Genomic DNA, 115,343 nt, shown 5'->3' with positions numbered 1-115,343 from the left:
CACCCGCAGGATGTCCCACGGATCGAAGCCGTCCGCCGCCAGGTGAATGGTGCGGCCCTCGGCGAGGGCGGCCCACACGTTCTTCTGGGTCAGGTCGAAACTCGGCGACGACGCCACCAGAAGCCCGCCCTCGGCCGGCAGCAGACGCCGGTACCAGGCGAGGGTGTTCTCGATGCCTGCCATCGGCACCAACGTCGGCTTGGGCGAGCCCGTCGACCCCGAGGTGGAGATCACGTAGCCCAACCGCGCGCCCGCACCCGGCTCCCGCCAACGATCGACCGGTCGCACGAGATCGCTTTCCGGCGCGGCAAACTCGTCGAGCGCCACCACCGCGACGGGGAGCTGCCTCGCCGACTCACTCACCACGCAACGCGCGCCGGTGTTCTCGAGGATCGACTCGATCCGCTCGGCCGGGTACGCCGGGTCGATCGGTGCGTACGCCGCCCCCGACTTCCACACCGCGAGCATCGCGACGACCCACGACACCGACCGCGGGAGCACCAACGCCACCACGTCGTCGGCGCCGACCCCGAGCCGGGACAGTTCGCCGGCCAGCGCCGTCGACTGCTCGTCGAGTTCGGCGTAGGTGAGGGACTGATCGCCCGCCACCACCGCCGCGACGTCGGGGCCACGGTCCACCTGCGACCCGAACAGGGCCACGGGGGAACGGACTTCGGCGGGCAGCCGGTCGCCGCGCGACCACCCGAGCACCCGCGCCTGCTCGCCCGGGGTGAACAGGTCGATCTCGCCGACAGCGAGGTCCGGCTGCGACGCCATCGCGTCGAGGATCCGGATCAGTCGCGCGGTCAGCAGCGTCACGGCGTCCTCGTCGAACGACGCGGGCGCATACCGCAGGCTCAGCCGCAGGGTCGGGTCGAGGATCGAGGTCAACGTCAGCGCGAAGTGGGTCGCGTCCTGCGCATCCAGGTCGAGGACCCGCATGCCGCCGATGTCGGTGTTCTCGCCGAACCCGGACTTGTCCACCGGGTAGGACTCGAACACCGTCAGGGTGTCGAAGAGCTCGCCCACACCGGCCGCGGCCTGGATCTCGCCCAGGCCGATGTGATGGTGGTCGAGCAGGTCCGCCTGGTCGCCCTGCAGTCGCGACAGGAACGCCGCCACCGGCTCGTCGGGGTTCACCCGCACCCGGACGGGAACGGTGTTGATGAACAGTCCCAGCATGGACTCCACGCCGGCCAGCTGGGGCGGGCGCCCGGACACGGTGGCGCCGAAGGTGACGTCGCCGCGCGAGAGCAACCGGGACAGCAGCAGCCCCCACGCGCCCTGGACGACGGTGTTGACGGTGACGCCACAGGCGCGGGCGGTGCGTCCGATCCCCTCCACCAGATCGTCGGGCAGGTCGACCACCAACTCCTCGGGCATACCCTGCTCACCGGGTGCGCGGGTCGGGGCGATCAACGTCGGCTCGGTCACGCCGTCGAGTGCCCGCGCCCAGGCGGCGTGCGCCGCGTCGTCGTCGCATTCGGCCAGCCACGCCAGGTAGTCCCGGTACGAGCGCGGGCGGGCCGACGCGACCGCGTCGACGCCGGCGGTACCGGCTCCCGTGGCGTACGAGACCAGCAGTTCGCGCACCATCAGCGGCATCGACCAGCCGTCGAGGACGATGTGATGGTTGGTGATCGCGAGCAGGTACCGCTCGGGCTCGGTGCGGACGAGCAGGATCCGGAGCAGCGGCGGGCTGTCCATCGGGAACCGGTCGGTCCGCGCGTCTTCGAGCAGCTTCTGCAAGCGCACATCCTGCTCGTGCGGAGGCAGCCCCCGAAGGTCCACCTCCCGCCACGGCAGGTCGACGTCGTCGAGCACGACCTGCACGGCCGCCCCGTCCTCGGTGTAGCCGAACGCGGTCCGCAAGTTCTCGTGACGTCGAACCAGATCCGTTGCGGCGCTGCGCAGTCGGCTCGAATCCACGGCGCCGGCCAATGTCAGTCTCAGCTGCGCGGTGTAGACGTCCACCGTCTGCTCCGCGAGTTCGGCGTGGAAGAGCAGACCGCGCTGCAGCGGCGAGAGCGGCCACACGTCGGACAGCAGCGGGTACCGGCTCTCCCAGCGCTCGATCTCGGTCTGGCCCACCTCGACCAGCGGGAAGTCCGACGGGGTGAACCCGCCGGCCGCGGGCTGCTCGGCGTGCGCCGCGAGGCCCTCGAGGGCACGCTGCCACAGGCCGGCGAGCTCGCCGACCTCGTCAGCGGTCAACAGTCCGGTGGGGAACGCGAACGTGGCCGACAGCCGCGGCCCCTCGACTCCGTCGTCGACCACCGCGTTCACGTCCACCACCGCCCCGACGGTGAGGTCGCGGCCGCTGGCGGCGTTGAGATCCGGCGCATCCGGGTCCGGGATCCAGCCCAGGCCTCGCATCGACTCGGGAACCTGGGCCGCGCCGGTGCGGCCCAGGTAGTTGAAACTGACCTGCGGCGCGGGCAGTGCCGCGAGAACCGGAGCGGTGTCGCCGTCGAGGTACCGGAGCACGCCGAACCCGACACCGCGGTTCGGAACCGCGTGCAGTTGCTCCTTGACGGCCTTCATCACCGCACCCGCCGCGTCGCCACCGACGACGGCGCTGCCGAGATCCACCCCGGTCAGGTCCAGTCGCACCGGGAACAGGCTGGTGAACCAGCCCACCGTCCTCGACAGGTCCGCGCCGGCGACGGCGTCGTCCTCACGGCCGTGGCCCTCGAGGTTCAGCAGGACCGAGGGCGTCTCGTGCCCACGGCCGCTGCGCCACACAGACACCGCCACCGCGAGTGCCGCAACCAGTCCCTCGCTGACCCCGCACCGGAAAGCACCGGGCAGGGTGGTCAACAGGGATTCGGTGACCTCTGTGGTCAATTCCACCCGCACCCGGTCGGCGGTCTTGACCGTGTCGAGAACCGGGTCGATGTCCCGGGTGCCGAGCGACGGGTCCGGCCCCGCGAGAACTCCTGTCCAGTAGTCCATCTCGCCGGCGAACGTCTTCGCGGCGGCCGACTCGGCGACGCCGTGGGCCCACCGCCGCAGCGATGTCCCGACCGGCGCGAGTTCCGGCACCGCGCCCGCGTCCGCCTGCATCCACGCCTGCGCGAGGTCGGGCACGATGGTGCGCCACGACACCCCGTCGACGACCAGATGGTGGGCGACCATCAGGAGCCGGTCTGCGTGCCCTGTCGTCGTATGCCCTGTGCTCGCCGATTCCGTTGCCAGCCACACGAACTGGATCATGATCCCGTCGGCCGGGTCGAGCCGTCCCGCGGCCGCCTCGCACTCGACCCGCAAAGCCTCCGCGACGTCGGCCGGGTCCACGGTCACGCGGCGCAACAGTTGGGCCGGGTCGAGCGAATCGGCCCGGGTCTCGAACACCCAGCCGTCGCCGGCGGGCACGAACCGGGCGCGCAGCGCGTCGTGACGATCGGTCAGCGCGGAGACGGCAGCGGTCAGCGAGTCGTGGGCGACCCCGTCGGGAAGGGTGAGGGCGATCGCCTGGAAGAACGCGTCGGGGCCACCGCGGTCGAGCATCGAGTGCACGATCGGCGTCAACGGCACCGTTCCGATGCCCCCGCCGTCGAGCTCCTCGAGCGCCACGGTGTCCGAATCCTGCACCGGAGCCGCAATCTTCGCGATCTCGGCGACGGTCTTGCGTTCGAAGACGTCACGGGCAGAGAAGCGCAGCCCACGGTCCTTCGCACGCGCGACCAACTGGATGGCGATGATGCTGTCCCCGCCGAGCGCGAAGAAGGAGTCGTCGACACCGACGCGATGGGTACCGAGCAGTTCCGCCACGACCTCCGCGATCAACTTCTCGGCGTCGGTGACCGGTTCGCGGTATTCCTCGGCGGCCGCACCGAACACCGGGATCGGCAGCGCGCGCCGATCCAGCTTGCCCGCGGTGGTCAGCGGGACACTGTCGATCACCATCACCACGGACGGCAGCATGTGACCGGGCAGGAATTCCCCGGCCCGGGCGATGACCGCCGCGGGGTCCACTGCGTGTCCGGTCCGGGGGCGGACGTACGACACGAGCGCGATCGCACCGTTGCTGCGCTCGTGCGCGATCGTGACGGCGAAGTCGATCCCGTCCTGCGACGTCAACGCCGCGTCGATCTCCCCGAGCTCGATTCGGAATCCGCGGATCTTGACCTGGTGGTCGGCCCGACCCACGAACATCAACTCGTGATCGGGTGTCCACCTGACCTCGTCGCCGGTCCGGTACATCCGGGATCCCGGCTCCTCGAAGGGATTCGCGACGAATCGCTCGGAGGTCAGGCCACGCCGGTCGTGGTAGCCGCGAGCGAGCGCGGGCCCGGCGAGGTACAGCTCACCGACTGCCCCCACCGGTACCGGGCGCAGGCGACGGTCGAGCACCAGCGCGCTCGCACCCTGGATCGGCGCCCCGATGGTGATCCGGTCGCCTGACGACAGCGGTCGCCCGGTCGTGATGACGATCGTCGTCTCGGTCGGCCCGTAGCTGTTGGTGAACCGGCAGACGTCGGCGAATTTCCCGACCAGGTCGGGGGTGCAGACATCGCCACCCACGACCACCGCCTGCAGGTCGACGAGCCCCTTCGGATCGACCGACCCGAGCACGGTCGGCGCAGACAGGATGTGCGTGACCCGCTGCGACCGCAGCAGGTCCACGAGTTCGTCGCCGCCGTACACCTCGGGCGGGGCGACCACCATCGCGGCGCCGGCGGTGAAGGCCTGCAGCATCTCGAAGACCGAGGCGTCGAAGCTGGCCGACGAGAAACGCAGCACCCGAGAGGCGGAGGTGATGCCCAGTTCCTGCCGCTCCGCGGCCGCGAAGTTGACCAGACCGGCGTGGGTGACCACCACGCCCTTCGGCAGACCCGTCGATCCCGAGGTGTAGATGACGAACGCCGGGTTGCCGACCGCGATGTCGTGACGCCGGTCCGCATCGGTGACCGGATCCGTTGACAGACTGGAGAACCGGGCGATCGTCGCCGTGTCGTCGGTCACCAGCCAGTCGACCGAGGAGGGCAGCACAGCGCGCTGCGCCGCCGTGGTGAGACCGACCAGCACCCCCGAGTCGGTGACCATGTGCAGCTTGCGGTCGGCCGGCAGTTCGGGGTCGATGGGCAGGAAGGCGGCACCGGACTTCGCCACCGCCCACACCGCGACCAACGCCTCGACCGAACGGGCGAACGAGAGGGCGACGAACGACTCCGGGCCGACGCCGCGGTCGATCAGCAGCCGCGCGAGCTGGTTGGACCGGGCATCGAGCTCCCGGTAGGTGACCCGGTCGTCGCCGGCGATGATCGCGATGCCGTCCGGGTTCGCGATCGCACCGTCCGCGAACAGGTCCGGCAGCAGCCGCGGAACGGCGGCCGCGGGCCCGCGCAGCGGCACCAACTCCGCGCGTTCGTCGTCGTGCAGCACGTCGAGACCGGACGCCACCGCTGCGCTGTCCGCCGCGGCGAACTGCGTGAGGTATTCCAGGAAACGCGCGTGGTAGCCCTGCAGGTCCTCGGCGGTGTAGAGGTTCGGGTTCGCCTCGAAGTCGATGCGAGGCCGGCTCCCGGCGACGCTCGGATAGATGTTGACGGACAGGTCCTCGACGGGGCCGGTCGTCAGGACCCGCATCCGCCCGGTCAGTGCCCCGAGGCGGATCTCGCTGTGGAACATCATGATGTTGATCGCGGGACCGAAGAACCCACGCTGCCCGGCACCGGAGCCGAGTCCGCGCCTGATGTCCTCGTGGCGGTATCGCTGGTGTCGCAGCGCCCCGGTCAGTTCCAACTGCACCTGGGAGACGAGGTCCGAGATCGTCGACTCGTTGCCGACCTGAACCCGCAGTGGGATCACGTTCGAGACCATGCCGCCGGATCGGCGCATCCGGGCCGTCGTCCGGGCCGAGACCGGCAGGCTCAGCGCGACATCACTCTCGCCGGTCAGCCGGGAGAGGAAGCCCGCGAACGCGGCGATGGCCGTCGGTGTGAACTGGGTGTCCTGTCCCGCCATGGCGGCCTCGGTCGCCGCGGCCATCGGCCCGCCCGCCACCAGCGAGAAGCCGCCGACCGCCGCGGTGCTGGCAGCGAGGCTGATCGGCTCGGGAAGGTCGCGGGTCCGCTCCATCCAGTACTCGCGGTCCTTGGCGAACCGGGTGGACTCCCGGTAGCTCGTCTCGTCCTCGCAGATCTCACGGACGTGACTGGCCACATGCTCGGCTGCGGGCCTGCCCTCCGCCGCCGCCGTGTACAGCTCGGCCACGCGGTTCATGTACGTCATCGCGCCGAACCCGTCGAGCGCGATGTGGTGGATGCGGGCGTACCAGTAGTAGTGGTTCTCCCCGATCCGCAGGACCGCGGACTCGATCAACCGGTCCGTCAGCAGGTCGATCGGAGCGCTGTACTCGGCACGCATCCAGTCCTCGGCCGCCCCGGCCGGGTCGACAGCGGACCGCAGGTCGACGAACTTCATCTGGTCGTTGAGCGTCTCGTCGACGACCTGGGCGGGCTCGCCGTCGCGTTCGACGATCCGCAACATCCCGGTGCCCATCTCGCGAGAGCCCAGGGCCCCCGCGGCCTGCAGGGACTCGACATCGAGGTCGCCGACTACCTCGACACACTGCGCGATCGTGATCGGCACATCAGGGAGGAGGTGTTGCGCGAACCAGATTCCACGCTGCGCGGCAGACAGCGGGAACGCCTCGGAACCGCTGTCCACGTTCGCCTGGGAAGTCGCGGAAAGATCGGCGGACTCGCGGACGGAGTCACGTGCAGTAACCACGGGTAGAACCTCTCGAGACTAAAGTGCTGAGCCCCCGAGGAGACTTTGCGTTTTACACAAGCGTCCAGCTTGCGGGGGCGATGTGTGGTTTTGCGCAGGCGAACATTCATGGCCAACGGCGAGAATGGGGCACGCGGAGCGGGCACGCGGATCGGCACGTATCCGTGCGCGACAGTACGAGACACTACGACGTTCCGGGCGGGAATCGTTCAATTGTCCAGTTCGGGTCGATCGACTCGAACATCGGAGGCGACCAAGGATACTTGCTGGTCACGGTGCCGACATCCGGCCGTCGGCGAATCGCCGCACACCGGACGCGCAACCGGTAGGGATCGGCGCGCTCGGCTCCGTCCGCCTAGAATCGGGGTCGACCTCGTCCGCCGTCCGTCAGGAGTCCGCAAGTGCCTGTAGCGCCCGATCCCAACCCGTCGTTCGCGGCGTACGCCCATCCGGAGCGGCTGGTGACCTCGGAGTGGCTCGGTGCGCATCTCGGCGCGCCGCACATCAAGATCGTCGAGTCGGACGAGGACGTCCTGCTCTACGACGTCGGACACATCCCGGGCGCGGTGAAGGTCGACTGGCACCTGGACCTCAACGACCCGGTCACCCGCGACTACATCGACGGTGAGGCGTTCGCGAAGCTGATGAGCCGTAAGGGCATCAGCCGGGACGACACCGTGGTGATCTACGGCGACAAGAGCAACTGGTGGGCCGCCTACGCGTTGTGGGTGTTCACCCTGTTCGGTCACGAGGACGTGCGGCTGCTCGACGGGGGCCGCGACGCGTGGATCGCGGAGAACCGCGAGACCACCCTCGACGTGCCCGAGAGCGAGCCGACGGACTACCCGGTCGTGACGCGGGTCGACGCGCCGATCCGCGCCTTCAAGGACGACGTGCTCGGCCACCTGGGCGGCGGTCCGCTGATCGACGTGCGCTCCCCGCAGGAGTACACCGGCGAGCGCACCCACATGCCGGACTACCCCGAGGAGGGTGCGCTGCGCGGCGGTCACATCCCCAGCGCGGTGTCGATCCCGTGGGCCAGGGCCGCGGCGCCCGACAGCAGGTTCCGCTCCCGTGCCGAGCTCGAGGAGATCTACGGCGCGTTCGCCCCGACCGACGACGTTGTCGCCTACTGCCGGATCGGCGAGCGCTCGAGCCACACCTGGTTCGTGCTCACCCACCTGCTCGGCTTCGACAAGGTCCGCAACTACGACGGCTCGTGGACCGAGTGGGGCAACGCAGTCCGCGTGCCGATCGTGCGCGGCGAGGAGCCCGGAGAGGTCCCGGCCACCGCATGAGCCTGCCCGAGCCGCTCGCCGAGATCGTCGACGACTTCGCTGCCGTCGGCCCCCAGGAGAAGCTGCAACTGCTGCTCGAGTTCAGCCGGGAACTGCCCGACCTCCCGGCCGAACTCGAGCAGGCCGCGATGGAGCCGGTGCCGGAGTGCCAGTCACCACTGTTCCTCGCTGTGGACGCGGGCGACCGCGAGCACGTCCGGCTGCACTTCAGTGCTCCCCCGGAGGCGCCGACGACCCGCGGCTTCGCGTCGATCCTGCATCAGGGACTGGACGGACAGAGCGCCGCGACGATCCTGAACGTGCCTGGCGACTTCTACTCCGCACTGGGCCTGGCCGAGGCGGTCAGCCCGCTGCGCCTGCGCGGGATGTCCGCGATGCTGGCGCGCATCAAAACGCACCTGCGATGAACTACTGATCAGTAGGGTTTGCCGGGCGGGTGGCCTCCAAGGGGCTAATTCGCTAGCCGATTACATCGCGGTGTGAACCGGTGCATACACTCCGAAGCAATGCCCGAAAACAACCAGCCGGGTACGACCCCCGGCAGGGGATCCATCAGCGGCTACCCCTTGCGACCAACAGGAGGCTCAGTGCCCAGTCATGCCAGCGCGCACATCACCAAGGTGCTCGTCGCCAACCGCGGCGAGATCGCTGTGCGGGTGATCAGGGCCGCGAAGGACGCCGGTTACGGCAGCGTCGCCGTCTACGCCGAGCCGGACGCGGATGCGCAGTTCGTCAAGCTCGCCGACGAGGCGTTCGCCCTCGGCGGCCAGACCTCCGCCGAGTCGTACCTGGTCTTCGACAAGATCCTCGACGCGGCCAAGAAGTCCGGCGCCGACTCGATTCACCCCGGCTACGGCTTCCTTTCGGAGAACGCCGACTTCGCCCAGGCCGTCATCGACGCCGGGCTGATCTGGATCGGTCCCTCCCCGCAGTCGATCCGCGACCTCGGCGACAAGGTCACCGCCCGGCACATCGCCGAGCGTGCCAAGGCCCCGATGGCCGCAGGCACCAAGGACCCGGTCAAGAACGCCGACGAGGTCGTCGCGTTCGCGAAGGAGTACGGCGTCCCGGTCGCGATCAAGGCCGCCTTCGGTGGCGGTGGCCGCGGCATGAAGGTCGCCCACACCATCGAGGAGATCCCGGAGCTGTTCGAGTCCGCGACCCGCGAGGCGATCGCCGCGTTCGGTCGCGGTGAGTGCTTCGTCGAGCAGTACCTCGACAAGGCCCGCCACGTCGAGGCCCAGGTCATCGCCGACATGCACGGCAACGTCGTGGTCGCCGGCACCCGCGACTGCTCGCTGCAGCGCCGCTTCCAGAAGCTCGTCGAGGAGGCGCCCGCGCCGTTCCTGACCGACGACCAGCGCTCGCGCATCCACAACTCCGCCAAGGCCATCTGCCGTGAGGCGGGCTACTACGGCGCCGGCACTGTCGAGTACCTCGTCCAGGGCGACACCGTCTCGTTCCTCGAGGTCAACACCCGCCTGCAGGTCGAGCACCCGGTCACCGAGGAGACCGCGGGCATCGACCTGGTCCGCCAGCAGTTCCGCATCGCCAACGGCGAGGCGCTCGAGATCACCGAGGACCCCACCCCGCGCGGTCACTCGTTCGAGTTCCGTATCAACGGCGAGGACGCCGGCCGCGGCTTCCTGCCCGCGCCCGGCCCGATCAGCACCTACCGCGAACCGTCGGGCCCGGGCGTGCGCGTCGACTCCGGCGTCATCGAGGGCGACGTCATCGGCGGCCAGTTCGACTCGATGCTCGCCAAGCTGATCGTCACGGGCGAGAACCGCGAGCAGGCCCTGCAGCGCGCCTCCCGCGCCCTGGCCGAGTTCCACGTCGACGGACTGGCCACGGTCATCCCGTTCCACCGCCACATCGTCACCAACCCGGCGTTCGTCGGCGACGGCAACGGCTTCGAGGTCTACACCAAGTGGATCGAGAACGAGTGGGACAACACCATCGAGCCGTACGCGGGTGCCGGTGCCGCTCCCGACGAGGACGAGGCGCTGCCGCGTCAGTCCGTGGTCGTCGAGGTCGGCGGCCGTCGCGTCGAGGTCTCGCTGCCCGGTCAGTTCTCCCTCGGTAACGGCGGTGGCGCCGGCAACGGAGCCATCCGGAAGAAGCCGAAGTCGCGCAAGCGTGGCGGTGCGGGCGCGGGCGCCGCGTCCGGCGACGCCGTCACTGCGCCGATGCAGGGCACCGTCGTCAAGGTCGCCGTCGAGGAGGGCCAGGAGGTCGCCGAGGGCGACCTGATCGCCGTGCTCGAGGCCATGAAGATGGAGAACCCGGTCAACGCGCACAAGGCCGGCATCGTGACCGGTCTGGCCGTCGAGCCCGGCGCCGCCATCACCCAGGGCACCGTCCTCGCCGAGCTCAAGTAAGTTTCCGCAGTTCCCTTGCGCCCCCTGGCCGCTCACGCGGCCGGGGGGCGTTTGCGTGTGTGCGGTCGTGGTCCGCAGCACTAGGCTGTGGCCATGGCTGAACCCCCCGAGATCCGGATCGGCACCGCCGAGCGTGAGCAAGCCCTCGAACAGCTCGGCAAGCATTTCAGCGACGGCAGACTGACCGTCGCCGAGTTCGACGAACGCAGCGGCGCGATCACGGCCGCGACCACGCGTGGGGAGCTCGTACAGGTCTTCGCCGATCTGCCCGCCGAGCCCGGCACCCCCGCGACCGCCCCCGCGAAGGCGACGTCCGCGCCCGCCGAACGCGACTCCCCGCCGGACTGGGCCGGTCGGGTGATGGCCGTCGTCCCACTGATCGCGCTGGTGCTGTTCTTCGTCACCCACTCGTGGCTGTGGTTCCTCGCGGTGCCCATCGCCGGTGCGGTGCTCTACGGCGGCGACCGTGAGCGCCGCAAGCGCACCCGCAAGCGCGACCGTCGGGGCGGCGACTAGTGGAACCCGTCGAGGTCAACGCCGGCGCCTGGTACCTACGCGCACTGCGCGCAGACGACCGGGTCGACGACCGGCCCGCGCTCGCCGACGGCGGTGTCGACGACCCGGACTACGTCGCCACCCGGACCGCGCAGTGGGCCACCGACGAGCACTACTCGTGGGCGGTGTGCCAACCGAACACCGGCGAACTGCTCGCCGAGGTCGCGCTCACCCCGACCGGTACGAGCGCCACCCTGACCGGGTGGGCGCGCCCGGGGCACGAGTCCGCCCTTGCCGCCGCACGCGAGGCGATCACCCGCTTCGCCGAGGGAGCCCTGGACCTGACGGTCAGTCCCGGCTGAGCAGCCTCTCCTGCAAGGCCCGCAGGTCGCCGGCGTCGAGCTCGAGTCCCTTCGACAGGTAGGTCTCGACGTCGCCGAAGTCGGTGCGCACCTGGTCGAGCGCGGCCTCGAGGTAGGCGCGGCGCACGCCGAGGATCGGCAGCAGGATGTCCGGGTTGCCGCCCGCGGCGCGGAACTTGTCGAAGACCGGGGTGAACGACGGCAGCAACTGCTCGTTGGTCAGCAGGTACTCGGTGAAGACCGTGTCCTCGTCGACACCCAGGAAGAGCAGCAGCGCGGCGACCGCCCAACCGGTGCGGTCCTTGCCGGTGGTGCAGTGGATCAGTACCGGGGTGTCGTCGTGGCGGGCGAGGTCGGTGAACAGGGCCCGGTACGAGGCGACCGCCGAGGGCAGCGAGACGAATTCGCGGTAGCTCCCGAGCAGGTGTTCGTTGGTGTCCCCGGTGCCGAGGAGCTGCTCGGCGAGCGCAGGATCGGTCAGGATCTTCTGCATCATCGCGGGCGCGGCGGACGGGTCGCGATCGGCCAGCACGTCGAGCGGGACCTCCTTGGCGCCGGTCGGCGCGCGGTCCGGGAGCATCTCGCGTTCGGCGACCGTCCGGAGGTCGAAGACCGTGGTGATGCCGAGCGCGTCGAGGGCCGCGACGTCCTCGTCGACAACCCGGCCGAGGTCGGTGGACCGGTAGACCAGCCCCGTGCGGACCCGGGATCCGTCGGCGGTGCGGTAGCCGCCCGCGTCGCGCAGGTTGGGCACGGAGGAAATGGGGATGCTGGCGCCGACCGCGGGCGAGTTGCTCATGTCCTGCACGGTAATCCACCGCGCACGGTTCGCGACGGTCAGCCCGACAGCGCCCGGTCGAGCGCGTTGACCGCCGCATCGAGTTCAGTGGCGGTGACGGTCAGCGGGGGACGGAATCGAAGTCCCCGCTCCCCCGTCCCGAGCATGAGCACGTGCTCGTCCTCGCGGAGCCGCGTGAGTACCGCGTCCCGGCGCCCGGCCGAGTCCAGCGTCACCGCGCACATCAGCCCGCGACCGCGGGGATCGGTGACGCACGGGTGTCGCGCGGCGAGGGCGGCAAGCCCGGCCAGGAGCTGGGATCCGAGCAGCCGCGCCCGGTCGATCAGCCGGTCCCGCTCGATCACCTCGAGGATCCGCCGGGCCCGCACCATGTCGGTGAGGTTGCCGCCCCAGGTCGAGTTGATCCGCGAACTCACCCGAAAAACGTTGTCCGGCACCTCGTCCACCCGCCCGCCCGCCATGATCCCGCAGACCTGGGCCTTCTTGCCGAACGCGACCACGTCCGGTTCGAGGCCGAGTTGCTGGTACGCCCAGGCGGTTCCGGTCATACCGACCCCGGTCTGCACCTCGTCGAGGACGAACAGCGCGTCGTACTCCCGGCACAGTGCGGCCATCGCCCGCAGGAACTCCGGTCGGAAGTGGTTGTCGCCGCCCTCGCCCTGGATCGGTTCGGCGATGAAACAGGCGATGTCGTCCGGGTTCTCGTCGAACGCCCGGCGCGCCTGGGTCAGTGCCCGGGCTTCGTCCACGACCACGTCGTGGCCGGCCGCGATGAACGGCGCGTCGATCCGCGGCCAGTCGAACGTGGGGAACCGGGCGACCTTGATCGGCTCGGTGTTCGTCAGCGACATCGTGTAGCCGCTGCGGCCGTGGAAGGCGTGGGTCAGGTGCAGCACCCTCGTCCCGAGCGCGGGGTCGCGCCCGTGCGCCTCGTTGTGCCTGCTCTTCCAGTCGAACGCGACCTTGAGCGCGTTCTCGACTGCCAGTGCGCCGCCGTCGACGAGGAAGAGGTGCGGCAGTCGCGGGTCGCCGAGCACCCGTTCGAACGTCCGCACGAACCGCGCCATCGGCACGGTGTAGACGTCCGAGTTGCTGGGCTTGTTGAGCGCGACCTCGGCCAGTTCGGCCAGGAAACCTGGATCACCGGCCAGGTCGGGGTGGTTCATACCGAGCGCGGAGGAGGCGAAGAAGCCGAACATGTCCAGGTACTCGGTGCCGTCCCGCAGGTCGACCAGGCACCGGCCGCGGGAGTTCTCGAGGTCGAGGACCAGGTCGAATCCGTCGACGAGCATGTTCGCCGACAACACGCCGAGCACCTGCTCGGCGCCCAGGTCCGCACCGTCGTCGCGGCGACCGATCGCGCCACTCATACGTTCAGGTTATGTCAAACATCCTGAACTTGGCACGCCAAACAGTAAATTTGCCACTATTGGACGTCACGGTCGTAAAATGTTTGCAGAACGATGGTGCTGCGCGTTCTCACGTTCGCGGTCGTCCGGATCTGCTGCAGCAGTTGCTCCAGCTCGCGCGGCGACGCCACCCGCACCACCAGCATGTAGCTCTCCTCTCCCGCGACCGAGTGGCACGATCGGATTGCCGGAATGTGTGCGAGCCGGGCCGGGGCGTCGTCCGGGCTCGACGGATCGAACGGGGTGATCGCGACAAATGCCGACAACTCCTCACCCAACGCCGCCGGGTCGACCCGAGCGGTGTACCCCCGGATCACCCCGCGCGTCTCGAGCCGGCGCACCCGCGTCTGGACCGCGGAGACCGACAGTCCGGCCTTCTGCGCCAGCGTCGCCAACGTCGCACGACCGTCGTCGACCAGTTCACGCACGAGCAGCGTGTCGACCTCGTCCAATGGCTCCGACATGGGGGCAGGCTAACCCAGCCGGCCCCGACCATGCGCTCGAGAGGACTCTCCGATGACCAGCAGCCTTCGCGCCCGAGCCGAACAGGCGCTGCGCGCGTGCGGCGCCGCCGACGACCATCCCGCCGCCGACGGGGAACTGATCGCCCGGACCCCGCTCGACGGATCCGTCCTGTGCAGGCTGAACCCCAGCAATCCGGAGCAGGTCTCCGACGCGATCGACCAAGCGCACCAGGCGTTCTCGCGGTGGCGCACGGTGCCCGCGCCGCAGCGCGGTGTGTTGGTCCGCCGGCTCGGTGAACTGCTGACCGAGCACAAGGCCGACCTCGCGGACCTGGTCACCCTCGAGGCGGGGAAGGTCACCTCCGAGGCGCTCGGCGAGGTGCAGGAGATGATCGACATCTGCGAGTTCGCGGTCGGGCTGTCCCGGCAGCTGTACGGCCGCACGATGGCCTCCGAGCGCCCCGGTCACCGGCTGATGGAGACCTGGCACCCGCTCGGCGTGGTCGGCGTGATCTCCGCATTCAACTTCCCCGTCGCCGTGTGGTCCTGGAACACCGCCCTCGCCCTGGTCTGCGGGGACACCGTGGTGTGGAAGCCGTCCGAACTGACGCCGCTGACGGCGATCGCGTGTGACGCGTTGCTGCGCAGGGCCGCTCGCGATGTCGGTGCACCGGACGGCGTGCACCGCCTGGTGCTCGGACCCGGACCGGTCGGCGAACAGCTGGTCGACGACCCCCGCGTCGCGCTGGTCAGCGCGACCGGATCGGTGCGCATGGGCCGGACTGTGGGGCCGCGCGTCGCGGCACGGTTCGGTCGGTGCCTGCTGGAGTTGGGCGGAAACAATGCCGCGGTGGTGGCACCGACGGCAGACCTCGACCTGGCCGTGCGCGCCGTCGTGTTCTCCGCAGCCGGGACCGCCGGCCAGCGGTGCACGAGCCTGCGCCGACTGATCGTGCACGCCTCGATCGTCGACACCGTGGTCGACCGGCTCGCCGACGCGTACCGACAGCTGCGGGTCGGGGACCCCACCGAGGACGGCGTGCTGGTCGGCCCGCTGATCCGCGAACAGTCCTGGGCGGCGATGGCGTCCGCGCTGGAGCGGGCCCGCGCCGACGGCGGGACTGTGGTGTGTGGCGGCGAGCGGCTCGACCGAGCCGGGGTGTACGTCACGCCGGCGCTGGTCCGGATGCCGGCACAGACCGAGGTGGTGCGGGAGGAGACGTTCGCGCCCGTCCTCTACGTGCTCGGCTACGACACCCTCGACGAGGCGATAGCGCTGCACAACGACGTGCCCCAGGGACTCTCCTCGGCCGTGTTCACCCTCGACCAGCGCGAGGCCGAGCGGTTCCTGGCGGCGGACGGTTCCGACTGCGGCATCGCCAACGTGAACATCGGCACCTCCGGGGCGGAGATCGGCGGCGCGTTCGGGGGCGAGAAGGAGACCGGCGGCGGTCGCGAGTCGGGATCCGATTCGTGGAAGGCCTACATGCGGCGCGCCACCAACACCGTCAACTACTCCGACCAGCTGCCCCTCGCCCAGGGTGTGAAGTTCGGGGGCTGACGCGCCCTGTGAGTCCTTCTGGTCCCGGTGGGGGCCAGAAGGACTCACAGGCGGCGGAGCCGCTCGTCGTAGTCGGCACGCGCCGTCGTGTCCACCGAGTCGACGGCGCGGTTGCCGCCGACGAGCTTGCGAATCAAGGTGAGGAGCGGTTCCGGCGCGACGGCAAGGCCGAGGTCGAGCGCGGCGAGGTAACCGGGGACCGGGGTCTGCGCGCGACGGGTGCGGCAGGTCCGGACCACGGCCGCCGCGATGTCCTCGGGGTCCACGGTCGGCAGTCCCTTGCCGAGGGGAAGCCCGGAGGTGAGCGTGGTGCGCACCGCACTGGGCAGCACGGTGGACACACTCACGCCGTGTTCGGCGAACTCGAGCCTGGCGGTCGACGAGAGCCCGACGGCGGCGAACTTGCTCGCGTTGTAGACGGCCAGACCGGGGATGGCGATCTTGCCCGCGAGCGAGGCGACGTTGACGATGTGGCCGCGGCGCCGTTCGATCATCGCCGGCGCCACCGCACGCATGCCGTGAATCAGTCCCCATACGTTCACGTCGATCGTGGCCTCGCCGATCTCGTCCGACTCGTCGAGGAACGGCGCGACCGGCATCACCCCGGCGTTGCCGACCAGCACGTCGATCGGGCCGAGGTCTGCGACCACCGCCGCCACGCACTCGTCCCAGGACGCCCGGGTGCGCACGTCCAGCGTGTACGGCCTTGCCGCCGAACCGATCCCGCCGGCGACGTCGTCGGCCGCGGCGCGATCGAGGTCTGCGCAGGCAACCTTCGCCCCGCGTGCGGCCATCGCCACTGCGGTCGCCCGACCGATGCCGCGGCCGGCCCCGGTGACGAGCACGACTGCGTTTCTCAGTTCGATTCCCGGGTAGCTCACAGTTTCTCCATCTCGTAGGCGCGCTCGTCGAATTCGTCGAGCCGGGCTTGCATCCGTGCGGTGGACCACGGCCAGTTGAAGCTGTTGCGTCCGTTGACGTCCAGGAAGTAGCTCTGGCATCCACCGGCGTTGTAGACGGTGGTGGCCAACGCCTGCTGCACCTCGGCGTTGAAGGCCGCCTGCACCTCAGGCCGGGTCTCCATCCGGGTCCAGTTGCCGTCCCTGGCCGCGGCGATCGCCTTCGCCAGGTAGCCCAGTTGCGCCTCGAGGATCATGAACGCCGAGGTGTGGCCGGTGCCGAGCGCCGGACCCAGCAGCACATAGGCATTGGGGAAGCCGGCGATCGTGGTGCCGAGGTAGGCCTGCGGGCTGCCCTTCCAGTGCTCGTCGAGGCTACGACCCTCGCCGTCGAAGATCTTGCCGCCGATCGGCATGTCGAGGATGTGGAAGCCGGTGCCGAGGATGATCGCGTCGACCTCCCGCTCGGCGCCGTCGGCCCCGATCACGGTGTTGCCCCGGACGGACGCGACCGCGTTGGCGTGCACCTCGACGTTGGGCCGGGTCAGCGCCGGGTAATAGGTGTTCGACAGCAGCAGACGCTTGCAGCCGAGGGTGTAGTCGGGGGTGAGCGCTCGACGCAACTCGGGGTCGCGGACCTGGGCGCGCAACTGCGCCTTGCCGATCTGCTGCACGATCCGCAGGATCCACGGGTGCCGGAACCCGAGCCCGAGTGCCTCCATGATCGAGTACTCGATCGCGCGCAGTGCGCGGTGGGCGCCGGGTATCCGGCGCATCACCCAGCGTTCGGCCTCGGGCACGTGGTGGTCCGGCTTCGGTAGCACCCATTGGGCCGTGCGCTGGTAGAGGTGCAGCTCCCCCACGCTCGGCGCGATCGCGGGCACGAACTGCGCCGCGGAGGCGCCGGTGCCGACCACAGCCACGCGCTTACCGGTGAGGTCGTAGTCGTGATCCCAGCGCGAGGAGTGGAAGACCTTGCCACCGAAGGTGTCCAGGCCGGGGATCGACGGCACGAGCGGCTCGTTCCAGGGTCCGACGGCCGCGACCACGGAGTTCGCGGTAAACGTGCCCTTCGTGGTCTGCAGCTGCCAGCGGTGGGCCGACTCGTCCCAGTCCGCGCGGACCAGCTCGGTACCGAAACGCACGTGCGGGCCGACCCCGTGGTCGGCGGCGGTCCGGTCGATGTAGCGGCGGATCTCGTCCTGACCAGCGAACAGCCGGGTCCACTCCGGATTCGGCGCGAACGAGAACGAGTACAGGCCGGACGGGACGTCGCAGGCGCACCCGGGATAGTCGTTGTCGCGCCAGGTTCCGCCGAGCGAGTCGCCCTTCTCGAGAATCGCGAAGTCGGTGATCCCCATCCGCCGCAAGGTGATCGCGGCACCGATGCCGGAGATGCCCGCGCCTACGACGACGACCTCGAAGTGTTCCGTCTGTGTCATGCCAGTACCTTCCGTGTGGTGCGCAGGGAGGACTCGAGCGTCGCGAGCCGGCGCCGGTCGTCCATGAAGTTCGGGCCCATCACGGCCAGGTCCTCGGCGGTGGCGTCGAGCCGGATGACCCGGGTACCCGCCGCCGCGACCGCGGCGATCTCCGCGTCCAGGCCGGCACTCATCCAGCCGCGCAGGATCAGTCGTTCCGCGCGGGCGGTGCCGCGGGCGGGCACCGCCCTGGTGGAGGCCATCGGCGCGAGGACCACGAGCTCATCGAGTTCGAGTGGGGCGACCAGGTCGGCCGAGGCGGTCGACGCGGCTCCACCGTCCACGTACCGGCGGCCGCCGATCCGCACCGGTGGCATCCAACCGGGGATTGCCCAGGACGCGCGCAACGCCTGCGAGAGCGTCGCTTCCGGCGCGCCGGGTGAACCGAATGCGACGCGGTCTCCGGTCGCGTAGTCCATCGCGACCAGCCAGGTCGCCGGGTGCGGTACCCAGGTCCGTCCGGGGTTGAGTCCGGTCGCGAGCCGATCCAGCCAGGACGCGTCACCGCCGCCAGGCGGTAGCAGTCCGCTCAGGGCGGTGACGGTTCCGACCTCGCGCCGGACACCGCGCCGCACCAACGGGAGTGAGCCGAGCCCGATCCGCGGCAGTGGCGGGAACCGGCCGGGTGCGTCGGCGACGTGCGTCTGCAGCGCCGGCCGAGTGACCTGCTCCCCCAATTGCATCGCCAGCATGTCGTCGACGCCGACGCCGCTGCCGAGCATGGTCACCAGTTCGGCACCCGCCGACGTGCCGACCAGCACGTCGGCTTCGCGTGGATCCCAGTCCAGTTCGTCGCGGACCGCCGCGAGCGCGGCGACGGTCCAGGCCGCACCCAGCGTGCCGCCGCAGCCGATCACCAAGCCCCGGCGAAGATGTCTGTCACCCGAAGTCATAGGAACTGAACCTAGCCGATCCCCGCCCGCCACAGGGCTGAAATCACGGGCGTTCGGGCTCCCCGCGCCTACGCTTGTTCCGTGACCGTCTGGCCCGCGCTCGCCCGCGACATCGCCGAGGACGTGCTGTTCCCGGCCGCGGGCAGCGTCGACGCCGACGGTGAGATCCCGGTGAGCCACTTCGAGGCGCTGGCCGAGGCGGGCTTCTACGGGCTGGCCGCGCCACCGGAGATGGGCGGTCCCACACTCGGACTCGACGACCTGGTCGCCGTCGTCGAGACACTCTGCGGCGGCTGCCTGGCCACCGGCTTCACCTGGATGCAGCATCACGGTGTCGTCGCCGGACTCGCCGGCAGCCCGAATCAGGCGCTGCGCGAACGGTACTGGGACGATCTGCTCGCCGGCTCGGTCCGCGCCGGCGTCGCGTTCGCCGGAGCGATCCCGCAGCCGCCACTGCTGTACGCGCGCCGGGTGGAGGGTGGTTACGTCCTCGACGGGGTCGCGCCCTTCGTCACCGGCTGGGGCATCGTCGACGTCCTGCAACTGAGCGCCCGCGACGAGTTCGACGACTCGATCGTGCACGCGGTGGTCGATGCCACCGCGGCCGGCGGGGTGTCGGTCGAGGACCTTCCGCTGATCGCGGCCCGCGGCAGCAACACCGTCCGGATGCGCTTCGACGGCTACGAGGTGCCCGACGACCGCGTCGCGAACGTGGTGTCTCCAGATCAGTTCCGGGCCGGACAGACCTTCGGGTCGTGGTTCAACGGATGCATGGCGACCGGCGTGACGCGGCGTTGCCTGACCGAGCTCGCCGAGACGGGTTGCGACACGACCAGGTTGGCGGACGAGACGTCGGGGGTGCGCGCGAACCTCGACGCCGCGCTGTCAGGTCGCGGCGACCTCTTCACCGCGCGGGCCCAAGCATCCGAGCTCGCGCTGCGGTCGGCGGCCGCCCTGGTCACGGCCACCGGCAGTGCCGCGTCGCTGGGCGGCAGCACCGCGGAACGGCTCGTCCGTGAGGCGACGCTGACCCTGGTCGCGGCGTCACGACCGCAGATCCGGGCGGCCTTGCTGGACCGACTCGGCGGCGGTGCCTGAGCTACCTGACGTGCCCCCGCGACTTACCGGCGACCACCTCGCCGACGTGCTCGCGGATCGTGTCCGCCACCAGTTGCGGGTCCTCCAGCATCGGTACGTGCCCGACACCCGGCAACACGGTGCGTCGCGCCCACGACGGCAACTCGTCCAGGAACCGGCGAGCGTACCGGTCGACGGGCAGCAGCACGTCGTGCTCGCACAGCACCAGCCGGGTCGGCGCCTGCACCGCACCGAGTCCGCGAATTCCGCCGTCGCGCAGTCCCATCCACTCGGTCGGGAGGTAGGCACTGCAGTGGGTGGCGGCCCGCACGACGGTCCGGAAGTCACGTTCGGACACTGCGTCGACGTCGCGGCTGAGCAGGCGCAGTGACTGCCTGCGCACCAGCGGGATCCGGGTCGCCGGGTCGCCGAGCACCCGGCCGAGGCCGATCAGTGGCGCCAATCCCAGGAAGATCGCGCCCAGCCGAAGTTCGTCCCAGGACGGGTTCGCCCAACCACCCGCCGGCGCGATCGCGGTCACCGACCTCGCGCGCCCGCGTCGTTCGAGTTCGAAGGCCAACCACCCGCCGAGCGAGTTCCCGACCACGTGGCAGGTTTCCCATCCGACGCCGTCGAGGACCCGTTCCAGCCCGTCCGCGTAGGCCGCGACACTCACCTCCCTCGCACGGATCCGTTCGCCGCACCAATGGCCGGGCATCGACGCCGCGAGGACGTCGTGGTCGGCGGAGAGCAGGTCCGCGGTCGCATGCCAGACGTGGTGAGAGAGGGCGAAGGGGTGGATCAGCAGCACCGGTTCGCCGCTGCCCACCCTCCGGTACGGAGTCTCGCTCCTGTCCATTCCCCCACGGTAGGACGCCGAACACCCAGAATCGGGCTTTTGCACCCTTCCCGCCGTGTCGGTGTCGCGGGGCAGTATGGACACCATGGACACGGTGCTCGGCAGGTTCTCCGCCCCCACCCGGGAGTGGTTCACCGGCGCCTTCCCCGCGCCGACCCCCGCCCAGCTGGGGGCCTGGGAGGCCATCGCGGACGGCTCGCACGCCCTGGTCGTCGCCCCGACCGGGTCCGGCAAGACCCTCTCCGCTTTCCTGTGGGCGCTCGACCAGCTGGCCACCCGACCGCACGACGAGAAGCGTCCGCCGGGCACCACGGTGCTCTACATCTCGCCACTCAAGGCCCTGGCCGTGGACGTCGAGCGCAACCTGCGCGCCCCGCTGGTCGGAATCACCCAGACCGCGAAGCGACTGGGTCTGACCCCGCCGGACATCACCGTCGGCGTCCGCTCCGGGGACACGACGCTGGCGGACCGCCGCGCCCTGGTCCGCACCCCTCCGGACATCCTCATCACCACTCCCGAGTCGCTGTTCCTGATGCTCACCTCTGCTGCCCGCGAGTCCCTCGCCACGGTGCGCACCGTGATCGTGGACGAGGTGCACGCCGTCGCCGCTACCAAACGGGGCGCGCACCTGGCGCTCTCACTCGAACGCCTCGACATGCTGCTCGAGCGGCCGGCTCAGCGGATCGGGCTCTCGGCCACCGTCCGGCCGCACGAGGAGGTCGCCCGCTTCCTCGCCGGCTCCGCGCCGGTGCACATCGTCTGTCCGCCCGTGCCGAAGACCTTCGACCTGACCGTGCGGGTGCCGGTCGAGGACATGACCGAACTCGGGGTTACGACACCGGACGAAGATTCCAGTTCACCTGCGCCGCAACAGGGATCGATCTGGCCGCACGTCGAGGAACAGATCGTCGACCTGGTCCTCGAGCACTCGTCGTCGATCGTGTTCGCCAACTCCCGACGACTGGCCGAGCGGCTCACCGCCCGACTGAACGAGGTGTACGCCGAGCGGCTCGGCGCTCCCGTCGACACCGTCCACAAGCCCGCTTCCCAGATCGGCACACCCACCGAAGTCGCGCACGGCGCCGATCCCCTGCTCGCACGCGCCCACCACGGGTCGGTGAGCAAGGACCAACGCGCGATCATCGAGGACGACCTCAAGTCGGGCCGGCTGCGCTGCGTGGTCGCGACCAGCAGCCTCGAACTGGGCATCGACATGGGCGCGGTGGACCTTGTCGTACAGGTCGAGGCGCCACCCTCGGTGGCCAGCGGACTGCAGCGGGTCGGCCGGGCCGGGCACCAGGTCGGCGAGATCTCCCGCGGCGTGCTGTTCCCCAAGCACCGCACCGATCTGATCCACTGCGCTGTCACCGTGGAACGGATGACGGCGGGCAAGATCGAAGCCCTCGCGGTACCCGCCAACCCGCTCGACATCCTCGCCCAGCACACCGTCGCCGCCTGCGCCCTCGACCCGCTCGATGCGGCGGCCTGGTTCGAGGCGGTCCGCCGTACCGGCAGCTTTGCAGCCCTGCCGCGGTCGGCCTTCGACGCGACCCTCGACCTGCTCGCAGGGCGCTACCCGTCCGACGAGTTTGCCGAGCTGCGCCCACGGCTCGTGTGGGACCGCGATGCGGACGTGCTCACCGGAAGGCCCGGCGCGCAGCGGCTGGCGGTGACCTCGGGCGGCGCCATCCCCGATCGCGGTCTGTTCACCGTGTACATGGTGGGCGAGAAAGCTTCGCGCGTGGGCGAACTCGACGAGGAGATGGTCTACGAGTCACGGGTCGGCGACGTCTTCGCGCTCGGCGCGACCAGTTGGCGGATCGAGGAGATCACCCACGACCGGGTACTCGTGTCCCCCGCGTACGGACTGCCCGGACGGCTGCCGTTCTGGCACGGGGACGGTCTCGGCCGGCCCGCCGAACTCGGCGCCGCGCTCGGCGAGTTCCTGCGCGAGATGTCCCTCGGCGAGGCCACACAGCTGCGCACCCGCCTTGCCGGACAGGGGCTCGACGCCAACGCGACGCAGAACCTGCTCGCGCTCGTCGAGGAACAGGCCGCGGCGACCGGCCAGGTGCCCACCGACCGCACCCTGATGCTGGAGCGGTTCCGCGACGAACTCGGCGACTGGCGGCTGGTGCTGCATTCGCCGTACGGACTGCCCGTGCACGCTCCGTGGGCACTGGCGGTCGGCGCCAGGTTGCAGGAGCGGTACGGGATCGACTCGGCGCCAACGGCATCCGACGACGGCATCATCGTCCGACTGCCCGACACCGAGGACGCCGCGCCCGGCGTGGACCTGTTCGTCTTCGAAGCCGGTGAGATCGAGGACATCGTCACCGAACAGGTCGGGCACTCGGCGCTGTTCGCCTCCCGGTTCCGCGAGTGCGCCGCCCGCGCGCTGCTGCTGCCGCGACGCAACCCGGGCAGACGGGCCCCGCTGTGGCAGCAGCGGCAGCGGTCGGCGCAGCTGCTCGACGTGGCCCGCAAGTTCCCGACCTTCCCGATCCTGCTCGAGACGGTACGCGAATGCCTGCAGGACGTGTATGACCTGCCCTCCCTGACAAGGCTGTTCGAGCGGATCGGCCGCAAGCAGGTCCGGCTGGTCGAGGTCGACACCGCGGCACCGTCGCCGTTCGCCGGGGCGCTGCTGTTCGACTACGTCGGGGCGTTCATGTACGAGGGCGACAGCCCGCTCGCCGAACGCCGCGCAGCCGCACTGTCCCTCGACTCGGCCCTCCTCGCCGAACTGCTCGGCCGGGTGGAGTTGCGCGAACTGCTCGACACCGACGTCATCGACCTCACCGAACGTGAACTCCAGCGCCTCGTGCCCGACCGCAAGGCGAAGGACGCCGAGGGCGTCGCCGACTTGTTGCGACTGCTCGGGCCGCTGACCGACGAGGAGGTCGCGGCGCGGTCTCTCGCCGACCCGCGAGAGTGGTTGGCACAGCTCGAAGCCCACAAGCGCGCCATGCGGGTCGCCTATGCGGGCAACCGGTGGTGGGTGGCCATCGAGGACGCCAGCCGGATGCGCGACGCGCTCGGCGTGCCGCTGCCGATCGGGACCCCCGCCGCGTTCATCGAGCCGGCCCTGGACCCGCTCGGCGACCTGATCGGCCGGTACGCGCGCAGTCACGGCCCGTTCGCGCTCGCCGACGCCGCCGCGCGGTTCGGCCTCGGCACCTCCGTGGTCCGGGACGTGCTGCGGCGCCTCGCCGTCGACAAGCGGGTGGTCGAGGGCGAGTTCCGGCCCGCCGAGTCCGGTACCGAATGGTGTGACGCCGAGGTCCTGCGCCGGCTACGACGCCGCTCCCTGGCCGCCGCCCGCCGGGATGTCGAGCCCGTCGAGCCGGCGGCCCTCGGCCGGTTCCTGCCGGACTGGCAGCACGTGGGCGGCGGTCTGCGCGGCATCGACGGCGTGGCCGCGGTGATCGAACAGCTTGCGGGCGTCCCGATTCCGGCCTCAGCCTGGGAGTCGATGGTGCTGCGGTCGCGGGTGCGCGACTACCAGCCGGCGATGCTCGACGAGCTCACCACCACCGGTGAGGTGCTGTGGTCGGGAGCGGGTCGGATATCGGGCAGCGACGGCTGGGTGTGCCTGCACCCGGCCGACGCGGCGCCGGTGACATTGGCGCCGCCGGACGCCACGCAGCTGTCCGAAGAGGGTCACGCCATCCTCGAGGTGCTCGGGTCAGGCGGCGCATTCTTCTTCCGGAACCTGTCCGACCGGATCGGGTCCACCGACGACGAGTCCCTCGTCGCCTCGCTGTGGGAGCTGGTGTGGTCGGGTCACCTGACGGGCGACTCGTTCGCCCCGCTGCGCGCGCTGCTGTCGGGCACCACCCGGTCCACACCCAGCCATCGCACGCCCCGCCGCGCTCCCCGGGCCCGGCCGTACCGCGCGCTCGCGCGGCCTGCCCTGCCCAGCCGGACCGGCCCGCCGTCGGTCGGCGGACGCTGGTCGATCCTGCCGGAACTCGAGGCCGACCCGACCGTCCGGGCGCATGCGCGAGCGGACGTACTGCTCGACCGGTACGGGGTGCTGACGCGCGGCTCTGTGGTGGCCGAGTCCGTGCCCGGCGGCTTCGCGCTGATGTACAAGGTGCTGCGCGGATTCGAGGACAGCGGCCGGTGCCGACGCGGCTATTTCGTGAACACGCTTGGCGCCGCACAGTTCTCGACCTCCGATGTGGTGGACCGACTGCGCGGCTACGGTGACGGATCGGAAACCGACCGCAACCCCGGTGCCGTTGCGCTTGCCGCGACCGATCCCGCGAATCCGTACGGTGCCGCCCTGCCGTGGCCCTCGCTGGACGGCGGCCACCGGCCGGGGCGTAAGGCCGGGGCGGTGGTGGTCCTCGTCGGCGGCGAACTGGTGCTGTACGTCGAACGCGGCGGCAAGACCATGCTCACCTTCACCGAGGACGACGCGGCGCTGCGCTCGGCTGCCGGCGCCCTGGTGAACCTGGTCGACGGCGGCGGTGCCGACAAGATCGTGGTCGAGAAGGTCGACGGCGAGTCCGTGCACGGCAGTGCCCTCTCGCCCGTGCTGGTGGAGGCGGGCTTCGCGGCGACCCCGCGCGGACTCCGGAAACGAGCCTCGTATGCGCGGAGCTGACCGTGCCCGAAGGTGACACCGTCTGGCGGACCGCCGGGTTGCTGCGCGACGCACTGGTCGGGGCGCCACTGACGGTGTGCGACATACGCGTTCCGCGCTACGCGACGGTGGACCTGACGCCGGCCCCGGTGGACGAGGTAGTCAGCCACGGCAAGCACCTGCTCATCCGGATCGGCGACCGCACGGTGCACACCCACCTGAAGATGGAGGGCGTGTGGCAGGTGTACCGGCCGGGATCGCGGTGGCGCCGGCCTGTCTGGCAGGCCCGCATCCTGCTCGGGACCGAGCGACATCTGGCCGTCGGCTTCGAACTCGGGGCCGTGGAGGTGCTCGCGCGTGAGCAGGAGCACCTGGCGGTCGGGCATCTCGGGCCCGACCCGCTCGGCCCCGACTGGGATCCGGTGCTCGCGGCCGCGAACCTCGCCGCCGCCCCCGACCGCCCGGTCGGACTGGCACTGCTCGACCAGCGGGTGATGGCGGGTATCGGCAACGAGTACCGCAGCGAGGTGTGCTTCCTGCGGGGCGTGCACCCGGCGACGCCGGTCTCGGCGGCCGGGGACCCGCTCGCCTGGGCGGGCCTCGCGCATCGGCTCCTGGACGCGAACCGCGATCGCGTCGTCCGCGTCACCACCGGCGACCGTCGGCGCGGGCGCACCACCTGGGTGTACGGCCGCGCCGGGCGGCCGTGCCTGCGCTGCGGCACCCTGGTCGAATCGGGCGCACTCGGCGACGGCACCACCGACGTAACGCGGCAGATCTTCTGGTGCCCGGGTTGTCAGCCCTTCAGGCCATCGAGCTGAGCTACCGGCGGCTCGCGCGGTCGAGCAGATCCAGGCAGTGCCGGACCAGTCGTTCCCGCGTGACCGCGACGGTGCCGTCGAGGTAGCCGATGAAAAGGCTCGTGAGCGCGCCGACGAGACCGAGGGCGCGCAGCGCCCGCTCGTCCGGGTCGTCGAGGACGCCGAGCTGATCCTGCACCAGCGCAACGAAACTCGGCGCCAGCTCGAGTCCTCGGCCACCGAGCGCCGGCTCGCGCAGCGGCGCCAGCAGCAGCACCCGCCCCACCGCTGGATGGTCGAGGACCAGTTCCACGAACGCACGGACCGCGAGTTCCGCGGTCGCGGTGGGTCCGTCGGCGTCCGAGACGGCGGCGACGAGTGCCGCCCGGGCACGCTCACCGACCTCGGCGTACACCGCTCGCACGAAGGTGTCCCGGTCGGTGAAGCTCTCGTAGAAGTAGCGTTCGGTGATCCCCGCCGCCCGGCAGGCCGCGCGCACACTGACCGTCGTACCGGACTCGGCCCCGAGCAGGTCCACCCCGACCTCGAGCAGGCGCGTCCGACGTTGGACGCGGCGCTGGTCGAGGTCGGGGCGGTCGATGCTCATCGCATCGGATTCTATGTGTCGGACAGCGGTCACATGTGGGTGCCGCCGTCGATGCGAATCTCGGTACCGGTGACGAACTTTCCGTCGTCGGAGGCGAGCATGGCGATCACGCCGGCCACGTCCTCGGGCGGCGCGAAACCCTCGCCGATCCACGGGTAGAGCTTGCCGATCAGGCTCGGGTCCACGCCCTCGGTCGGGAATCCCGGGTTGCTGGTCATACCCGACGCGATGGAACCGGGCTCGACGGCGACGGCGCGCAGGCCCTGCTTGGCGTACTCGAGGGCGATCGCGTGTGTGAAGGACCGGATGCCACCCTTCGTCGCCGCGTAGGCCGCCATGTACGGGTGCGCGAACGAGGCGGAGGTGGAACTGAAGTTCACCACGACGCCGCGACCCGACTCGAGCAGCGCGGGCAGTGCCTCGCGGGTGACCAGGAAGGTGCCGGTGAGGTTGACGCCGATCATGGTGTTCCAGAACTCGAGCGAGGTCTCGGCAGTGTGCGAGGACCGCAGGATCCCGGCCGCGTTGACCAGCACGTCGAGGCCGCCGAGCGCACCGATCGCGCCGCCGAGCGCATCGTGCACCGAGGGCTCACTCGAGATGTCCGCGACGACGGTGCTGAGCCGGTCGCCCACGCCCGCCGCCTCGGCGCGCTGACGGGTGACCTCGAGGCCGTCCGCCGACAGGTCCGCCGCGGCGACGACGCCGCCCTCGGACAGGATCCGCGCGACCGTCGCCTGCCCGATTCCCGAACCCGCACCGGTGACGAGCACCTTGCGTCCGTCAAAGCGATTCATCAGTTGCACTCCTTACTGTGTGACCCCACTGACTTGCACGCTACGCCGGGATGGCACAACGTGCCATGATGGGATCATGTCGGATCCGACTCCACAAGCCCCCCGTTCGCTGACCGAGCGACGCAAGGCCCAGACCCAACTCGAGATCGCGCGCTGCGCGGCCGAACTGTTCTCCGAGCGCGGAGCGAACGCTGTCACCGCCGAAGACATCGCGACCGCCGCCGGCATCGGACTGCGGACCTTCTACCGGTACTTCCGCACCAAGGAGGACGCCGTCACCCCGCTGCTGGCAGGTGGGGTGAGCGACTGGATCGACGACCTCGCGCGCACCCCCCGCGGCACTCCCGTGGTGGAGGCACTCGAAGCCTCCGCCCGGCGGGCGCTGTCACGGTCCGACCGGACCGGGGTGGAGTCGCTGCGCCTGAGCCGCGGGCTGATGCGCGCCGTCCCCACCGATCCCGCCCTCGAATCGGTGTGGTTCCGGATCGTGAACGAGACGGAAGAGTCGCTGGTGGCGGTGCTCGGCGACCTGATGGGGCCCGACGCCGACTCACTGGACGTGCGACTGGCCGCCGTCGCAGGCAACACCGCGATGCGGATGGCGATCCGGACCTGGGCCGACCCCGCTACCGCCGATACCCCGGGAACCAGTCCCGCAGACATCGCGGTCCGCTGCATCCGAACCCTCACCGCCGGGCTGGGTCCGTCTGCAGGATGACCGCGGGTACGACTTCCGGACTAGCCGGTTCACAGCGATTTCACACCTCGCGTCGATGTGCGTCTCGGCCGCGGGCGGAATCATCGAGTGCATGATCATCGCACCCGTTGCCATCGTGACCCTGCTCGTCATGGCGTTCTCCGGGATCGCCGCCCGGTCGGTCCCGAGGTCCGTGGCGCGCCTGCACTGAACGAAGCCGCACCGGTCCGCCGTGGCAAGCTCTGACCCATGAAGCGGACCGCCATCGATCCCGAGAACTACGCCAGCCGGATCAGCGCGTACGTGTACGGCAACATCCTGGTACTTGCGGCGCTTCTCCCGCTGAACAACACGAGCGTCGCGCACGCAGGTCTCGTGGTCATCGGCACCTCGATCTCGACCTTCGTCGCGCATGCGTTCGCCGAGTCCGTCGGCCGTAGCGCCCGCGCCGGGCGCGCGCTCACGACGGTCGAACGGATCCAGGAGCTGCGCGACTCCGTCCCGGTACTGACCTCGGGACTGATCCCGGCCGCGGTGGTGGGCATGGGCGGCCTCGGATGGATCGACCTGGACATCGCGCTCCTGCTCGCCGAGATCTGGGTCGTCACCCGCATCGCGGGCATCACGTACGTGATCACCCGGATGCGCGGGGAACGCCCGAACCGCGGCACCCTGATCGCCTCGATCGCGCTGGCGGCGGTCGCCGTCGCAATCGTCGCGATCAAACTGCTCCTCACGCACTGACTCCCGGCCGCACCGGCTCCCGACGCTGCCAGCGGAGTCAACGCGAAATCGGCACCGGCTCCAGGATTTCCGCGCGCGCCTCGGGTGCGGCGGCACGCAACGCGTCCGCGGACGCGTCGTCGGGTTGGGCCTGCGACTCGACCTCTGCGACGACCCGCGCCCGATACGTCTCGACCTCCCGGTCCACGGTGGCCGCGTCCCAGCCGAGGACCGGTGCCACCAACTGCGCCACCTGCTCAGCGCAGTTCACCCCCCGATGGGGGTACTCGATGGCGATGCGGGTGCGCCGGGCGAGGATGTCTTCCAGGTGCAGCGCCCCCTCGGCCGCCGCCGCGTAGACGGCCTCCACCTGCAGGTAGTCGGGGGCGTCGGTGATCGGCTGCAGCAACTCCGGCGATGCCGCGCCGAGGTCGAGCACCTCGTGGATCAGCGAGCCGTACCGGTCGAGCAGGTGCTTGACCCGGTAGGGGTGCAGTCCGTAGCTCTGGCCCACCTGCACGGTCTGGTTGATCAGCGCGAAGTACCCGTCCGCACCGACGAGCGGAACCTTCTCGGTGATCGACGGTGCGACGCGCGCGGGGATGTCCTCGGACGCAGCATCGACGGCGTCCTGCGCCATCACCCGGTAGGTCGTGTACTTCCCGCCCGCGATCGCGACCAGTCCCGGCGCGACCCTGGCGACCGCGTGCTCGCGGGAGAGCTTCGAGGTCTCGTCGCTCTCCCCCGCCAGCAGCGGCCGCAGGCCCGCGTAGACCCCGTCGATGTCCGCGTGGGTGAGCGGGGTGACCAGCACCTTGTTCACCTGGCCGAGGATGTAGTCGATGTCGGCCTTGGTCGCGGCCGGGTGCGCGAGATCGAGATTCCAGTCGGTGTCCGTGGTTCCGATGATCCAGTGACCGCCCCACGGAATCACGAACAGCACCGACTTCTCGGTGCGCAGGATGATCGCGGCCTCGCTGACCACGCGGTCGCGGGGCACCACGATGTGCACGCCCTTGCTGGCGCGGACCCGGAACCGGCCACGCTGGTGCGAGAGTGACTGGATCTCGTCCGTCCACACTCCGGTCGCGTTGATCACCACATGGCCACGCACCTCCGCAGTGCTGCCGTCCTCCGAATCACGTACGCGCACACCGGAAACTCGATCCGCCTCACGCATGAATCCGACGACCTGCGTCGAGGTGCGGACCACCGCGCCGTAGTGCGCCGCGGTGCGGGCGACCGTCATGGTGTGCCGGGCGTCGTCGACCACCGTGTCGTAGTAGCGGATACCGCCGATCAGCGCGTTTCGCTTGAGCCCCGGCGACATTCGCAGCGCACCGGATCGGGTCAGATGCTTCTGGTGGGGCACCGACTTGGCGCCGCCCATCTGGTCGTAGAGCAGGAACCCGGCGGCCATGTACGGCCGCTCCCAGACTCGGTGTGTCAGCGGGAACAGGAACTTCAGCGGCTTGACCAGATGCGGCGCCAACGTGGACATCGACAGCTCACGTTCGTGCAACGCCTCTGCCACCAGACCGAACTCGAGTTGTTCGAGGTACCGCAGACCACCGTGGAACATCTTCGACGACCTCGACGAGGTGCCCGAGGCGAAGTCCCGCGCCTCGACGAGTGCGACCCGCAGGCCCCTGGTCGCCGCGTCGAGCGCAACCCCCGCACCGACCACCCCACCGCCGATCACGACCACGTCGAACTGCTCGGATTGCAGGTGGTCCCAGGCGTCCGCGCGCTGCTGCGGGCCGAGGAACTGAGCTTCCTGATGCTTGGCCAACGTGAACTCCCGTGAGTTGTCGACGGATTCTCGTCCAGGCTAGGGCATGTACAGGATCAGTCGCCGGACAGACAATGGATTGGACTCGACTTCCCCGAGAAAGAGAGTTGACGACCATGTCATCGGAATCCAACAAGGCCCTGATCCGGCGCTTCTACGACGAGATCGACGCCGGAAACATCGACGCGCTCGACGAACTCGTCGCCGAGGACTACCTCGACCATTCGCCGGCGCCGTTCCCCGGTCTCGACGCGCCCGGACGCGAGGGCCTCAAGCAGGCGTTCCGGATGTTCTGGGATGCCACACCGGGACGCCACACAGTGGAGGACCAGGTGGCCGAGGGCGACAAGGTGGTCACCCGTCTGCTCTGCAGCGGAACCCAGAAGGGCGACCTCCCCGGAATCCCGGCAACGGGTAACGCCATGGAGATGACCGCGACCGTCGTTCACCGGATCGAAGACGGCCGGATCGTCGAGAAGTGGTCCGACAAGGACGTGCTCGCCATGTTGCAGCAACTGGGTGTCGTTCGTCTTCCCGGACAGCCGACACCGGGGCAGGACGTGCCGACCGGTTGACTGAATTACCAGGCCCGCCCTAGTAGTTTCGAGCCGTGTATGTCGCCGCGATCGACCAGGGCACCACGTCCACCCGCTGCATGATCTTCGACCACGGTGGGCGCGTGGTCGCCGTCGCGCAGCAGGAACACCAGCAGATCTTTCCCCGTGCAGGCTGGGTCGAGCACGACCCGCTCGAGATCTGGCGAGCCACCCGCGAGGTCACCGCGAAGGCACTCGCCGGCAAGGACCTGACCCGGGACGACATTGTCGCGGTGGGCATTACCAACCAACGCGAAACGACGGTCGTCTGGGACCGTGGCACCGGTAAGCCCGTCTACAACGCCATCGTCTGGCAGGACACCCGGACCGACGGGCTGTGCACCGAACTCGGCGGCGACGAGGGACCCGACCGGTACCGCGAGACCACCGGCCTCCCCCTGTCGACCTACTTCTCCGGACCGAAGGTGCGCTGGATCCTCGACAACGTCGAGGGCGCCCGCGCCCGAGCCGAGAACGGCGAGCTGTGCTTCGGCACCATGGACAGCTGGATCCTGTGGAATCTCACCGGCGGACCGGACAGCGGCCTGCACGTCACCGACGTGACGAACGCGTCGCGGACGATGCTGATGGACCTGCGCACCCTCGAGTGGGACGAGCAGATCTGCGCCGACATGGACATCCCGATGTCGGTGCTGCCGCAGATCCGCAGCTCCTCCGAACGGTACGGCCAGGTACGCGAGCGGGGAACGCTCGCCGGGGTACCGATCGCCGGCATCCTCGGCGACCAGCAGGCGGCCACTTTCGGCCAGGCGTGCCTAAGTCCGGGCGAGGCCAAGAACACCTACGGCACCGGCAACTTCCTGCTGCTCAACACCGGGACGACCCCGGTGCACAGCCGGCACGGCCTGCTCACCACGGTCTGCTACCGCATCGGCGACGCCCCGGTGGTGTACGCGCTCGAGGGTTCGGTCGCGGTCACCGGATCGCTGGTGCAATGGCTGCGCGACAACCTCGGGATCATCAGCTCCGCAAAGGAGGTCGAGTTGCTCGCGGCGGCGGTACCGGACAACGGCGGCGCCTACTTCGTGCCCGCGTTCTCCGGACTGTTCGCCCCGCGCTGGCGCCCGGACGCCCGTGGCGCGATCGTCGGCCTGACCCGGTTCGTGAACAAGGGACATCTGGCGCGAGCCGCGCTCGAGGCCACGGCGTTCCAGACCCGCGAGGTGATCGAGGCCGCGGCCGCCGACTCCGGCGTCGCCCTTACCTCCCTCAAGGTCGACGGCGGCATGGTGCTCAACCAGACGCTGATGCAGTTCCAGTCCGACATCCTCGACGTCCCGGTGATCCGGCCGGTCGTCAACGAGACCACCGCGCTCGGCGCGGCCTACGCCGCCGGCCTGGCGGTGGGCTTCTGGTCGGGCGAGCAGGACATCCGGGCGAACTGGGAAGTCGGACAGACCTGGACTCCGAACATGCCTGCCGCCGAACGCGATCGGCTGTTCCGGGAGTGGAACAAGGCGGTCGAGCGGACCTACGACTGGGTCGACTGAGCGGCTCCTACGCCGCGGGTCTCGCGGGAGCGTCCTGCTCGGCCTCGACATGCACTCGCCAGGCTTCGAGGCGTTCACGCCAGTACTCCGGCTTCTGCCCCGGCCCCTCCTGCCGGATCCGCACAGTGACCACCTCGCCGTCCACCGCGAAGTCGATGCGGACCTCGATGCGCGGCATCGTGTCCTCCGCCCGCCAGCCCCAGACCATCAGAACGGTCTCGCCCTCGACGCATTCGAGCACCTTGCCTCGGCGCTTGTCCCAGTCGATCTCCGCGTCACCGTCCGGGTACCCGTCGAGGAGGAATCCCGGCCACCACCTGGCGCGCGGACCGGGCTTGGTCAACGCGGTCCAGACGTCGCGGAGCGTGGCGTGAATCGCAATACTCTCGTCGGGGTCCGCCGACTCCGGTGGGGCCCCCTCGGCCAACGCTTCGAGTAGCCGGAGGTCGTCCAGCGAGACCAACGCTGCCGCAGGAGAGCCGTTGCGGGTGATGGTGATCCGCTCGCCCCCGTAGGCGACCCGTGACACCAGTTCGCGCAATTGCGCCCGTACCGCCCCGAATGGAACTGTCGTCGTCGTCATGTCGGAAGGGTAGAGATGACCACCGACAACCTCGTCCCAGCCGGGCGACCGAGAACACCCATCCCGATGCGAATCGAAAAGGTACAACTCGCGGAATCTGTACAACTCGCCGAATCTGTACCTTTTGAATTTGCGGTCGAGTGGTGGTTTCGGAGCGGACGCGGGAGTCAGGTAGTGACGACGAGAGTGCGATGCGCCTCCGCGAGGCGCTCGACCGCCACCTCCAGCGTCGCCGCGGTGTTCGTCGTGAAACACACTCGCGCCCCGTGCCGATGTCCGCCGTCGACCGCGAAGGCCGAGCCGGGCACGAAGGCCACCCGCCGCTCGACCGCCGCTCGCAGCAGCGCGTCGGTGTCGGTGCCGTCGCGGAACTCCACCCAACCGAACATGCCGCCGGCGGCCGCGGTGACCTCCACCGCGTCACCGAACTCGCCGACGAGCGCGGAATGCAGCGCCGTGGCCCGCGCGCCGTACTGGGCACGGATCGCGGTCAGGTGTGCGTCGAGCCACGGCCCGTCCGTCAACAGTCCGGTCGCGACCTGGTGGATCAGGCTCGACCCGCACAGGTCGGCGCCCTGCTTGACCAGTTCGACCGCCGCGCACACCTCCCGCGGGCCTCGCAACCAGCCGACCCTCAGTGCAGGCGCGAGGATCTTCGACGCGCTCGACAGACGGATCACCCGGTCCGAGTGCGTGGCAACGGGTTCCGGCGGTGGACCGTCGTAGTACAGCTCGCCGTAGGGGTCGTCCTCGAGCACCCAGAAGCCGAAGCGCTCGGCCAACCCGGCCAGGTGGGCACGCCGCGCGGCGGTCATGGTCGCACCGCGCGGGTTGTGGAAGTTGCTGACGGTGTGCACCAGCACGGGGCGCTCTCCGGAGTCGAGCAACGCCTCGAGCCGGTCGGTGCGCATGCCGTCGACGTCCAGCGGCACGGTGAGCACCCGGGACTCCGCGGCCCGGAAGACCTGCAGCGCACCGGGGTACGCGGGCTCCTCGACCACGACGCTCGCTCCCGGATCGAGCAGCACCTGGGCGAGCAGACTCAAGGCCTGCTGGGAGCCGTGGGTGATCACCACCTCGTCCGGAGCAACCTGCCCGGTCTCCCGTGCGGCGACCACCTCACGCAGGCCGAACCAGCCCGCCGTCTCGGTGTACTGCAGTGCATCCGGCGAACCGAGTACCCGATCCACCTCCTGTCGAATCCGTTCGTGCGGAACGAGTTCGGGATCCGGCAGACCTCCGGCAAGGCTGAGGACATCGGGGCGGGCAGTGACGGTGAGCAGGTCACGGATGGCGGAGCTACGTAGTGCACCCATCCTGCGGGCGAGAGTGAGAGACATGAGACCTCCCGGGAGGCAGCGGAACGGACGAGGTGAGGGCACCTGGTCGCCGGCGGATCCGCGGGGCGGGAGGCGTCGAAGGAGCCGGAGGTGACCGGCCCCTTCGACTATCGCACGAGATCGCCCACTGGGTGAACCGCGCTTCTCACATGTCGAGACAGGCTCAGTCGAGGTCGTCGTGCCGCATCAACTGACGCGCGGCCTCGGTGATCGAGCCGGTGAGCGAGGGGTACACCGAGAAGGTCTGTGCCAGGTCGTTGACCGAGAGGTTGTTCTGCACCGCGATCGCGATCGGCAGGATCAACTCGGACGCCGTCGGCGCGACCACGACGCCACCGATGACCACGCCGGTCGCGGGACGGCAGAAGATCTTCACGAAGCCCCGCCGAAGCCCCGACATCTTGGCGCGCGGATTCGTGTTCAGCGGCAGCATCACCGTGCGGGCGGGCACCTCACCCTCGTCGATCGACTCCTGGCTCACCCCCACCGTCGCGATCTCCGGCCGGGTGAACACGGCCGAGGCCACCGTCTTGAGCTTGATCGGACTCACGCCCTCACCGAGCGCGTGGTACATCGCAATACGCCCCTGCATGGCCGCGACCGAGGCCAGCGGCAACAGTCCGGTGCAGTCGCCCGCCGCGTAGATGCCCGACACCGCCGTCCGGGACACCCTGTCGACCCGCAGGTAGCCACCCCTGTCGAGCTCGATGCCGACCTTCTCGAGCCCCAGGCCCGAGGTGTTCGGCGTCGAACCGACGGTCATCAGCGCGTGCGTACCGGTCACCGTTCGGCCGTCGGCCAGCCGGACCACGATGCCGTCGGCAGTGCGCTCGACCGCGTCGGCGCGGGCGTGCTTGACCAGGTTGACGCCTCGCTCGGACAGCGCTTCCTCGAGCACCAGCGCCGCGTCCGCGTCCTCGTGCGGCAGCACCCGGTCGCGGCTCGACACCATCGTGACCTGCACGCCCATCTCTGTGTAGGCGGAGACGAACTCGGCACCGGTGACGCCGGATCCGACCACCACCAGATGCTCGGGCAGCTCGGTGAGGTCGTAGAGCTGGCGCCAGTTGAGGATCCGCTCGCCGTCGGGCTGTGCGCCCGGCAGGATGCGCGGCGACGCACCGGTCGCGATGAGCACCACGTCCGCGTCCAGAACCCGCTCGGACCCGTCCACGACGTTCGCCCGCACCTGGTGGGCGGCCATGCCGATCACGGAGTCGATCAGTTCGGCGGTCCCGGAGATCAGCTCGACGCCCGCGGTCGCCAGCTTGTCCCGGATGTCGGCGGACTGCGCCTGCGCGAGGCTCTTGACGCGGGAGTTGATCTGCGGCAGGGAGACGGTGGCCTGCGAGAGGTCGAAACTGATCCCGAGATCGCTGGCCTTGCGCATGTCGGTCCGCAGCCCGGTCGAGGCGATGAACGTCTTGGACGGCACGCAGTCCCACAGCACGCAAGCCCCGCCGACGCCGTCCGAATCGACGAGCGACACGGTCGCACCGTGCTGCGCGGCAACCAGGGCGGCTTCGTACCCCGCGGGGCCGCCACCAATGATCACGATCCGGGTCATCCGTCCTCCATGGTTCGGCAGCGGCACGCTCATCTCGGTGTGTCCACGCTATTCCACCGGCGTGTCCGCTCGCACGCTGGCACATGTTCCATTCGACCAAAGGGTCCGAAAATGCTGTGTGCGGTTCGCACCACCGTCGGCACGGTTTAGGCTTTCGCCGTGCCGATTTACGCCGCCTACGGATCCAACATGCACCCGGAGCAGATGCTCGAACGCTGCCCGCACTCCCCGATGGCGGGAACGGGCTGGCTGAGCGGCTGGCGGTTGACCTTCAGCGGCGGCGACATCGGCTGGGAGGGCGCGCTCGCGACGGTGGTCGAGGACCCCTACTCCCGCGTCTTCGTGGTGCTCTACGACGTCCCGGACGAGGACGAGGCCAGCCTCGACCGCTGGGAGGGGTCCGAACTCGGCATCCACCGCAAGATCCGGCTGCGCGTCGACACCGACGGCGAGCCCGTCCTGGCGTGGCTGTACGTACTCGACGCCTACGAGGGCGGACTACCCTCGGCCCGCTACCTCGGGGTGATGGCCGATGCGGCCGAGATCGCCGGGGCACCGGCCGACTACGTCCGGGACCTGCGCACCCGCAACAGCCGCAACGTCGGCCCCGGCACGTCGGGCTTCTCCAGCTAGCTACGCGCCGCCCGGCACGCCGCCGAGAGCGAGGTTCACCAGCACCCGCACCCCGACCGCGAGGGCACGTTCGTCCAGGTCGAAGGTCGGCTGGTGAATGTCGAGCTGCTCGCCGATGCCGGACCACACGCCGAGCCGAGCCATCGCTCCCGGCACCTCCTCGAGGTACCAGGAGAAGTCCTCCCCGCCGCCCGACTGCGGGGTGTCCGCCAGCGCACCCGGACCCAGCGCGGAGATCGCGCGCTCGAACATCCGGGTGGAGACCTCGTCGTTGACCACCGGCGGCACACCGCGCCGGTAGTTCAACTCGTAACGCACCCCCGTCGGCGCGAGCAGACCGTGGACGATCTCGCGCACCAGCGGTTCGAGCAACGCCCAGGTCTCGTGGTCCCCGGTCCGCACCGTGCCGACCAGCCGCCCCGACTGCGGGATCGCGTTGGGGGCCTGCCCCGCGGTGACCGCACCCCACACCATGACGGTGCTGGTACGCGGATCGATCCGGCGGCTGAGCATGCCGGGCAGTCCGGTGATGACGGTGCCGAGAGCGTAGACGAGGTCGGTGGTCAGGTGTGGTCGTGAGGTGTGCCCGCCGGGTGAGTCGAGTACCAGTTCGACGGTGTCGGCCGCGGACGTGATCGCTCCGAGCCGCACACCGACCTGGCCTGCAGCCAGGCGCGGATCGCAGTGCAGGGCAAAGATTCTCGACACCCCCTCCATCGCACCCGCGGCGACGACGTCCAGCGCGCCGCCCGGCATGACCTCCTCGGCCGGCTGAAAGACCAACCGCACGCCCACCGGCAGGTCCGGCGCCGCAGCCAGCGCGAGGCCCGTGCCGAGCAGGACGGTGGTGTGGGCATCGTGTCCGCACGCGTGCGAGACCCCGGCGACGGTGGAGGCGTAGGGGGCGCCGGTGACCTCCTGCAGTGGCAGCGCGTCCATGTCCGCGCGCAACGCGATCCGCGGACCGTCCGGGCCGATGTCGCAGGTCAACCCGGTCCCCCCGGGCAGGATTCGCGGTTCGAGACCGGCCGCGATCAGCCTCGTCGCGACGAACTCGGTGGTGGCGAACTCATGGCGCGCCAATTCGGGATGCGCATGGATGTGCCGACGCCAGCGCGACAGGTCATCGGTGTGCTCGGCGATCCAGCGGTCGATCCATCCGGTCACGAGCCGGCCACCCCTCGCGCACGCTCCTCGCGGCGTCGCTGCGCCCCGCTGAGCAGGCGCTCGCGCTGCCCGCGGTCGGTGGCGGCGGCGATCGCGGTGCCCGCCAGCGCGCGGGCTCCGTCGAGCACCGCGCGGTCCGCCGAGGCGGTGACGCAGGCAGCGGCGAACTCCGGCTGATGGGTTACTGCGCCCGCCGACTCGATGCCGATCACCGGATGGATGCCCGGGAGCACGTGTGTGACGTTCCCCATGTCGGTACTGCCCAACGGACGCGATCCTTCCCGTTCCGGGGCCAGCGGCCTGCGCCCCGACTTCTCGATCAGTTCACGGTAGGCCCGCACCAGCCAGGGGTCGGGCCGCAGCTCCGTGTAATTCGGTGACACCGTGCGAATCTCGTGAGTGCAGCCGGCGGCCAGCGCACCCGCCTCGAAGCAGGCCAGTGCCCGTTCGGTCAGGTCCGCGAGCGATTCGGAGGTCTGCGCCCGCAAGTAGTAGAGCATCTCGGTGCGCGCGGGGACGATGTTCGGGGCGATCCCGCCGTCACTGACGATCCCGTGCATCTGCTGCCCGGCGGACAGATGTTGCCGCAGCAGCCCGAGCCCCACCTGGGCGACCGTCGCGGCGTCGGCAGCGTTGCGCCCGAACTGCGGCGCAGCCGACGCGTGCGCCTCGCGCCCACTGAAGGTGACCGCCAGGTCCGCCATCGCCAGCGACGTGGCACCCGCGATGTCCTCCGGCCCCGGGTGCACCATCAGCGCCGCGCCCAGGCCGTCGAACGCACCGCGCTCGAGCATCAGGACCTTGCCGCCGCCGCTCTCCTCGGCCGGAGTGCCCAGCACGCGGACGGTGATGCCGAGCCGGTCGGCCAGCGGCGCCAGCGCCAGTCCGGCACCGACCGCCGCGGCCGCAATGATGTTGTGCCCGCAGGCGTGACCGATCTCCGGCAGCGCGTCGTACTCGGCGCAGATCCCGATCGCCAGGTCACCGCTACCGTACGTCGCGCTGAAGGCCGTCGGCAGGTCCGCGACCGCCGTCTCGACCTCGAACCCGTACTGCGAGAGCAGTTCCGCCGTCTTCGCTGCGCTGCGAAACTCCGCGAACGCGAGCTCGGGTTCGGCGTGAATGGAATGGGACAACGCGATCAGGTCGGCCTTCGCCGAGGCGACCGCGTCGTCCACTTCCGAGTTCACGGCTTCAGTGTCTCACCCGAAGTTGAGGTTGCCCGCGTCGGTCGCCGTGGCGAGCGCGGACAGGATCGGGCCGTGAATCCCGCGCTTGATGCCCGCGAGGTTCGGACCGCGGAGGTTGGTCGTCGCGGCCGCGCGGGCCACCGCCGCTGCGAGGACGCCGTCACCTTCCGCCGTGTCCGTGACGATGCCGGCCGCGAGCGCGTCAGCACCGCCGTACCGACGGCTGGTCGTCATCGCCTCGACCGCGGTCGGGCGCGGCAACTGCAGCGTCATCAGCGCGTTCATGCCGATGGTGAAGGGCATGTTCAGCGCCGCCTCGGGCAGGCTGTAGAAGCCACGGTCCGCGCGCATCACCCGCAGGTCGTGGGAGGTGGCGAGCATCGCGCCGGCACCGAACGCGTGACCCTGCACGGCCGCCACCGTGGTCATCGGGAAGGTGAGCAGGCGCGCGAACACCGTGTGGACGCGGTCGAGATACCAGTGCGACTTGTCCAGGTTCCCGAACAGCCAGTCGGTGTCGAGTCCGTTGGTGAAGAACTTGCCGGTCGCCGTCGTGACGAGCGCCGCGGGACCCTCATGGGCCTCGACCTCGTCGAGCGCGGCGTGGATCGCGTCGATCCAGTCCGGATGGAAGCGGTTCTCGCTGTCGGTCTGACCCTCGTTGCCGAGGTAGAGGATGAAGACGTCGCCGTCGCGCTCGAGATAAGGCATGGCCGAATACTACCTACCGGTAACTTCCCGCGTCCTCAGTACTGTGTGCGGTCATGGGCAACCTCGAGCACCAGGCCGCGCGAGTCCTCGGCGAACGCACCGGCACCCCGAAGCACGACATCGCGATCGTCCTCGGTTCCGGATGGCAGGAGGCCGCGGACGCCTTCGGCCCGACGCTCGGATCCGTCCCGATGGCGGAACTGCCCGGCTTCGCCGCCCCCACCGCGTCCGGACACGCCGGCGAACTGAGGTCCGTCCGGGTCGGCGACCACCGCGTACTGCTGCTGCTCGGCCGCACCCACGCCTACGAGGGTCACGACCTGTCGCAGGTGGTGCACCCCGTCAGGACCGCCTGCGCTGCGGGCGCGGACACAGTGATCCTGACCAACGCGGCAGGCGGGATCCGAGAGGGCCTGCGCGTCGGCCAGCCGGTATTGATCTCCGACCACCTGAACCTGACTGCGCGGTCACCCCTCGTCGGTGCGGAGTTCGTCAACCTTGTCGACGCCTACTCCCCCGAACTGCGCGCCCTCGCACAGCGAATCGATCCCGACCTCAGCGAGGGCGTGTACGCCGCGCTGCCCGGGCCGCACTACGAGACTCCCGCCGAGATCCGGATGCTGCGCACCCTCGGTGCGGACCTGGTCGGGATGTCGACCGTGCACGAGACGATCGCCGCGCGGGCCGTCGGCGCGCGGGTCCTCGGACTGTCGCTGGTCACGAACCTGGCCGCGGGAATGACCGGACAGCCACTCGACCACGCCGAGGTGCTCGCCGCCGGCGCGGCCTCCGCGGGCCGGATCGGCATCCTGCTCCGCGACGTGGTCGCCGCGCTGTGAGTCTGCGTTTCGGCACGGCGGGCCTGCGCGGCCCGCTAGGCGACGGACCGGACTGCATGAACCTCGACGTAGTCGTCCGCACCACCGCTGGCCTTGCCGCCTGGCTGCAGGGCCGCGGCCTCGGCGGATCGACGGTCGTGGTCGGTCGGGACGCCCGACACGGCTCCGCCGAGTTCGCCGAGGCGGCCGCCGAAGTGCTTGCCGCGGCGGGCTTCTCCGTCGTCGCGCTGCCCCGGCCGTTGCCGACACCGGTGCTCGCCTTCGCGGTCAGACGGCTCGGCGCCCAGGCAGGCGTGCAGATCACCGCCTCGCACAATCCGGCGACCGACAACGGGTACAAGGTGTTCGTCGACGGCGGGGCCCAGCTGATCTCTCCGACCGACCGGGAGATCGAGCGCGCCGTCGACTCGATCGGTCCCGCGTCGGAGGTGCCACGCCTGCCGGTCGAACCCACCGACGACACACTGCTCACCGCGTACCTCGCCCGGGTGGCGACACTCCGGCACAGCGACGCTCGGCAGCTGCGGATCGCTCTGACGCCGTTGCACGGCGTGGGCGGAGAGACCGCGGTCGCGGCACTGACTGCCGCCGGGTTCACCGACCTGCACACCGTCACAGAACAATTCGAGCCCGACCCGAACTTCCCGACCGTCGAGTTCCCGAATCCCGAGGAGCCGGGCGCCACCGACGCGCTGCTCGCCCTGGCCGCGCGCGTGGATGCGGACCTGGCGATCGCGCTCGACCCGGACGCGGACCGCTGCGCGGTGGGAGTGCCGGGCCCGGACGGGTGGCGGATGCTCAGCGGGGACGAGACCGGCGCTCTGCTGGGCGAGTACCTGACAGGCGCCCAGGACCCCGGGTCGAACCCCCTCGTTGCCACCACCGTCGTGTCCTCGCAACTGCTCTCGAAGATCGCCGCCGCGCGCGGCGCACGGTTCGCCCAGACGCTCACGGGCTTCAAGTGGTTGGTCCGCTCGGGGCCCGGTCTGGTGTACGCGTACGAGGAGGCGATCGGGCACTGCGTCGACCCGGGTGCGGTGCGCGACAAGGACGGCATCTCCGCGGCCGTGGTCGTCGCGGACTTCGCGGCCGGCTGGAAAGCCCAGGGCCACACCATGCTCGACCGGTTGGACGCACTCGCCGTGGAGTTCGGGGTGCACGCCACCGCGCAGGTCTCGCACCGGGTCGAGCGACTGGAGGAGATCACCGAGACGATGGGCCGCCTCCGGGCGGCACCGCCGGCCGAACTGGCCGGCGACGCGGTGACCGCCGACGACCTCATACACCGGCGAGGGCAGGCGCGGACCGACGCGGTGGTGCTGCAGGGCACGCGCACGCGAATGGTGGTGCGCCCGTCCGGAACCGAGCCGAAGGTCAAGTGCTACCTCGAGGTCGTCGAGCCGGTCTTCGGCCACTCCGACCTGCCCCGGGCCCGCGCTGCGGCGGCCGCCCGACTGGCAGCGGTGACCGAACACGCGCGCCGACTGTGAGCTGTCTCTTAGACTGCGGGCAATGAACGAGGACCCGTCGCGGTACGCACCGACACAACACCCGGAATCCGAAACGGGTCTGTACCCCCAGAATTCCCCCGCCCCGGGCGGCCACGCGCACCCACACCACTGGCGGCTGCCGATCCTGCTCGGGTCGTTCGCGGTCGGACTGATGGTGGCGACGGCGATCATCGCGACGGCGCTGGTGCTGATCCGGGACTCCGGACAGGACGCCGTGCCGGCAGTGCTTCCCGCGCCGAGCACCGTCGTCGTGACCGTGACCCCCGCCGTCGAACCGCCCCCTCCCCCGGCGCCGACGCCGCCACCGCCGACCAGCGCCCCGGCCGTGGCGCCCCCGCCTGTTGCGGTCGCGGAGCCCGAACCGGTCGAAACGCGAGGGGCGCCGGGGCTCGGTGTCGGCGGTACCGACTCCCGCGGGTTCGTGAACTACTCCGGAGCCCGGTGCAGTTCCGTCAATTCCGCGGTGGCCGTGGCCCGTACGTCCCAGTCACTGGTGACGATCTGCCAGACGGGCGCGGGGCGCCTCTCGTACCGAGCGGTGCGACTGAGCGACGGCGCGACGATCGAACTCGGCGACCCGCTGCGCGTCGGCGACCTCTTCGTGGTGCGGAACGGCTCGACGTCCTACTCGCTCTCGCCGGTTTCCCTCGTCATCACCCGAGGTACCACCCTGCTCGCCCGCGAGCCGATGCTCGAGTTCGCTTCGCGCTGAACGGATTCAGATGTTGCGGGGGCCGAATTGCCGGTCGCCCGCATCGCCGAGGCCGGGCACGATGTACGCGTCCTCGTTGAGTCCCTCGTCGACGCTGGCGGTGACAAGCCGAACGGGGAACCCGGACTCGTCCAGCGCGGCGACCCCCTGTGGGGCGGCGACCACACAGACCGCGGTGATGTCGGTGGCGCCGCGGTCGACCAGCAGCTCGATCGTGCGGACCATCGAGCCACCGGTCGCCAGCATCGGGTCGAGCACGTAGACCGGGACCGCGGAGAGATCGGCGGGCAGCGACTCGAGGTACGCCACCGGCTGATGGGTCTGCTCGTCGCGAGCCATCCCGACGAATCCCACCTGCGACTGCGGGATCAGCGAACTCGCCTGCTCCACCATTCCCAGGCCGGCGCGCAGCACCGGTACCAGCAGCGGCGGATGCGCCAACCGGACTCCGCGTGCGGGTGAGACAGGCGTCTGCACCTCGAACACTTCGACCTCGGCGTCCCGGATCGCCTCGTAGATCAGCATCTGGGTCAGCTCGCGCAGCGCTGACCGAAAGGTCGGGTTGTCGCTGCGGGCGTCACGCATCGTGGTCAACAGGGAAGCCGCCAACGGGTGATCCACCACTCGCGTGTCCATGGCCCACAGGATATGCGCCGGTGACGCCCCGATGGAACCGGAGGGCGGCGGGGTGCGTCCAACCTCGTGACAGGACACTGTCACCGATCACGATCGGTGACCGACGACCCGGGGGGAATCCGAGATGACACAGATTTCTGCGGTGACCGACGGCATTCGCGCCTACGGCGTGACCGCCGAGACAATGTCGGCCCAGGTGCGCGCCGCTGCGGTGGGGGCCGCGGCCTCGGGCCCCGCACTGCTCGGGCCGGTGTTCGGTCTGATCGGCGGCGACTTCCTCGCCGCGTTCGCGACCGCGCACGGTGGCCACGCCGCCGCGCTGCACAACCTCGCGGACACCCTCGGCAGCATGAGCGAGACCGCCGTCGCCTCCGCTCGGGCCTACGACACCGCCGACCTCGGCGCCGCGGGCGGACTCGACGTGTCCGGCGCCGGACTGGAGGCATGAGCATGATCGGCATCGACCTCCTCGCCCGTCCCCTGGTCGAACTGCTCGAAACCTTCGGCACCGGCGTCATGCCCTCCGGCGGCCCCGCGGAGGCGCTCAGGGTCGCCTCCGTCGCACTCGACTCCGCCTACGCGGTCGGCAAATTCGGCATCGCCGAACTCGGCGCCGTGTGGACCGGCAACGCCGCCCAGGCCGCGAGTGTGAAGGCCGAGCAGGCCCAGGCCCAGCACGTCGCGCTGTCCGATCGCGGGCAGGACATCGCCGGCGTGCTGACCGCCGCGTCGCGGGACGTCAACGCCGGCATGGCAGAACTCGAGGCGATCGTCCAGTCGTTCATCTCGGTCGCCGTCGCCGCCGGGCCTGCCCTCGCCACCCCGGCCGGCCAGATCGCGATCGTCGCGGCCGCGATCGACCACCTCTCCCGCGGCCTCGCCGTGGTGGCCCGGGTCCGTGCCGAACTGACCGCACACACCGCCGCGATGACCGAACTGACCGCGCCGGAGAAGTCCCTCGACCAGGCCGATGCGTCGGTCGCGCAGGCCTCGGTACGTCCCACCGGCACCGGACCGACCATGTCGCGGACGTCCTCGCTGCAGGGCGGCGACGCGTTCAGCGGTTTCGGCCGCAGCTTCGCGCAGTCGGCGTCCCCGGTCTCGAGTGAGACGTACTCGGGATTCTCCGGGGGCAGCAGCACCTTCGGGCACGGTTCGGGTAGTGACCCGGCGCCGGGCTCCGTTCATCCCCGCAGCGGTGGCAGCGTCGACCCGCGCGGCAGCAGTGCGGGCGTGCTGGTCTCGCTGCCCGACGGCAGCACCGCGATAGCACCGAATCAGGAGGCCGCCGACGCCGTCCGCAACGCGCTGAGCCAGCAGGGAGTGCCCTACTCCTGGGGCGGCACCTCTCCGGGGCAGGGACTGGACTGCTCCGGCCTGACCCAGTGGGCGTACGGGGAAGCCGGGGTCGACCTGCCCCGGCTCGCGGATCAGCAGAGCGTGGGCTGCCAGGTCGACCAGTCCGACCTCATGCCCGGCGACCTCGCCGTCTGGGACGGTCATGTCGCGATGGTGATCGGCAACGGACAGATGGTCGAAGCCGGAGACCCGGTGAGCGTCAGCGCAGTCCGGACCGAGAACATCGGGATGGGCTTCCGCGGTTTCTACAGGCCCACCGCGTGAGCGCCCCCCTCGACACCGGCGCAGCCGACGTCCCCGACGTCGCCGTGGCGACGGTGAGCAACCGGCCCGGCACGGTCACGGTGACCGCGACCGACCGCGGCCAACCACTGGAGGTCCGGATCGAGCAACGCGAACTGCGCTACGGCAGCGGCCGGTTGGCCACCGCGATCCTCGAGATGTGCCGGGCGTCCGCGGCCGAGGCGAAGGTCCGCAGACGTGAGGATCTCGCGCGGGCGGGGGTGCGCGCGGACGTGCTGGACCGGCTGGGCCTGCCGACCCGTGCGGAACTCGCCCGCGCGCAGCGTGCCGAGGAGTCGGACGAGCCTGCCCCGACGAGCTGGATGCGGCCGCTGTGAGCGAGCGAAACGTTGACACTGTGAGCGAGCGAAACGTTGGAACTGTGAGCGAGATGGACCGGGTGGTCGCCCGGGCGTCGCAGGGCGTCGAGAATCTGGAGCAGGCGTTGCACGGGCTCACCACGTTGCGCGCCCGCGTCACCCATGAGTCCGGGTTGGTCAGCGTGGAGGTCGACGAGCAGGGCGGCATGTGCGGCCTGTGGATCGTCGAGGCACTCGATCGGGTCGATGCCCGTGAGCTGGGCCGCGCCGTGGTCGAGGCCGCGGCACAGGCTGCGGAAATAGTCGCGGGGCGCCGGGATCAGATCCTGGCATCGCTTCACGACGCATTGACCTATTAGGCTTCGCGCCATGGCTGGAGACATCGTCCCGATCCAACTCGGTCTCACCGACGGAGACCTCGTCACCCTGTGGGCCCCGCGGTGGCGTGAGGGGGACGACGAGTGGGAGGCGTTCCTCGGGCACGAGGAGAACCTCTACGCCTTCGAGTCGGTGGCCGACCTCACCGCGTTCATCCGGGTCGAGACCGACCACGACCTGGTCGAGCATCCCTCGTGGTCGACGGTGGCCGCGCTGTCCGCGGACGAGTTCGAACCGGACGAGACGCACGCCTACGACCTGATCGGGGTGCCCGAGCTGGCCGCGGGCGATCCGGACGCGGAGACCCTCAGCGAGCTCGACGAGACGCTCGAGATGGTGCGCACCATCGGCGAGGTCTGCGAACTCGACGTCGTCATCCGCTTCTTCAGCTCGCATCCCATTCTGCGGGCATTGCCGAGCGGGGTCGCCACGTTCGCCGGCCGCGAGGGCGAGGAACTGTGGGACCAGGTCGGTGCCGCGGTCGCGTCCGGCTGGGACGCCGTGCTGGACGCCGTGGACGGAATCGTCGCGGTGCCCGAGGTCGACGCGGCAGCGGTCGCGGTGGCCGAGGCGGAGATCCTCGCCGCGGAGGAGAACGTCGTCGACGCAGACGACGCGGCCGAGGAGTCCGACGAGGACTCCGACGACCTCGAATTCATGACCCTCGACCTCGACGACGACACCGTCGACCCGATCGCCCTTGCCGCGGAAGACGATTCGTTCTGGTCCTCGGTCGGCATCGATCCGGTCAAGATCATCACCTCGTCCGCCACGTACTTCACTCTGCGGTGCTACCTCGACGACGACCCGGTTTTCCTCGGCAAGTCCGGCCGGATCCTGGTCTTCACCTCGGAGCGGGCGCTGGCCCGGTACCTCGCGGACAACCACGACCACGACCTCGCGCGGGTCAGCACGTACGGGGACGTGCAGGCCGCGGCGGTCGACGGCTCGCTGGAGGTCGAGGTCACCGAGGAGAACGTCTACGTCCTGCCCGGATTGGCCGACGATCTGGCCGCGGGCCCGAAGGCCGTGGACGCCGACCAGTTGGATCTGGCGGTCGAACTGTTCACCGACGCCGCGGAGTACGCGCGCGACGAGTCCACCGAGCAGGCGCTCGCGGCGTCCACTCCGCTCGGCTGGTACGTCTCCTACGTGCTCGACCCGGATCCGAACCGGATGGCGCCGAGCGCACCGTTCACCGACGAGTCCGAGTCCTGGCGGGCGCTCGAGCACGAATTCGAGACGCGACTGCGCCCGGAGTAGCGGGACCGCTCAGCCGATCAGCACCGCGTAACCCGGTTTGACGACCTCGTCGATCAGTCGGAGCCGGTCCGGAAACGGGATGAACGCGGACTTCATCGCGTTGATCGTGAACCGCTCGAGGTCGCTCCACCCGTAGCCGAAGGTGGTGGCGAGCTTGACCATCTCCTCGCTCATGCTGGTCGCGCTCATCAGACGGTTGTCGGTGTTGACGGTGACCCGGAACCGCAGCCGGGCAAGGAGGTCGAAGGGGTGCTTCTCCAGGCTGGCGACGGCCCCGGTCTGCACGTTCGAACTCGGGCACAGCTCCAACGGGATTCGCTTGTCCCGCACGTAGTCGGCGAGCCGGCCCAACTCGGCCCGGTCGGCCTTGCCGACGGTGATGTCGTCGGTGATCCGGACTCCGTGGCCGAGCCGGTCCGCGCCGCAGAAGGCGATGGCCTCGTGGATGGACGGTAGCCCGAACGCCTCACCCGCGTGAATCGTGAAGTGCGCGTTGTTCGCCCGCATATGCTCGAACGCATCGAGATGCCTGCTCGGCGGGTGTCCGGCCTCCGCGCCCGCGATGTCGAATCCGACCACCCCGCGGTCCCGGAACCGGACCGCGAGCTCGGCGATCTCGAGTGAGCGGGCGGCGTGCCGCATCGCGGTGAGCAGGCAGCCGATCCGGATCTGCTGTCCCCGGTCCGCCGCGAGCGCGACGCCCTCCTCGAACCCGAGCAGCGTGTGGTGCACCACCTCGTCCAGGCTCAGGCCGCGCTCGAGGTGCTGTTCGGGGGCGAAGCGGACCTCGGCGTACACCACCGTGTCCGCCGCGAGGTCGAGCGCGCACTCGCGGGCCACCCGCGCCAACCCCTCGGGCGTCTGCATGACCGCGACGGTGTGCTCGAAGGTCTCGAGGTAGCGCTCGAGCGAACCGCTGCTTGCCGCGTCCGCGAACCAGGCGGCGAGGTCGTCCGCGTTGTCGGCGGGCAGTCGGTCGTAACCGCACTCGCGGGCCAGTTCGAGCACGGTCGCGGGACGCAGCCCGCCGTCGAGGTGGTCGTGCAGCAGCGCCTTCGGCGCGGTCCGCACGGTCGGGAGGTCCAGAGGTGCCGGGCTCATGTCACGACGCTAAACCTGTACGAGCCCGATGCGATCGATCACGAGCGGCTCCTCCGGTGGCGTGTCGCCCACGGACCAGGCTCCGTCGAGCGCCGCCCGCGCGGCGGCGAACCTGGCCGGGGTGTCGGTGTGCAGGGTCAGCAACGGTTGTCCCGCGACGACGAGGTCACCGGGCCGGGCGTGCCAGGTCACCCCCGCCCCGGACTGCACTGGCTGGCCCTGTCGCTCGCGACCGGCGCCGAGCCGCGAGGCCGCCACCCCGACCGCCATCGCGTCGAGGCGGGTCAGTACGCCGGATTCGGTCGCGGTCACCACATCTCGCTCCCGGGCGGTCGGCAACGCCGCGGTGGGATCGCCGCCCTGAGCGCGCAGCATGGCCCGCCACCGGTCCATCGCCCGTCCGTCGCGCAGCGCCTCGGCCGGATCGAGACCGTCGAGGCCTGCGGCGCAGAGCATTTCGCGGGCCAACGTCAGGGTCAGTTCCACCACGTCGGCGGGTCCGCCGCCGGCGAGCACCTCGACCGACTCGGCGACCTCGAGCGCGTTGCCGGCCGTGTAACCGAGCGGGCTGTCCATCGCGGTGAGCAGGGCGACGGTGCGTACACCCGCATCGACGCCCAGTTCGACCATCGTGGTAGCCAGTTCGCGGGCGTCGGCGACGTTCTTCATGAACGCCCCCGACCCCACCTTGACGTCGAGCACCAGGGCGCCCGCGCCCTCGGCAATCTTCTTGCTCATGATCGAGCTGGCGATCAGCGGGATGGACTCGACCGTCCCGGTGACGTCGCGCAGCGCGTAGAGCTTGCGGTCGGCGGGCGCCAGGTCGGCGCCGGCGGCGCACACCACCGCCCCGACCGCCGGGTCCGCCAGGATGGCGTCGATCTCCGCCGGCGCCAGGTCTGCGCGCCAGCCGGGCACCGATTCGAGTTTGTCGAGGGTGCCGCCGGTGTGCCCGAGTCCGCGGCCGGACAGCTGCGGGACCGCCGCGCCGCAGGCCGCGACGAGCGGCGCCAACGGAAGAGTGATCTTGTCGCCGACCCCGCCGGTCGAGTGCTTGTCGACGGTCGGACGTGGCAACGCGCTCAGGTCCATCCGGCGGCCGGTGCGGATCATCGCGTGCGTCCACGCCGCGGTCTCGGCGCGGGTCATGCCACGGAAGACGATCGCCATCGCCAGCGCCGACATCTGTTCGTCGGCGACCTCGCCGCGGGTGTACGAGGCGATCAGCCAGCCGATCTCATCATCGGTCAGCTCGCGACCGTCGCGTTTGGCGGTGATGAGCGAGACGGCGTCCGCGATCACCGCTGCTGTCCCTTCACCCGGGCCAGGTCGTCGGGGCCGAAAGCCAGCGGCAGCAGGTCGCCGAGTGGCACGACGCCGGTCGCGGTGTCGACCTGGAGTTCGGCGCCACCGTGCTCGAACAGCAACTGCCTGCACCGTCCGCAGGGCATGAGTGCCTGGTTGTTCGCGTCTCGGCAGGACAGCGCCAGCAGGCGACCGCCGCCGGTCGCGTGTAAGTTACTGACGAGTCCACATTCGGCACACAGGGTCAGTCCGTATGAGACATTTTCCACATTGCATCCGGTGACAATGCGCCCGTCGTCGACTAGGGCCGCCGCCCCGACCGGGTAGCTCGAATACGGCGCGTACGCGCGCCTCATGACGCGATCCGCATTGTCGCGCAACGCCTTCCAGTCAATTTCCACCACAGTGGACCATCCAAGCACGAGCACTGAATGGATGCAGAAGATCACCGGGAACGTCGCCGCCTGCATTGGACAGGCAAACCTAAGACGGCCGCCGAGCGCTCGTACGAACCGCCTGTCGAATTAGTTCCCGGATTGCCCGAGGATTACAGTGCAGGAAGTCGGTTCAGGTTCTCGTCGCGCCAAGGCTGAATACTCCAGGGTCGTCCCCGAAGAAACAGCCGCTCGGGGTGCGACAGTCCACCAAAGACGTTGGAGGCACAGCACTCGATGAGTAGCACGACTGAAGCCGCTCCGGCGAAGGAGCGCACACGGTCGCTATACCGGGGCGACCCCGGAATGTGGTCCTGGGTTCTACACCGGATCACCGGAGTCGCGACATTCTTCTTTCTCTTCGTCCACGTACTCGACACCGCGCTGGTGCGAGTCAATCCGGACACCTATGACCGGGTCATCGAGACCTACAAGAACCCGGTCGTCGGGCTCATGGAGCTCGCCCTGGTCGCGATGGTGCTCTACCACGCACTCAACGGCATCCGCGTGATGCTCGTGGACTTCTGGTCGAAGGGTGCGCAGTACCAGCGCCCGATGCTCTGGATCATCCTGGCGATCTGGTTCGTCGTGATGATTCCCGGCGCCGGCCGCATCTTCTACAACATGTTTGCGGGGCACTGATGACTGAAGCGAAGAGCCTGGGAACGTCCTACGACCGTCCCGCCAGCCTGGACAACCCGCGTTCGCCGCGGCGCCAGGCCAAGAACAACTTCGAGCTCTACGCGTGGTTGTTCATGCGCCTGTCCGGTCTCGCGCTGATCGTGCTGGTGCTCGGCCACCTGTTCATCATGCTGATGATGGACGACGGTGTGCACCGCATCAACTTCGGCTTCGTCGCCGGCCGGTGGGCCAGCCCGTTCTGGCAGTTCTGGGACCTGACCATGCTCTGGCTCGCCCAGTTGCACGGCGGTAACGGCCTGCGCACGGTGATTGCGGACTACTCGCGCAACGATCGCACGCGGTTCTGGCTGAACACGATCCTCGTGGTGTCGATGATCCTGATCATGGGCCTCGGCAGCTATGTCATCTTCACCTTCGACCCCAACATCTCGGCATAGGGGAGCAGAAACTTCATGCTGGAACATCGTTATGACGTGGTCATCGTCGGCGCAGGCGGCGCCGGGATGCGCGCAGCCATCGAGGCCGGCCCGCGCGCACGCACCGCGGTCCTGACCAAGCTCTACCCCACCCGCAGCCACACCGGTGCGGCCCAGGGCGGCATGTGTGCCGCGCTGGCGAACGTGGAGGAAGACAACTGGGAGTGGCACACCTTCGACACCGTCAAGGGCGGCGACTACCTCGCCGACCAGGACGCCGTCGAGATCATGGCCAAGGAGGCCATCGACGCGGTGCTCGACCTGGAGAAGATGGGTCTGCCCTTCAACCGCACCCCCGAGGGCAAGATCGACCAGCGTCGATTCGGTGGCCACACCCGCGACCACGGCAAGGCCCCGGTCCGCCGGGCCTGCTACGCCGCGGACCGCACCGGCCACATGATCCTGCAGACGCTGTACCAGAACTGCGTCAAGCACGACGTCGAGTTCTTCAACGAGTACTACGCACTCGACATCTCCCTCACCGAGACCGAGGACGGCCCGGTCGCGACCGGCGTCATCGCCTACGAGCTCTCCACCGGCGAGATCCACGTCTTCCACGCGAAGTCCATCGTGTTCGCCACCGGCGGCTCGGGACGCATGTACAAGACGACGTCCAACGCGCACACCCTCACCGGTGACGGCATGGGCATCATCTTCCGCAAGGGCCTGCCCCTCGAGGACATGGAGTTCCACCAGTTCCATCCGACAGGACTGGCGGGCCTGGGCATCCTCATCTCCGAGGCGGTCCGCGGCGAGGGCGGCATCCTCCGCAACGCCGACGGCGAGCGCTTCATGGAGCGGTACGCCCCCACCATCAAGGACCTCGCGCCCCGCGACATCGTGGCCCGCTCGATGGTTCTCGAGGTGCTCGAGGGCCGCGGCGCCGGCCCGAACAAGGACTACGTCTACATCGACGTGACCCACCTCGGCGAGGAGGTGCTCGAGGAGAAGCTCCCCGACATCACCGAGTTCGCCCGCACCTACCTGGGCGTTGACCCGGTCACCGAACTGGTGCCGGTGTACCCGACCTGCCACTACGTGATGGGCGGCATCCCCACCAAGATCAACGGTGAGGTGCTGCGCAACAACGAGGACCACGTCCCCGGCCTGTACGCCGCAGGCGAGTGCGCCTGCGTGTCGGTGCACGGCGCCAACCGCCTCGGCACCAACTCGCTGCTCGACATCAACGTGTTCGGCCGTCGGGCCGGCATCGCGGCCGCCGAGCACGCGAACAACTCCGAGTTCGTGCCGCTGCCCGACGAGCCCGCCAAGATGGTCGAGGAGTGGCTCGCGGTCATCCTCTCCGACCACGGTCACGAGCGTGTCGCGGACATCCGCACGGAACTGCAGGTGACCATGGACAACAACGCGTCGGTGTTCCGCACCGAGGCCACGCTGACCCAGGCGCTGAACGACGTGCGTGCGCTCAAGGAGCGCTACAACCACATCACCGTGCAGGACAAGGGCAAGCGCTACAACAGCGACCTGCTCGAGGCCGTCGAGCTCGGCTTCCTGCTGGAGATGGCCGAGGTCACCGTCGTCGGTGCGCTCAACCGCAAGGAGTCCCGCGGCGGCCACGCCCGCGAGGACTTCCCGGACCGCAACGACGCCGAGTACATGAAGCACACCATGGCCTACAAGGTGGGCGACGGCCTGCTCTCCGACATCCGTCTCGACTACAAGCCGGTAGTCCAGACCCGCTACGAGCCGATGGAGCGTAAGTACTGATGTCCGCACCTGCTGTAGACAAGGACGCACCCGCGCTGCCGCCCGTGCCCGAGGGCGCCGTCATGGTCACCCTCAAGATCGCCCGGTTCAACCCGGAGGACGGCGAGGGCCAGCGCTGGGAGAGCTTCCAGGTTCCGGCGCTGCCGTCGGACCGCATGCTGAACCTGCTGCTGTATGTGAAGGGCTACCTGGATGGCACGCTGACGTTCCGCCGCTCGTGCGCGCACGGTGTGTGCGGCTCGGACGCCATGCGGATCAACGGTGTCAACCGCCTGGCCTGCAAGATCCTGATGAAGGACCTGCTGCCCAAGGACGGCAAGGCGGTCACCATCACCGTCGAGCCCATCAAGGGCCTGCCGGTGGAGAAGGACCTCGTGGTCGACATGGAGCCGTTCTTCGACGCGTTCCGTGCGGTCAAGCCGTTCCTCATGACCAGCGGCAACGAGCCGACCCGCGAGCGCATTCAGTCGCAGGCCGACCGCGCCCGATTCGACGACACCACCAAGTGCATCCTGTGCGCGTGCTGCACCACCTCGTGCCCGGTGTACTGGAGCGACGGCAGCTACTTCGGCCCGGCCGCGATCGTGAACGCACACCGGTTCATCTTCGACAGCCGTGACGAGGGTGCCGCCGAGCGTCTCGACATCCTCAACGACAAGGACGGTGTGTGGCGCTGTCGCACGACGTTCAACTGCACCGACGCGTGCCCCCGTGGCATCCAGGTGACGAAGGCGATCCAGGAAGTCAAGCGCGCGCTGCTGTTCACACGGTAGCGCAGCTGATCTCCACACCTCGCTAACTCTCAGCAAGTAGGCAATGGCGCGGACCCCATCGGGGGTTCGCGCCTTTTGTCGTGGACTCGACGGCGTTTATGAAATTCATTATGTTTGGTTCCTGAACTTCACTCCCCCTTCGGTTATTCATCCGTTACCATGAGTCGCGCAGGGGGCGGTCCTCGTTTGACGAGGGTCAGACAACACGAAGGGATCGGGACCTACGTCAATGGAGCCAGACTTCGCTTCTCGGCTGAACAAGCTCTTCGAAACCGTGCACCCCGCCGGCCGGAAGCCCCATACGAACACCGAGGTCGCAGAGGCCCTCAACTCCGCCGGCCATCGGATCTCGAAGCCGTACATCTCGCAACTCCGGAACGGCCAGCGGACCAATCCGTCCCCGGAAACCGTTGCGGCACTTGCCCAGTTCTTCAAGGTGAAGTCCGACTACTTCTTCGACGACATCTACGCCGCGCGCATCGACCACGACCTGGAGCTGCTCGCCCAGCTTCGCGGATACGGGCTGCGGCGCCTGTCTGCCCGAGCCTTCGACCTCTCGACGGAATCGCAGGAACTGCTCACCGCGATGGCCGAGAAGCTTCGTCGCAGTGAAGGATTGCCCGCGACGCCACCCGATTCAACCGAGTAGTACGAGTGGGGGTGAACGGGAACCGGCCCGGGCGCTGGCGGCTCCTCGCGGCCGGCGCCTTCGTCGGGTCGATGGCGCTGACACCGGGAATCGCTGGCGCATACCCGGATTCGGCCGACCGTCCCGCGATGGAACTGGACGAACGGGGCGACCAGCACGGCGATCACGGCGGGCACGACGATCATTGCGGCCACGGCGACCGTGATCGACACGGCTGCGGCCATCCCACCACCACGGCGGCGCCCACGACGACCCGGGTACCGACGACGACCGTGGCCCCGACCACTACCGCGGCCCCCACGACGACTGTGGCCCCGACCACCACGGTGTCTCCCACGACCACCACCGCGGCCCCCACGACGACTGTGGCCCCGACCACCACCGTTGCTCCCACGACGACCGCTGCTCCCACGACGACCGTGCCCCCGACCACCACCGCGGCCCCGACGACCACGACTTCCAAGCCGACCACGACGACCAAGCCCGCGGGTGTCGTGGTCGTGCCGCCCGTTCTTCCACCCGCCCCACCGCCGGCGCCGCCCGCGAAACCCGAAGTGCCACCGGAGACTCCGCCGCCTGCGCCCAGCGCCGGCGCACCGCTTGCACCTCCTGCCGACCCACCCGCTGCCGGAGGTACCGGGCCGGCCGGTGACGCGGCTCGTCCCGCCGGGGACGGTCCTACAGCGGGCGGTGCCTCGGCGGACGGTCCCACAGCGTTCGAATCTCTCGGACCGGCCCCCGCGGACGTTCCGCGCGACCGTGCGACAGCCGCCGCACCTACCGCGGTTCCCTCCCTCACCAGCGAAGAGAAAGTCGACACCGTGGACCTGGCTTCGGCGACCCGCACCGGCGGTGACCTCGGCGCGGCGTCGGCGGGGGTGGGCGCAGTCGTCCTCGCCGCAGGTGCAACGGGATTCGCGAGCTTCCGCAGCGCACGCGCGACGCGCGCTCGGATCAATCTCGCCAGGGCCGAGTTCCTCGGACCTGCCTCCTGATGGTTGCCACAGATCCCACGTCGCGTCCGGTGCGTTCGCACCGGCGCGTCCTCGCGGCGGTCGACGCGATCCTGGACCTGGCCGCGCAGACGCACGCCGTCACCATCGAGGACATCGCCCAGGCTCTCGCTTCCTCCCGCCGTCGCCCCATCGAGATCGAGATCGCGGACCTCGGACCCGGCGTGTGGGGTCAGCGTCGGGAGTTCCCCGACCGCGACCAGATCGTGCTGGCACGCAGCCTCCCCAGTGTCGACCGCACCCTCGCCCACGAGATCGGGCACATCGTCTTCCGACATCCCGGCACCGCGATCGCCGAGACCACCCTCGCCGCCGACGACGACCTGATCGCGTACATGCTCAGCCAGCGGGCCGCGAGCTCGGCTGCGCTGACCGCCGAGGCGCTGCAGGAGTGGGAGGCCGAGGCATTCGCGGTGCGCCTGTTGCAGCGGCTCGGGCATTTCGAACGGGACCAGAACTGGCGTCCACTGCTCTGCTACGACGAGGCACTCGGATGATCACCTGGCTCATCGCCCTGGTCTGCTCGACCGCGGTCGGAGCGCGGATCGGGCGGCTGACCGTACGCCCACCCTCGCTCGCCAGGGTGTCGATCGCGGTGGCGGCCATCTCGGTGACCGCCGCGGCGACGATCCGGACCCGCACCGTGACCGAGGTGCTCGACGCGTCAGGACCGGGCACCGCCGCCACCGGATTCGAGATCTGCTGGATCGTGTTCGGCGCGGCCACTGCGCTGATCGCGGCGGCCTCCGTACCCCGGCTGAGCCGCGGTCCGCAGTGGCCGCTACCGGTCGCCTTCGCCGCGACCGCGGTGGCCGTGATCGCGAACGAGCTTCGCGGACCCGACCATCACCGCCTCACCGACGTGTTCCTGACCGTGACGGCGACGTTCGCGGTGGTCGCCGGTCTCCGGTACGCGCGGTGGAACCCGCTCGGGCGGGCGATCGGGCTGTTCTGCGCGGGCAGCCTGGTCGTCGCCGGTATCGGCCTGCACTCGCTGGCGGTCCGGCCCGCTGAGCATGCGATGCCGGAGGGGCTGTGGTGGGCGGTCGCCGTCATCGCGATCAGCGCGGGGTGTTCGTCGGTCATGGTCGAGGCCTGGTTGCGCGCCCGAGTCGACCTACGACGGACCCGCCGGCTGTGGACCGCGTTGACGACCGCCCACCCCGAACTCCTCGACACCGACTACCGGTCCGCCACCGCCACGCTCACGGCCAGTGACCGTATCGCCCAGATTCTCGACGGGCTCTACCTGCACGCGGGTGCCGGCCTGTTCGCGCCGGAGCCGACGCCGCCGCCCGCCGGCCTGCCCGAACACGCGGCGGCCATCGCCCGGTGGCTGCACCAGGGTGACGCCGAGCCGATCGACCCCGCGTGGCTTGCGGCACCCGACTCGGTCAGCGACCGTCGATGGATCGGCGCGGTCTGCGCCGCGTACAACTCCCCCGGTCAATCCGGCACCTGAGGTCCGTCGTGAGATAACGTGCCTCCCGATGAGTGCACGTGGACGAACCCGAAAAGCCGTGATCGCCGCCGCAGCGATCACGCTGATCGGTGCACCGACGGTCGCGGCCCAACCCGCGCCCCCGGCCCCTTCGGCCGGCACCACCACCAGCGCCCCGTTCACCACCCCGAACACCGACAACTGTCCGCAGCGGACCTCCCCGCCGAAGGCGATCGACCTGTCCGAGGTGCCCGAGCCCGGCCAACAGGCCCCGTCCGCGCTGCCGGTCCCGGCCGACCCGGTCGGTGGTAACCGCCTCGGCGAGTGCGGCGCAATCACCGCCCAGGGCACGCCCCCGCTGCCCGCCGACATCTCCGCCACCGGCTGGGTGCTCGCCGACCTCGACTCAGGCAAGGTCATCGCCGCCAAGGATCCGCACGGCCGGTACCGGCCGGCGAGCACCATCAAGATGCTGCTCGCGCTGGTCGCCCTCGACGAACTGGACCTCGACAAGCCCGTCGTCGCCACCGCCGACGACGCGAATGCCGAGGGTAGCTCCGTGGGACTCGGCAAGAACGGCCGCTACACCAATCGCCAGCTTTTCCAGGGGCTGGTGATGGCGTCGGGCAATGACGCCGCCCACGCTATCGCCATGCAACTCGGCGGCGTCGACGCCGCCGTCGCGAAGATGAACGCGCGCGCCCGCGCTCTGGGTGCTCTCGACACCCGGACCGCGACGCCGTCCGGACTGGACGGTCCCGGAATGTCCAGTTCCGCCTACGATCTCGCGGTCATTTTCCGGGCCGCCATGCGCAACAAGACCTTTGCGGACCTGATCCACACCGAGACCGTGCAGTTCCCGGGATTCCCCAAGGATCCGGCCAAACCGGACGACAAGGACCATCCCCCGTTCACGCTGTCGAACGACAACAAGCTGCTCTACAACTACGACGGCGCCCTCGGCGGCAAGACCGGCTACACCGACGACGCCCGCCAGACCTTCGCCGGAGCGGCGGAACGGAACGGGCGCCGGCTCGTCGTCACGCTCATGAAGGCCGACGTCCTGCCGATCCGACCGTGGGAGCAGGCCGCCCGACTGCTCGACTACGGCTTCGCGCTGTCTGCGTCGACCTCGGTCGGCACACTCGTCGAACCCGACAGCGACGCGGCCGCTCCGGTAACCCTCGCCGCACCCCCGGGCGAGCACTCGGACCGGGCGACGGCCAGCGCGGTCAGTGCGTCCGGGGCAGACTCGAACGGCACGAACCGGGTGCCCGGGACGACCGTCGCGCTGGTCGGCGGCATCGTCATCGGTGTGCTCCTGCTGGCGGCGCGGCGGCTGCAGCGACGACGCTAGCGTCGGTCGCGTCGACGACGGAACATCCCGCCGAGACCGAGCGCGGCGACCGCACCCGCACCGACCAGCGCGATGGCCTCCGCGACGCTCGGCCCCTTCGGAGGTGGTGCGACGACCTCGATGACCGCGGGATCGGGCGGCGGCACGTAGGCCCGGCTGATGTTCTCCCGCGCCGTCGCCGCCCACGCAGTGGAGAACAGGATCAGGCGGGCGGTGAAGTAGATGAACACCAGCAGACCGATGATCGGACCGAACGTGGAACCGGCCGGGCCGCCGGTGACGGCCCTGAGGTAGATCGCGCCGAGCCGCGTGAACACCGCGAAACCGATCGCCGCGAACAACGCGGCGCGGGCGGCACTGCGCAACGTGATCGGCTCGCGTGGCAGTCGCGCGATGACCCATACGAACACCGCCCACGTGGCCGCGAGCGCGAGCACTGAGGTCATGACCTGCACGAGGGTCTGCACCCAGGCGATGTCGTCGATGGTGAGCCATTCCAGGACCGTGCGGATGACGCCGCCGTCTGCGAGCACGGACAGCCCGACCGCCAGGACCACCGCCAACAGCAGTCCCACCAGCTTGGTCAGGTCGAGCAGCTTGGTGCGCAGGAAGCTCGACTTCGGGTGCCGCTGTTCCCACATCGCGCTCAGTGCCTCGCGCAGGTTCGCCATCCACCCGAGACCCGAGTAGGCGGCACCGAGCAGACCGAGCACGCCGACCGTCGTTCGCGCGTCGATCGCCGCGTCGATGAGCTGGTTGATCTGCGTGCCCAGGTCGCCGGGCATCGCCTTGCTGACCGAGTCGTGGATCGAGGTCACCAACTCCGGGTGCCCGACGAGGATGAAACCGGTGACGGCGAACGCGACCATCAGCATCGGGAACAGCGCGAACACGCTGAAGTAGGTGATCCCCGCGGCGAAGTAGTCGCCCTTCTGCTGCTGGTAGCGCCCGCCGGCACGGATCAGGTGGTCCAGCCACGGTCGCGCCGCACGTTGACGCTCGAGAAAGCTCTTCACGTCCGGCACCGACGGTTCACCCCTTCTGCGTCATGCCTTCTGGGGAAGGAATCCCACCTTGTCATACACGGTGGCCAGCGTCCGGGAGGACACCTCGCGGGCGCGCTCCGCCCCCGCCTCCAGGATCCGGTCCAGCTCGGCCGGATCAGCGAGGTAGCCGTCGACCTTCGCCTTGAGCGGGGTCACGAAGTCGACCAGCACGTCCGCGGTGTCGGACTTGAGGTCGCCGTAGCCCTTGCCCTCGTAGCCCCGCACGAGGTCGTCGACGCTGCGCCCGGACAGTGCCGACTGGATGGTGAGCAGGTTGCTGACGCCGGGCTTGGCCTCCCGGTCGAAACGGATCTCACGCTCGTTGTCGGTGACCGCGGATTTGATGCGCTTCGCCGAGACCTTCGGGTCGTCGAGCAGGTTGATCAGTCCGGCCTCCGACGCCGCGGACTTGCTCATCTTCGACGTCGGGTCCTGCAGGTCGTAGATCTTGGAGGTGCCCTTGATCATCTGCGCCTCCGGGATGACGAACGACTTGCCGAAGCGGGAGTTGAACCGCTGCGCCAGATCTCGCGCCATCTCGAGGTGCTGACGCTGGTCCTCGCCGACCGGCACCCGCTGCGGCCGGTAGAGCAGGATGTCGGCCGCCATCAGCACGGGGTAGGTAAACAGTCCGACGGTCGCGGCCTCGGTGCCCTGCTTGGCCGACTTGTCCTTGAACTGCGTCATCCGGCTGGCCTCGCCGAATCCGGTGATGCAGTTGAGCACCCACGCGAGCTGCGCGTGCTCGGGCACCTGGCTCTGCACGAACAGGGTGGACTTCGCCGGGTCGATGCCCAGCGCCAGCAACTGCGCCGCGGCCACCTTGGTGCGCCGGCGCAGTTCCTTGGGGTCCTGCGGGACGGTGATCGCGTGCAGGTCGGGGATGAAGTAGAAGGCGTCGAACTCGTCCTGCAGCGGCACCCACTGGGCCAGCGCGCCGAGGTAGTTGCCGAGGTGGAACGAGTCCGCGGTCGGCTGGATGCCGGAGAGCACCCGGTGCCGGGCGGCGGGTGCGGACGGTGCGGAACCAGGTGCAGACGATTCGGAACTCGACATGGGTCCGATCCTTTCATGCCTCCAGGTGCGCCGGACCGCCGCGGGTGCCCGGCCAGCGTCGCGCCAGATCGGCGGCCGCACCCGGCTCCGCCTGCAGGATCAGCCGGACGTCGGCGTCGTCGAGGGCGTCGGCAAACCAGGCCAGTTCGGCGGGTGCGGAGGCGAGCAGCGCGTCGGCGTCGCGGACCACCACTACCAACCCGCGCGAGTCCCCGAGCCAGTCCGGGCAGTCGCGCAGGCACTCGTCGAAGGCGTCCTTGTTGGCCCCGAAGTAGTACGGGAACTGCAACGCGGCCGCGAACTCGTCGAAGACCGCGGCCACGGTCGCCATCTTCGGACCGCGCACCAGCCGGACCGTCCACCCTGCGCGGGTCAGCGCCAACGCCGCGTTGTCCGCGCTGCGGGTGATATCGGGCAGCACCCCGGCAGGCGGCAGGGTCGGGTCGGTGACGAACTCGGTGAGCGTGACCATCAGCGCATCCTCGCGAAACTCGTGTAGTGGTCGGCGGTGTACCAGGCCGATCCGTCGCTACCGGTGATGATCCTCTCCGCATCGCGGGTCTCGCCGCGGATCTTCGGGTTCACGTCCCATTCCCGGTAGGCGATCGACTTCCCCGCCGAGTCCGTCCGCGGCAACCTGCCCTCCCGGTTCTGCCAGGTGTCGCCGCCCTTGGTGCCCGGCGCGTTCGCCGAGTCCGGCCAGGTGCCGGCGTCGATCTTGGCCAGGGTGGCGACGGCGGCGGCGGTGACCGCCGCCGGAACCACGCCACGCGGTCCGGCGGTCTGAGGCGGCGCCTGCGTTTCGGTCACCGAGCCGTCGGGAAGGACCACGATGCGCTTGGGTGTTGGCGACGGCTGGAATGCTTGCGCCTGGCTCGACGTCTCGACGAGCGACTCCGACACCGTAAACGAATCCGATGAGGAGTCCCCGTCGCGGCCGGTGAAGACGAAGGCCGCGACCACCACGAGGACGGCCAGCAGCACCCCGACGACGACGCGCGACCGCGTCCCGAGCCGGCTCACCGGTACTGCACCGTCACCGGCGCGTGGTCGGACCAGCGCTGGTCGTAGGACGCGGCGCGCTCGGTCACCGCCTCCTTCGCCCGCTCGGCGAGCGCCGGGGTGGCGACCTGGTAGTCGATGCGCCAGCCGGAGTCGTTGTCGAACGCCTTGCCGCGGTACGACCACCAGCTGTACGGCCCGGGCAGGTCCGGGTGCAGCCCGCGCACCACGTCCACCCAGCCGAACTCGCCGAACACCGAACCCATCCACTCCCGCTCGGACGGCAGGAAGCCGGAGTTCTTGACGTTGCCCTTGTGGTTCTTCAGGTCCAGTTCGGTGTGCGCGATGTTCCAGTCGCCGCACACCACGACGTGCCGGTCGGCGGCCAGCGCGTCCGCAGCGGTCGCCTCGAGGTGCCGGCCGAACGAGTCGAGGAAGCGCTCCTTCTCGTCCTGCCGCTCGGTCCCGACCTCGCCCGACGGCAGGTACAGGCTCGCGACGGTCAACTCGTCGAAGTCCGCCTCGAGGTACCGGCCCGCCTCGGCGAACTCGTCGTCGCCGTGACCGACGCGGACCGCGTCCGCGGGCCGGCGCGAGAGCACGGCAACGCCGTTGCGTCCCTTCGCGGACGGCTCGGCCGAGGCGACATGCCAGCCCGCGTCGAGGGCGGGCGCGAGCGTGGCCCGCAACTGCTTGTCGTCGGCGCGGGTCTCCTGCAGGCAGATCACGTCGGCCTCGGTGGCGTCGATCCACTCGAGCAGCCCCTTCTTGGCGGCGGCGCGGACCCCGTTGACATTGACGGTGGTGATGATGTGCGGCACGGGAAGAAACCGTAACCGACCGGCCCGACAAACCTCCGCTAGCGCAACGGCCTGGCCAGTGCCGCGACGCCGCCCTGCTCGTCCACCCAGTCCTGGAACTCCTTCAGTCCGGCGTCCCGGCTGACGATCGGCCGATAGCCGAAGTCGCGCTCGGCGGCGCCGATGTCGAAGGTCGCGCTGCGGGTGAGCAGCGCGATCACGTACCGCGACAGGGGCGGCGACCACCTGGTCGCGACCCACGGCATCCGCCAGATCGCCTCGGTGACGCCCACCACCGCGGCGAGCACCCGGGGGTTCGGCCGCCGGCTCGGCGGATCGAAGCCGAACAGCCGCGAGACCTCCCCGACGAACTGCCACACGTCGGTCCGCTCCGCGTCGGCGACGTAGTACGCGCGGCCGCCGACCCGCTCCGAGTCCGCGGCCGCGGCCCGCACGCACGCGTCGACGATGTTGTCGACGTGACACAGCGACGTGTACACCGCACGCCCGCCGGACAGGTCCGGCAGTGCGCCCCTCGACGCCTTGGCCAGCAACCGGACGATCGGGCCGGACCGGTCTCCCGCGCCCCAGATCGCGCGCGGGCGCAGCGCGCAGGTCGTCAGGTCCCGACCGTTCGCCGCGAGCACCCGCCGCTCGGCGGCCGCCTTCGTCTCGGAGTACAGGTTCAGGTACCGCACGGGGTACGGCAGCGACTCGTCGACGTCGATCTGGTCGCCCCCGTCGTACTCCATCAGCGCGCTCGGGCTGGAGACGAACACGAATCGCGACGCCCCGCTGCGCCGGGCCGCGTCGAGCAGGTCGACCGTCGCCTGCACGTTCTCGACCCAGAACTGTTCACGCACACCACGCTCGTCGACCCGCGCGGCGCTGTGGAACACCACGTCCACGCCGCGGGTCGCCGCCCGCAGCGACTCCCGATCGGCGAGGTCGCCGTAGACGAGTGTCAGACGGGACGTGTCGCCGAGGTCGCGCAGGTCGCTGGTGCGGCGCACCAGCACCGAGACCTCCATGTCGCCGCCGGAGAGCAGGCGCCGCGTCAGTGCCCCGCCGAGGAACCCGCTCGCACCGGTCACCAATGCCCTCACCGTGTCACGCCCGTCAACGCTGCGTCCTCCACCAGGTCGCGCCGAGCAGCATCGTCATCGCGACGATCCTGCCGTCCGAATGCCCCAGTCGGCGGCCGTGTTCGAGTGCCATGGGGACCTGCGCGGCGTGCGCGCCGACACTCAGTGCGACGTCGGTCCACCACAGCGCGCGAAGCGTCCGACCCCGGAACGGCCGAATCAGGCCGACCGCCAGGAACATCCAACCCAGCACCGGTATCGCCCGCAGTGCCACCACCCGCGTGCCTGTCATCTGCTCTCCTTCGCCAACTGTCGCTGCGCCCACACCGACAACTTCTCGCGCCCGATCTTCGCGTTGTGCCGAATGTCCACCGGGAATCCCGGGTGGAACAGGAAGTGCTCGATGCGCGCGGTGACGTGGCTCTGGGCGCCCAGCTCGCGCAACTTCGCCTCGATCCGCGGCCGCTGGCCGGAGCCGACGCCCGGCTGCAGTTCGACGCACAGCACGGGGCGTCGGTCGGCGACACTGCCGACGCCGACCAGAGCTGTGCGCGCCACGTCGGGCACAGCGTTGAAGATCTGTTCGCACTGCACCGTGAACAACGGTCCGTCCGCCGTCTGCACCCGCTGACTCTTGCGTCCGCAGAACCAGATCCGGCCCGCCTCGTCGATCCAGCCGAGATCGCCGGTGCGGTGCCAGATCCGGTCCCCGTCGCGGATCTTCCCGAGCGCGTTCGCCTCGACCGGCCAGTGGTAGCTCGTGCTCACGTTCGGTCCGGCGACCACGATCTCGCCGATACCGCCCGCAGCCGCGGCGCGCTCGGCGGCACGGTCCGGGACGGCGTCGTCGGTGATCGCGATGATCCGGGCGTGCACCCCGTGTGCCGGGCGGCCGAGGCAGGTCCCGGCGCCCGCGTGCGCGCGATCGACGAATTCACCGAGCAGCTCGCGAGATTCGATCGCCGACATCGGCAACGCCTCGGTCGAGCCGTACCCTGCGGACACCTGACCGTCGTCGGGCAGCATCTCCCGCAGGCCGGCGATGGCGTCGTGCGGCACCGGCGCTCCGCCGGAGAACACCGACCGCACCGACGACAGCGTGACGCCGTGCGCGCGGCCGTACCGCACCAGTGGCACCAGCACTGCGGGCGACGCGAACAGGGTCCGCACCTCGAACCGGTCGATCGCGTCGACCACGTGGGCCGGGTCGACCTCGCCGACCCGGCCCGGCCTGATCGGCGGCAGCACACACCGCGACCCCAGCATCAGGTCCAGCACCCCGAAGATCGGCAGGGTGATCAGCGAGGTGCCCGGCGGAATGCGGTCCCGCGCCTCGTCGACCTGCTCGAGCATGGCGGCGAGGTTTCCGTGCGTGAGGTTGACGGCCTTCGCCGGGCCGGTGCTACCGGTGGTGAAGGCGATCATCATCACCTCGTCGTCGGGCGCAGCGGGCGTCGGCGCGACCGGACGATCCGGGGTGCGCCCCCACGACCGCAGGCTGTGCCCGCCCCAGGCCCGGCGGCCGACCGTCACCCTCACGCGCGCCGTGGCGAAGGTGCGGCGGAACGCCAGTCGCAGCAGGTGCGCCTTCGAGATCCCCACGAACGCCTGCGGCGCCACCGATTTCAGGCACCGCAGCATCGGCCGCAGACCCATCCCCGGATCGATCACCACCGGCACGGCGGACACCTTGAGCAGGCCGAACATGATCGCGTAGAACTCCGGACCGGGCGTCACCAGCAGCAGCGTGCGCATGCCGCGTCCGATCCCGCAGGCCTCGAAACGCTGCGCCAGCAGGTCCGACCAGTCGTCGAGTTCGCGATACGTCAGTCGTGCGTATCGCGGTGTACCCGAGTCGGTTCCGCCGTCCGCGTGGATCACTGCCTCGCGCCCCGGATGCTCGGCCGCGATCGCACGGAGCCTCGCGACGGAACCGCAGTGCGCGCGCGGTGCTGCCGTCGTCACTTCCCCGGCGCCAACCGGTAGACGACGGCGGCGGCGCTCGGACCCGCGCCCGCGGCGACGAACAGGACCTGGTCGTAGCCGGCGAGCAACGAGGTCTCGGCGGCATGGTGGTACGCCACGGTGAGCGCCGCCGTGTGAGCGTCGCCCTGTACCGGCCCGCTGCCGATCACCGAGTCGCCGGGCAACCCGAGCCGCGCGGCGAGCAGCGAACCGAACCCGTCCGTGGGCCGCGAGCAGATCAACGCGGTCCGACGCGGATCCGCGTCCGCTTCCAGCGCCTCGAGCGCGGCAGAGGTCGCCACGTCGAGCAGGCGGTGCTCGAAACCCTCCTCGCGCACCACGTGGACGAGGGAACGGCCGTGCACGCCCATCGTCGACATGTCCGCGAAACCCTCGGTGGCGGGCGACCCGTCGGACTCCGCGACCGCGACCGGGCCGAAGCCCTCAGGGCCGTCGGTCTTCGCGAGCAACAGTGCCGCGCCCGCGGTCACGAACGGGAAGTCCGCGGACGGCCGGCGCCGCTGCAGCGACGGATGCGTGTCGCCGGACACCACGAGAACATGCTCGGCACTGTCGGTTTCGAGGAGTGCGGTCGCAACCTGCACCGCATTGAGCACACCGCAGGCGCCGTTCATCAGGTCGAAGGAGAACGACCGCGCGACGCCTTCCGGGTACTCGAGCCCGATGCCCGCCTCGCGCTGGATCAGTGCCGCGATGGACGGCTCGAACAGGTTCGAGTCTCGGTATATGCCGGTGTTGACCAGCACGCCGACCTGTTGCGCCTCGATGCCCGCGGTGGCCATCGCGGCCCGCGCCGCGCGGGCCGAGTGCTCGATGACGCTGGTCGTCACGGCGGGAACGCTCACGCCGGTGGACTTGATGGCGATACCCATGACGAGTCAGACCTCCAGGGAAGAAATCGTGGCGGACACGTAGCCGGTGACGATGCCGGAGGCAGCCGGGACCATCAGGATCTTCGACCCTCTCGGCACCGCCTTGTCCTTCAGGTGGTCGTGCAGGACGACGAAGTGGGACGTGCTCGAGGTGTTTCCGTACTTCTCGACGACATTGAGAGGCGGCGGCATCGGCGTCTCGAACTCTCGCTCCCCCAACGCGTTCAGCATCAATACCGCCGAGGCACCGAACTGGTGGTGGATGACGAAGTCGAAGTCCTCGTCGGCGAAGGTACGCCCGCGCGCCGCGAGGAACTCCTTCTGCGCGTTCGTCCACAGCAGGAAGCGCGACTCGTTGTGCATCCTGCGGTTGTCGGTGTACAGGGCGATCCCGGGGGTCTGCTCGCTCGGCATGCCCAGGCACAGGTTCGAGTACTCGGAGGCGGTCATCAGCTCGATGTAGTCGATCTTGTCGTCCTCGTCGACGGCACGGTCCAGCACCACCGCCGCGCCCGAATCCCCCACCGACAGCGACGCGAACTGCAGGTCGTACTTCTCCGAGATCTCGGAGACCGCGGTCTCCGAGATCGGGGTGATGTGCTCGCCGCTGACCACGATTCCGGTGCGCACCGCCCCCGATCGGATCATCCGGTCCAGCACGTAGACGCCGCTGAGCATGCCCGCGCAGGCGTTGGACAGGTCGAACGTGATCGGAGCGGAGCCCCCGCCCCGGACGCCCAGTTCCTTCGCGAGCATCGAGGCGAAGGACGGCTCGAGGTACATGGTGTCACGGTTCTTGCTGCGCGAGATCGAGGTCGAGATGATCACGTCGATCTCGTCGGCTCGGTAGCGGGACCGGCTCAGCGCGTCCCGGGCCGCGTTGAGCGCCAACGTGAACGAGTCCTCGTAGCTCTCCGCTCGGGTGTCGGAGACGCGCCGGTCCACGACACCGGTGATGGCCTCGAGGTCGAAGGGGGGCGCGGTGGCGAGCCTGCCGACCAACTCCTTCGTACTCAGGACCGTGCTGGGCAGGTAGGTACCTATCGATTCGAACCGAGACTTTGTCATCGTGGTCTCTCTGGGTCGGCAGGCCGATGCGGCCATGGCGGTTGGGTGAGCGCGGTGGCTCGTTCGAAGTGCGCGTGGTGGGCTGATCACCGGTGCGCGGGCACGCGGGCACGGTGCGCCGCCTGCCGGACCCGGCCGAGCGTCAACCGATGCACGAGGTCCTCGAGGTCGGCGACGAACCCGACGTCGTTGCCCGGACCGACGACCCGCCGCGAGACCTGCGAGAGCATCTCCACCGCCGCCAGTGAATCGCCACCGAGTTCGAAGAAGTCCGCCGCGTCGTCGAGTGTCGAGGCGTCGACCCGCAGGACACAGGCCCAGATCTCGGCGATGTCGTCGGCGGGCAGCACCGCCGTCGGGGTGTCCGCACGCGCGGTGCCGAGGGACGCGCTGTCGAGTTTGCCGTTGGAGGTCAACGGGATGTCCGCGACGACGTGGAACTCGGCGGGAATCATGTACGTCGGCAGGGATCGGGACAGGTGGTCCCGCAGCGTGCTCACCTCCGGTACTGATTCGCCTGCGGACGCGACGAGGTACGCGACGAGCACATTGTCGCCGCGCTCCGCGCGGCGGACGGCGACCACTGCCGCTCGGGCGACGGCAGGATGAGCCGCGAGTCGCGACTGGACCTCCCCCGGTTCCACCCGGTTCCCCCTGATCTTGACCTGACTGTCGACACGACCGGAGAACTCCAGCTCGCCGCCGGGCAGGATCCGACCGAGATCGCCGGTGCGGTATACGCGTTCGCCGTCGGGAAGGGTCACGAATCGCTGCGCGGTCAGGTCCGGTCGGTTCAGGTACCCGCGCCCGACCTGTGGACCGCCGAAGTACAGTTCTCCGATCTCGCCCGCGAGTACCGGCCGTCGGGCCGCGTCGAGGACGTGAACCGTGGTGCCGGCGGTGGGCCGACCGATAGGCACCGGCGCCGCTCCGCTCCCGTCGACGGCCTCGATCCGGTGCGCCGCGCAGACGATCGACATCTCTGCGGGGCCGTAGCTGTTGAGCACCCTGCACTCCGGTCCGAACAGTGCACGAGCCTCGGCGGCCAGCGGCTCGTGCAGGGCCTCGCCCCCGATGCTCACCGCGCGCATCGCTGCCGGTTCGAGTCCGAGCCGGACCACCACCTCGAGCAGGCTCGGCGTCACCATGACCGTGTTCACCGTGGAACCTTCGAAGATCTCGGTCAGCGTGAGGTGGTTGACCTCGCCTGGGACGAGCACCACCGCGCCGCCGCTGGTGAGCGGGAGAAGCAGGGCCGCGCAAGCCATGTCGGCGGCCTGGGTGTGGTAGTACGCGAATCGGGTCTCCGGACCGAGCCGGTACAGTTCGGCGCCCGCGCGGAGCAGGTTGACGATGCCGCGGTGCTCGACCTGGACGCCCTTCGGCCTGCCGGTGGACCCCGAGGTGTAGGTCACGTACGCCACGTCGCCGGGCTCCGCGAGATCGGTTCCGGCACCCTCCCCGTCGCCGGTCCGGACCGGGATGTCCTCGAGGACTGCCGCTGCCACCGCGCCGAGCCCGGCGCGCGCGGCGAACTCGCGTTCGGTGAGGACGCACCCCACGCCGGCCTCGTCCACGATGCCGCGGATGCGCTCGTCGGGGTGGTGGGGGTCGAGCGCCAGGAAGGCCGCTCCGGACTTGAGGATCCCGATCTGGCCCGCGACGGCGGCGAAGGTCCGGCGGGCCAGGATGGCCACCACGTCACCGCGTCGCACCCCGCGCCCGCGCAGTTCGCCGGCGATCGCGTCGGACCACGCGTCGAGGGCGGCGTAGCTCAACTCGCCCTCGGGACCGAGAACAGCGGGCGCCTCGGGCGCCGACCGGACGTGGTCGCGGAAGAGGCCGGTGAGGGTCCGGTCGGCCTGCGGATCGACCGGTGCGGCAACGACTCTCGTCGCGCCCAGCGCCGCCTCGATCCGGTCGAGCAGCCAGTCGAGACGCGGCTCCACGCCCGCGCCGTTGCGGCAGGACACACCGAGCTCTGTGCTGCCCCCCGCCTCCATCACCGCGATCGTCAGCGGCACCATGCCGGTGTGCACGGGCAGCCCACTGACCCGGGTCGCCGCGAACCCGCGGCAGCTCAGTTCACCGAGATCGGTCGTCCCCGTGTGGGACACGATGGCCGAGACCAGGTTGTTGCCGGTGCGGGCGCCGAGGAACATGCCGGCCCGGATGATCGCGCGGGCAGCGGCGGTCGGCATCCTCTGCAGCCCGCCGTTGTTCATCTCGGCGAGCTCGCGTGATTCCACCATCCCGCGCAGCAGCCCGGCGTGGATGCGCTGCCACCCGTCGCCCGGCACCGAGTCGAGGAACAGCGGCAGCGACAGGTTGGCGGTCGACCGCAGGTCACGGTCGTGCCTGCGCAGGTCGACGGGAACCATGATGCGGGTCCGACCGCCGACCGCCGCGGTGATCACCTCGGCGATCCGCGCCACCGCCGCGGGCGAGGTCGACCCGACCGTGCGTCTGCGCCACAGGAATTCGGGTTCGCCGGACACCGATTTAGTCCGCCCCAGCGGCGACCGGGACCTCGGAATCATCACCGTGGGCTTGCCACCGCCACCGAGTCGCTCGACGAGCGTGTGGTCGGCGACGGCCTCACGGGCGCCGACCGGACGCTCCCCCCGCAGCAGCCGGAACACCTCGGTCGCCCACAGGTGCACGCCCTTGCCGTCCATGACGCCGTGAAATGCCCTGAACACGACGGTATTCGGGGACCCGGGCAGCAGCAGGACCTCACACGTCGGGCCATCGACGGGATCGAGTGGGCGAGTGAGCAGCGGATGGTCGTCGAGGCTGTCCCCGGACAGTCCCGCGTCGGAGATCACGTGCACCGGCGGCGCGACCCCGCTGTCCACCCAGTCGTCGCCGCGGCGCACGAGACGCGCTCCCGGGCAGGCCTGCGCTGCACCGGCGACCGCAACCGCGAGGTCCAGTTCGGCAATGGCGCCGACCCCCTCGACCAGCAACTGAATCGCGAACGGCGGCGCCAGGGTCTGCATGGCCAGGTACAGCCGCTCGGTCGGTGACACCGGCCGGGTGAAAACGGGGAATGCCGAAGTCAACGTCGCTCCTCGCCTGGTGGGTGCGGGAATAGTAACGTGTTACAGCTCCCGGCGAGGGCGTTCAGATGGACGCCTCCCCCGGCTCTACCCGGACATAGCGCGCGCGGCGCGGCAGCAGCACCGCGCCGGCCAACACGGCCAAGCCCGCGACTGCCAGCATCGCTCCGACCGCGGCCGGTGCGGCGTACCCGAAGCCGGCGGCGATCACGACTCCGCCGATCCACGCGCCGAAGGCGTTGGCGATGTTGAGTGCCGCGTGGTTGAGCGAGGCAGCGAGGGTCTGCGCATCGGCCGCGACGTCCATCAGCCGGGTCTGCAGGGCCGGCACCATCGCGGACCCGGCGACGCCGATCAGGAAGACGAACACGAGCGCGGTGACCGGATTGTGGACGGCCAGGACGAACAGCGCCAGGATCGCCGCCAGCGCGGCCATCGACACGGCAAGACCTTTCATCAACGCGCGGTCGGCGAGGTGGCCGCCGACGAAGTTGCCCACGACCATGCCGAGTCCGTACAACATCAACGCGACCGGCACGAACGACCGCGGTAGCCCGGACAGGTCCGTCAGCGTGGTGCTGATGTACGAGTACACCGCGAACATGCCGCCGAAGCCGACCATGCCCATGATCAGCGTCATCCACACCTGCAGCCGCCCCAGAGCGCCGAGTTCGGTGACCGGATTGGTCGTCGGCATGGCGTCGAGCGGCGGGATCCAGGCGACCAGGGAGACGACGGTCGTCACGCCGATGACCGCGACCAGCGCGAACGCGCTGCGCCAGCCGAGTGTCTGACCGAGCCATGCCGCCACCGGCACCCCGACGACATTGGCCACCGACAAACCCATCATGACCATGGAGACGGCCTTGGCCCGCCGACCCGGTTCCGCCAGGTGTGCCGCGACGAGCGCGGCAACACCGAAGTACGCGCCGTGCGGCAGGCCCGCGACGAATCTCGCCGCCGTCAACGCGGCGTAGGACGGCGCGAACACCGAGGCGGCGTTGCCGATCGTGAACGCGACCATGAGCGCGATCAGCAGAGTCCGGCGCGGCACCCGGGCTGTTGCGGCCGCGATCAGGGGGGCGCCGACGACCACGCCGAGCGCATAGGCGGAAATGACATGGCCAGCGGTCGGTTCGCTGATTCCGAGGCTGCCCGCCATCTCGGGCAGCAGACCCATCGCAACGAATTCGGTGGTCCCGATCCCGAATCCGCCGAGTGCGAGCGCGAGCATCGCGGGTCGCCGAGCGCCGCGCGTCCGCCCGGACGTGCGGTCGACGGCGGGGAGAGTCGGCGAATCCACCTGTCGATTCTCCTCGCGCCGGTCGTTGAAACTCCAAGTGAGAGGTGGTGAGATCGCTCACCCGTGACGAGGGAGAGGGACGCCCCGGATCTCCGGGACGCCCCTCCTCGTGGTGAAGCCGTGCGGTGTTACCTGGACGCGTGCGCCTTCTGCAGGTTCTCGTCGAGCGCGCCGAGGAACTCCTCGGTGGTCAGGTAGCCCTGGTCGCCGCCGACGAGCAGTGCGAGGTCCTTGGTCATCTGGCCGCCCTCGACGGTCTTGATGACGACGTCCTCGAGCTGCTGCGCGAACGCGATGACGTCCGGGGTGTTGTCCAGCTTGCCCCGGTGCTCGAGACCGCGGGTCCACGCGAAGATGGACGCGATCGGGTTCGTCGAGGTCGGCTTGCCCTGCTGGTGCTGGCGGAAGTGCCGGGTGACGGTACCGTGCGCGGCCTCCGCCTCACAGGTCCGTCCGTCCGGGGTCAGCAGCACCGACGTCATCAGGCCGAGCGAGCCGAAGCCCTGCGCGACGGTGTCCGACTGGACGTCGCCGTCGTAGTTCTTGCAGGCCCAGACGTAGCCACCCTCCCACTTGAGTGCGGAGGCGACCATGTCGTCGATGAGGCGGTGCTCGTAGGTCAGGCCCGCCGCGTCGAACTCGGACTTGAACTCGGTCTCGAACACGTGCTGGAAGATGTCCTTGAACGCGCCGTCGTACGCCTTGAGGATGGTGTTCTTGGTGGACAGGTACACCGGGTAGTTCTGCTGCAGGCCGTAGTTGAGCGAGGCGCGCGCGAAGTCCTCGATGGACTTGGTGAAGTTGTACTGCCCCTGGACGACGCCGCCGCCCTCCGGGAAGTTCACCAGCTCGTGCTCGATCGGGGCGCTGCCGTCCTCGGGCGTGTAGGTGATCATCACCTTGCCGGGGCCGGGCACCTTGAAGTCGGTGGCGCGGTACTGGTCACCGAACGCGTGACGGCCGATGATGATCGGCTTGGTCCAGCCCGGAACCAGTCGCGGAACGTTGGAGATGATGATCGGTGCCCGGAAGATGGTGCCGCCGAGGATGTTGCGGATGGTGCCGTTGGGCGACCGCCACATCTTCTTCAGACCGAATTCCTCGACCCGGGCCTCGTCCGGCGTGATGGTCGCGCACTTGACGCCGACGCCGTGCTGCTTGATGGCGTTCGCGGCGTCGATGGTGACCTGGTCGTCGGTCTTGTCGCGGTATTCGATACCGAGGTCGTAGTACTCGAGATTCACATCGAGGTACGGATGGATCAGCTTGTCCTTGATGAACTGCCAGATAATGCGTGTCATCTCATCGCCGTCGAGTTCGACGACGGTGCCCTCAACCTTGATCTTGGACATGTGTACTTCGCGTCCTCCTAGGAAGTTTCCCCTGGTCACACGGCTTGCGGTCGCGCTTTGTGGGTGGACCGCAAACGACTCAATCAATAACTTATATACAACGCGCGCAAACCCGGGGTTTCCGCACCAAACAAGACGAGCGTACTGCTAGCCCGCGGGGCCGCAACGCGTACCCCGGGGGTCGAACATCCTACTGTCCGGTAACTTTCGCGCCGAATCGCCCCGGTCACGTCACACACTCAGCGCACGACGATCGTCCCGTGCATGTCCGGATGGAACGAGCAGGTGTACTGGTAGGTACCCGGCTCGGCGAACGCGAAGGCGAAGGTGCCGGTCTGCAACGGCGGGCTGTGCAACACCGCCCTGGCGTCGCCGACACCGACCACATCGTGCGGGGTGCCGCGGTCCTCGAACTTCCACGTCACCGTCTCCCCCACGTTCACGGTGATCGAGCTCGGCGTGAACGCCATGTTCGCGACCTCGACCACCGGTCCGGTGGGCGCGGCGGTCGAGTCGCTCACCTTGTCGCTACTGCACCCCGAAATGCCTGCGGTCACAACGATTCCGGCAAGCAGCACACAGGCAGCAGTCTTCACGGGTTCCAGCCTAGGCCACCAGCGGTCGCGGCCGCCGGTTCCGCGGCAAGCCGGGGCCGGACGAAACGTCGGTACGCGAGGGTCAGGATCGCCAGCCACACCGCGCCGACAACCAGCGCCACCCGCGTGTCCGAGCCGAACGCGAGCACGACAATCACGAAACCGAGGAACCCGAGGGCAAGTAGTTGCCCGTACGGCCACCACGGCACCGGGAACGCCAGCGCCGCGGTCTGCGCGGCATCCATCCGGCGTCGCGCCCGGTACTGCGACAGCAGGATCATCACCCACACGAAGATGGTCGCGAACGTGGCGATTGACGCGATGACCACGAACACGCTCTCCGGGATCAGGTAGTTGAGTACCACTGCGACCAGCAGCGCGACCGTCATCACGACCACCGTCATCCACGGCACGCCGGCACGGGAGACCTTCGTCATCCCCGACGGCGCCTGACCGCGCTGGGCCATGCCGTACATCATCCGGCCCGCGCCGAAGATGTCGCTGTTGATCGCCGACAACGCCGCGGTGATGACGACGACGTTGAGGACGGACGCAGCCGGACCGATGCCGAGGCCCTCGAAGATCTGCACGAACGGACTGCCGTCGGTGCCGATGTTCTGCCACGGATTGATCGCCATGATCACCGCGAGAGTGGCGACGTAGAACAGCATGATCCGCACCGGCACGGTGTTCACCGCGCGGGGGATCGTCCGGGCCGGATCCTCCGCCTCGCCGGCGGTGATGCCGATGATCTCGGTGCCACCGAACGCGAACACCACGATGGCGAAACAGGCCACGAACCCGCCGAAGCCGGTGGCGAAGAATCCGCCGCCGGTCCAGAGGTTGCTCACGCCCTCGGAGGTCTCGTGCACGCCGAAGCCGAAGATCAGTATCGCGACACCACCCGCGATCATCGCGACGATCGCGGCCACCTTCACCAGCGTGAACCAGAACTCCAGCTCACCGAACACCTTGACGCTGAGCAGATTCAATGCGCCGATGAAGAACACGATCGCCAGCACCCAGATCCACCGGGGCACATCCGGGAACCAGAACCCCATGTAGACGCCGAACGCGGTGACGTCGGCGAGGCACACGACGATCATCTCGAATGTGTACGTCCAGCCGGTGAGGAAACCTGCGAGCGGGCCGAGGTGCTTGCCCGCGTACTCGCCGAAAGAACCGGACACGGGATTGCTCACGGCCATCTCGCCGAGCGAACGCAACACGAGGTACACCGCGGCGCCGCCGATCAGGTACGCCAGCAGGACCGCGGGGCCGGCCTTCTCGATGGCCCCTGCCGAGCCGTAGAACAGTCCGGTGCCGATCGCCGAACCGAGGGCGATGAATCGGATGTGGCGGGCGGTCAGACCCCGGGTCAGCGCCGTGGCGGCGTCTTTCACTGTGCGTCCCCCGGAGATGCTTGATCGTTCACGTTCGACCAGCAGGATAGTCCTGTAACGCAGGTCACCCGAGGTCGAGCGGGGTTTCGGCGACCGGACACAGTTCGGGCCCGGCACCAGCTTTCCTGCGGCGCAGACAGAGCCGCTAAGATCGTCGCCAGGTCATGAGTGTCAGCGTCAAGCCCCGGCTCGCTGGCCGGCAACCCTCCATCCGCGGTGGGGTGCCCCGGGTGATGACCTGGTTTTCCGAGTAGCAGTTCGGATGACAAGCGCGGGTCCGCTGGGACGGACCCACCAACAGGGCCACGACCCAACGGAGGTTAACCATGTGTTGTTGTCGCAGATAGGCCTCACCTGCCATCCGGCGCGATCGCCGCGCCGCACTCCCCACATTTCCCTGGAGTAGACGACCCATGAGCGAGAACACGCCCGCCTCGGCCGATCCGACCTCGAACTGGAGCTTCGAGACCAAGCAGATCCATGCCGGTCAAACCTCGGACGCGACGACCAGGGCTCGGGCCCTGCCGATCTACCAGACCACCTCCTACACCTTCGACAGCACCGATCACGCAGCAGCGCTGTTCGGTCTCGCCGAGCCGGGCAACATCTACACCCGGATCATGAACCCGACTCAGGACGCGGTCGAGCAGCGGATCGCCGCGCTCGAGGGCGGCGTCGCGGCGCTGCTGCTGTCCTCCGGCCAGGCCGCCTCGACCTTTGCGATCCTGAACCTGGCCGAGGCGGGCGACCACATCGTGGCGAGCCCGCGTCTGTATGGCGGCACGTACAACCTCTTCCATTACACGCTGCCCAAGCTCGGCATCACCGTCGAGTTCGTCGAGGACCCGGACGACCTCGAGCAGTGGCGCTCCGCGATCAAGCCGAACACCAAGGCATTCTTCGGCGAGACCATCTCGAACCCGCGCAACGACGTCCTCGACCTCCCCGGGATCTCGGCGGTCGCACACGAGAACGGCATCCCCCTGATCGTGGACAACACGGTCGCGACGCCCTACCTGATCCAGCCGCTCGCGCACGGAGCCGACATCGTGGTGCACTCGGCCACCAAGTACCTCGGCGGCCACGGCACCGCGATCGCCGGTGTCATCGTCGACGGCGGGACGTTCGACTGGACGCAGGGCAGGCATCCGAGCTTCACCACCCCCGACGCCAGCTACCACGGTGTGGTGTTCGCCGACCTCGGCGCGCCCGCGTACGCGCTCAAGGCACGCGTGCAGCTGCTGCGAGACGTGGGCGCCGCGGTGTCCCCGTTCAACGCATTCCTGATCAGCCAGGGCATCGAAACGCTGAGCCTGCGGATCGAGCGGCACGTCGCGAACGCGCAGCGGGTCGCCGAGTTCCTCGAGGCACGTGCGGACGTCACCTCGGTGGCCTACGCCGGCCTGCCGAGCTCCCCCTGGCACGAGCGCGCGCGGCAGCTCGCACCCAAGGGTGCGGGTGCGATCGTGGCCTTCGAGTTGGCGGGCGGCGCCGAGGCGGGAAAGAAGTTCGTCAACGCGCTGACCCTGCACAGTCACGTCGCTAACATCGGCGATGTGCGTTCTCTCGTGATCCATCCCGCTTCGACCACTCACGCGCAGCTGTCCCCCGAGGAGCAGCTGGCGTCCGGCGTCACCCCCGGGCTCGTCCGGCTCGCGGTGGGCATCGAGGGAATCGACGACATCCTTGCCGACCTCGAGACCGGCTTCGCGGCGGCCGCGTCTTGACCGTCAGCTCCGTATCGGGCGCCCGTCCGGCCGGGACTCCTGACGGATTCCCGACGCCGGACGGGCGACTGACGGGTATTCCCGTCGGCCCCGTCACGCTCGAGAGCGGTGCCGTCCTCCCGGACGTCGTCCTCGCCGTGCAGGCCTGGGGCAAGCTCAGCCCGACCCGCGACAATGTCGTGCTCGTCGAGCACGCGCTCACCGGCGACTCGCACGTCACCGGTCCCGCAGACAGCGATCATCCCTCCCCCGGCTGGTGGGACGGGATGGTCGGGCCGGGCGCTCCGATCGACACCAACGAGTGGTGCGTGCTGGCCACCAACGTGCTCGGCGGCTGCCGCGGCAGCACCGGGCCGGCGTCCCTGGACCCCGAGGGCCGCCCCTGGGGCTCCCGGTTCCCCGAGATCTCCATCCGCGACCAGGTCACCGCCGAGGTCGCGCTGGCCGACACCCTCGGAATCGAGCGGATCGCCTCGGTGATCGGCGGATCGATGGGTGGCATGCGTGCCCTCGAGTGGATCGTCGAGCATCCGGACCGCGTCGCCTCCGCACTGATCCTGGCTGTCGGCGCGCGGGCCACGGCCGATCAGATCGGCACCCAGACCACCCAAATCGCCGCGATCGAGGCCGACCCGGACTGGCAGGGCGGCGACTACCACGGCACCGGGCGTGCGCCCCGGACCGGATTGGCCATCGCCCGCCGGATCGCGCACCTGACCTACCGCACCGAGGGCGAACTCGACGCGCGCTTCGCGAACTCCTCGCAACGCGGAGAGGACCCCTGGCGCGGCGGCCGGTACGCCGTCGAGAGCTACCTCGAGCACCAGGCCGACAAGCTGGTGGCGCGTTTCGATCCCAGTACCTACGTGCTGCTCACCGAGGCGATGAACCGGCACGACGTCGGTCGCGGGCGGGGCGGGGTCGAGGCGGCCCTCGCATCGACCCCCGTCCCGGTGATCGTCGGCGGCGTCGACTCCGACCGCCTCTATCCCCTGTGGCAGCAGGAGGAGTTGGCGACCCATCTCGCGGGCTCCGGCCCGGTACGGGTGGTGCACTCGAAGGACGGTCACGACGGCTTCCTCACCGAGGCCGAGTGGGTGACCGGCCTACTCGAAGAGACGATGGCACTGGCCAGGGCCGGTCGCGACGGCACCACCGCGGAATGGCCCCGGTCCTGACGAACTACACCGGGCGCACCGTCCCGGGCGGGTAACGCATAGTCTCGCTAACATCAATGTCGTGCCGTCGCCCTCGAATCGCCCCGACTCGACACCCGCTTCGACACGCGATCGGGCCGAGCCTCCGGCAGTCGGGGGAAGCACATTTCCCCCGACAGACGGCCGCCTGACCTCCGTCGACATCGGTTCGTTGCGACTCGAGAGCGGTGTCGTCCTGTCCGACGTCACCCTCGCGGTGCAGTGCTGGGGTACCCCTACCCCGGAGACGGACAACATCGTGCTCGTCGAGCACGCATTGACGGGCGACTCGCACGTCACCGGCCCGGTCGACGGCGAACACATCTCTCCGGGCTGGTGGAACGGCATGGTCGGCCCCGGCGCACCCCTCGACACCGACGAGTGGTGCGTGCTGGCTGCCAACGTGCTCGGCGGCTGCAGCGGCAGTACCGGCCCCACCTCCACGACCACGGACGGACGACCGTGGGGTTCACGCTTCCCCGCCATCTCGGTCCGCGACCAGGTCGAGGCGGAGGTCGCCCTGGCCGACGCGTTCGGCATCGCGCGGTTCGCATCCGTGGTCGGCGGCTCGATGGGCGGCATGCGCGCCCTCGAATGGATGGTCGGTCACCCGGACCGCGTCGGCTCAGCCCTGGTGCTGGCGGCCGGCGCCTGCGCGACCGCGGACCAGATCGGCGCCCAGACGACCCAGGTCTCCGCCATCACCACCGACCCGGACTGGCAGGGCGGCGACTACCACGGAACCGGCAGGTCGCCGGACGGCGGGCTTCGCATCGCCCGACGGATCGCGCACCTGTCCTATCGGGCCGAGTCGGGCCTGGACGCCAGCTTCCGGAACGCCGCCCAGGTCGGCGAGGATCCGCGGTCGGGCGGTCGTTACGCGGTGCAGAGCTACCTCGAGCACCAGGCCGACAAGCTGACCGCGCGCTTCGATCCGGGGACCTACGTGGTCCTCACCGAGGCCATCAACCGGCACGACGTCGGCCGCGAGCGTGGCGGGGTGGCCGCCGCGCTCGCGGCGACCCCGGTCCCGGCGATCGTCGGCGGCATCGACTCGGACCGCCTCTTCCCGCTGCGCCAACTCCAGGAGGTGGCTCACCACCTGCCGGGCTGTGACGGCCTTCGGCTCGTGCATTCCGCGGACGGGCACGACGGCTTCCTCACCGAGGTCGCGTGGGTCACCTCGCTGCTCGGCGAAACGATGGCCTTGGCCAGGTCCGGGCGCCGCGGCGCGTGAGTTGAATCGTGCGTGTCCCACGTCCTGGGAACCCGTGCCCAGGTTCCGACCGATCGGTACGAAAGGTAACGAACCGGGTCACGAGATGCGCATAGGTAACTTTTCGATTAACCTCCGCGACCGTGTCATCGCGCTCTAACATCCTGGCCATGCGTTCGACTGTGAACCACCCCACGACCGCTGACGAGCAGCTTCCCCGTCAGGAAATCACGACCGCGTCGTACATGCGGACGGTCGACGCGTTTCCGCCGACCGACGGACGGCTGACCCAGATCGACATCGGCGCACTTCGACTCGAGAGCGGCGAGGTGCTGCCCGACGTCACCGTCGCCGTGCAGTGCTGGGGCACCCCCAACCCTGCGATGGACAACATCGTGCTCGTCGAACACGCACTGACGGGCGACTCGCACGTCACCGGCCCGGCGGACGACGAACACGTCACCCCAGGCTGGTGGAACGGCATGGTCGGGCCGGGAGAGCCGCTCGACACCAACGAGTGGTGTGTGCTGGCCACCAATGTCCTCGGTGGCTGCCGCGGCACCACCGGCCCCAGCTCGCCGGCCCCCGACGGCAAGCCCTGGGGCTCGCGCTTCCCGATGATCTCCATCCGCGACCAGGTCGAGGCGGAGGCTGCGGTCGCCGACAAACTGGGCATCGCGCGGTTCGCGTCCGTGGTCGGCGGCTCGATGGGCGGTATGCGCGTCCTCGAATGGATGGTCAGCCATCCGGATCGGGTCGCGTCGGCCCTCGCACTGGCGGTGGGACCCCGCTCCACCGCAGACCAGATCGGTGGCCAGACGACCCAGATCGACGCCATCACCGCCGATCCGAACTGGCAGGGTGGGGACTACTACGGCACCGGCAGGAGCCCGGACACCGGACTGAGCATCGCCCGTCGGTTCGCGCATCTGTCCTACCGCGGGGAGGTGGCCCTGGACACGCAGTTCCAGAACGTCCCGCAGAAGGGCGAGGACCTGTGGCGCGGCGGCCGGTTCGCCGTGCAGAGCTACCTCGAGTACCACGCGAACAAGCTGGTGTCGATCTTCGACGCGGGCAGCTACGTGGCCCTCAGCGAGGCCGTCACCCTGTATGACGTCGGCCGCGGGCGCGGTGGACTCGAGGCCGCGCTGACCTCGACCCGCGTCCCCGTGGTCGTCGGTGCCATCGACTCGGACCGGATCATGCCGCTGCGTCACCTCGAGGAGATGGCCGAACTGCTGCCGGGCTGTGAAGCCCTGCGGGTGATTCATTCCGCCGCCGGTCACGACGGCTTCCTCACCGAGGTCCCGTGGGTGACCTCACTGCTCGGTGAGGCCTTGGACCTGGCCAGGGCGAGCCAGATGAGTTCGGTCGCCGTGTAGGACTTCGGTGCTGCCGCCACCTGGGCAGCAGCACCGAACCTGCGTCGATCGAGGCCGAACCGAAACCGATCTCTGACTAGCCGGTGCCGAGCGGGTCGATGGAGACGGCCAGCCAGACGATCGCCGCGCCGACCGCCGTGAGGGCCGCCACGTCGAAGGCCTGGCCGCGCACGGCGAGGAGCCCGACCTGCTCGTCCGGCAGGCACAGCCGGAACCCGGCCGCCAACAGCGTCGCGAGGCCGAAGACGAACGCACCTCGACGCCACCGCTCGGCCAGCACGAAGATCACCGCGACAACGACCACCGCCGACACTGCCAGCAGCGGCAGGTTCCGGCGGGCGAGCCGAGCCCACCGGTTCGTGGTGGCGACCATCACCGGGACTATTCCGAGCCCGCGGCGAGCTGCTCGGCGCGCTCGACGACGTTGCTCAGCAGGAACGCGCGGGTCAGTGGTCCGACGCCGCCGGGGTTGGGTGAGACGAATCCCGCGACCTCACGCACGTCGTCGGCGACGTCGCCGCGCAGTCCGTCCGCGGTGCGGCTCACGCCCACGTCGATCACGGCCGCGCCCGGCTTGACCATGTCCGCGGTGATCAGACCCGCGACGCCGGCGGCGGCAACCACGATGTCGGCGCGGCTCACCTCCGCTGCCAGGTCCTTGGTGCCGGTGTGACAGAGGGTGACCGTGGCGTTCTCGGAGCGTCGGGTCAGCAGCAACCCGATCGGGCGACCGATGGTGACGCCTCGGCCGACCACCGTGACGCGGGCGCCGTCGATCGGGATGTCGTAGCGACGCAGCAGGTGCACCACCCCGCGGGGCGTGCACGGCAGGGTGGCCTCCTTGCCGAGTACGAGCCGGCCCAGGTTCACCGGGTGCAGCCCGTCGGCGTCCTTGTCGGGATCGATGCGCTCGAGTGCGGCGTTCTCGTCCAGGTGCTTGGGCAGCGGCAGCTGCACGATGTAGCCGGTGCACGCGGGGTTCGCATTGAGCTCGTCGATGGTGGCCTCGAGTTCGGCCTGGGTGATGTCGGCGGGCAGGTCGCGCCGGATCGAGGTGATGCCGACCTTGGTGCAGTCGTTGTGCTTGCCGCGCACGTAGGAGGCCGATCCGGGGTCGTCGCCGACCAGGACGGTGCCCAGTCCGGGTGTGATGCCCTTGGCCCTGAGTGCGTCCACCCGAGCCTTCAGGTCGGTGAAGATCTCGTCACGGGTCGCTTTGCCATCGAGGATCGTTGCAGTCACGGCCGCCATTGTTTCAGGTCAGACTGGAACCATGGCAACGACTCCTGAACTTGCACCCGAACTCCGCGGTCCTCGAGTGCTGCTGGTCCCCCTGCGACCCGAGCACAGAGCCCGCCTGCGCGAGATCCACCGCGAGCCCGAGGTGCGCAAGTGGTGGCAGATGCCCGACGACGACTGGCCGGAAGTCGAGGAACGCGACACCACCAAGTACACGGTGCTCGAAGGCGATCAAGTCGTCGGGTTCGCGCAGTGGTACTTCGAACCGGACCCCGAGTACCGGCACGCCGGCCTCGACCTGTTCCTGTCCGCGCAGACGCAGGGTCGAGGACTGGGCACAGAGGTGGTGCGGGTGCTGTGCGCGCACCTGATCGACGACCACAGATTCCACCGCCTCGTCATCGACCCGAAGGTCGCGAACGCCCCGGCGATCGCGTGCTACCGCAAGGTCGGCTTCAAGGACGTCGGGGTGATGCGCGAGTACGAGCTGAACCACGACGGCAGCTGGGCGGACGGTCTGCTGATGGACCTGCTGGCGCGCGAACTCGTGCGCTGACCTCCGGGGCGCCGGCTCAGGGCTCGACGACCAACCCGTGTGCGGTGGCCATCGCGATAGCCTGCGTCATCTCGATCTTCGCCTTGTCGAGCTTGGCGCTGGTCCACAGCGCCGCGTCCACGTGCGCGCCGCGCAGGTCCGCACCCTCGAGGCGCAGTCCGGAGGTCCGGGCACCGAACATGTCGACCGACTGCAACACCGCGTTGCGCAGGTCCGCGCCGACCAGGTTCGCCTCACGTAGCCGGCAATCGGAGAAGTTGACCCCCCGCAGGTCGGCCTTGCCGAGCGAGGCCAGGGTGAAGTCCACCTCGTCGAACTCGATCGGGCGTAGGCGGCAGTCCTGGAAGCTGGACCCGAGCAGGCTGGAACTGCGGAACACGCTGTGCCACAGCCTGGTCCTGGTGAACGTGCAGGAGCGGAACGCGGTCACCAGGTGGCGCGAGTCGGTGAGGTCGGCGCCGGTGAAGTCGCAGTCGGTGAACACCACGTGCTCGGTGTGCAGGTCGCTCAGGTCGGCGTCACGGAACGAGCACCCGGTGTAGTGGCGGTGGGTCCACTGCTGGCGTGGCAGACGCGCGTCCGAGAAGTCCTCGCCGATGAATTCCTGGATGTCGTCCTCAGCCATACCTCGATCCTGCCCTCTCCCACCGACAGTCCGGACCACGGGGACCGCGCGGGTGGCGACGGCAGGTCTGCTACCCGGTGCTGGCAAGCTGATCGGTGTGTTCCGACTGATGTTCCACGAGCCACGTATCCCTCCCAACACGGGCAACGCGATCCGCCTGGTCGCGGGCACCGGATGCGAGCTGCACCTGGTCGGCCCGCTCGGGTTCGACCTGTCCGAGCCGAAGCTGCGGCGTGCGGGCCTCGACTACCACGACCTCGCGTCGGTGACCGTGCACGAGGATCTGCCCGCGGCGTGGTCGGCGGTGGCCCCACAGCGGGTGTACGCGTTCACCGCGCACGCGGACACCTCGTTCACCGACATCGCCTACCAGCCGGGCGATGTGCTCCTGTTCGGACCGGAGCCGACCGGACTGTCCGCGGAGGTCCTGGCGGACCGACATGTCACCGCACAGGTGCGGATTCCGATGATCCCCGGCCGGCGTTCACTGAACTTGTCGAACGCGGCCGCGGTGGCCGTCTACGAGGCCTGGCGTCAACACGGGTTCGCGGGCGGACAGTAGACACAGCTTCGTGGGTGGGCGGTAGTCACTGCGTCGATGACTTGGCAAGTTCCGCTCGCATCTGGGTGAACCGGAACAGCCCCGGTCTGCCCGCGACCGTCTCGTAGTCGCGGACGACCTGGTCGACGAAGTCGGTCGCGCGGCGCTCGTCGAGTCGGCTCGTCCAGGCCGTGGACCCGACCGCACACCACCGCGCGAACGCCTCGCGGGAGCCGAAGTCCCAGTCGAGGTCGCCCACGCGCAGGTCGGTGACCGCCAGGCCCGCCGACGTCGCGAGATCGCGATAGTCCGCCGGATCGACATGCAGGAACGGCGGCTCGAATCCCGCGAAGTCGCCCGACCACTCCGGCCGCCGGCACGCCCGCGTGATGACGGATTCGAGGCTCGGACGTTCGCTCGCGCACACCATCTGCACGATCACGCGGCCGCCGTCGCGGAGCGCCCGCGCGATCCCGGCGAGCGCCCGGTGCTGCTCGGTCACCCAGTGCAGCGCGTTGAAGGAGACGACGACGTCGAACTCGTCGCGGAACGGGAGGTCGCGGGCGTCGGCGACGAGGAACTCGATCGGGGCTCCGTCCGGCCGCGGCCGCGATCGCGCTGTGTCGATCATGCTCGGGGACGCGTCCACTCCGACCACCGAGCCGCGCGGCAGCCGGGCAGCCAGCCGCGCGGTGACGAACCCGTCGCCGCACCCGACGTCGAGCAGGCGTTCACCGCCGCCGAGTGCGAGACCGGACAGCGACTTCTCGGCGAGCGTGCGCTGCAGCCCGCTCACCTGTGCGTAGCCCTCACCGTTCCAGTCGGACATTTGTCAATCCTGCACCTCGAAGCGCTTGTGGCGCGAGGTTGAGCCGGAAGTCAGCCGCACGGAACTCTTCGACACCCCGAAATGCCGGGCGAGCAGTTCCTCGGCCGCCTTGTTCGCCTTGCCCTCCGACGCGGGCGCGCGCACGTACAGCAGCAGAGTGCCGTCGTCGAGGGTCTCGACGAGCGGGCCCTTCCTGCTGTTCGGCTTGATCTGGGCGGCCACGACGCGTGTTCCGGTCATGCGCCACAGTCAACCCGACTGTCGTCGACGGCAGGACCCACCGGCACGCTCGGAAGCACCTCCGCACACGAGATCGAAAAGGTACAACTCGCGGAATCTGTACGAACCGCCGAATCTGTACAGAGTGTGCATTCTGTACAAAGTGCGCGTTCTGTACCTTTTCATTTCTGCGCGCGCATTGATTTCCGGGGACGACGGTTGATTCCCAGGCCGACCGCACGACTGACACGCGACACAGCGCGGTGTCGTCGGCTCACCCCGCGGCGATGTCCAGGAACTCGCGGGCCGAGCCACGCAATCCGCGGTCACGTTCCCACACCGCCAACAGCCGACGTGGCAGTCGCAGCCCCTGCAGTTCGACGGCCACCAGGCGGCCGTCGACGAGGTCCGCGGCCACCGCCAGCGAGGACACCACCGCGGGGGCGTTGCCCGCGACCACCGCGGCCTTGACCGCTGTGCAGGAGGTGAGCTCGAGCAGCGGCGCCACGCAACCGGGCACGGCCTGCTCGAGCGTGGTCCTGGTGCCGGAGCCGAACTCACGCTGGATCAACGGGGTTCGGGCGAGCTCGGCGGGGGCGATCGGACCGGACCGCGACCACGGGTGGCCGGGCGGCACGATCACGACCAGTTCGTCGCGGGCGACCTCGCGCGCGTCGAGTCCGGCGGGCACCTCCGGCCCCTCGACGAAGCCGAGTTCCGCGTCTCCTGCGAGCACCTGCGCGGCGACGTCGGTGGAGTTGAGCAGGCGAACCGACGTGACCACGGTCGGGTGCTTGCGGCGCATGGTGACGGTCCAGCCGGGGACCAGGTACTCGGCGATGGTCATGCTGGCCGCGACCGTGAGGTTCGCCTCGCGCTCGCCTCGCAGCGCCGAGATTCCCGACGCGAGATGCTCTGCCGCGGTGAGTGTTCCGGCCGCCCATTCGAGTACGAGCCCGCCCTCGTAGGTCGGCGTCACGCCGGTGGTGGCGCGGTCGAACACCTTGATGCCGAGTTGACGTTCAGCGGACCGCACGCGGGCGCTGATCGCCTGCTGACTGAGTCCGTGCTCGCGACCGGCGGCGCCCATGCTGCCCAGCCGCGCGACGGAGACCAGCACGTCGAGGGCGGCGAGCTCGGGGACGCGGGGCGAGATCGGCATGCCCCCAGCCTAGCCGCGTCACAATCAATCTTTGTGGCCGGGCAACCGCGGCGCGCCTCCCGGCGGCGATCCGATCGCGGGAAGGTGAGGGTCGGCGCCGTCAGAGCAGCAGGAACGCGGCCCCGACACCGATAAGGACCAGCAAAGCCGCGACGGCGGCCAGCGCGACGAGCACGTTACGCAGCCGGTGCCCGGCCGGCACCGCGACCGCCTCACCCTCCACGACGGACTCGGTGTCGTCGGGTGTCGCGGTCACGAGAGTCGAACCCGCGCTGACAGACTCGGTCGCGGCCCCCGCCGCCGCACCGGGAACCGGCCGGATCCGCCCGATCGCGGTGAGCACCTCGGTGACGTCGTAGGACGGCGGCAACCCGATCGGCTTGTTGACGTGAGTCGCGGTCCGGAAGCCCGCGGCGAGAATTGCCGCGCCGAGCGCTGCGGCCTGCTCCGGACCCGGTCCGACCACACAGTGCACACCGAACTTCTCGGCGAGGGCGTTCGCCACACCTCGCAGCGCGGCGGCATCCCGGGCGACCAGTCCGTCCGCGGTCACCACCACTGCGTCGAGGTTCGACGGCAGCCACCCGAATGCGCCGAGCGCACTGGACAACTGCGCCGTCGGCGAGGACCCGCGTCCGGCGGCGAACCGGAACGACCTCCCGCTGGAGACGCCCGAGCGCACCAGGGTGACCGTCGCTCCGGCGTCGTCGACGTGGTAGCTGCCGATCAACTGACCCGGTTGTTCGGCCACCTCCGACTCGAACCAGGCGCAGGCCGCCTCGGCATCCGAGACCAGCGACACCTCGGAGAGCCCGGAGTAGTTCAGCGAATTGCGCAGCTCCGACACCGTCTCCGAGTCCCAGGCCGACGGATGCGTGGCCACCACCTTGGGTGCACCGCCGTCACGGCCGCCGAAGGTCGGCAGCGGTTCGCACTCACGGACCAGACTCCGCATCGCGGTGGCCACCACGTCCTCGGCCCGGTAACGGGTACCGTCACTGGTCGCCACGCCTTCAGGATCACCCACTCGCGCAACGAATCCCGACAGCGTGCTGATGAACTCCGAATCCTCGCTCGAGTCCCCGCCGCCGAGCACCGCCTCACCGTCCGAACACAGGTAGAGCACGGTGTCGCGGACGATGACGATCGGGTCGGGAGTGCCCGGCTCGTTCGATGCCACCACGAGGGTGGACACCAGACTGCCGATCCGGATCCCAATTCCCACGGACATGCACGTTCCCCATTCGGTGTCGAACAGCTCGCAAACCGCACGCCGACCGAACGCGAATCGTTCGGCAGGATGCCGGGTTACATACTGCTACGCCGACGATCCCACGCGCACCACGCCCCGCCGGGGACCGCGGGGTTGTTTCAGTCGGCGAGCGATTCGATCGCGGTCCGCAGCCGCGTCGCCGCCTCGTCCGCGACCACCGCGAGCTCCGGGTCGTCGGTCACCTCGACCATCAACTGGGGGTTCATCGCCTCCACGACCACCTCGTCGCCGTCCGCCCGGACCACCACGTTGCAGGGCAGCAGCAGGCCGATCTGGCGGTTCAGCCCGACCGCGCGGTGGGCGAGTTGCGGGTTGCACGCGCCGAGAATCAGGTACCGCTCGATGTCCTCGTCGAGCTTCGCCTTCAGAGTGGCCTGCATGTCGATCTCGGTGAGCACACCGAAGCCCTGCTGCTGCAGGGCTCCGCGGGTACGTTCCACCGCATCGTCGAAGGTTGTGGTCAGTGCGGTGGTGATTCCGAGTTCCATGATCTGCGTCCCCGTTTCGCGTTCGGTGCGGTTACCGGTGCGGGTCGATTTCCCACGGCCCGGCGTCGAGCAGGATGTCGACGGCAGTGCCGCCGTCGACGGGCCGGCACACGTGCTCGAGAGCGTCGACCCGCAGCCCCGTCGCCGCCCCGGCAAGGTCGGCGATGGTGGGCAGGATCGCGGGATCCGGCGGGCCGCCGACCCCACGGTGAAAGTTCTCCAGTGAGTGTCCCAGATAGAGCAGCCGGCCGCCGGGCGCGAGCCAGCCTGCCGCGCGGGCGATCTGGGCCTGCAGTTCCTCGATCGGCAGGTGCAGGAAGCTCAGCAGCACCAGGTCCACCGGACCGTCCGGCGACCAGGCGGTGACGTCGCCGACCTGCCAGTCGATCTGCCGCTGAAGATCGCGCCCGCGGGCCTGCTCGATGGCGACCGCCGAGTAGTCGACGGCGGTGACGGTCCAGCCGGCGCGGTCGAGCCATCGGGCGTGCCTGCCGTCACCGCAGGCCAGGTCCACGGCCCGGCCGGGCGTCGCGTCGACCAGCCGCTCGCGGATGGTCTCGGCGGGTTCGGACCCCCACGGATCGGGCCGGTCGCGGTACCGGTCGTCCCAGGCGCTCGCGTCCATTCCCGTCACGCCAGTGTGAGGAAGAGCTTCTCGAGCTCCGCCTCGGTCATGGGGGCCTGGTTGTCGCGGTCCTTGCCCTCGAGGCAGTCCCGAAGCCCGGTGGCGACGATCTTGAAGCCGGCCCGGTCCAGGGCGCGCGACACCGCGGCGAGCTGGGTGACGACGTCCTTGCAGTCGCGGCCGCTCTCGATCATCGAGATGACCCCGGCCAACTGACCCTGTGCGCGCCGGAGCCGGTTCAGCACCAGCGCGATGCTCTCCTCGTCGCCGGTCATGGCGACACCTCCTCTTTCTTTCGATGATCACGTCGAATGACCCGAATTCAGGGTACCCCGTGGGGTATCTTGCGAGTCCACTCCTGGCGCCGGTACCGAACCGCGGCCACACTGGAGGCAAGGCCAGTTCGACCACGTCCACCCCGACCACCATCCGACACGACGCAGGAGACATCATGAGCGAGAACGGGCCCTTCGGCTTCGACCCGGAGGATCTCGACCGCGTGGCCAGGGAGGTGGGCGACGGCCTCCGGGACGCCCTCGGAAAGGTCGGCGGCTTCCTCGGCGAGGCCGGCCTCGGCACCGTGTGGACCAGCGGCATGGGTGAGGCCACGACCCACCGGGTATGGCCGGCGGCGCGGCCCGCGACCACCGGCGACACCGGCGACGGGGTCTGGGCGATCTACCTCGTCGACGACCAGGGCGCCGCTCGCGTCGAGCAGGTCTACGCGAGCGAACTCGACGCGCTGCGGGCCAACAAGACGAACACCGATCCGCGTCGCCTCGTGCGGTTCCTGCCCTACGGGGTGACCGTGGGCGTGCTCGACGAGAACCCGGACCAGGGACCCGCGGAGCCCGACACTCCCGACACGGACGCCTGACCGGCCACTACACCGGTTCACCGACCCGCACCTGCGCCGACTGCCAGGTGCGGTACCCGCCGTCGAGGTTGCGGACCGACCGGCCGAGCTGACCCAGCAGCCGGGCCGCGGTATGCCCGCGCTGGCCGACCTGGCAGTGCACCACAAGCTCCCCGTCCGGCAGCTCGTGCAGCCGGGACCGCAGCTCGTCGAGCTCGACGTTCACCGCGCCGGGGATGGACCCGGCGGCGAACTCGTCCGGCGTGCGGACGTCCACGAGCACCACGCCCGCCGCGAGCAGGTCGGGCAGTTCGTGCCACTGCACCGTCGCGGCCGTGCCCACGCGCAGGTTGTCTGCGATGTAGCCGAGCATGTTCACCGGGTCCTTCGCGGAACCGAACTGCGGCGCGTAGGCCAGTTCGAGGTCCGCCAGTTCGGAGGCCGCGATGCCGCCGACCATCGCGGTCGCGATCACGTCGATCCGCTTGTCGACGCCGTCACCGCCGACGCCCTGGGCGCCGAGGATCGCGTCGGTCTCCGGATCGACCAGCAGCTTGAGCGACATCCCCTCCGCGCCCGGGTAGTACCCGGCGTGCGACTGCGGGTGGGTGTGGATCGCCCGGTACGGCCGACCTGCCGCGCGCAGGCGCTTCTCGTTCCAGCCGACCGCCGCCGCCATCAGTGAGAACACGCCGACGATCGCGGTGCCGACGACGCGGCGCGGGCGCACCGGCAGTCCGGCGATGACATCGGCGACGAGCCGGCCCTGCCGGTTCGCAGGGTTGGCCAGCGGGACGAGACCGGGTTGACCGGAGATCGCGTCGATCTTCTCCACCGCGTCTCCGACCGCGTAGACGTGCTCCGCGGAGGTACGCATCCGGTCGTCGACGGCGATGCCACCACGCGGGCCGGTCGCGATGCCCGCCGCGACCGCGAGCCCGGCTTCGGGTCGCACCCCGATCGCCATCACGACGACGTCGGCGGGCAGGACCCGGCCGTCGGCGAGGGTGACGTCCGCGGCGCCGATCGAGGTGACCTGGGTGCCGAGCTCGAGCCGAACCCCGTTGGCTCGCAGCTCGTCCGCGACGGGCGCGGCCATCTCGGGGTCGAGCGGGGCGAGCACCTGGTCGGCGAGTTCGACAACCGAGACGTCGAGGTTGCGGCGGCGCAGGTTCTCGGCGAGCTCGACGCCGATGAACCCGGCGCCGACGATGACGGCCGAGGTCGCCGAGTCCCCCACCGCGGCGACGAGGCGGTCCACGTCGTCGACGTCGCGCAGCACCAGGGCGCGCTCGACACCCTCGATGTCGGGGACGATCGGACTGGCGCCGGGACTCAGGACCAGGGAGTCGTACGGCTCGGTGAACTCGGCACCGGTTCGCACGTCGCGGGCGGTGACGGTACGGGCCACGGGATCGATCGCGGTCACCTCGGTGCGGACACGCACGTCCAGCCCGAACCGGGCGGCGAGGCTCTCCGGCGTCTGCAGCAGCAGCGCGTCCCGGTCCTCGATCACCCCGCCCGCGTAGTACGGCAGACCACAGTTCGCGAACGAGACGTGACCGCCCCGCTCGAAGACCACGATGTGCGCGGTTTCGTCCAGTCGGCGCAACCTGGTCGCGGCGGACATCCCGCCCGCGACCCCTCCCACGATGACGACCTTCACGTCGGCTCCCTCCGTTTCGGCGAAACTATACCCCCTGGGGTATGTCAACCGGCCCACCGAACGTGGTGTTCCCTGCTGTGACGCATGTCGCGCAACCGATCCGGTCTCAGACCGCGTTCTGGGCGACGACCCACGCCGCGATCTGCGCCCGAGTGGTGAAGCTCAGCTTCGCGCGGACCTTCTCCACGTGCCCCTCGGCGGTGCGCTGAGAGATCACCAACTGCTCGGCGATCGCCTTGTTGGTCAGTCCCTGCGCGACGAGCTCGGCGATCTGCCGTTCCCTCCGGGTGAGGTCCACCCCGGTTCTGTGCGCCCTCGGCTTGGTGGGTGACGTGTCGCGCAGCGCGTAGGCGACCGCCTCGTCGACGGCGAGGTCGCGCCCGCGCTCGAAGGCGGCGTCGAACGATCGCCGGCCGAGGGCCTGGGTGGACCGTTGCACCAGTCGCTCGTGGTGGCCGAACAGGTCCCGGACCACGATCGAGGGACTGCCTGCGGCCTCGCCTACCGAGGCCGATGCGCCCATCAATACCGCGGCGCGCTCCGCGTCGTCCGCCTCGGCCGCGACCCAGCCCAGAATCTCCAGACACATGGCGGACCCGAGCGGATCGTCCACCAGTCGGGTGAGCCGCAACGACTCCTCGACAAGGTGGGTCGCGCGCCCGGGATCGCCCTGCTCCCAGACTGCCAACGCCAGCATGCTCAACGAGTAAGACCGGTACATGGCTTCGCCGTGCGGCTCGGTGAGCGCGATGACCTCTTCGTGGCAGGCGATCGCGCGCAGGTGGTCCCCACTCAGCCCGGATGCCATCGCGAGCCCGGCCAGCGTCCCGACGCGGGGCAGGAGGTCGCCCGCGGATCGGAGTGCCTCGAGACACGACTCGAAGCACTCCGTCGCACGGGGGAACTCGCCGGAGAAGGTGGCGAGGTAGCCGGTGGCCGAGACGACGAACGCGGTCGTGGATTCGTCGCCCAGGGACTCCGCGAGTTGCCGCGCGGTATCGGTCAGCGCCGCCCCCGCGCCGAGGTCGCCCTGCATCATGGCGAGCATGGCGCCTGAGCACAGCACGGTGGTCCGGATCGAGGTGGGCGGGCCGGCATCACCTGCCGTCGCCCGCTCGATCCAGTACCGCCCCTCGCTGTACAACCCCCGCAGGACCCAGAAGGGGTAGGAGCCGGTGATGATGCGCAGCGCGGCGTCCGTCTCACCCGGCTCGGTGGTGCTGAACTCCAATGCCTCGCGCAGGTCTGCGTGCACGTGGTCGAGTCGGGCGATCCACTCCAGCTGCCGAGGGCCGATCCACTCGGCCCCCGCCTGCACCGCCAGCCGCTCGTACCAGTCGCGGTGCCGTCGTCGGAGCATCGGCTCCTCACCGGCCTCCGCCAGCTTCTCCAACCCGTACTCGCGGAGGGTCGCGAGCATCCGGTAGCGGTCAACCGAGCCCTCCTCCACGGTCAGGATCGACTTGTCGACCAGGGACGCGACGACCTCGGAGACCTCCCCCGACTGCAGTTCTCCCGCACAGATCCCCTCGATGGCGTCGAACTCGACGCCGCCCGCGAACACCGCGAGCCGACGCCACAATCTCTGCTCCTGGGAGGTGCACAACTCGTAGCTCCAGTCGACACACCACCGCAACGTCTGGTGCCGCGGCGGTACGCCGCGATGCACCACGGTCAGCAGCTGGAACCGATTCGTGAGCCGGTGCAGGATCTGCTGCGGGGACAGCACGCGCAACCTGGCCGCGGCGAGCTCGATCAGCAACGGCAGACCCTCGAGCCGCTGGCAGATCTCCGCGACGGTGAGCTGGTTGTCCTCGGTGAGACTGAACTCCGGCAGGACGGCACGTGCCCGTTCAGTGAACAGGTTGACCGCCTCGTACCGGGACAGGCCGTTGGTCGACGTCGGTCGGTCCGAATCCGGGACCGTCATCGGCGGCACGCGAAGGGTCGCCTCGCCGCTGACTCCCAGGGACTCCCGGCTGGTTGCCAGTATCCGCAATTCGGGACAGGCGCGTAGCAGTGCTGTCACGAACTCGGCGACCGCGTCCACCAGGTGCTCGCAGTTGTCCAGGACGAGCAGCAGACGCCGGTCGGTCAGGAAGTCGATGAGCAGGTCGAGCGGGGTGTATGCCAGTCGCTCCCGAAGCCCGAGCGCCGTCGCGACCGTCTGCGCCAGCAGGTTGGGTTCGCGTAGGTCACCGAGCTCGACCAACCACACTCCGTCGGGGTAGGTCCGCCGCGAGCCCTCACCGACCCGCAGGGCCAGCCGAGTCTTGCCGACGCCCCCGATTCCCGTCACCGTGACGATGCGGAAGTCGGACAGCAGTCCGCGGACCCCCTCGATCTCGTGGCGACGGCCGACGAAACTGGTGAGTTCGTGGGGGAGGTTTCCTACTATCCGCTCGTGCGCCACGGACGACATCGCCGACGTCCCTTCGTAAGTCGCGGCCCCCCGCGATGCCACATCACTCGAATTACGAAGTAAGGGTAGCGCTTGCCTCGGGGCCGGACTACGCGTGCGCCTGGTACCCGGTCTCGCCGTGCGCGGCAACAAGACGGAAAGCTTCCTCGCGGCGCGAATGGGACCGCCCTTCGTCACCGAGCAGACCGTGGACCAACGCCGAGCCCAGCAGGGTCGAGATCTCGGGGACGCCCCCGCTCACCCGGAACGAGTCGAGTGAGTCCTCGAAGCAGTACGCCGCGCCCCGCATGTCACAGTCGAACACGGCCAGGTATCCGGCGGCCTCGGCCACGATCGCGAGCAGGGTGGGGTCACCCAGGCGCGCCGCGGCGTGTCCGGCCTTGTCCACCAGTGCCTCCGCGGCCGCGAGGTCGTCGTCGTATCCGGCCAGCACGCCGTCGACGCACAGTGTGGTGACGCGGTCCTCGATCGCCCGCCCGCACTCGTTCTCGTCGGCAGGGTCGAGCCCCGCACCCGGCAGCCCTCCCATGATCCTGCGAAGGAACAGTGCGCTCGTCATCCGGAGGGACGCCGCCCCTTCCCCAGGCTGTGTCCGGCAGCACTCGAGTGCCTCGCGAACAGTCAGCGGCTCGTGCACGAGCCGCTCCTCCCACTCCAGAGCGTGAAGACCGGACCAACCGGTTTCCGTCGGGTCCATCACCGCGCGGCGGTGCTTCGTCATGGAATCACGCATCGGTCACCTCGATGGTCGGGGGTTCTGGGCAGGTACCAGCGTCCTCGACGCGTGTGGCTCACGGCCACGGGAGAACTACCTGTTTGGTGCCCGCGCCTACCCGCGTCCGGTCCCTCGGTCCGGTTCCCGAGCGGATGCCCCCGCGGCGACCCACGCCGCGATCTGCGCGCGGGTGGCGAAGCCCAGCTTGGTGAGGATGTGCTCGACGTGCCCTTCGGCGGTGCGCTGCGCGATCACGAGCCGCTGCGCGATCTCCCTGTTGGTCAGGCCCTGCGCCACCAGGTCGGCGACTTCCCGTTCGCGTTTCGTCAGGACGGATGTCGACTCGGACGCCTGGGCCGGTGCGAACTCGTCGAGCGCGTAGGCGACGGCATCGCCGAGACCGAGGTCGCGGCCGCGCTCCATCGCTGCGGCGAAGACGCGCGGACCGAGCGCGGCGCGCGCCTGCTTGCGTCGCCGCTTCTGGTAGCCGACGAGGCCCGGGATGACCAGCTTCTTGATTCCGGACTCCTCCCCCACGGCGTCGGCGGCGCCCATCAGCACCGCAGCCCGCTCGCAGTCCTGCCGTTCGGCGGCGACCCACGCCAGCGCCTCGAGGCAGGTCGCGCAGGTGAGCGGATCGTCCAGCATGCGGGTCAACCGGAGTCCCTCCTCGAGGAGCGCCGTCGCCCGGGCCGATTCGCCCCGCTGCCCCACTGCGAGCCCAAGGGTGCACAGCGAGTAGGCCCGGAACATGGACTCACCGCGGCCGTCGGTGATGGCGAGAATCTCCTCGTGGCAGGCCAGCGACCGCCTGCCCTCGCCCCGCAATCCGCTGGCCAGGGCCAGGCCGAGCAGGCTCGCGACGCGTCGCAGCGGGTTCCCCGTGACGCCGAACGTGCGCACCGCAGCCTCGAGATCCAGCACCGCGCGGGGTAGGTCGCCGGCGAATATCGCCACATACCCACTCGCCGACCTGGCCAGCGCCGTCCATTCCTCGCCGCCGACCGCCGCGGCGGCTGTCCGCGCCTGCGCGCTCAGCGCGGTCCCACCCGGGACGTCTCCCTGCATCACGGCGAGCACGCTGCCGGCGTACAGCGCGGCGACTCGCGCCGCAGTCGGCGACTCGCTCTGGCAGGCCAGGGCGCGGTCCAGCCAGCGCCGGCCCTCCCCGAGCACCCCGCGGGCGAGCCAGGACAGGTACATCGCCGCTGCGATCCGCAGGGCGGACTCGGCCTCGTCCGGATCGGACAGGCAGTAGTCCAGCGCGTCGCGCACGTTCGCTTGTTCCCGGTCGAGGCGGCGGATCCACTGCACCTGCCGCGGCCCGATCCACTCCGCCTCCGCACGCTGTACCAGCTGCTCGTACCAGTCCCGGTGTCGCCGGCGCAGCGCGTCGAGCTCGCCGCTGCTCCGCAGCTTCTCGAGGCCGTAGTCGCGCAGGGTCTCGAGCAGCCGATACCGAACCACCTCACCGTGGTCCTCACGAATCAGGATCGACTTGTCCACCAGGGCGGCCACCACGTCGAGGACGTCGTCGGGCCCCGGGTCCGCGGCGCGCACTCCTTCCGCCGCGTCGAGCTCGAAACCCCCGGCGAACACCGACAGGTGTGCCCACAGTTCCCGCTCCCGGTCGGTGCACAGCTCGTAACTCCAGTCGATGCACATCCGCAGCGTCTGCTGCCGCGGCGGTGCACCCCGGTGACCGATGGTCAACAGGCGATACCTGTCGGTGAGCCGCTGCAGGATCTGCTGCGGGGACAGGGCCCGCAGCCGCGCCGCGGCCAGCTCGATCGGCAAAGGCAGCCCGTCCAGCTGCTGGCAGATCCGGGCGACGGCCCGCGTGTTCTCCTCGGTGAGGCCGAACCCGGGCAGCGCCGCGACCGCGCGCTCGGCGAACAGGGTCATGGCCGGGTACCGGGGTATGCCGCCTGGCGGGGGAAGCCGGTCGGGATCCGGCACCTCGAGCGGCGGCACCCGCACGGTCACCTCCCCGGGAATACCGAGCTGTTCGCGGCTGGCGACCAGGATCCGCACCCCCGGGCAAGCCCGAAGCAACGCATCGGCCAGCCCCGCGACCGCCTCGACCAGGTGTTCGCAACCGTCGAGCACAAGCAGTAGATCCCGCTCGGCGCAGTAGTCGACGACCATGTCGAGTGGTGGGCGACTCGACACCTCGCGTAGACCCAGCGCGGCCGCCGTCGCGTCCGCGACCAGCATCGGATCCCCGAGTTCCCCCAGTGCCACGAGCCAGACACGGTCGTCGAACGCCCGCCGGCTCTCCCCTGCTGCCCGAAGCGCGAGCCGAGTCTTGCCGACACCGCCGATTCCCGTGAGCGTCACCAGCCGAGACGTGGACAACAGCCGCCGGATGTCGGCCACCTCGCGCTGGCGACCGACGAAACTGGTCAGGTCCTGGGGAAGGTTCCCGGATCTACCGCGGGTGCCAGGCAACATCGACTCGACACTCCCTGCCCACCGTCCCCCGCCGATTCGACGGTACTCCTCGCCCGTGGGGTTGCGGTCCTACTGTCAGCGGAAGTCCCTCGACTTCCCGGCCATCCGCAGGTCCATCCGCTGCAACCGGTCCGCGACCACCGTCACCGCACCCTCCGCGTTCTGTACCCGCCCGCGGACCAGCAGAGCCGGTGCGGTGTGCGCGAGGGTGCGGTAGCGGGCCCACAACCCGACCGAGCAGACCACGTTCACCATTCCCGTCTCGTCCTCGAGGTTGATGAAGGTGACACCGGCGGCGGTGGCCGGACGCTGCCGATGGGTCACCGCTCCACCGACGAGCACCCGGTCGCCGTCGGGGACCGCCAGCAGACCGGACGCCGGGACCACCCCGAGCGCGTCGAGCTGCGGGCGCAGGAACTGGGTGGGATACGAGTCCGGGGAGACCCCGGTCGCCCACACGTCGGCCGCGGCCAGTTCCACGTCACTCATCCCGGGCAGGGTAGGTGAGGTCACCGATGTCCCCATGCCCGGCAGGCGGTCCGGGCGCTCCCCCGCGGCGGCGCCCGCCGCCCACAGGGCCTGCCGTCGCGAACCGGCGAAACAGGCCAGTGCGCCCGCGGTGGCCAGCGACTCCGCCTGCGCGGTGGTCAACTCCACCCGGCCGGTCAGGTCGAGCAGCGAAGCGAACCGCCCACCCGCACACCGCGCGGCGACGATCTTCTCGGCCAGCGCCGCCCCGATGTGCCGGACCTCCCCGAGCCCGAGTCGCACCTCGCTGCCACCGCATTCGAGGCTCGCGTAGGCCAGGCTCGCGTTCACGTCCGGCCCGTGCACGGTCACCCCGTGCCTGCGGGCGTCCGCGACCAGCGACTGCGGCGAGTAGAACCCCATCGGCTGGGCCCGCAGCAGACCGGCGCAGAAGGCGGCGGGATGGTGCAGCTTGAACCACGCCGAGTAGAACACCAGCGAGGCGAAGGACTGCGAATGACTCTCGGGGAAGCCGAAATTCGCGAAGGCGTACAGCTTCTCGTAGATCCGGTCCGCGACGTCGCCGGTGATGCCGTGCAGCTCGCGCATACCGTCGTAGAGTCGGCCCCGCAGCCGCTCCATCCGCTCCGGCGAACGCTTGGATCCCATCGCCCGGCGCAACTGGTCGGCCTCCGCCGCGGAGAAGCCGGCGACGTCCACGGCCATCTGCATCAGTTGCTCCTGGAACAGCGGCACCCCGAGAGTGCGTTCGAGGGAGTTCTCCAGCGCGGGGTGGTCGTAGGTGACGGGCTCGATCTTGTTGCGGCGGCGGATGTACGGGTGCACCGAGCCGCCCTGGATGGGGCCGGGGCGGATCAGCGCGACCTCGACCACCAGGTCGTAGAACGTACGGGGCTTCAGCCGTGGCAGTGTCGCCATCTGGGCGCGGGACTCCACCTGGAACACCCCGACCGAGTCTGCGCGACAGAGCATCTCGTAGACCGCCGCCTCGGCCAGGTCCAGCCGCGCCAGGTCTACCTCGAGGCCCTTGTGCTCGGCGACCAGGTCGATCATGTAGTGCAGTGCGGAGAGCATGCCGAGCCCGAGCAGGTCGAACTTGACCAGGCCCACCGCAGCACAGTCGTCCTTGTCCCACTGCAGGACGCTGCGGTTCTCCATCCGCGCCCACTCCACCGGGCACACGTCGGCGATGGGCCGGTCGCAGATCACCATGCCGCCGGAGTGGATGCCGAGATGGCGTGGGAATCCCTCGATCTCACCGGCCAGCTCGAGCACCGCGGGCGGAATGTCCGTCCCCGTCTCGTCCTTGACGCCGGTCCACCGGCTGACCTGCTTGCTCCAGGCGTCCTGCTGTCCCTGCGAGTAGCCCAGCGCGCGGGCCATGTCCCGGACCGCCATCTTGCCGCGGTAGGTGATGACGTTCGCGACCTGCGCGGCATAGTCCCGGCCGTACCGGTTGTAGACGTACTGGATCGCCTCCTCACGTCGGTCGGACTCGATGTCCACGTCGATGTCGGGCGGACCGTCCCGCTCGGGTGAGAGGAACCGCTCGAACAGCAACTTGTTGCCGACCGGGTCCACGTTGGTGATGCCGATGGCGTAGCAGATCGCCGAGTTGGCCGCCGAACCCCTGCCCTGGCAGAGGATGTCGTTGCGCCGACAGAAGGACACGATGTCGTGCACCACCAGGAAGTAGCCCGGAAAGCTCAGCTGCGCAACGATGGCCAGCTCGTGTTCGATCTGACGGTAGGCGTCGGGCCGCTGCTCCGGGGTGCCGTAGCCGCGGTGCGCGCCGATCATCGTGAGCTCGCGCAGCCAACTGTCCTCGGTGTGCCCGTCCGGGACGTCGAAGGGCGGCAACTGCGGCGCGATCAACCGCAGGTCGAAGGCGCACTCGCGGCCGAGGTCCGCGGCGGACGGCACCGCGGTGGGATGCGCGGCGAACAGTCGTGACATTTCCGCACCCGAGCGCAGGTGCGCTCCCCCGGTCGGCGCCAGCCATCCGGCAGCCTCGTCCAGGCTCTGCCTGGCCCGGACAGCCGCCATCGCCATCGCCAGCCGTCGCCGCCCCGGATCGGCGAAGTGCGCGGCGGTGGTCGCGACGACGGGCAGTCCGCAGCGGAACGCGAGGTCGGCCAGCGCGGCATTGCGTTCGTCGTCCTCGGCGATCCCGTGGTGAGTGAGTTCGACGGTGACCCGGTCGGGGCCGAATCGTTCGACGAGACCGCGCAACTCGGCCTCCGCGGACGTGACTCCCCCGGTCGACAGCGCGCCGCGCACGTGACCCTTGCGGCAGCCGGTGAGGATCTGCCAGTGCCCGCCCGCAGCGTCGGTCAGCGAGTCGAGGTCGTAGCGCGGCTTGCCCTTCTCCCCGCCTGCCAGGTGCGCGGCCGCGAGCTGCCGGGACAGCCGGCGGTAGCCTTCGTGCCCGCGGGCCAACACCAACAGGTGGGTACCGTCCGGATCGGCCACCCCCGCCCTCGAATCCGTTGAACCGAGGGACAATTCGGCCCCGAACACGGTGCGCATGGCCAACTCCTTGGCGGCCTCCGCGAACCGGACCACCCCGTAGAGTCCGTCGTGATCGGTCAGTGCGATCGCCTCGAGGCCGAGCCGGACGGCCTCCTCGACCAACTCCTCGGGCGAGGACGCACCGTCGAGGAAGCTGAACGCCGAGTGCGCGTGCAGTTCCGCGTAAGGAACGACCGGAGCCTCGATCGGTTCCACGCGTCCCGCGCGATACTCGCCGCGCTTGCGGGACCATGCCGGACTGTCGCTCCCGTCGCCGGGATACATCGCCTCCGGCGGGTTCCGCCCGGGCCGCCCCGAGAGCACCCGCTCCATCTCCGACCACGTCGGTGGCCCGTTTCCCCAGCCCATTGCCCGGCACCCTTCCCTGTCGCACCCGCCACCGGGGAGCCGGCGGCGATTGCCCGAGCGGGGAAGTCGCATCGAACGTGTGTTCTACAGTGCATCTGCGAGGCCTCCCATGTCAACCCGAGCCGAACGGCCGGCCACGGACACGGCCCTCCGGAGACGGAATCCGGACCCGGGGCCCGTTCATCGCCCACCACATTTCGATCGGCCAAATTGGTGTGACCCGAATTCTTACCGCAAAGTAAGCGTGAATTCATTACTCGAGAGTAGACATTTTCTACCCGCAAGTAGATTTCCCGAACAATTCCGATAGCGCATCAATCGCAATTGCCGGAATACTCGCGCAACCTCGGCATTACGGACACCACGCGACACGAAACGGACATATCACCACGCTGACCTGGACAGATGTCAAACATTGCCCACCTGGGGTGCGCGCAGAACCGATAAATACCCCGTTATATGCTCCGCCCGATCGACGCGGGTCGAACCATTCACGAGAAGGCGGGTAACAGTTACTCGACGAATTCGATCGCGATCCGACCACCGATTGATCGACACAAATAACGACAACCAGTCAGAGATTCGAGCTGCGCTCGAATCCGTTTCCAGGGGGACGGGATGACCACCACCACAGCCGGCAGCAACGCCGCACGCACGGTCACCATGGCCGAACTGCCCGAACTCGCAGGCAAGACCCTCGGCACGTCGTCCAGGGTCCTGATCACGCAGGAACAGATCAACCTGTTCGCCGACGCCACCAATGACCACCAGTGGATCCACGTCGATCCGGCCCGGGCCGCCGACGGCCCGTTCGGCGCACCGATCGCGCACGGCTATCTCACCCTGTCGCTCGCGGTCGAACTCTTCTCGCACCTGCTGGACGTGACCGACTGCGCTCAGCTGATCAACTACGGACTCGACAAGGTCCGCTTCCCTGCCCCCGTGCCGGTCAACTCGTCCGTGGGTGCGATCGCCGAGGTGACCGCGGTCGAGCCGTGCGCGGGCGGCTACCAGCTCGCCGTGACCCTCACCTTCGACGCACTGGGCGTCGACCGCCCGGTGTGCGTGGCCCAGATGATCCTGCGCTACCTCGGGGACGTCACTGGCGCGAGCGCCGTGGGAGGCAACCGTGCTTGAGCAGACGAGACGGCGACTGTCCGCCAAGGTCGATCCGGTCGGCTGGTTCTCCGCGAGTGCTTCCGTCGCCAAGAGCGCGGCGCGCAATCCGGCGGCCGTCGCGGCCGCCACCGGCAAGCTCGCGATCGGGCTGGCGCAGATCCCGTCCGACACCGTCCGGGTCGCCGTCGGCGCGGACACCGAGCCGCCCGCCCCGGACGACGTCCGGTTCCGCAACCCCGCCTGGCGGGAGAATCCGGCGTACTTCGCCGTGCTCCGCTCCTACCTGTGCGCGCGGTCGTACGTCGATCGCCTGGTCGACGCGGGTGCCGACGACGCCTTCAAGGCCGCCAAGGCCCGCCAGCTCGCCCACCTTCTGCTCGATGCCGCCGCACCGACCAACAACCCCGTCACCAACCCGGAGGTGTTGACCCGCGCGATCACGACGGGCGGCAAGAACCTGGCCCGGGGCGCCTCGTACCTGGTCGAGGACATCGTCAAGCGCGGTGGCCGACCGCAGCGGATCGACGAGAGCGCTTTCACGCTCGGCGAGAACATGGCCGCCACCCCCGGCAAGGTGGTCTTCCGGAACGATCTGATCGAGCTGATCCAGTACGCACCCCAGACCGATCAAGTGCACGCGACGCCACTGCTGGCATGCCCGCCGTGGATCAACAAGTACTACATCATGGACATCGCCCCGGGCCGCAGCTTCGTCGAATGGGCGCTCCAGCACCGCCGGACCGTGTTCCTCATCTCCTACCGCAACCCCGACGAGTCGATGCGCGAGGTCGGATTCGACGACTACCTCGTCGACGGAGTGAAAGCCGCGATGGACGTCGTCGAGGAGATCACCCGGGCCACGAAGATCGACCTCGTGGGGCTGTGCCTGGGCGGGGCGATGGCGTCGATCGCGGCGGGCTACCTGTCCGGCACGGACGATTCCCGGCTGGGCACGTTGACGTTGGCCAACACGCTGCTCGACTACAGCAGTCCCGGGGTCCTCGGCCTGCTCACCGATCCCGGGACCCGGGCCAATGCGGACGTCCTGATGGCGAGGCAGGGCTACCTTCCGGGCGCGGACATGGCGCTGACCTTCGACCTGCTGCGGGCCAACGACCTGATCTTCAGGTACTGGGTCAGCCGGTGGATGCTGGGCGAGGCGCCTCAGGCATTCGACCTGCTGGCGTGGAACGAGGACTCGACCCGGATGCCCGCCTCGATGCACAGCACCTACCTGCGCACGCTCTACGGCGAGAACCAGTTGGCGCAGGGCACGTTCACCATTGCCGGACAACAGATCTCGTTGTCCGACGTCGACAGTGACGTGTACATCGTGGGCGCGATCGACGACCACATCGTGCCGTGGGAGTCGTCGTACGCGGGTGCCCTGCTGTTCGGCGGCAAGGCGCGCTTCGTCCTCTCGAACGGCGGACACATCGCGGGCATCGTCAATCCGCCGGGAAAGAAGAGCTGGGTCGAGACGCTCGGCGCGCCCGAGGACCTGGCCGCCCCCGCGTTGCCGACGGATTCGACAAGCTGGCGGACCTCGGCACAGCGCCGCAGCGTCTCGTGGTGGGAGGACTGGGCCGCATGGGCAGGGCCTCGGGCCGGCGAGTTGCAGGCGCCGCCGCCGATGGGAAGCACGGAATACCCGGTCATCGGAAATTCCCCCGGCACATACGTTTTCAGTTGACCCGACCGCAAGACACTGGACCGTTAGCAGTCGACATGCTAACCTGCTAACAGCAGTCCGAACCGCACCAGGAGGCATCACATGGCCGCACAGACAACGTCCACCGCAGGCACCAAGAACGTCGTCGCCGAGGGCGTCGAGTCCATCACCAAGTCCTTCGACGAGAACCTCGAACGTGTGCAGGGACTCAACGAGAAGTTCGTCGATGCCGCCAAGCTGAGCGGCAATTTGTCGCTCGACACCTACGAGAAGACGGTCACCTCCGTCCTCGACTTCCAGAAGTCGATCGCGGGCGCCACCAAGCTGGACTGGCTCACCGCCGTCGTGGACGCGCAGACGTCGCTGGTCAAGGGCATCAGCACCGCAGCCACCACTGCCGCACGCGAGATTCTCAAGTAGCCCGGCAGCACGATCCCTCGGCCCCCGACCGGTTCGAACGAGCCGTCCGGGGGCCGACCCGCGTTCATCGCTGGATCTCGAGGTGGAGGACCGTGCAGAGGACTATTCGCGAATTGTTCTGGGCTGCAGCAGAAACCCCGCGGCAGCTGATGACATCGACAGTTGCCGGCTGGAACGGGTACCTGCGATCGGCTGCGCGACGCGGAGTCACTCCGCTCGATGTGGCGCTCGACTGCACCGAGTTCTTGCAGGCCGCGACGCGACGCGCGCCGACCCGATTCGTGCATCCGAACACCGTCAGGCGCGTGTGGCCGCTGGCCCGGTTGCGGGAGTTCTCGCCGACCGTCCCCGACGGGACCGTCCCGACCCTGGTACTGCCGCCGCTGTCCGGACACGCCTCGACCCTGTTCGACCTGACCGTCGACCTCAGCCTGGTGCGAACCGCGTGCGACGCCGGACTGCGCGGGGTGCACTGCCTGGAATGGCTACCGCCCTCGTCGGCTACGTCGGCGGCCGGCATCGACGACGTCGTGGCGGTGCTCACCGAGGCGATCGAGGAACTCGGCGGCATCGCCAATCTGGTCGCCTACTCGCAGAGTGGTTGGCTGGCGGCCGGATACGCCGCCGTGCATCCGAGACGGGTCAACACGCTCACCATCGCGGCGGCGCCGATCGACTTCGGCCCCGGTATCCCCGACCTCACCCCCGTGCGGTCCGGCCGACCCGGCGTGGCCCCCGCGGGTGCCACGACAGTGCCACCCGCGGCCACCCGGACGGCCGCACTCCGGCTGGCGGAGTGGCCCGAGGAATGGGCCCGACTGATGGACCTGTGGGCACACATCCGTGACCCCGTCCGGGTCGCCGCGTACGTCGCCGTGCAGAGCTGGCTCGATGCACCGCAGGGCATCCCGTCGGGCTTCTACCGCTGGGCGGCGGTACACCTGTTCCTGCGCAACGAACTGGTCCGCAGCGAGCTGGAGATCGACGGCAGCACAGTCGATCTCGGTGCCGTCACGTGTCCACTGTTCCTGCTCGCCGGCACCCGCGACCCCATCGTTTCCGCCCGCCAGTTGTGGGCCCTGGCGGATCACGTGTCGACTCCACGGAACCTGATCACCCGTCGCGTCGTCGCAACGGGCCACCTCGGGATGGTCGTCGATCCGGAGGTCCTCCGCCGACATTGGCTGCCGGTGCTGCGGGATGTGGCGGACCTGTCCGAACCGTGACTCAGTCCGCGTCGCGCTCCGAATCCGCGGACGCCGCCCGGTCACTCGGCGCCGTTCCCCCGCGTCGCCGCTTCGCGACCGTCACCTCCCGGAAGGTCTCGTACATCTCCTCGAGGGTCGCCCGCTGCGCCTTGGTCAGGTCGCCGTCGCGACGGATGGCGGCCACCACATCCGGCAACTGCCCGGAATCGGCTCGGCTGGACTGAGCGGAGAGTATGTCCGCCGAGGTGTGCAGGTGCTCGGCGATGGCCTCGAGCACCTGTTCGCTCGGCTCGCGGAGATTGCGTTCGATCTGGGACAGGTAGGGATTGGAGATCCCGACCATCTCGGCGAACTTGCGCATCGGAACTGCCGCCAGCTCCCGCTGCTGCCGGATGATCTCGCCCAGGGTCGGGAGTCGGGCGGAGTCGTCCTTCATGGGCGCAAGCCTACTGAACCGGGCGCACCGGCCGTCCCCCGCGCAGCAGTCACCGCCCGTGCGGGACCAGGCGAGTCAGCGAATGTCGCGACCGTCGAAGGCGATCAACGTAGCGACGAGGAACACCCCCGTCGTCGCGAGCAGCACCGTGACGGAAGGCCACGACAGCCCCTCCTCGAGTTGGTTGTCGCCAACCGCGTAATAGAACAGCGACGCATACTTCGCCGAGTGCAGCCAGTCGATCGTCGTGGCAAGGGAACTGACCAGATAGGACGCGGCGGCGACCGCACTGGCAACGCCGATCGCCGCTCCCCGGCTCGCCCCGGCCGCGGCGACGACCATCGCCAACATGCCGAAGGCCAGGCCCAGCAGCACGACGCCGACGGTGGTGCCCACCAGGTTCCACAGGTCGACGTCCAGGCTGAAACCGCGCCCGATCAGCACGCACAGCCCCGTGACGATCGGCACCGCCAGGCTCAGCGCAACCATGGCGGCGGCCTTCTGCAGTGCAATCCACCGGCGCTCGACCGGCAATGTCGCTATCAGCGCCAGCGTCCCGTCCTCGTCCTGCCCGGCGATGCAGGACGCCCCGTAGCCGATCGTCACCATCAGCACGATCAGCGGGAGGAAGTTCGCGTACAGGTTCGCGTTCAACCACCCGGCGGGAGAGGTCAGCGAACCGGCTATGCCGAACAGTGCGCCGAAGGTCAAATTGCCGGAGAACAATTCGTCGAGGCCGGTGTCGTTCTTGAACGACGGGTACAGGACCACGATGATCAGCGCGTAGAGGGCGATGCCCAGCGCATAGAAGAAGATGGACCGCCGGCGCAGCCGAAGGTCGAGGCCTGCCAGGTCAATCGACATGCGCATCCTCCTGCGACGAGTCATCCCGGTAGTACCCGAGGAACAGTTCGTCGAGATCGGCGCCCCGCGCGCTCATCTCGACAGGTTCGAGCTCGGCGGCGACTCGCAACAGCGGCGCCACCGAGCCCGCCACCGACAGCACCACGCCGTCCGCGGCGGCGCTCACCACGCGCACCCCGTCCAGGTCTGCGAAGCTCCCCGCGTCGACCGTGCGATCGAAACGGAACTCGACCGTGCTCGGCGCGCTGCGCCGCAGGTCGGCCACGGTGTCGGTGACCACGAGCCGACCCTCCTTGATGATCGACACCCGGTCGGCGAGCCGCTGGACCTCGTCGAGATCGTGTGACGACAGGAACACCGTCCGACCCTCGGCCGTCGTCTCACGGACCAGCTTGACGAACTCGTCCTGCAGCAGCGGGTCGAGCCCGGAGGTCGGCTCGTCCAACACGAGCAGATCGGGACGGTGACCGAACGCCATCACCACCCCGATCTTCTGTGCGTTGCCCTTGGACAGCATGCGCACCGGCCGATCGAGTTCGACACCGAATCGTTCGACCAGTTCGTCACGGTAGCGGCGGTCCCGCGCGCCCTGGAGCTTGCCGAACCTGTCCAGATGTTCGCGGCCGGTGAGCTTCGGGAAGAGGGTGAGTTCACCGGGCAGGTACCCGGTCCGGTCATGGATCCGCGCCGCCTGGGTCGCCGCGTCCAGACCGAACACGGTCGCGGTCCCCGACGTGCGCCGGTAGAGCCCGAGAAGCATGCGGATCGTGGTCGACTTGCCCGCACCGTTGGGGCCGAGGAACCCGAAGATCTCCCCCTCGGCGACCTCGAATGTGACGTCCTCGACGCCCCTGCGACGGCCGAACCGACGAGTCAGTCGATCCACCGCAATCACCGTCGTCATCTCGGCCCTCCTGGTCCGCGAGGATCCCCGTGCCCGCCCGGACCGAGCCCTGCCTCACCTGCCACGGGGATCACGTCAGCCGACGATCAGCACGGCCGCCCCGGTGACCCGACCCTCCCGCAGGTCGGTCAGCGCACGGTCGGCCTCGTCCAGCGCGTACCCCTTCGCGGTCACCAGCAGTCGATGCTCGCCCGCGAAGGCGAGGAACTCGTGGGCGTCTGCGCGGGTGTTGGCGGTGACCGAGCGCAACCGTCTCTCCTCGAAGAGGTGCCGCTGGTAGTTCAGCCGCGGGATGTCGGATAGGTGGATGCCCGCGACGGCAAGGGTCCCGCCACGGTCCAGCGCCTCGAGCGCGGGTGGGACGAGCGTGCCCACCGGGGCGAAGAGGATCGCCGAATCCAGCGGCACCGGAGGCGGATCCGCCGCGCCCTGCACCGAGGCGGCGCCGAGCTCGAGCGCCAGTGTCCGCGCATGGTCGCCTCGGGTCATCACGTGCACTTCGGCACCGCGGGCGATCGCCACCTGAGCGGCCAGGTGCGCACTGCCGCCGAACCCGTAGATGCCGAGCCGTCCACCCTCGGGCAGGTCCGCGCACGCGAGCGCCCGATAGCCGATGATGCCCGCACACAGCAGTGGCGCCAGCTCCTCGTCCAGGTAGCCGTCGGGCAGCCGGTGCGCGAACGCGGCGGGCACCACCGCATACTCGGCGTAGCCGCCGTCCTCGTCCCATCCGGTGTATCGCGAACCCGGGCAGAGGTTTTCCCGCCCGCGCAGGCAGTACCGGCACTCACCACAGGTCTGGCGCAGCCAGCCGATACCGACCCGGTCCCCGAGCCCGAAGCCGGCTCCCACCGCGTCGCCCCACGCGACCACCTCACCGACCACCTCGTGGCCGGGCACCACGAACTGCCGATGGACGGGAAGGTCGCCCTCGGCCACGTGGAGATCGGTGCGGCACACACCGCACACCCGAACACGCACCAGCAGCTCGCCGGGCCCCGGCTCGGGGACCGGCATCGACACCGATTCCAACGGCCGGCCACGCGTCGGCCCGGGCCGACGCACCCGCCATCCCGTCATCGCGGCCGAAATGTCCATGGGGACCATGCTGCGCCCTTCGCGGTTCCTGCACCAGGGTCGCCCGTACGCCACCGAAACCCTCGCAGCCGTCGGTAGAGTCGTGGCGCCGCACCGACCTCACACCCTGAAGAGAGCTGCTCTATGACGCGCTGGGCCTCGTTCGTCGCATCCCGGAAGTGGTGGGTGCTGATCGTCGCCGTGCTCGCCGTCCTCGTCAGCGGACTGTGGGGGCTCGGCGTCTTCGGCAAGCTCAGCCAGGGCGGGTACTTCGACCCGAACAGCGAGTCCGCTCGGGTCAGCATCCTCATCGACGACAAACTCGGACAACAGTCGCCGGACATCGTCGCGATCTACACCGCGCCCGAGGGCAAGACGATCGCCGACATCGGCCCGCAAGTCCAGCAGACGTTGACCGCGTTCCGGGAGCAGTGGCCCACCCGCTCGGTCACCTCCTACTGGTCGGTGGATCCGTCGACCGCGAAGCTGATGGTGTCCAAGGACGGCCGCGAGGCACTGGCGACGGTCTTCGTCGACTGGGACGCCGGACCGACCCTCGCGGACCTGGATTCGATGACCCACGCGCTGAGCCCGCCCGGCATCGAGGCGCAGTTCGGTGGTGGCACGATCATCGGGCACTCGTTCAACCAGCACCTGCAACAGGACCTGGTCAAGGCCGAGGCAATCGCACTGCCGATCACGCTGGTGCTGCTGGTACTGATCTTCGGCACCGTCGTGGCCGCGGCGGTCCCGGTGTTCGTCGGCATGCTCACCGTCTTCAGCGCACTCGCCACCCTGCGACTGCTCACCACGTTCACCGAGGTGAGCTCGTTCGCCCTCAACGTCGCCTCGCTGCTGGGCCTCGGCCTCGCGATCGACTACGGACTGTTCATCGTCAGCCGGTACCGGGAGGAACTGGCAGGCGGCAGCGAGCCCGCGCAGGCGGTGCGCCGTACCGTCTGCACGGCCGGCCGAACCGTGATGTTCTCCGGGCTGCTGCTGGTCTGCGCGTTCGGCGGCATGCTGATCTTCCCGCAGCCGGTGATCCGCTCGCTCGGCTACGGCGCGATCGCCGCCGTCACCAGTGCGGCAGTGCTCTCGCTGACCGCCGTGCCCGCACTGCTGGCCATCCTCGGCCACCGGATCAACTCGCTGGCCTGGCGCCGCGGAGCGGTCGAGCGCGGAGAGAAGCGGGCGGCCCGGTTCTGGGGACGAGTGGTCACCCGGGTGATGCGGCGTCCGGTCGCGTTCGCGGTGACCATCGTCGCCGGCCTGCTCGTGCTCGCGTCGCCGCTGCTCGGTATCACGCTCGGCGAGATCACCTACACCGCACTGCCGGCGAACGATCCGTCCCGCGCGGCTTCCCAGACGCTCGCCGAGGACTTCGTCGGCACCGGCGACGCGGCCAGCCTGATGCTGCGCGGCGAGAACGGCGCACCGCCGAGCACCGCGCAACTCGGCGAGTTCTCCGCGCAGGCGCGGGCTGTCGAGGGTGTCGCGCAGGTGCGACTGGTCGCGTCGACCGACGACTTCTCGGTGTTGAACGCGAGCTACGCCGAGGGTTCGAACCCGGCCGACACGGTGCGCGCGCTGCGCGCGATCGAGCCGCCGGCCGGCACCGACCTGATGGTCGGCGGCGGGGTGGCACTGACCGAGGACACCAACTCCTCGATCGTCGCGCACCTGCCGTGGATGATCGCGATCATGGTCGGCTCGACCCTGGTGCTGCTGTTCCTGGCGTTCGGCTCGGTGGTGCTGCCGGTCAAGGCGGTCGCGATGGCCGGGCTGAGTCTGGCCGCGACCTTCGGCGTGCTCACCTGGGTCTTCCAGGACGGTCACGGTGCGAGCCTGCTCGGTGTCACACCCAACCCACTGGAACCGACGTTCGTGGTGCTGATCCTCGCGGTGGTGTTCGGACTGTCCACCGACTACGAGGTGTTCCTGATGTCCCGGATGGTCGAGGCGCGGGCGAACGGAGCGAGCACCGAGGAGGCCGTGCGGATCGGTACCGCCCGCACCGGCCGGATCGTGACGACGGCGGCGGCCCTGCTGATCGTCGTGACCGGCGCCTTCACCCTGTCCGGCCTGTCGATCATGCGGTTCCTCGGCGTCGGGATGATCCTGGCACTGGTCATCGATGCCACCGTGGTGCGGATGCTGCTGGTGCCCTCACTGGTCAAACTGATGGGTGAGGCCAACTGGTGGGCACCGGCCTGGATGCGGAAGGTGTACGAGAAGGTCGGCATCGGGCACTGACAGCGCGGGGACACTGACCAGACGGACGCTGACAGCGGCGAGAGGATTCGCGATGAGCCGATGGGGCAAACGCGAGGGCATGATCGTGCACCAGACGGAGCCGTACAACGCCGAACCGCCGCCTGACGCGCTCGCCGACCGGGCAGTGACCGCACTGGACACCTTCTACAGTCGCAATCACGGACCGATCCCCCAACTCGACCCCCACACGTGGCGGCTGCGCGTCGACGGCGAGGTCGACCATGCACTGTCGCTGTCCCTGGCGGAGTTGCAGTCGCGGTTCGAGCCGCGGGTGCTGACGGCGACGCTGCAGTGCGCCGGAAATCGCCGGGCGGGACTGATGGAGGTCCGCGACATCCCCGGCGAGGCGCCGTGGGGCTCGGGAGCTATCTCCACCGCGGAGTGGACCGGCGTCCGCCTCGCCGACGTCCTCGCCGCGGCCGGGCTCGGGGCGGCCGCCGAGCACGTCGCGTTCGCCGCGCCCGACATCTCGACGCTGGCCGAACCGTCCCAACCGTACGGAGCGTCCATCCCCGTCACCAAGGCCCTCGCGGGCGAGGTGCTGCTGGCTTGGGGCATGAACGGTGAGCCACTGCCGGCCGCACACGGCGCGCCGGTCCGCGTGGTGGTGCCCGGCTACATCGGCGCGCGCAGCGTCAAGTGGGTGCAGCGGGTGAGCGCCCAGCGACATCCGTCGAACAACTACTTCCAGGCCACCGCGTACCGACTGCACGCCGCCGATTCCGACCCCGCGACGGCCGGCCCCTACGACGGTCTGTCGCTCGGGGTGGTCGCGGTCAACGCCGACATCCTGCGACCGGTCGAGGGGCAAACCCTTCCGGTCGGCGCGACGGAGGTCACCGGTTACGCGTTCGCCGGCGACCGTGGCGTCGCCCGGGTGGACGTGTCGCTCGACTCCGGCAGAAGCTGGGTCCAGGCCGACCTCGACGAACCGTCCGGGCCGTGGGCGTGGCGGCTCTGGCGGACCACGCTCGAAGTGCCCGCCGGTCCGACCGTGATCACGGCTCGGGCGTGGGACACCGCCGCCGCGTGCCAACCCGAGTCTGCCCGGCTGTTGTGGAATCCCAAGGGCTACGTGAACAACTCCTGGGCCCGCGTCCGCGTCGTCGGCAGCGACTGACCGACAGCGGCCGCGAGGCGCCGGGGCAATGGGTTCACAGACTTCTTACTTTGGAGTAAGTTACAGACATTCTCGGATGACCTGGTCTCGGGCGAAGCCTCGGGTGATGAAGCCGTAGCCCCTGTGGGAGGAGAACGGATGTCGACCTTCATCGTGACCGGCGGGACCGGATTCCTCGGCCGCAACGTACTGCCACTGCTGCTCGCGCGACTGCCCGGCGCGCAGGTCCACGTGCTGGTCCGACCGGGTTCGGCGACCCGACTCGAGCGGCTCGCTGCGGGCTGGGACGGCGGCGAGCGGATACATCCGCTGATCGGCGACCTCACCGCGCCCGGACTCGGGCTCGACACGACGCCGCCCCCGGCCGACCACGTCCTGCACCTGGGCGCGATCTACGACATGACGGCGGGCGACGAGCAGGCCGCCACCAATGTCGACGGCACCCGCGCGGTGATCGCTCTGACCGAGAAGCTCGGCGCCACACTGCATCACGTCTCCTCGGTTGCCGTCGGGGGCGACTACCGTGGCACCTTCACCGAGACCGACTTCGACCTCGGACAGTCCTTCCCCACGCCGTACCACCGCACCAAGTTCGAGGCCGAGCGACTGGTCCGCGAGAGCGGCGGACCTGCCTGGCGGATCTACCGGCCCGCCGCGGTGGTCGGCGATTCGGCGACCGGCGAGATGGACAAGATCGACGGCCCGTACTACCTGTTCCCGGCGATCGCGGGACTGGCGAAACTGCCCGCGCTCCTGCCGGTCGCGGTGCCGAATCTCGGCGCCACCAACATCGTTCCCGTCGACTACGTGGCGCGGGCGATCGTGGAACTGATGCTGGCGCCCGGTCGCGACGGCGAGGTGTTCCACCTGGTCAATCCACGGCCGCAGCCGATGCGCGAGATCTACGCCGCGCTGGCGGCGGCCGCCGGCGCCCCGCGTCCGGTCGCCGACCTGCCCGCCGTCGTCGCGGCGCCGGTGCTGCGACCGCCGCTCCGCGCCGCGAGGACCGCCCGCGACGTCGCCCTGCGCCGTCTGGGCATCCCGCCGATCATCCTCGAACACCTCACCATGCCGACCACCTTCGACTCGACGCGGACCGAGCGGGCACTGGCCGGGACCGGAATCACGGTGCCCCGCTTCGGTTCCTACGCCGACGTCCTGTGGCGATACTGGCAGGCGAACCTCGACCCGAACCGGTACCGGCGCGCCGACCCGGCCGGACCGCTGGTCGGGCGGACGGTACTCATCACGGGCGGATCGTCGGGCATCGGCCGGGCCGCGGCACTGGCGGTCGCGGAGAAGGGCGCGACGGTGCTGCTGATCGCCCGCGGCGCCGAGGCACTCGAGGCGACGGTCGCCCAGGTCCGGGAAGCCGGCGGGTCCGCGTTCGGCTACCCGTGCGACATCACCGACGGTGAATCCGTCGACCAGACGATCAAGACCGTTCTCGATGCGCACGGCCATGTCGACATGCTGGTGAACAACGCAGGCCGGTCCATCCGCCGCGGCGTGTACGCCTCGACCGACCGCTTCCACGACTACGAGCGCACCATGGCGGTCAACTACTTCGGTGCGGTGCGACTGATCCTCGCGCTGCTGCCCCAGATGCGCGAGCGGCGGTTCGGGCACGTGGTGAACATCAGCACCGCGGGAGTGCAGGGCCGCTCGCCGCGGTTCTCGGCCTACATCGCGAGCAAGTCCGCGCTGGACGGGTTCACCGACACCGTCGCCTCCGAAACCCTCTCGGACGCAATCACCTTCACCACCATCCACATGCCGCTCGTACAGACCCCGATGATCACGCCGTCGGGAGGAGCGAACGTCGGCAGGGCGATCAGCCCCGAGCATGCCGCCGCCATGGTGGTACGGGCCCTGATCGAGCGGCCCAAGCGGATCGACGTCCCACTCGGCACGCTCGGCGAGTACGGGCACATGTTCGCGCCGGGTACCACCGACCGCATCCTGCACCAGATGTACCTGGCGTTCCCCGACTCACCCGCCGCCAAGGGGCACTCCCCTGCGCCGCAGGACGATTCGGCTGTCCCCGACCGAGCGGTCGCGGTCGGTCAGCACCGACGGTCCGTCACCGGTCGGGTGGTTCGTCGACTGGCCCGGCTGGTGCCCGGCACGCACTGGTAGTTACAGCGCGGTGACCGCCCCGGCGACCAGTGCCGCGACCGGCTTGGAGACCGCGCCGCAGCTCGCGGGCCGAGGTTCGAGCCCGATGCTCGACACGTCGACCGTCCAGGACCGGCCGTCCCGGTGCCGGACCACCGGCACCGCACCGGATTCGTCCACAGTGAGGTCGTCAGCACCGGCCGGAACTCGTTGGCGCACCGCAACTTCTGCTACCTGACCGGCGGGCGTCCAGCAGCTGCGCCCCCGCAGGCCCTGCGGGTACACCTCGCCTCGTCCGGCGGCCAGCACCGCCTCGACGCTCTGTCCGGCGGTCAACCGGCCGTAGGTGTAGCCGGTGGGCAGCACGATCATCGACGGTGCGAAACGGTGCCCACCGGTGTGCGAGCACTCCCACACCGCGTCGCCGAACCGGGCGGACAGGTCGGCGGCGACGGGGCGGCCCAGCACCGCGCAGCACTGGTCACGTTTGCCGTGCGCGCAGACCAGCACCACGGGATCGGTGACCCGCCGCCCGATGCCCGACGGCGCCGCGGGCAGCGCCAGGTCGAGATCGAGCAGGTCGCCCGGCTCCGACACCTCCAGCTGCTCGCACCAGGTGCCGGACGGATCGGATCGGGCCAGCAGCACGGTCCGGCGGCGCGGAGCCTCGACCGCCCGGCCTGGGCGGCGGATCAGCAGCAACCGAAGTCCGGCCTCGTCCATTCGCCGTTCGAGGGCGGTCGAGACTTCCGGCCCGAACGCCTCCCCGGAGAACACGTCACGCCCCCAGGCGCCCGGGTGTTCGAGGCACAGCCAGCCGGTGACCTGGGCGGCGGTGCCGGGCAGCGGCTCGTCGACGGCCGAGCGGGCGGAACACGTCCACGGGACGAGCGCCGCCTCGGGCTGGTCGCGTACGTCGGTGCGGGTCGGGTCGGTCACCGGCCCATTCTGCCCCGTGAGCTCACCCGTGGATCGCCTTGCCCTCCGCGAACATCTGCACGAACTTGTCGATGCGGCGGGCCCGGGTCTCGGGCTTCTTGGCGTCCTGCAGCCGGTAGGCCACCGCATACCGGTTGACCTTGTTCAGCGTCGCGAAGAACTGCTCCGCGGCCGGGACCTGTGCCAACGCGTCGAGGAAGTCCTGGGGCACGGTCGCCGTCGACTGCCCCTCGTAGGCGCGGTCCCAGCGACCGTCGGCCTTGGCTACCTCGACCTCGGCCAGTCCCGGCTCGAGCATCACGCCGTCCGCGAGCAGCCGCTCCGCCTTGTCCCGATTGCGTTTGGACCACGGACTGCGGGCCCTGCGCGCGCTGAAGCCCTGCAACCAGAAGTCGTCGTCGAGGGCGCGCTTCTGCCCGTCGATCCACCCGAAGCAGAGCGCGGCGTCCAGCGCCTCGTCGTAGCTGACGCTCGACTTCCCCCGGTCCTTCTTGGCGATCTTCAGCCAGATCCCGGGCGAACTGTCGTGGTGACCGGCCAGCCAGTCCCGGAAGGCCGACGCGTCGGTGAAGTACTCCGTGGTCCGTTCCACTGCCATGCCCCCACGCTATGGCCCGGGATCAGCCGGGGCTTGAACAAACGCGACGACTCAAACTCTGCCCGAAGCTTCGCCCGAGCCGCGGCGGCGACCGGTCGCCATCCCCACCCACACGCGCACGAATCCCTGCGACAGGTAGGCGAGCGCGCCGATGCTCAGCACCCACTTGGTGATGCTCACGGTCGAGATCGCTCGCACCCGGGTGTCGGTGATCGCCTCGCGGTGGTCGAGCAGATGCAGGTCCACCACGTTCTCCACGTAGTCGGCGGCCGCCGCGACGACCGGTGCCGCGTACAGCGCGCGCCGCGTCGCCGGGGACAGTTCGGAGAGTTGCCCGAGCCGCTTGGCACCGGTGCACAGCGCGGCCGCGTAAATCACCGGATGCACCATGTCCGGCGCGAAATGGCTACGGAACCGCGCGGTTTCCGCGTCGTCCATGCTGTCGAGGACGGCGCGGTAGGAGCGCGCCGACATCGCGGTCTGGGTCGCGAGGAGCTTCGGTGCGGCCGGGCCCAGCAGTCGAGCGATGTTCGCCTGCGACGCCACGTAGGCGGCGGACCAGCCGAGGAGTTTGACGTCGAGCGCTGTCAGTGCCATGACGACGATCCTAGAAGCCGGCGCCACTAATATCGGGGCATGACCGAACCCCGCGGCGTGCCCGAGGCGATCGTGCGACCCGACGAGGCGGCGCAGTCGATCGAGGTGTCGCGCCGGCTGCCGCGGGATTCGTTGCGGGCGTTCGTCGAGTACCTCTGGATCGTGCACTGGCGGGTGGACGGCGTTCGCGACCAGCAGGTGTTGCCGCAGCCCAAGATTCACCTCGCCACCGAGGACGGCCGACTGCTCGTCCACGGGGTCAACCGCGATCCGTTCCACCGTCGACTCGCCGGCACCGGGCACGTGATCGGGGTTGCGTTCCGGGCCGGTGGATTCCGGCCGTTCCTGCGGTCGAGCGTCGGCGATCTCGCCGGCGCCGTGCTCCCGGTCGGCCCCCTGGTCGGCGTGGACGACGGGCCGGTGGCCGCGGCAGCCCTGGCCACCACCGACAACGACGCGATGGCCGACGCCGTCGAGGACTACCTGGAATCGCTGTCGCCCCAACTGGACCCGGCGGTCGACCGGGTATCCGAACTGGTCACCCGGATCGAGCAGGACAC

General features: G+C 69.7%; 105 protein-coding genes and 1 riboswitch (2 of these 106 only partly in view). Of the genes, 46 read left to right on the top strand and 59 right to left on the bottom strand.

The genetic code is table 11. From position 1 onward, the window contains the following. Positions 1–6,738 carry the 5' end (the start) of a non-ribosomal peptide synthase/polyketide synthase gene (locus FK531_RS19340; protein ID WP_142102266.1) on the bottom strand. The gene continues 20,811 nt to the left of window position 1, outside the view, so 6,738 of the gene's 27,549 nt are visible here — the first part of the coding sequence; its start codon is at positions 6,736–6,738; its stop codon lies beyond the left edge, outside the window. A gap of 401 nt (positions 6,739–7,139) precedes the next feature. Between FK531_RS19340 and FK531_RS19335 the strand changes: the two genes are divergently transcribed. The 5 genes from FK531_RS19335 (at position 7,140) to FK531_RS19315 (ending at position 11,274) form a co-directional block, all read left to right on the top strand. Beyond that, entirely contained in the window at positions 7,140–8,036 is an 897-nt protein-coding gene (locus FK531_RS19335; RefSeq protein WP_142102264.1) for a sulfurtransferase, read from the top strand. Further along, positions 8,033–8,443, top strand: a complete 411-nt coding sequence (locus FK531_RS19330; RefSeq protein ID WP_142102262.1) for a SufE family protein — start codon at positions 8,033–8,035, stop codon at positions 8,441–8,443. The genes FK531_RS19335 and FK531_RS19330 overlap by 4 nt, the downstream gene beginning before the upstream one ends. A gap of 180 nt (positions 8,444–8,623) precedes the next feature. Further along, positions 8,624–10,417: an acetyl/propionyl/methylcrotonyl-CoA carboxylase subunit alpha gene (locus tag FK531_RS19325; protein ID WP_142102260.1), complete on the top strand. Its 1,794-nt coding sequence runs from the start codon at positions 8,624–8,626 to the stop codon at positions 10,415–10,417. A 93-nt stretch (positions 10,418–10,510) separates the two neighbouring features. Further along, positions 10,511–10,933: a DUF1707 SHOCT-like domain-containing protein gene (locus tag FK531_RS19320; RefSeq protein ID WP_142102259.1), complete on the top strand. Its 423-nt coding sequence runs from the start codon at positions 10,511–10,513 to the stop codon at positions 10,931–10,933. After that, positions 10,933–11,274: a hypothetical protein gene (locus FK531_RS19315; RefSeq protein WP_142102257.1), complete on the top strand. Its 342-nt coding sequence runs from the start codon at positions 10,933–10,935 to the stop codon at positions 11,272–11,274. Before FK531_RS19320 ends, FK531_RS19315 begins: the two co-directional genes overlap by 1 nt. Here the strand turns inward: FK531_RS19315 and FK531_RS19310 are convergent. From FK531_RS19310 to FK531_RS19300, 3 genes are read right to left on the bottom strand one after another with little or no spacing between them, the layout of a single operon-like run. Beyond that, positions 11,261–12,073, bottom strand: coding sequence for a tyrosine-protein phosphatase (locus FK531_RS19310; RefSeq protein ID WP_142102255.1), 813 nt, complete (start codon positions 12,071–12,073; stop codon positions 11,261–11,263). The two genes, FK531_RS19315 and FK531_RS19310, sit on opposite strands and share 14 nt — an antisense overlap. Positions 12,074–12,111: 38 nt before the next feature. Continuing rightward, positions 12,112–13,443, bottom strand: a complete 1,332-nt coding sequence (gene lat / locus FK531_RS19305) for an L-lysine 6-transaminase (RefSeq protein WP_142102253.1) — start codon at positions 13,441–13,443, stop codon at positions 12,112–12,114. A 56-nt stretch (positions 13,444–13,499) separates the two neighbouring features. Further along, positions 13,500–13,946: an Lrp/AsnC family transcriptional regulator gene (locus FK531_RS19300; protein ID WP_142102251.1), complete on the bottom strand. Its 447-nt coding sequence runs from the start codon at positions 13,944–13,946 to the stop codon at positions 13,500–13,502. A 52-nt stretch (positions 13,947–13,998) separates the two neighbouring features. Here FK531_RS19300 and amaB point away from each other — a divergent pair, with 52 nt between their 5' ends. Next, complete coding sequence (gene amaB / locus FK531_RS19295; protein WP_142102249.1) at positions 13,999–15,507, top strand: L-piperidine-6-carboxylate dehydrogenase; 1,509 nt, start codon at positions 13,999–14,001, stop codon at positions 15,505–15,507. Between the two features lie 44 nt (positions 15,508–15,551). Here the strand turns inward: amaB and FK531_RS19290 are convergent, their stop codons facing one another. Genes FK531_RS19290 through FK531_RS19280 form a run of 3 tightly spaced genes read right to left on the bottom strand, consistent with a single transcriptional unit; the run spans position 15,552 to position 18,780 of the window. Continuing rightward, the gene (locus FK531_RS19290) at positions 15,552–16,388 is read right to left on the bottom strand and encodes an SDR family oxidoreductase (RefSeq protein ID WP_181763046.1); all 837 of its coding nucleotides are present in this window, start codon (positions 16,386–16,388) and stop codon (positions 15,552–15,554) included. Beyond that, positions 16,385–17,848: a flavin-containing monooxygenase gene (locus tag FK531_RS19285; protein ID WP_142102245.1), complete on the bottom strand. Its 1,464-nt coding sequence runs from the start codon at positions 17,846–17,848 to the stop codon at positions 16,385–16,387. The genes FK531_RS19290 and FK531_RS19285 overlap by 4 nt, the downstream gene beginning before the upstream one ends. Further along, positions 17,845–18,780, bottom strand: coding sequence for a patatin-like phospholipase family protein (locus tag FK531_RS19280; RefSeq protein ID WP_142102243.1), 936 nt, complete (start codon positions 18,778–18,780; stop codon positions 17,845–17,847). The genes FK531_RS19285 and FK531_RS19280 overlap by 4 nt, the downstream gene beginning before the upstream one ends. Before the next feature lie 81 nt (positions 18,781–18,861). On the opposite strand from FK531_RS19280, the gene FK531_RS19275 reads away from it, so the two are divergent. Beyond that, positions 18,862–19,878, top strand: coding sequence for an acyl-CoA dehydrogenase family protein (locus FK531_RS19275; protein ID WP_142102241.1), 1,017 nt, complete (start codon positions 18,862–18,864; stop codon positions 19,876–19,878). A 1-nt stretch (position 19,879) separates the two neighbouring features. Here the strand turns inward: FK531_RS19275 and FK531_RS19270 are convergent, their stop codons facing one another. Next, entirely contained in the window at positions 19,880–20,716 is an 837-nt protein-coding gene (locus tag FK531_RS19270; RefSeq protein ID WP_142102239.1) for an alpha/beta fold hydrolase, read from the bottom strand. 76 nt (positions 20,717–20,792) lie between these two features. On the opposite strand from FK531_RS19270, the gene FK531_RS19265 reads away from it, so the two are divergent. Both FK531_RS19265 and FK531_RS19260 read left to right on the top strand, forming a co-directional pair. Then, positions 20,793–25,331 (top strand): ATP-dependent helicase, encoded by a 4,539-nt coding sequence (locus FK531_RS19265; RefSeq protein ID WP_142102450.1) that lies wholly within the window; start codon positions 20,793–20,795, stop codon positions 25,329–25,331. Between the two features lie 2 nt (positions 25,332–25,333). Then, the gene (locus FK531_RS19260; RefSeq protein ID WP_142102237.1) at positions 25,334–26,131 is read left to right on the top strand and encodes a DNA-formamidopyrimidine glycosylase family protein; all 798 of its coding nucleotides are present in this window, start codon (positions 25,334–25,336) and stop codon (positions 26,129–26,131) included. 1 nt (position 26,132) lies between these two features. Here FK531_RS19260 and FK531_RS19255 read toward each other — a convergent pair whose 3' ends face one another. Then, positions 26,133–26,717 (bottom strand): TetR/AcrR family transcriptional regulator, encoded by a 585-nt coding sequence (locus FK531_RS19255; protein ID WP_142102235.1) that lies wholly within the window; start codon positions 26,715–26,717, stop codon positions 26,133–26,135. Between the two features lie 29 nt (positions 26,718–26,746). Beyond that, positions 26,747–27,514, bottom strand: a complete 768-nt coding sequence (locus FK531_RS19250; RefSeq protein WP_142102233.1) for an SDR family NAD(P)-dependent oxidoreductase — start codon at positions 27,512–27,514, stop codon at positions 26,747–26,749. A 76-nt stretch (positions 27,515–27,590) separates the two neighbouring features. On the opposite strand from FK531_RS19250, the gene FK531_RS19245 reads away from it, so the two are divergent. Both FK531_RS19245 and FK531_RS19240 read left to right on the top strand, forming a co-directional pair. Continuing rightward, positions 27,591–28,232, top strand: a complete 642-nt coding sequence (locus tag FK531_RS19245) for a TetR family transcriptional regulator (RefSeq protein WP_142102230.1) — start codon at positions 27,591–27,593, stop codon at positions 28,230–28,232. Between the two features lie 228 nt (positions 28,233–28,460). Beyond that, complete coding sequence (locus FK531_RS19240; protein ID WP_142102229.1) at positions 28,461–28,955, top strand: hypothetical protein; 495 nt, start codon at positions 28,461–28,463, stop codon at positions 28,953–28,955. A gap of 37 nt (positions 28,956–28,992) precedes the next feature. Here FK531_RS19240 and FK531_RS19235 read toward each other — a convergent pair whose 3' ends face one another. Next, complete coding sequence (locus FK531_RS19235) at positions 28,993–30,726, bottom strand: glycerol-3-phosphate dehydrogenase/oxidase (protein WP_142102227.1); 1,734 nt, start codon at positions 30,724–30,726, stop codon at positions 28,993–28,995. A 116-nt stretch (positions 30,727–30,842) separates the two neighbouring features. Here FK531_RS19235 and FK531_RS19230 point away from each other — a divergent pair, with 116 nt between their 5' ends. Further along, positions 30,843–31,301, top strand: coding sequence for an ester cyclase (locus FK531_RS19230; protein ID WP_142102225.1), 459 nt, complete (start codon positions 30,843–30,845; stop codon positions 31,299–31,301). 35 nt (positions 31,302–31,336) lie between these two features. Beyond that, positions 31,337–32,833 carry a glycerol kinase GlpK gene (glpK, locus tag FK531_RS19225; RefSeq protein ID WP_290367638.1) on the top strand — a complete coding sequence of 499 codons (1,497 nt, stop codon included), beginning with the start codon at positions 31,337–31,339 and terminating at the stop codon, positions 32,831–32,833. 7 nt (positions 32,834–32,840) lie between these two features. Here glpK and FK531_RS19220 read toward each other — a convergent pair whose 3' ends face one another. From FK531_RS19220 to FK531_RS19210, 3 genes are all read right to left on the bottom strand, one after another. Continuing rightward, complete coding sequence (locus FK531_RS19220; protein WP_142102223.1) at positions 32,841–33,416, bottom strand: type II toxin-antitoxin system prevent-host-death family antitoxin; 576 nt, start codon at positions 33,414–33,416, stop codon at positions 32,841–32,843. A 167-nt stretch (positions 33,417–33,583) separates the two neighbouring features. Further along, positions 33,584–34,756 (bottom strand): aminotransferase-like domain-containing protein, encoded by a 1,173-nt coding sequence (locus FK531_RS19215; RefSeq protein WP_142102221.1) that lies wholly within the window; start codon positions 34,754–34,756, stop codon positions 33,584–33,586. Positions 34,757–34,919: 163 nt separating this feature from the next. Next, on the bottom strand, positions 34,920–36,323 hold the full coding sequence (locus FK531_RS19210; RefSeq protein WP_142102219.1) for an NAD(P)H-quinone dehydrogenase: 1,404 nt from the start codon (positions 36,321–36,323) through the stop codon (positions 34,920–34,922). A 159-nt stretch (positions 36,324–36,482) separates the two neighbouring features. On the opposite strand from FK531_RS19210, the gene FK531_RS19205 reads away from it, so the two are divergent. Next, complete coding sequence (locus tag FK531_RS19205) at positions 36,483–36,956, top strand: gamma-glutamylcyclotransferase family protein (RefSeq protein WP_142102217.1); 474 nt, start codon at positions 36,483–36,485, stop codon at positions 36,954–36,956. Here FK531_RS19205 and FK531_RS19200 read toward each other — a convergent pair whose 3' ends face one another. The 3 genes from FK531_RS19200 to FK531_RS19190 are packed head-to-tail and all read right to left on the bottom strand — an operon-like array spanning position 36,957 to position 40,024. Next, the gene (locus FK531_RS19200; RefSeq protein WP_142102215.1) at positions 36,957–38,123 is read right to left on the bottom strand and encodes a M20 family metallopeptidase; all 1,167 of its coding nucleotides are present in this window, start codon (positions 38,121–38,123) and stop codon (positions 36,957–36,959) included. After that, positions 38,120–39,313 carry a M20 family metallopeptidase gene (locus FK531_RS19195; RefSeq protein WP_142102213.1) on the bottom strand — a complete coding sequence of 398 codons (1,194 nt, stop codon included), beginning with the start codon at positions 39,311–39,313 and terminating at the stop codon, positions 38,120–38,122. The genes FK531_RS19200 and FK531_RS19195 overlap by 4 nt, the downstream gene beginning before the upstream one ends. Positions 39,314–39,325: 12 nt before the next feature. Beyond that, positions 39,326–40,024 (bottom strand): enoyl-CoA hydratase-related protein, encoded by a 699-nt coding sequence (locus FK531_RS19190; RefSeq protein WP_142102211.1) that lies wholly within the window; start codon positions 40,022–40,024, stop codon positions 39,326–39,328. 53 nt (positions 40,025–40,077) lie between these two features. On the opposite strand from FK531_RS19190, the gene FK531_RS19185 reads away from it, so the two are divergent. From FK531_RS19185 to FK531_RS19175, 3 genes are read left to right on the top strand one after another with little or no spacing between them, the layout of a single operon-like run. Beyond that, entirely contained in the window at positions 40,078–40,863 is a 786-nt protein-coding gene (locus tag FK531_RS19185; protein ID WP_142102209.1) for a purine-nucleoside phosphorylase, read from the top strand. Beyond that, positions 40,860–42,353: a phospho-sugar mutase gene (locus tag FK531_RS19180; RefSeq protein WP_142102207.1), complete on the top strand. Its 1,494-nt coding sequence runs from the start codon at positions 40,860–40,862 to the stop codon at positions 42,351–42,353. The genes FK531_RS19185 and FK531_RS19180 overlap by 4 nt, the downstream gene beginning before the upstream one ends. A gap of 22 nt (positions 42,354–42,375) precedes the next feature. Next, positions 42,376–43,086: a hypothetical protein gene (locus tag FK531_RS19175; RefSeq protein WP_142102205.1), complete on the top strand. Its 711-nt coding sequence runs from the start codon at positions 42,376–42,378 to the stop codon at positions 43,084–43,086. Between the two features lie 6 nt (positions 43,087–43,092). Here FK531_RS19175 and upp read toward each other — a convergent pair whose 3' ends face one another. Then, positions 43,093–43,722, bottom strand: a complete 630-nt coding sequence (gene upp, locus FK531_RS19170; RefSeq protein ID WP_142102203.1) for a uracil phosphoribosyltransferase — start codon at positions 43,720–43,722, stop codon at positions 43,093–43,095. Between the two features lie 124 nt (positions 43,723–43,846). On the opposite strand from upp, the gene FK531_RS19165 reads away from it, so the two are divergent. From FK531_RS19165 to FK531_RS19145, 5 genes are read left to right on the top strand one after another with little or no spacing between them, the layout of a single operon-like run. Then, the gene (locus FK531_RS19165) at positions 43,847–44,170 is read left to right on the top strand and encodes a type VII secretion target (RefSeq protein WP_142102201.1); all 324 of its coding nucleotides are present in this window, start codon (positions 43,847–43,849) and stop codon (positions 44,168–44,170) included. 2 nt (positions 44,171–44,172) lie between these two features. After that, positions 44,173–45,345, top strand: a complete 1,173-nt coding sequence (locus FK531_RS19160) for a C40 family peptidase (RefSeq protein WP_142102446.1) — start codon at positions 44,173–44,175, stop codon at positions 45,343–45,345. Beyond that, on the top strand, positions 45,342–45,701 hold the full coding sequence (locus FK531_RS19155; protein WP_246098271.1) for a hypothetical protein: 360 nt from the start codon (positions 45,342–45,344) through the stop codon (positions 45,699–45,701). The genes FK531_RS19160 and FK531_RS19155 overlap by 4 nt, the downstream gene beginning before the upstream one ends. A gap of 53 nt (positions 45,702–45,754) precedes the next feature. Continuing rightward, entirely contained in the window at positions 45,755–46,042 is a 288-nt protein-coding gene (locus FK531_RS19150) for a YbaB/EbfC family nucleoid-associated protein (protein ID WP_494338134.1), read from the top strand. Between the two features lie 10 nt (positions 46,043–46,052). Continuing rightward, complete coding sequence (locus FK531_RS19145) at positions 46,053–47,324, top strand: SatS C-terminal domain-containing protein (protein ID WP_142102197.1); 1,272 nt, start codon at positions 46,053–46,055, stop codon at positions 47,322–47,324. 9 nt (positions 47,325–47,333) lie between these two features. Here the strand turns inward: FK531_RS19145 and FK531_RS19140 are convergent, their stop codons facing one another. Genes FK531_RS19140 through FK531_RS19130 form a run of 3 tightly spaced genes read right to left on the bottom strand, consistent with a single transcriptional unit; the run spans position 47,334 to position 50,134 of the window. Next, positions 47,334–48,425, bottom strand: a complete 1,092-nt coding sequence (locus FK531_RS19140; RefSeq protein ID WP_142102195.1) for an adenosine deaminase — start codon at positions 48,423–48,425, stop codon at positions 47,334–47,336. Between the two features lie 9 nt (positions 48,426–48,434). Then, positions 48,435–49,724, bottom strand: a complete 1,290-nt coding sequence (locus tag FK531_RS19135; RefSeq protein WP_142102443.1) for a thymidine phosphorylase — start codon at positions 49,722–49,724, stop codon at positions 48,435–48,437. Beyond that, positions 49,724–50,134, bottom strand: coding sequence for a cytidine deaminase (locus FK531_RS19130; protein ID WP_142102441.1), 411 nt, complete (start codon positions 50,132–50,134; stop codon positions 49,724–49,726). The genes FK531_RS19135 and FK531_RS19130 overlap by 1 nt, the downstream gene beginning before the upstream one ends. A gap of 336 nt (positions 50,135–50,470) precedes the next feature. Between FK531_RS19130 and sdhC the strand changes: the two genes are divergently transcribed. From sdhC to FK531_RS19105, 5 genes are all read left to right on the top strand, one after another. Then, a complete protein-coding gene (sdhC, locus tag FK531_RS19125; protein ID WP_435531078.1) occupies positions 50,471–50,806 on the top strand; it encodes a succinate dehydrogenase, cytochrome b556 subunit in 336 nt (111 codons plus the stop codon). After that, on the top strand, positions 50,806–51,243 hold the full coding sequence (locus FK531_RS19120) for a succinate dehydrogenase hydrophobic membrane anchor subunit (protein ID WP_142102192.1): 438 nt from the start codon (positions 50,806–50,808) through the stop codon (positions 51,241–51,243). The genes sdhC and FK531_RS19120 overlap by 1 nt, the downstream gene beginning before the upstream one ends. 15 nt (positions 51,244–51,258) lie before the next feature. Further along, positions 51,259–53,010, top strand: coding sequence for a succinate dehydrogenase flavoprotein subunit (gene sdhA, locus FK531_RS19115; protein ID WP_142102190.1), 1,752 nt, complete (start codon positions 51,259–51,261; stop codon positions 53,008–53,010). Then, positions 53,010–53,783 carry a succinate dehydrogenase iron-sulfur subunit gene (locus FK531_RS19110; protein WP_142102188.1) on the top strand — a complete coding sequence of 258 codons (774 nt, stop codon included), beginning with the start codon at positions 53,010–53,012 and terminating at the stop codon, positions 53,781–53,783. The genes sdhA and FK531_RS19110 overlap by 1 nt, the downstream gene beginning before the upstream one ends. 229 nt (positions 53,784–54,012) lie before the next feature. Further along, positions 54,013–54,432, top strand: coding sequence for a helix-turn-helix domain-containing protein (locus FK531_RS19105; RefSeq protein ID WP_142102186.1), 420 nt, complete (start codon positions 54,013–54,015; stop codon positions 54,430–54,432). A gap of 181 nt (positions 54,433–54,613) precedes the next feature. On the opposite strand, the gene FK531_RS22490 is transcribed toward FK531_RS19105, so the two are convergent. Continuing rightward, positions 54,614–54,904 carry a hypothetical protein gene (locus tag FK531_RS22490; RefSeq protein WP_181763033.1) on the bottom strand — a complete coding sequence of 97 codons (291 nt, stop codon included), beginning with the start codon at positions 54,902–54,904 and terminating at the stop codon, positions 54,614–54,616. 349 nt (positions 54,905–55,253) lie between these two features. On the opposite strand from FK531_RS22490, the gene FK531_RS22485 reads away from it, so the two are divergent. Genes FK531_RS22485 through FK531_RS19085 form a run of 4 tightly spaced genes read left to right on the top strand, consistent with a single transcriptional unit; the run spans position 55,254 to position 58,243 of the window. Beyond that, entirely contained in the window at positions 55,254–55,427 is a 174-nt protein-coding gene (locus FK531_RS22485) for a hypothetical protein (protein ID WP_181763032.1), read from the top strand. Beyond that, positions 55,427–55,942 carry a M48 family metalloprotease gene (locus FK531_RS19095; RefSeq protein ID WP_142102184.1) on the top strand — a complete coding sequence of 172 codons (516 nt, stop codon included), beginning with the start codon at positions 55,427–55,429 and terminating at the stop codon, positions 55,940–55,942. The genes FK531_RS22485 and FK531_RS19095 overlap by 1 nt, the downstream gene beginning before the upstream one ends. Then, the gene (locus tag FK531_RS19090; protein WP_142102182.1) at positions 55,939–56,907 is read left to right on the top strand and encodes a hypothetical protein; all 969 of its coding nucleotides are present in this window, start codon (positions 55,939–55,941) and stop codon (positions 56,905–56,907) included. The genes FK531_RS19095 and FK531_RS19090 overlap by 4 nt, the downstream gene beginning before the upstream one ends. A 28-nt stretch (positions 56,908–56,935) precedes the next feature. Continuing rightward, positions 56,936–58,243 carry a D-alanyl-D-alanine carboxypeptidase family protein gene (locus tag FK531_RS19085; protein ID WP_142102181.1) on the top strand — a complete coding sequence of 436 codons (1,308 nt, stop codon included), beginning with the start codon at positions 56,936–56,938 and terminating at the stop codon, positions 58,241–58,243. Here the strand turns inward: FK531_RS19085 and yhjD are convergent. The 15 genes from yhjD to FK531_RS19010 all read right to left on the bottom strand — a co-directional run bounded on the left by yhjD (position 58,240) and on the right by FK531_RS19010 (position 74,874). Beyond that, positions 58,240–59,268, bottom strand: a complete 1,029-nt coding sequence (gene yhjD / locus FK531_RS19080) for an inner membrane protein YhjD (protein ID WP_142102180.1) — start codon at positions 59,266–59,268, stop codon at positions 58,240–58,242. The genes FK531_RS19085 and yhjD overlap by 4 nt on opposite strands. A gap of 21 nt (positions 59,269–59,289) precedes the next feature. Further along, positions 59,290–60,345 carry a tryptophan--tRNA ligase gene (gene trpS, locus FK531_RS19075; RefSeq protein ID WP_142102179.1) on the bottom strand — a complete coding sequence of 352 codons (1,056 nt, stop codon included), beginning with the start codon at positions 60,343–60,345 and terminating at the stop codon, positions 59,290–59,292. 13 nt (positions 60,346–60,358) lie between these two features. Continuing rightward, a complete protein-coding gene (locus tag FK531_RS19070; RefSeq protein ID WP_142102178.1) occupies positions 60,359–60,817 on the bottom strand; it encodes a barstar family protein in 459 nt (152 codons plus the stop codon). Next, entirely contained in the window at positions 60,817–61,368 is a 552-nt protein-coding gene (locus tag FK531_RS19065; RefSeq protein ID WP_246098270.1) for a guanyl-specific ribonuclease, read from the bottom strand. The genes FK531_RS19070 and FK531_RS19065 overlap by 1 nt, the downstream gene beginning before the upstream one ends. Further along, positions 61,365–62,168, bottom strand: a complete 804-nt coding sequence (locus FK531_RS19060; protein ID WP_142102177.1) for an exodeoxyribonuclease III — start codon at positions 62,166–62,168, stop codon at positions 61,365–61,367. Before FK531_RS19060 ends, FK531_RS19065 begins: the two co-directional genes overlap by 4 nt. 38 nt (positions 62,169–62,206) lie before the next feature. Then, positions 62,207–63,241 (bottom strand): NAD-dependent epimerase/dehydratase family protein, encoded by a 1,035-nt coding sequence (locus FK531_RS19055; RefSeq protein WP_246098269.1) that lies wholly within the window; start codon positions 63,239–63,241, stop codon positions 62,207–62,209. Between the two features lie 25 nt (positions 63,242–63,266). Further along, positions 63,267–63,524 (bottom strand): hypothetical protein, encoded by a 258-nt coding sequence (locus FK531_RS19050; RefSeq protein WP_142102175.1) that lies wholly within the window; start codon positions 63,522–63,524, stop codon positions 63,267–63,269. Beyond that, the gene (locus FK531_RS19045; protein ID WP_142102173.1) at positions 63,521–65,197 is read right to left on the bottom strand and encodes a fatty acid CoA ligase family protein; all 1,677 of its coding nucleotides are present in this window, start codon (positions 65,195–65,197) and stop codon (positions 63,521–63,523) included. Before FK531_RS19045 ends, FK531_RS19050 begins: the two co-directional genes overlap by 4 nt. Next, positions 65,194–66,090 (bottom strand): beta-ketoacyl-[acyl-carrier-protein] synthase family protein, encoded by an 897-nt coding sequence (locus tag FK531_RS19040; RefSeq protein WP_142102171.1) that lies wholly within the window; start codon positions 66,088–66,090, stop codon positions 65,194–65,196. Before FK531_RS19040 ends, FK531_RS19045 begins: the two co-directional genes overlap by 4 nt. A gap of 6 nt (positions 66,091–66,096) precedes the next feature. Continuing rightward, positions 66,097–67,158, bottom strand: coding sequence for a 3-oxoacyl-ACP synthase III family protein (locus tag FK531_RS19035; RefSeq protein ID WP_142102169.1), 1,062 nt, complete (start codon positions 67,156–67,158; stop codon positions 66,097–66,099). A gap of 86 nt (positions 67,159–67,244) precedes the next feature. After that, entirely contained in the window at positions 67,245–70,223 is a 2,979-nt protein-coding gene (locus FK531_RS19030; RefSeq protein ID WP_142102167.1) for a non-ribosomal peptide synthetase, read from the bottom strand. Between the two features lie 61 nt (positions 70,224–70,284). Then, positions 70,285–71,454, bottom strand: coding sequence for an MFS transporter (locus tag FK531_RS19025; protein ID WP_142102438.1), 1,170 nt, complete (start codon positions 71,452–71,454; stop codon positions 70,285–70,287). 197 nt (positions 71,455–71,651) lie between these two features. Further along, on the bottom strand, positions 71,652–72,875 hold the full coding sequence (locus FK531_RS19020; RefSeq protein WP_142102165.1) for an NADP-dependent isocitrate dehydrogenase: 1,224 nt from the start codon (positions 72,873–72,875) through the stop codon (positions 71,652–71,654). Positions 72,876–73,114: 239 nt separating this feature from the next. Further along, positions 73,115–73,396, bottom strand: coding sequence for a cupredoxin domain-containing protein (locus FK531_RS19015; RefSeq protein WP_246098268.1), 282 nt, complete (start codon positions 73,394–73,396; stop codon positions 73,115–73,117). 71 nt (positions 73,397–73,467) lie between these two features. Then, positions 73,468–74,874 (bottom strand): amino acid permease, encoded by a 1,407-nt coding sequence (locus FK531_RS19010; RefSeq protein WP_142102161.1) that lies wholly within the window; start codon positions 74,872–74,874, stop codon positions 73,468–73,470. Between the two features lie 160 nt (positions 74,875–75,034). Beyond that, a riboswitch (SAM riboswitch) is annotated at positions 75,035–75,152 on the top strand. A gap of 135 nt (positions 75,153–75,287) precedes the next feature. On the opposite strand from FK531_RS19010, the gene FK531_RS19005 reads away from it, so the two are divergent. The 4 genes from FK531_RS19005 (at position 75,288) to metX (FK531_RS18990) (ending at position 80,395) form a co-directional block, all read left to right on the top strand. Then, the gene (locus tag FK531_RS19005; RefSeq protein ID WP_142102159.1) at positions 75,288–76,601 is read left to right on the top strand and encodes a bifunctional o-acetylhomoserine/o-acetylserine sulfhydrylase; all 1,314 of its coding nucleotides are present in this window, start codon (positions 75,288–75,290) and stop codon (positions 76,599–76,601) included. Continuing rightward, positions 76,598–77,779 (top strand): homoserine O-acetyltransferase MetX, encoded by a 1,182-nt coding sequence (gene metX / locus FK531_RS19000; protein WP_435531071.1) that lies wholly within the window; start codon positions 76,598–76,600, stop codon positions 77,777–77,779. Before FK531_RS19005 ends, metX (FK531_RS19000) begins: the two co-directional genes overlap by 4 nt. 61 nt (positions 77,780–77,840) lie before the next feature. Next, entirely contained in the window at positions 77,841–79,034 is a 1,194-nt protein-coding gene (gene metX, locus FK531_RS18995; protein WP_435531070.1) for a homoserine O-acetyltransferase MetX, read from the top strand. Positions 79,035–79,258: 224 nt separating this feature from the next. After that, positions 79,259–80,395, top strand: a complete 1,137-nt coding sequence (gene metX, locus FK531_RS18990; protein WP_142102432.1) for a homoserine O-acetyltransferase MetX — start codon at positions 79,259–79,261, stop codon at positions 80,393–80,395. A 76-nt stretch (positions 80,396–80,471) separates the two neighbouring features. Here metX (FK531_RS18990) and FK531_RS18985 read toward each other — a convergent pair whose 3' ends face one another. Continuing rightward, a complete protein-coding gene (locus FK531_RS18985; RefSeq protein WP_142102157.1) occupies positions 80,472–80,768 on the bottom strand; it encodes a DUF3017 domain-containing protein in 297 nt (98 codons plus the stop codon). Between the two features lie 8 nt (positions 80,769–80,776). Continuing rightward, positions 80,777–81,637, bottom strand: a complete 861-nt coding sequence (locus tag FK531_RS18980) for a bifunctional methylenetetrahydrofolate dehydrogenase/methenyltetrahydrofolate cyclohydrolase (protein ID WP_181763031.1) — start codon at positions 81,635–81,637, stop codon at positions 80,777–80,779. A 31-nt stretch (positions 81,638–81,668) separates the two neighbouring features. On the opposite strand from FK531_RS18980, the gene FK531_RS18975 reads away from it, so the two are divergent. Beyond that, positions 81,669–82,190 (top strand): GNAT family N-acetyltransferase, encoded by a 522-nt coding sequence (locus FK531_RS18975; RefSeq protein WP_181763030.1) that lies wholly within the window; start codon positions 81,669–81,671, stop codon positions 82,188–82,190. A 16-nt stretch (positions 82,191–82,206) separates the two neighbouring features. Here the strand turns inward: FK531_RS18975 and FK531_RS18970 are convergent, their stop codons facing one another. After that, positions 82,207–82,815 carry a pentapeptide repeat-containing protein gene (locus FK531_RS18970; RefSeq protein ID WP_142102154.1) on the bottom strand — a complete coding sequence of 203 codons (609 nt, stop codon included), beginning with the start codon at positions 82,813–82,815 and terminating at the stop codon, positions 82,207–82,209. Positions 82,816–82,912: 97 nt separating this feature from the next. On the opposite strand from FK531_RS18970, the gene FK531_RS18965 reads away from it, so the two are divergent. Next, positions 82,913–83,377 (top strand): tRNA (cytidine(34)-2'-O)-methyltransferase, encoded by a 465-nt coding sequence (locus FK531_RS18965; protein ID WP_142102428.1) that lies wholly within the window; start codon positions 82,913–82,915, stop codon positions 83,375–83,377. A gap of 25 nt (positions 83,378–83,402) precedes the next feature. Here the strand turns inward: FK531_RS18965 and FK531_RS18960 are convergent, their stop codons facing one another. From FK531_RS18960 to FK531_RS18930, 7 genes are all read right to left on the bottom strand, one after another. After that, a complete protein-coding gene (locus tag FK531_RS18960) occupies positions 83,403–84,185 on the bottom strand; it encodes a class I SAM-dependent methyltransferase (protein WP_142102152.1) in 783 nt (260 codons plus the stop codon). Between the two features lie 3 nt (positions 84,186–84,188). Further along, on the bottom strand, positions 84,189–84,425 hold the full coding sequence (locus FK531_RS18955; protein ID WP_142102150.1) for a DUF167 domain-containing protein: 237 nt from the start codon (positions 84,423–84,425) through the stop codon (positions 84,189–84,191). A gap of 253 nt (positions 84,426–84,678) precedes the next feature. Further along, entirely contained in the window at positions 84,679–85,566 is an 888-nt protein-coding gene (locus tag FK531_RS18950; protein WP_142102148.1) for a LysR family transcriptional regulator, read from the bottom strand. 100 nt (positions 85,567–85,666) lie between these two features. After that, positions 85,667–86,797, bottom strand: a complete 1,131-nt coding sequence (locus FK531_RS18945; protein ID WP_142102146.1) for a hypothetical protein — start codon at positions 86,795–86,797, stop codon at positions 85,667–85,669. A 140-nt stretch (positions 86,798–86,937) separates the two neighbouring features. Continuing rightward, positions 86,938–87,327 carry a DUF302 domain-containing protein gene (locus tag FK531_RS18940; RefSeq protein ID WP_181763029.1) on the bottom strand — a complete coding sequence of 130 codons (390 nt, stop codon included), beginning with the start codon at positions 87,325–87,327 and terminating at the stop codon, positions 86,938–86,940. A gap of 31 nt (positions 87,328–87,358) precedes the next feature. Next, the gene (locus tag FK531_RS18935; protein ID WP_142102145.1) at positions 87,359–87,952 is read right to left on the bottom strand and encodes a class I SAM-dependent methyltransferase; all 594 of its coding nucleotides are present in this window, start codon (positions 87,950–87,952) and stop codon (positions 87,359–87,361) included. A 5-nt stretch (positions 87,953–87,957) separates the two neighbouring features. After that, positions 87,958–88,227 carry a metal-sensitive transcriptional regulator gene (locus FK531_RS18930; RefSeq protein ID WP_142102143.1) on the bottom strand — a complete coding sequence of 90 codons (270 nt, stop codon included), beginning with the start codon at positions 88,225–88,227 and terminating at the stop codon, positions 87,958–87,960. A gap of 176 nt (positions 88,228–88,403) precedes the next feature. Between FK531_RS18930 and FK531_RS18925 the strand changes: the two genes are divergently transcribed. Beyond that, positions 88,404–88,829: an Rv0313 family protein gene (locus tag FK531_RS18925; RefSeq protein ID WP_142102141.1), complete on the top strand. Its 426-nt coding sequence runs from the start codon at positions 88,404–88,406 to the stop codon at positions 88,827–88,829. Between the two features lie 7 nt (positions 88,830–88,836). Here FK531_RS18925 and FK531_RS18920 read toward each other — a convergent pair whose 3' ends face one another. From FK531_RS18920 to FK531_RS18900, 5 genes are all read right to left on the bottom strand, one after another. Continuing rightward, positions 88,837–90,474 carry an FAD-dependent oxidoreductase gene (locus FK531_RS18920; protein WP_142102139.1) on the bottom strand — a complete coding sequence of 546 codons (1,638 nt, stop codon included), beginning with the start codon at positions 90,472–90,474 and terminating at the stop codon, positions 88,837–88,839. Positions 90,475–90,580: 106 nt separating this feature from the next. Further along, positions 90,581–92,896, bottom strand: a complete 2,316-nt coding sequence (locus tag FK531_RS18915; protein ID WP_142102137.1) for an ATP-binding protein — start codon at positions 92,894–92,896, stop codon at positions 90,581–90,583. Positions 92,897–92,984: 88 nt separating this feature from the next. Further along, positions 92,985–93,455 carry a hypothetical protein gene (locus FK531_RS18910; protein ID WP_142102135.1) on the bottom strand — a complete coding sequence of 157 codons (471 nt, stop codon included), beginning with the start codon at positions 93,453–93,455 and terminating at the stop codon, positions 92,985–92,987. Between the two features lie 270 nt (positions 93,456–93,725). Then, a complete protein-coding gene (locus tag FK531_RS18905) occupies positions 93,726–96,065 on the bottom strand; it encodes an ATP-binding protein (RefSeq protein WP_142102133.1) in 2,340 nt (779 codons plus the stop codon). A 75-nt stretch (positions 96,066–96,140) separates the two neighbouring features. After that, entirely contained in the window at positions 96,141–99,434 is a 3,294-nt protein-coding gene (locus FK531_RS18900) for an error-prone DNA polymerase (protein ID WP_142102131.1), read from the bottom strand. A gap of 618 nt (positions 99,435–100,052) precedes the next feature. On the opposite strand from FK531_RS18900, the gene FK531_RS18895 reads away from it, so the two are divergent. The 4 genes from FK531_RS18895 (at position 100,053) to FK531_RS18880 (ending at position 103,871) form a co-directional block, all read left to right on the top strand. After that, positions 100,053–100,571, top strand: a complete 519-nt coding sequence (locus tag FK531_RS18895; RefSeq protein ID WP_142102130.1) for a MaoC family dehydratase — start codon at positions 100,053–100,055, stop codon at positions 100,569–100,571. Next, positions 100,564–102,246: a PHA/PHB synthase family protein gene (locus tag FK531_RS18890; RefSeq protein ID WP_142102128.1), complete on the top strand. Its 1,683-nt coding sequence runs from the start codon at positions 100,564–100,566 to the stop codon at positions 102,244–102,246. The genes FK531_RS18895 and FK531_RS18890 overlap by 8 nt, the downstream gene beginning before the upstream one ends. An 81-nt stretch (positions 102,247–102,327) precedes the next feature. Continuing rightward, entirely contained in the window at positions 102,328–102,645 is a 318-nt protein-coding gene (locus FK531_RS18885; RefSeq protein ID WP_142102126.1) for a phasin family protein, read from the top strand. A gap of 149 nt (positions 102,646–102,794) precedes the next feature. After that, positions 102,795–103,871, top strand: a complete 1,077-nt coding sequence (locus FK531_RS18880) for an alpha/beta fold hydrolase (RefSeq protein WP_142102124.1) — start codon at positions 102,795–102,797, stop codon at positions 103,869–103,871. A gap of 1 nt (position 103,872) precedes the next feature. Here the strand turns inward: FK531_RS18880 and FK531_RS18875 are convergent, their stop codons facing one another. The 4 genes from FK531_RS18875 to FK531_RS18860 form a co-directional block, all read right to left on the bottom strand. After that, on the bottom strand, positions 103,873–104,289 hold the full coding sequence (locus FK531_RS18875) for a helix-turn-helix domain-containing protein (protein WP_142102122.1): 417 nt from the start codon (positions 104,287–104,289) through the stop codon (positions 103,873–103,875). A 75-nt stretch (positions 104,290–104,364) separates the two neighbouring features. Next, positions 104,365–105,153: an ABC transporter permease subunit gene (locus FK531_RS18870; RefSeq protein ID WP_142102120.1), complete on the bottom strand. Its 789-nt coding sequence runs from the start codon at positions 105,151–105,153 to the stop codon at positions 104,365–104,367. Beyond that, positions 105,143–106,057: an ABC transporter ATP-binding protein gene (locus tag FK531_RS18865; RefSeq protein WP_142102118.1), complete on the bottom strand. Its 915-nt coding sequence runs from the start codon at positions 106,055–106,057 to the stop codon at positions 105,143–105,145. Before FK531_RS18865 ends, FK531_RS18870 begins: the two co-directional genes overlap by 11 nt. Positions 106,058–106,132: 75 nt before the next feature. Continuing rightward, the gene (locus FK531_RS18860; RefSeq protein ID WP_142102424.1) at positions 106,133–107,137 is read right to left on the bottom strand and encodes a zinc-binding alcohol dehydrogenase family protein; all 1,005 of its coding nucleotides are present in this window, start codon (positions 107,135–107,137) and stop codon (positions 106,133–106,135) included. Positions 107,138–107,278: 141 nt separating this feature from the next. Here FK531_RS18860 and FK531_RS18855 point away from each other — a divergent pair, with 141 nt between their 5' ends. From FK531_RS18855 to FK531_RS18845, 3 genes are all read left to right on the top strand, one after another. Beyond that, the gene (locus FK531_RS18855) at positions 107,279–109,390 is read left to right on the top strand and encodes an MMPL family transporter (RefSeq protein WP_142102116.1); all 2,112 of its coding nucleotides are present in this window, start codon (positions 107,279–107,281) and stop codon (positions 109,388–109,390) included. Positions 109,391–109,442: 52 nt separating this feature from the next. Then, positions 109,443–110,531 (top strand): sulfite oxidase, encoded by a 1,089-nt coding sequence (locus tag FK531_RS18850; protein ID WP_220126963.1) that lies wholly within the window; start codon positions 109,443–109,445, stop codon positions 110,529–110,531. A 138-nt stretch (positions 110,532–110,669) separates the two neighbouring features. Continuing rightward, entirely contained in the window at positions 110,670–112,670 is a 2,001-nt protein-coding gene (locus tag FK531_RS18845) for an SDR family oxidoreductase (protein WP_142102114.1), read from the top strand. Here FK531_RS18845 and FK531_RS18840 read toward each other — a convergent pair whose 3' ends face one another. The 3 genes from FK531_RS18840 to FK531_RS18830 are packed head-to-tail and all read right to left on the bottom strand — an operon-like array spanning position 112,671 to position 114,783. Further along, positions 112,671–113,588 (bottom strand): ferredoxin family protein, encoded by a 918-nt coding sequence (locus FK531_RS18840; RefSeq protein ID WP_246098266.1) that lies wholly within the window; start codon positions 113,586–113,588, stop codon positions 112,671–112,673. Between the two features lie 22 nt (positions 113,589–113,610). Next, positions 113,611–114,186 carry a YdeI/OmpD-associated family protein gene (locus FK531_RS18835; RefSeq protein ID WP_142102110.1) on the bottom strand — a complete coding sequence of 192 codons (576 nt, stop codon included), beginning with the start codon at positions 114,184–114,186 and terminating at the stop codon, positions 113,611–113,613. A 51-nt stretch (positions 114,187–114,237) separates the two neighbouring features. Further along, positions 114,238–114,783 (bottom strand): hypothetical protein, encoded by a 546-nt coding sequence (locus FK531_RS18830; RefSeq protein WP_142102108.1) that lies wholly within the window; start codon positions 114,781–114,783, stop codon positions 114,238–114,240. A 39-nt stretch (positions 114,784–114,822) separates the two neighbouring features. On the opposite strand from FK531_RS18830, the gene FK531_RS18825 reads away from it, so the two are divergent. Then, positions 114,823–115,343, top strand: the 5' portion of a protein-coding gene (locus FK531_RS18825; protein WP_142102106.1) for an AraC family transcriptional regulator. 295 nt of this gene lie beyond the right edge of the window; 521 of the gene's 816 nt are visible here — the first part of the coding sequence; the start codon lies at positions 114,823–114,825; its stop codon lies off the right edge, out of view.

The sequence above is a fragment of the Rhodococcus spelaei genome, assembly GCF_006704125.1.
GTDB classification, from domain to species: domain Bacteria; phylum Actinomycetota; class Actinomycetes; order Mycobacteriales; family Mycobacteriaceae; genus Rhodococcus_G; species Rhodococcus_G spelaei.
The sequence above is the reverse complement of the archived record's forward strand: the minus strand, read 5'-3'. Positions and strand labels throughout refer to the sequence as shown.

Coding starts and splice junctions, on each gene's coding strand:
- FK531_RS19330 (WP_142102262.1), top strand. CDS start 8,033: ATGAGCCTGCCCGAGCCGCTCGCCGAGATCGTCGACGACTTCGCTGCC.
- FK531_RS19320 (WP_142102259.1), top strand. CDS start 10,511: ATGGCTGAACCCCCCGAGATCCGGATCGGCACCGCCGAGCGTGAGCAA.
- FK531_RS19310 (WP_142102255.1), bottom strand. CDS start 12,073: ATGAGCAACTCGCCCGCGGTCGGCGCCAGCATCCCCATTTCCTCCGTG.
- lat (WP_142102253.1), bottom strand. CDS start 13,443: ATGAGTGGCGCGATCGGTCGCCGCGACGACGGTGCGGACCTGGGCGCC.
- FK531_RS19300 (WP_142102251.1), bottom strand. CDS start 13,946: ATGTCGGAGCCATTGGACGAGGTCGACACGCTGCTCGTGCGTGAACTG.
- amaB (WP_142102249.1), top strand. CDS start 13,999: ATGACCAGCAGCCTTCGCGCCCGAGCCGAACAGGCGCTGCGCGCGTGC.
- FK531_RS19285 (WP_142102245.1), bottom strand. CDS start 17,848: ATGACACAGACGGAACACTTCGAGGTCGTCGTCGTAGGCGCGGGCATC.
- FK531_RS19280 (WP_142102243.1), bottom strand. CDS start 18,780: ATGACTTCGGGTGACAGACATCTTCGCCGGGGCTTGGTGATCGGCTGC.
- FK531_RS19270 (WP_142102239.1), bottom strand. CDS start 20,716: ATGGACAGGAGCGAGACTCCGTACCGGAGGGTGGGCAGCGGCGAACCG.
- FK531_RS19265 (WP_142102450.1), top strand. CDS start 20,793: ATGGACACCATGGACACGGTGCTCGGCAGGTTCTCCGCCCCCACCCGG.
- FK531_RS19255 (WP_142102235.1), bottom strand. CDS start 26,717: ATGAGCATCGACCGCCCCGACCTCGACCAGCGCCGCGTCCAACGTCGG.
- FK531_RS19250 (WP_142102233.1), bottom strand. CDS start 27,514: ATGAATCGCTTTGACGGACGCAAGGTGCTCGTCACCGGTGCGGGTTCG.
- FK531_RS19245 (WP_142102230.1), top strand. CDS start 27,591: ATGTCGGATCCGACTCCACAAGCCCCCCGTTCGCTGACCGAGCGACGC.
- FK531_RS19240 (WP_142102229.1), top strand. CDS start 28,461: ATGAAGCGGACCGCCATCGATCCCGAGAACTACGCCAGCCGGATCAGC.
- FK531_RS19230 (WP_142102225.1), top strand. CDS start 30,843: ATGTCATCGGAATCCAACAAGGCCCTGATCCGGCGCTTCTACGACGAG.
- FK531_RS19220 (WP_142102223.1), bottom strand. CDS start 33,416: ATGACGACGACGACAGTTCCATTCGGGGCGGTACGGGCGCAATTGCGC.
- FK531_RS19215 (WP_142102221.1), bottom strand. CDS start 34,756: ATGTCTCTCACTCTCGCCCGCAGGATGGGTGCACTACGTAGCTCCGCC.
- FK531_RS19210 (WP_142102219.1), bottom strand. CDS start 36,323: ATGACCCGGATCGTGATCATTGGTGGCGGCCCCGCGGGGTACGAAGCC.
- FK531_RS19190 (WP_142102211.1), bottom strand. CDS start 40,024: ATGCCTTATCTCGAGCGCGACGGCGACGTCTTCATCCTCTACCTCGGC.
- FK531_RS19185 (WP_142102209.1), top strand. CDS start 40,078: ATGGGCAACCTCGAGCACCAGGCCGCGCGAGTCCTCGGCGAACGCACC.
- FK531_RS19175 (WP_142102205.1), top strand. CDS start 42,376: ATGAACGAGGACCCGTCGCGGTACGCACCGACACAACACCCGGAATCC.
- upp (WP_142102203.1), bottom strand. CDS start 43,722: ATGGACACGCGAGTGGTGGATCACCCGTTGGCGGCTTCCCTGTTGACC.
- FK531_RS19165 (WP_142102201.1), top strand. CDS start 43,847: ATGACACAGATTTCTGCGGTGACCGACGGCATTCGCGCCTACGGCGTG.
- FK531_RS19160 (WP_142102446.1), top strand. CDS start 44,173: ATGATCGGCATCGACCTCCTCGCCCGTCCCCTGGTCGAACTGCTCGAA.
- FK531_RS19150 (WP_494338134.1), top strand. CDS start 45,755: ATGGACCGGGTGGTCGCCCGGGCGTCGCAGGGCGTCGAGAATCTGGAG.
- FK531_RS19145 (WP_142102197.1), top strand. CDS start 46,053: ATGGCTGGAGACATCGTCCCGATCCAACTCGGTCTCACCGACGGAGAC.
- FK531_RS19140 (WP_142102195.1), bottom strand. CDS start 48,425: ATGAGCCCGGCACCTCTGGACCTCCCGACCGTGCGGACCGCGCCGAAG.
- sdhC (WP_435531078.1), top strand. CDS start 50,471: ATGTGGTCCTGGGTTCTACACCGGATCACCGGAGTCGCGACATTCTTC.
- FK531_RS19120 (WP_142102192.1), top strand. CDS start 50,806: ATGACTGAAGCGAAGAGCCTGGGAACGTCCTACGACCGTCCCGCCAGC.
- sdhA (WP_142102190.1), top strand. CDS start 51,259: ATGCTGGAACATCGTTATGACGTGGTCATCGTCGGCGCAGGCGGCGCC.
- FK531_RS19110 (WP_142102188.1), top strand. CDS start 53,010: ATGTCCGCACCTGCTGTAGACAAGGACGCACCCGCGCTGCCGCCCGTG.
- FK531_RS19105 (WP_142102186.1), top strand. CDS start 54,013: ATGGAGCCAGACTTCGCTTCTCGGCTGAACAAGCTCTTCGAAACCGTG.
- FK531_RS19095 (WP_142102184.1), top strand. CDS start 55,427: ATGGTTGCCACAGATCCCACGTCGCGTCCGGTGCGTTCGCACCGGCGC.
- FK531_RS19090 (WP_142102182.1), top strand. CDS start 55,939: ATGATCACCTGGCTCATCGCCCTGGTCTGCTCGACCGCGGTCGGAGCG.
- FK531_RS19085 (WP_142102181.1), top strand. CDS start 56,936: ATGAGTGCACGTGGACGAACCCGAAAAGCCGTGATCGCCGCCGCAGCG.
- trpS (WP_142102179.1), bottom strand. CDS start 60,345: ATGTCGAGTTCCGAATCGTCTGCACCTGGTTCCGCACCGTCCGCACCC.
- FK531_RS19070 (WP_142102178.1), bottom strand. CDS start 60,817: ATGGTCACGCTCACCGAGTTCGTCACCGACCCGACCCTGCCGCCTGCC.
- FK531_RS19050 (WP_142102175.1), bottom strand. CDS start 63,524: ATGACAGGCACGCGGGTGGTGGCACTGCGGGCGATACCGGTGCTGGGT.
- FK531_RS19040 (WP_142102171.1), bottom strand. CDS start 66,090: ATGGGTATCGCCATCAAGTCCACCGGCGTGAGCGTTCCCGCCGTGACG.
- FK531_RS19035 (WP_142102169.1), bottom strand. CDS start 67,158: ATGACAAAGTCTCGGTTCGAATCGATAGGTACCTACCTGCCCAGCACG.
- FK531_RS19025 (WP_142102438.1), bottom strand. CDS start 71,454: ATGCTCGCGCTCGCACTCGGCGGATTCGGGATCGGGACCACCGAATTC.
- FK531_RS19020 (WP_142102165.1), bottom strand. CDS start 72,875: ATGTCCAAGATCAAGGTTGAGGGCACCGTCGTCGAACTCGACGGCGAT.
- FK531_RS19005 (WP_142102159.1), top strand. CDS start 75,288: ATGAGCGAGAACACGCCCGCCTCGGCCGATCCGACCTCGAACTGGAGC.
- metX (WP_142102432.1), top strand. CDS start 79,259: ATGCGGACGGTCGACGCGTTTCCGCCGACCGACGGACGGCTGACCCAG.
- FK531_RS18985 (WP_142102157.1), bottom strand. CDS start 80,768: ATGGTCGCCACCACGAACCGGTGGGCTCGGCTCGCCCGCCGGAACCTG.
- FK531_RS18975 (WP_181763030.1), top strand. CDS start 81,669: ATGGCAACGACTCCTGAACTTGCACCCGAACTCCGCGGTCCTCGAGTG.
- FK531_RS18970 (WP_142102154.1), bottom strand. CDS start 82,815: ATGGCTGAGGACGACATCCAGGAATTCATCGGCGAGGACTTCTCGGAC.
- FK531_RS18960 (WP_142102152.1), bottom strand. CDS start 84,185: ATGTCCGACTGGAACGGTGAGGGCTACGCACAGGTGAGCGGGCTGCAG.
- FK531_RS18955 (WP_142102150.1), bottom strand. CDS start 84,425: ATGACCGGAACACGCGTCGTGGCCGCCCAGATCAAGCCGAACAGCAGG.
- FK531_RS18950 (WP_142102148.1), bottom strand. CDS start 85,566: ATGCCGATCTCGCCCCGCGTCCCCGAGCTCGCCGCCCTCGACGTGCTG.
- FK531_RS18945 (WP_142102146.1), bottom strand. CDS start 86,797: ATGTCCGTGGGAATTGGGATCCGGATCGGCAGTCTGGTGTCCACCCTC.
- FK531_RS18940 (WP_181763029.1), bottom strand. CDS start 87,327: ATGGAACTCGGAATCACCACCGCACTGACCACAACCTTCGACGATGCG.
- FK531_RS18935 (WP_142102145.1), bottom strand. CDS start 87,952: ATGGACGCGAGCGCCTGGGACGACCGGTACCGCGACCGGCCCGATCCG.
- FK531_RS18930 (WP_142102143.1), bottom strand. CDS start 88,227: ATGACCGGCGACGAGGAGAGCATCGCGCTGGTGCTGAACCGGCTCCGG.
- FK531_RS18925 (WP_142102141.1), top strand. CDS start 88,404: ATGAGCGAGAACGGGCCCTTCGGCTTCGACCCGGAGGATCTCGACCGC.
- FK531_RS18915 (WP_142102137.1), bottom strand. CDS start 92,896: ATGTCGTCCGTGGCGCACGAGCGGATAGTAGGAAACCTCCCCCACGAA.
- FK531_RS18910 (WP_142102135.1), bottom strand. CDS start 93,455: ATGACGAGCGCACTGTTCCTTCGCAGGATCATGGGAGGGCTGCCGGGT.
- FK531_RS18905 (WP_142102133.1), bottom strand. CDS start 96,065: ATGTTGCCTGGCACCCGCGGTAGATCCGGGAACCTTCCCCAGGACCTG.
- FK531_RS18900 (WP_142102131.1), bottom strand. CDS start 99,434: ATGGGCTGGGGAAACGGGCCACCGACGTGGTCGGAGATGGAGCGGGTG.
- FK531_RS18895 (WP_142102130.1), top strand. CDS start 100,053: ATGACCACCACCACAGCCGGCAGCAACGCCGCACGCACGGTCACCATG.
- FK531_RS18885 (WP_142102126.1), top strand. CDS start 102,328: ATGGCCGCACAGACAACGTCCACCGCAGGCACCAAGAACGTCGTCGCC.
- FK531_RS18880 (WP_142102124.1), top strand. CDS start 102,795: ATGACATCGACAGTTGCCGGCTGGAACGGGTACCTGCGATCGGCTGCG.
- FK531_RS18875 (WP_142102122.1), bottom strand. CDS start 104,289: ATGAAGGACGACTCCGCCCGACTCCCGACCCTGGGCGAGATCATCCGG.
- FK531_RS18870 (WP_142102120.1), bottom strand. CDS start 105,153: ATGTCGATTGACCTGGCAGGCCTCGACCTTCGGCTGCGCCGGCGGTCC.
- FK531_RS18865 (WP_142102118.1), bottom strand. CDS start 106,057: ATGACGACGGTGATTGCGGTGGATCGACTGACTCGTCGGTTCGGCCGT.
- FK531_RS18860 (WP_142102424.1), bottom strand. CDS start 107,137: ATGACGGGATGGCGGGTGCGTCGGCCCGGGCCGACGCGTGGCCGGCCG.
- FK531_RS18855 (WP_142102116.1), top strand. CDS start 107,279: ATGACGCGCTGGGCCTCGTTCGTCGCATCCCGGAAGTGGTGGGTGCTG.
- FK531_RS18850 (WP_220126963.1), top strand. CDS start 109,443: ATGAGCCGATGGGGCAAACGCGAGGGCATGATCGTGCACCAGACGGAG.
- FK531_RS18845 (WP_142102114.1), top strand. CDS start 110,670: ATGTCGACCTTCATCGTGACCGGCGGGACCGGATTCCTCGGCCGCAAC.
- FK531_RS18835 (WP_142102110.1), bottom strand. CDS start 114,186: ATGGCAGTGGAACGGACCACGGAGTACTTCACCGACGCGTCGGCCTTC.
- FK531_RS18830 (WP_142102108.1), bottom strand. CDS start 114,783: ATGGCACTGACAGCGCTCGACGTCAAACTCCTCGGCTGGTCCGCCGCC.